Source organism: Helicobacter saguini, from assembly GCF_000762875.2.
Lineage (GTDB): Bacteria > Campylobacterota > Campylobacteria > Campylobacterales > Helicobacteraceae > Helicobacter_A > Helicobacter_A saguini.
Genome location: NZ_JRMP02000010.1, coordinates 1 through 90,002 on the forward strand (window position 1 = coordinate 1; position 90,002 = coordinate 90,002).

Genomic DNA, 90,002 nt, shown 5'->3' on the forward strand with positions numbered 1-90,002 from the left:
TATTTTTATTCATATAAGCTAAGTCATATTTTCCCATAATTATATTAAAGACTTCATTCATATCAGAATCTAGATTCTGTAATTCTCCACTTTCATCAGTACAAATAATCTTTTCTATTTTTGTAGTAGCTCTAATACAAGGGAAACTTGGCTTAGGAGAAACATTAGATTCTATAGATTCCGCATAGATTATATTTAGAAATAAACATATTATTATAAAATGTTTCATAAGATTTCCTAAACTTTTAAAATATTTACTTTGACAAATTCTAGCATATTATAATCTAAGATACTAATTAAGCTCTTTATTTTGGCTACATATTCATAATAGAATCTATAATGTTTTGTATCTTTATCCACCTTCTTTAGTCATAATTATATCCCCAAGTGAAATGTAATAAGACTTCTACACCTTTATTTGTTTGAAAAAATGCAAAGTCATTATAACCTACGTCTGCTTGCAGTGAAATCCATAAAGTTTTATCATCGTGCATATAGCAACGTCTACCTTCATAATCGATTTGTATCATTACGATTTCTTGAAAATCTTTGTTTGGTATTTTGGGTATCAATTCTTCAAAGTTTTGCGCATCATTGCTACTCATATAATTTGTATAATGGCGTATTTTCTCATATACTTCATCAAGGCTTTGATTCTCAAAAATATAGAGACGATAAAGTATGCTATTTTCATCTCCTGTGCTACATCTTTCCTTATTAACTTCGCATAAATCTTTATATCGCCACCCTGCTTTATTAGTTTTTAATGGTAAAGATTGTGCCTTTTGTCTATCTTGCAGATATGAGATTTTATTTTCATAATATCTATTGTTTATAGATTCAATATAGCCATCTTTCATTTCCTTACACAGCCCATCAAAGCGTTTTGAGTATTCTCCTGCCTTGATAAATTCACCTGTATCTGTCGTAATATCTATATTATACAAATACGTTCCATAGAGATTTTGCCATAGCAAAACACTTGCAAACAAACATACTAATTTTTTCATTATCACTCCGTTTAAAAATTAAGATTAATTCCGTTGTATACGTAATATACAGCTCCTTTTGGCTTTATTAAAAAATCTGGTTTAATTTTATTTTTTGTCTTTTTCCATCTATCAGTGCTAATGGCTATATGTATCCAATAAGAATTATTTAGCTCAAAAATACATTGTGAAATTATACTTGTATCTTCTAATCCCATAATTTTTTATTATAAATATTTGATGTTAATGCTAATATCACCACTATAAATATTCTCATTTCACACCCTTTGAATCTAAAATAATATTAAGTGTGACATAAAGTTAATAGATTCTATGAGATAAAAAATGAATTTTAAGCTACTTTTAAGAAAAATTGTAACGTTTTTGCTCTTTTGTTTTCATTATATTAATCAAATGATAGAATAATCTTACAAAATATCACAAAATACACACTTTTAAAATTCATTGATTCTTAAATCAATGGAATCTGCCAAAAAAAGCATATAAATATCTAATAAGATTGTTAGTAAAATTGTTAGTAGCAAAAAATGCGATAAGCTGGGCGTTTTAAGGACTTGCTTAAGTTTTATTTAAGATTAAGATATATTGACAAAAAATCTTACAAAACACAAAAATTGCAAAGGGCAAACTCACGCCAAAAAAACGCGCTATCTAAAGATGTGTGTAAAAAGTTTGGAAAAATCAAAAGGGCAAAAAAATGAAAAGAGCTTAAAAAAAAAGAGCGTTAAGGGCGTCAAAAGAAAGAGCGTGTAAAAAGCGTTTAAAAAAAATGTTACATTGTGTAACATTAAAATTTAAACTTAAGGATAAAAAAATGTTGAATTTTAATTCAAAAGCGGACGTGTTGGATATTGTAGAATCTTATGAATTTGTGATTAAGATTTTGGATAATGGAAGCGACTTAAGGAAAAATCTAAGATTGCTTAAAAATAGCAATAATGGATTGCTTAAAAGTTTTGCTAATGATTGCAAGGTAGAGTTTTTAGAATTCTACTTTAAATCATAAAAGCTTAAACAATAAGCTTATTAGTTGCAAGGAATGCAAAGGCTTATCCTTGCTATTGCAATACTCGCAAAAATGCGTAAATGCTAATATTGTGTATAGATTCACAAAAGATAAGAAAACACAAATGATAACACTTTGCAAGGTAGATTCTAACTTAGATTTAGACTCTAGCAAAGCAAAGGTTAAGGAAATGCAAGTTGTGTTGAATAGCAAGGATTTCAAAGATAGCTATTTAAGCTTAAAAGATTATCTTACTATGAAAAAAAATCAAAATGATTTACACATTTTGGAAGCGTTTGAAATGTATTTAAAAAGCAAGGATTTAAGGAATGAAACGATTGCAAATTATAAAAGAATGTTTAAGCTACACGTGCTGCCATACTTTGAAAATGTGAAATGTAATAATGTTACAGAAGCATTTGTAAGAAGCTGGCTGGATAAGTTGCAAAAGAAAATCAAATATACTGATAAGATTTTCATTCTTATGAAAAATATATTTAGATTGCTAAAAGAAAAAAAATATATTGTAAGAAATGTGTTTTTGGAAATTGACTACAAGATTAGCTACAAAACACATAAATATAAAAAGCTAGATTCAATTAGTGAAAATGATTTAAAAGCCTTGCTAAATGTGGATTTTGTGAATAAAAAGTATAAAACACACATTAAGGATACATTGCTTTTTAAAATGGTTTTATTTACAATATACACTGCATTGCGTTTAAAAAATGTTGTAATGCTGGAATGGAAGCATATAGATTTTGAAAAAAGGCTTTTAAGGCTTAAGGGTAGTGAAATGAAAAATAAGCAAGATTTTGTTTTACCCTTGAATGCTGGAGCTATTGCAATTTTAAAAGAAATGCAAAAATGTAAGATTTCTAATTTTGTGTTTGATAGAAATTTAGCAAGTCATAAAATCTACATTTCAAATGTGATAAAAGCCTTAAAAGAATGTAAAAAAGCCTTAAAAGGTATTGAATGGAAGCGGGGGGATAGACGTAAGTTATTTTTGCAAGTTGCTAAAAAATATAATCTAGATTCTAGATTTGCAAATAAATATTTCTATAGCAAGGTAAAGCTTGAGAATTTAGAATCTAGCTTTAAAACTTACAAAAATACTACAAGAGCAAGTCAAAATACTTTTAAGCAAGTGATTAGTGAAATGGTAAAAAGGAAGCTAAATATTAACTTGCATTGCATACGCAAGGCTTTTTCTACAATTCTAAATGAAAAAGGTTTAGAACATAATATACATAAATATATTATTGATTCTTGTTTAGCACATTCTACAATGCAAGGAAGCGAAGGAAGTTATAATTTTGCTACTTATGAATTAATGAAAAAGAAGCTAATGGATTTTTGGGCTGGGTATATCGATAGCTTAATGGTAGCAAATGATAATAAGTTGCAAATGGTAGCAAGTGATAGCTATATGCTAGATTCTAGCAAAAAGGTAAATGTTGAATTAGATTCTACAAATTTAAAAGAATTGTTAGAATCTAATGAAACTAATAAGACTAATGATATTGAAATTCACAAAGATTTTATAATCTTAGATTCTATAATTTATTCTATCTCAAAAATTTACAAGAATTTATTTTAAATTGTAACATTTTAGCATCTTTGCCATCACTATCTCCGCCCTTTCTTTGCATTGTGATTTTTCCTATTTTTAGGCGTCTGCTTTACTAAAAACCACTCACTACCAAATTTTCCACGCCCTTTTAGAATCTAAGATTCAATCTTAGAAATCACAACATCATAATCTAACTCTTTTGTTTTAAATTTTCTTGTTTGCTAGAAACCACTTTACGCTCGAGTAACTCATCCAAACAATACAAATCCACATTATACATTAAAACACTCCTTGATAGCTAATTTGTGTAATTTCTTTTTTTATTTCTTTAAAGCTAAAAGATTCTAAAGGGTTAAAAAAGATGCTCTCTTTTGGCTTTTCTTTGAAATTGCTAACAAAGAAATTCAAAAATTAATGCCAAAAGAATGCGAAAAAATTTCACAATTAAAAGGTGAAATTACTAAAGAAGCTACGCTTTGACTGCAGAAACTTCGTTTTCTAAAGAAACTACGCTTTACTAAAGAAACTTCGTTTTCTAAAGAAACTGCGTTTTGAGGTAGATGAATCTTACTTTGGACCAAAAAGAGTGAAGGGTAAAAAAGGTAGAGAAGCTAGTAAAAAAAACACCTGTTTTTGTCCTTGTGGAATTTCATGGCATGCTAAAACGCAATGGAAAAGTCTATACGCAGATTGTAAAAAATTGCTCCGAGACCGAGCTAATGCCGATAATTACGCAGTTTTATGGCCTTAAAGATTCTATAATTTATAGCGAAACCATATTGATATTTGGAAATCTTATGACGCTTTAGGAGATTTTGGAGCATTAGCGAATTATAGAGTAAAACATAGTGAAAGCGTAGCTTCTTTAGAAAACGAAGTTTCTTTAGTAAAACGAAGTTTCTGCAGTCAAAATGAGTTTGTAAATGGTAAAAATCACATAAATGGAATCGAAAATTTTTGGGGTTATGCAAAACACAGATTAGCAAATGTTAGGTATAAAAAAAGAAAATTTTTACCTACATTTAAAAGAAACAGAAAACGAAGTTTCTTTAGAAAAATGAAGGTAAAGATTTGTATAAAATTTTACTAAAATTGATTAGAAAGTATAGGCTATAAGTTGTCTTGAGCCTAAGCAAATTCAAAAGGAATTGATAAGCTACTATTCTAATAAATATCCTTTGCTACTAGATAGAGTATTTTTACATAGTGAAATAATGCTTTTAAATCTTAAAGAAATTGCTAAGAATATAAAGACTAGCAATGATTTAAAGTTAGTTAGCAAGACTTTAAAAGATTTAGGAAAAGTATTAGATTTAGCACGTCCCCCCTGCGTAAATCAAAATATAAATATTAGCAAGGGTAGCAAGGGTAGCAAGGATAAGATTTTGCTAGATTCTAACTTTTGGAATGAATAGAATCTAGTTTCTAAATTCTACTTTATACTTAAAGTTTTCTTATTTTAGTTTTATTTAAGTTTTTATTTTGAAATGATTTGTTATAATTTCATTTAAGATTTTTAGTTGCTAGAATCTTAATGTTATTTGAAATCTTAAGGATAGCTTAAGTTAGCAGTCAAAATTGGCAGTCAGCAATTTTGCTAACTTACTTTTTTTAGCTTTAAAAGTGCGTAAATAACGATATTGTAGATTAAAAAAGTATAATTTATTTATAGAATCTAAAATAATATTTTAGTATCCATAGTTAGCAAAATCTAGAATCTTATCCGTTAAAAATGCAATAGCATATAAATAGATTCTATAATTCTCTCAATTTTAAAACACAATTAAAATCTTAGAATCTATGTATTTATCAAAAAAAGATGGTTGACGGGCGTTTAGGAAATTTGGCAAGTAAAGTATAAAATAAGATTTTTAGAATCTTAAAAATGAAATTATAAAATCTTAGATTCTATAATCCCTCTTAAAAAATGGTGGTGGCTGAGCGTTTAGGTTAAAAAATATAGATTCTAAAAATCCGCAAAACGTAGATATTTCGTTTAACGTTCAGCATGAAAATAAAGCGAATTTTCTCATTTATTTCAATATAATGATAAAAATATAGAATCTAACATCAAAAAAAAAAAAAAAAAAAAATAGATTACATTCTAAAAACCATAACAAAGATTCTAAAAAAGTTATGAAATATAATATATTGCCCGTCTTATTATGTAATCTTAAATCATTTAAGGCATAATTACAAATCTTATAGATTTCAACATACAAAAGGCGCAAAATGAACTTTTTAAAAAAAATATGTAGCGTTATAACGCAGATTCTAAGTTTTTTTACCACGTATTTTAAGGGCATTATTTTGGCTCTTATTTTGCTATTTTTGCTTCCTATTTTTTTCGCCCCAAATGTGAGCGAGACGCCTAATCTAGCCAAGCTCTACCTTAATTTTCCCATTATGGAGGCAGAATCCTTTGGCAAGGAAATTGAGGAAATTAAAAAAAATCCTAGCATTAAGGGCGTTTTGCTTGTGATAAACTCGCCCGGAGGTGCGGTGGGAGCGAGTGTTGAGATTGCCGATATGATTGCCGAACTTGATAAGCAAATGCCTGTGGTAGCCTATGTGCAGAATTTGATGGCAAGTGGCGCGTATTACGCTGGTATGTATGCACGCAAAATCTATGCCAACCGCGGCACGCTCATCGGTTCTATCGGCGTAATTTTTAGCGGCGTAAATATCGAGGATGTGATGAGGACGCTGGGCGTCAAAACGCAGGGCGCTGCTGCTGGGAAATATAAGGAGGCAGGGACAATTACTCGCGCTTGGAGTGCGGATGAGCGTGAGATGATTGAGACTTTGACAAGGCAAAATTATGAGATGTTTTGTGCGGATGTGATTTCCGCGCGTGGGGAGCGTTTGAGGAGCAAAGATTCTAAAGATTTTGCGGATGGGCGGGTGTTTAACGCGCACGATGCACTAAATCTTGGGCTTATTGATAGCATCGGCAGTATGGATTCTGCAATTAAAGAATTACGGAATCTTAGTGGCGTGGATGAGCCTATTTGGCTTAAAAAAGATAAGTTTCAAAGCTATATAGATTCTGTCTCTAGCAGGGCATTTAAAGTTTTTTTTAGTGAATCTTATAACGCTCTAATGCCGCAGATGCGAGCATTTTAGAATCTAAACCATTACGCTATCCCCAGCGATAGGCTTAAAGTCATTTTTGATAAAGTTATAGTTTAGAATCTGTCCGCTTTGAATGTTGTAAAACCAGCCATAGATGTGCAGTTCGCCGCGGTTAAACTTAGATTCTACAAATGGATATGTTAGTAGATTCACTAACTGCTGTTTTATATTTTGCAGCTCGGTTAGCCATATCTTTTTATGCTCGCTTGTCTCGCCCATCGCTGCCACGCTCTCAATTGTAGGCTTTAAAAACTCTAGCCACTTTTTGACATAAGGCATTTCTTCTAGCATTTCAGGCTTATAAACGCAAGTGCATGCCCCACAATTGCTATGTCCGCAAATGATAATATTTTTCACCTTTAGCTTTTTAATGCTATACTCAATCGCTGAAGTGATAGCCAAAAAGTGCTCCTGTGTCTCTATCTCACTAAAAGGCGGGATAATATTACCGATATTGCGTATCACAAATAGCTCGCCTGGCTTACTACGCGTCAAGCGATTTGGGTCGATTCTAGAATCTACACAAGTGATAAATAGCGTGTGCGGCTTATTTTCCTGCAATCCTTCGAAAAAATCCTTTTCATTATTGTAATCCTCTTCGTAAAACTTAATCGCTCCTTGAAATAAAGCATTCATAAAAATCTCCTATTTACATTTTTGTCACTATGATTATATACAATGTTTGTTATATTTTGATAAAAGGTCGCATTTTGATAGATTCAATTATTCAATTCGTGCTTGATACTATCGAGTATTTGGGCTATTTTGGCATATTTATTTTGATGGCTATAGAATCTTCTATATTGCCACTGCCTAGTGAAATCGTGATGATTCCTGCAGGATATTTAGCGTTTCAAGGGAAAATGAATATGGTTTTGGCAATAATGGCAGGGACTTTTGGCTCGCTAGCAGGCGCGCTTTGTAACTACTATATTGCAATTAAGCTTGGTAGAATCTTCGTTACTAAGTATGGAAAATACTTTTTTATGAAAGAGAGTAGCCTTGAAAAAACGGAGAAGTTTTTTAATCGTCATGGCGAAATTAGCACATTCATAGGACGGCTAATCCCTGTGGTGCGGCATTATATCTCACTCCCTGCTGGCTTGGCTCGTATGAGTTTGGCTAGGTTTTGCATTTTTACGCTTTTGGGTGCGGGGATTTGGGTTAGTATTTTAAGTTTTTTTGGATATTATTTGGGCGTTACTTTTGGAGATTCTAGCGCTTTAAATATAGAAGAAATCGCAAATGCTTTTGGTAAGGGGCAAAAAGATTCTATGCAGCTAGGCATAAAGCAAGATATGCGAATTATAGGCATTTACACACTTCTTGGCGTCTTTATCGTAGGCTGTGTGTATGTGATATGGTGGAAATTTTTCCGCAAAAAAGATTCTAAGGATGTTTAGGGATTTTGAAAATATAGAATCTAGCAATTTAGATTCTAAAAGCAAGGCGTTTCTTAGCATTGATATTGCTTTTGCTCTTGTGATTATGTCGTTAGGTTTTGTGATTTTATTATATGTGCAAAGTGATATAGCAAAAGTTTTGCAAAATAATGATATACAAAAAATTAGTGAATCTAATCTATCCTTAAAACAGATTCTAAACACCAAAGGGCAAACGCAAACACTAACAACGCAAAGCGGAAGGCAAGTAGCAGTCGAATTTTTCACAACCAACACAAATGAGATAACCTTGCATTATTATAAGGTGCTAGACTAAAGTTAGAAATCAAGGCTTACGCTTACCCAGTAGTTGCGTCCGGGGATTAGGCTTTGGTAGCGGTTTGCTATGCCTTGTCCATTTGGTAAGGTATTTGATGGATTTGCATACATAATAAAGTCGGTGAATTTTTGGTCAAATAAGTTATTTATCATAAAATTTAGCGTCCATTTATTATCAAATTTATAGCTAGTGCCTAAATCTACTAAGTTTATGGGTTTAAAATATTGACCGATTGCTTCCATTTCTCTATCTTGGGCGACTGAAGTTTTTGTAGGTGTCATAAATTTCCCTACATAGCGTAAATATATATCAAATGCGTTTAGTTTATAGCTTAGCTTCATTGTTAAAGTGTGTGCTGGGACTTTATTTAGCGGCATTCCTTTTGAGTTTCCACTTAGTTGTTCTGTGTGTAAAAAGCTATATGTGGTATCAAAGCCTATACCTAAAATGCGTTTCATATTAGCAGCAAGCTCTAGCCCAGCACTCATAGCTCTATCCACATTATCACTAACGCTACAAGTGGTAGCTCCAACATTACAAGTTTGCCCATTTGGCATAAGTGTGCCGGGACTATAACTTGTGCTTCGTATCGCATTTATAAAATCAGTATAGAATCCTGTCGCACTTACAAAGACATATTCTGTATCACTTATTAAACTTAGCTCATAATTCCAACTATTCTCAGGCTGTAAATTTATATTTCCATAATTATATGTATTTGTTGTTCCGCTACTATTAATTGAAAAGCCATCATATAGCAATGCCATATTAGGCGTTAAAAAACCACTTGCAATACCAAATTTTATGGTTAAAATATCAAGCGGAGAATAATTTACATAGAATCTTGGATTAGGACTAAACTTATTCCCACGACCATTTGATAGATTCAAATAATTTAAACGCAAACCTAAATTTGTGCTTATAGAATCATTTATGATATATTCACCTTCTGCAAAGATAGCTAGTAGATTTTGATGTAGGTTTGTGCCACTTAGCATTTGCTCACTTGTTACCTTTTTTCTAAGGCTTTCAAACTCGTAATACACACCTGCATTAGCAATGATTGTCCCCCACGTGTTTAAATCATAGTCATTTACCCAGTTGCTATTTAGCACAAGTCTATCATTTTGCTGAAAAGCCCTGCTTGGGTCATTTAGCTGTCCTGCCGAAGTAGCAGTCGTATCCCACACTATCGGTAGCCAAATATTACCTAGTGTGCCATTTGCCGCTGTGCCTAGCTGGTGTGGGAGCTGAAGCGTATTTACATATTGCATATATGTATTTATTTTACCAAAGTCGTAATTTCCATCGTGATTTAGTATTAGATTTGTTTTATAAAACTCACGCACAAGGGTTACCGCCGCCCCACTTGTATTCATAGAACCCATAAGATTCCAATTTAGCTCACCATCAAAGTAAAAGCTATTTTTAGAATCTAAAATATATGTAAGCCTTGTGCCGATATTAGCTGTCCTATAACCTGTAGGAGACCATGAAATATATGGGTTATTTCTAGCATTATTACTTTCTCGCTGTGGGTCATAGCCATTTACATCGCGTTTCCAAAAGCTATTTTGCTCTCCACCTTTATATGCAGCACGCAGGTTTATACCAAATACATTTTTGATTATAGGGATATTTACATAGCCATTTGCACCATATTGATTACCCCAAGTGGCGTTATCTTCTTGTATCCGCATATCTGTCATTACATTTCCTGTAATCTTATCAGGCATTTTTTTTGTGATAATATTGATAACGCCGCCCATCGCATCGCTACCATAAAGCAGTGAAGCAGGTCCGCGTATCACCTCTATTCGCTCTATCATTGATACAGGTGGCATAAATACGCTTTGTGGCTCAATACCACGTCCGCCAAAGCCTTGCGAAGTGTTTTGACGTTTTCCATCGATTAGAATCAATGTGTATCCACTACCAAGCCCACGCATAGAAATAACGCTTTGTCCTGTTTTATCAATAGTCGTAGCCACGCCTGGCACCTCTTGCAAGGCATCGCCTAAATCGCGGATAGGACGGCTAGTTAGCTCCTCTTGTGGCACGATAGAAATGGTGGCTGGGGCATTTCTAATATCTTGCTGGTAACCACTAGCAGTAGTAACCGTAGTCGCTGTAACGGCGTCAAGGCGGTAGGTTTTGGCTTCGCTTTGCTTTGTATCTTGCGTTGTTTCACTTGTGTTTTCACTTGTGGCTTGTGCTTGCTCGGTGTTTGCTGTGTTTGTCGTTGTTTGCGAAGTTTCGTTGTCCGCTAGGGTTAGAATCTTAGAATCTAACGTGGCTAACTTTAATAAGTCATTGCGAGAAATTTCGTGGCAATCTACATTCTTGCATTTTATAGAATCTTTTGAGCTAGATTCTACAATGCGTTTAGATTCTATAAAATCTTTAGAGTTTGCCTTGCCTAAAACGCGTGCGTTACTCTCTCTCTCTCTCTCTCGTAATCACCAGGTGATTTTAAAATATTTAATTCTTTATTTGCACCAGAATACATTATTTCATTTAGTGAAATAATACCAAGCAATATAATTGAAAATTTACTAATTTTCATACTTTCTCCTTAAAATTGATAATGAAAACATTATATTATTTATTAAAATTTTTGTATAGAATTTTAATAATTAATCTTATACAATTTTAGATAATGTTACAAAAATACCCTAATTTTAGATTGAATAACATAAAATACAACATTTTATCGTTATAATTCCACAAATATAGAATCTAAAAAGTAGCGAAATGAAAGAGATATTTTATAAGTATAAATTTTATATTGTTTCAAGCCTTTGGGTTGTGGTGGGCGTGCTTGTTACGCTTTTAATCCTAGAAGATAAAAGCATTGAAGTATCACTGCCAGAGCTTAAAAAAATCGCGCAAGAACACGACATTAACGAGATTTCCTTTGATAGCAAGTTTGGGTATTTTTACGATGATTCTAATCATATTTACCGCCTGCCTTTAGAATCTTTATTAGTTAGCGAAAATGCGCAAATTGATGGGCAGATTCTAAACCTTTCTTACCTTAATTTGTCCTTTAAAAACACGCCAAAAATCACTACAAAACTCCCTTTGAGTGTTAAGATTCTAATCGCATTAGCCATTATTATCGCGCCTATTTTTGAATACAAACATTTGATAGAAAAAAAGAAAAAAGAGCGTCTAATACGCCGTGCAAACGAGATTATCGCTAATAAACACCGCGAACACAAACTCCAGATTCTAAGCGATACGCCACGCAAAAACGATATGAGCCTAAATATCGAGCCGCTTAAAAGTAGCGTGAAATTTAGCGATGTAGCCGGCATTAGCGATGTGAAAGACGATTTGCTAGAGATTGTCGATTATCTAAAAAATCCTAAAAAATATCAAGATTTGGGAATCTATCCGCCAAAGGGCGTGTTGCTTGTAGGAGCGCCGGGCGTGGGTAAAACGATGATTGCAAAGGCGATTGCTGGGGAGTGTGGTGTGCCGTTTTTCTACCAGAGTGGTAGTTCATTCGTGCAGATGTATGTGGGCGTGGGAGCGCAACGTGTGCGTGATTTATTTGCCCGTGCGCGCGCAAATGCCCCTAGCATTATTTTTATCGATGAGATTGACGCGATAGGAAAAACGCGTAGCGGAGATTCTAACAATCACGAGTGGGAATCGACCTTAAATGAACTGCTGACCGAAATGGATGGCTTTAGCGAGCAAAGTGGGATAATCGTCATTGCCGCGACAAATCGCGCTGAAGTCATTGACAAGGCGTTGTTGCGTAGCGGTCGGTTTGATAGGCGGATTTTCGTTGATTTGCCAAATATTAAGGAGCGTGAAGATATTTTGCGAGTGCATTTGCGAAATAGGGCGCATAACCTTGATTTGCACGAGATTGCAAAGCTTTGCGTTGGCTTTAGTGGGGCAAATTTGGCTAGTCTTGTCAATGAAGCCGCCCTTAACGCGTTGCGGCACAATCGTGCTGAAATCACAATGCAAGATATTCTAGATTCTAGTGATAAGGTGATGTTTGGCAAACGCCGAAAGTCCGCATTAAGCGAACAGCAAAAGGAAATTATGGCGATTTATAACGCGGCGAAGGCTATTTCAAAATACTGGTTTAGCCCTGATTTTCAAAAGATTTCGCTAATGCAGATTCCACAAAGTATAAAAATTGATGAAAATAGCCTTCGTAGCGACCTTATTTCGCAGATTAAAATTGCTTTGAGTGGCTATATTGCGCTCGAAGTAAATGGCTTAGAATCTTCGACCATAGCAAAAGTGGATTTAGAATCAGCCAAACACGTCGCGCGTAAAATGTGCGTAGAATACGGCATGGCAGAGCATTTGATAACGGACGAAGAAGATGAGCTAGAAATCTTAGAATCTACTTTAAATGAGCATCGCGACTTTATCATTAGCAACCGCGAAAATATCCATAAAATCGCAAGGATTCTAATAAATGAGGAAAAAATTAGCAAGGAAAAAATCGCCCTTATTCTAAACGGCGAAGAGAGTTTTTAGAATCCATAAAAATAGGATAGAATCTAGATTCTAAAATAGGTTTAGTTTAAAACCAAAACTATAAATTCCATAACTTTAAGGGCAAGAATGTTATACGAACTTTACGCACATGGCTTATCAAATATCGCTATTTTCAAATACATCACATTTCGCGCTGGACTAGCTTTCTTTATCGCATTTTTGCTTTGTGTGTTTTTAATGCCGCATTTCATAGCGTGGGCGAAAAGCAAAAAGGCAAGCCAGCCTATTTCAGATTCTATAAAAGCACACGAAAATAAGAAAGATACGCCAACAATGGGCGGCTTAGTCTTCGTGTTTTCCGCGATTATGGCTAGTCTTTTAACCGCGCGGCTTGATAATTCTTTCGTGCATATCGGGCTAACCACGCTCCTTGCTTTTATGCTAATCGGGGCTCGCGATGATTATATGAAAATCTCAGCTAGAAAAAACGCTGGAATGAAGTCCCGCACGAAGTTTGCCTTGCTCGCATTAGTCGCAATTGTGCTAAGCACATGGCTATACTACGCCGGGCTAAATATGGAATTTTACGTGCCAATGATAAAAAGCGCAATCCTTGATTTAAGCGGCTTTCCAGCCCTATTTATCGCCTTTTGGGTGCTAGTCTTTCTCTCCACGACAAACGCGGTCAATGTCACAGACGGACTTGACGGACTAGCGACAATCCCTAGCATTTGCGTCCTTTTCAGCCTTAGCGTGTTCGTGTATGTGGGGGGCAACGCGGAAATTTCAAAATACCTGCTTTGGCCACATATCGCGGACAGCGGCGAAGTAATGGTGTTAAGCCTTGCAATGATAGGCGCACTCTTTGGCTTTTTGTGGTATAACTGCCATCCTGCCGAAGTTTTCATGGGTGATAGCGGCAGCCTTGCACTTGGCGGATTTATCGCATTTTGCGCGATTGTGTCTAAGAATGAAATTTTGCTAATCTTAATGGGACTTGTTTTTGTAATTGAAACAATTTCAGTGATTTTGCAAATCGGTAGCTACAAATTGCGTCACAAACGCATTTTCCTAATGGCGCCAATCCACCACCACTTTGAAGTGAAAGGCTGGGCGGAGAATAAAATCATCGTTCGCTTTTGGATAATCGCAATTTTGAGTAATATCATCGCGTTGATTACGTTAAAAATAAGGTAAGGAAATGAAAAAAAAATCTTTTGTGGATTCTAGGGATTTAGATTCGGTTGTTTCTAAGCTTTTAGGGGATTCTTTAGCGGATTCTAAAGGGCGTTTAGATTCTATGGAATCGGCGGATTCTAAGGGGCTTTTGAGCTTTAAAAGGGTGAATGCGAATATGCACACTGCATTGTCTTTGTATAAGTTTTTTAAGGCGAAATTTTTATTAGAATCTGCTTCGCTTCAAAGTGGCAAAGGGCGGTATTCTATTATTGTTTTAAGCACAAATTTTATGCTGGTGAAAGATAGTTTAGAATCTAAATTTATGGAATCTAAAAAAGCTAATTCCCCCCTCCCTTGCGTTAGGGTGGGCGATGGAGGGTGGGTTAATGACCACGAAAATATAGAATCTAAAAGCAAAAAAAATTCTAAAAAAGCTAACTTTATAGAATCAGATTCTATAGAATCTAATGTTGCGAATTCTAATGCCGAAAAAAAATACACATATTTTTACAAAGATTCTAAAAAAAGTTATGATTTATGTAACTTAGATAGCTATAAAGTTCTACCACCGATTTTAAAACATATAAAAGAAAAAATACAGAATCTAGATTCTAAAGATTCCAAAAATATAGAATCTAAACACACAAAAAACTCTAAAAATCCTAATAATCGTCATATTGAGTGTAGCGAAATATCTACTAAAAATTCCAAAAATCATAATTTTATAGAATCTAAAACAAAACTAGATTCCATAAAAAACTCTAAAAATCCTAACTTTATAGAATCTAAATTAGATTCTAAGCACACATCTTCGCCCACAACAACAAAAGATTCTATAGAATCTAAACTCGACTTTCTAACCCTAGCCACGATGTTTCGTCAAATGTATCCAAATTTGCCACAAGAATTGCAAGATTTGCCCTTGCCCTTTGGTGGTTTAGGCTATGTGGCTTATGAATTTTTTAGTGAATGCGAAAACATAACATTTAGCAAAAACGCCCTGTATGACGCACCAGAGGCTATTTTAGCGTTCCCAAAAGAGTGCATTATTTTTGACCATTTTTTTGATGAGGCATATATCGTTGTATCTGCGTTTAAAGGGGGCGAATTTGACACGCAAAAGAGATTGCAAAATATAGAATCTAAAATGCAAAAAGTTAGAAATATTAAAACCATAGAATCTAAAAAGTTAGAATCTAAAATTCTTTATGAAGATTCTAAAGAATGGTATAAAAAGTATGTAAAAGTTATAAAAAATGAAATTTATAAAGGCACTTTTTTGCAGTGCGTTTTAAGCCGCGCTATGAGCATTCAAAGTAACCTAAATCCGCTTAGCTTTTATGAAAAACTGCGGCGAAATAACCCTAGTCCTTATATGTATTTCCTTGATTTCGGCGATTTTAAGATTATCGGGGCTAGTCCTGAGGTCATGCTAAAGTGCAAAAATGGCGTGCAAACGCTGCGTCCTATTGCGGGGACTAGGCGGCGGGGTGCGACTTTAAGTGAAGATAATGCGTTGGCAAATGAATTATTAAACGATGAAAAGGAGAGTGCGGAGCATTTGATGCTGGTTGATTTAGGGCGAAATGACATCGGCAGGAGTGCAAGTCCGGGGAGTGTGAAAATTGATGCGTTTCGCGTGATTGAGCGGTATTCAAGCGTTATGCACATCGTTTCGCAGGTGAGTGGCGAGATTGCGGCGGACAAAAATGTGAATGATTGTTTTAAGGCGTGTTTTCCGGCTGGGACGATTAGTGGTGCGCCAAAAATTGAGGCAATTTCAAAGCTTGAGCTTTACGAAACCCATGCGCGTGGGATTTATTCGGGTGCGATTTTGTATTTTACGCGAAATGGCGACTTAGATTCTGCGATTACCTTGCGTAGTTGTGTTTATAAAGGTATTCATTCTCAAAATGCCGAGAATCTAGGGATATATTATTTACAAGCCGGCGCTGGAATCGTAATAGATTCTAATGAGGAAGCCGAATACCTAGAAACATGCAAAAAAATGCAAGCCTTGCGTGAAATATTAATAGACATAAAAGGGTAAAAATGAAAGTATTGTTATTGTGTAGCTTTTTTATTATTTTTGTGGCTTGTGTAGCTGAGCAAAAAAATTTGCAAAGTAAGCAAGATTCTATAACAACACAAAAAAATCCATTTATTAGCACAAAAGAATTAGAAAACAAAGAAAAAGAAGAGGAAAGCCAAACACAAAAAGAGTTTAAAAAACAGCTGAAGGAAAAAGTAAGTGAATACAAGAAAAAATGCGATAAAAAAGATGGCGTGTATTGCTTAAAATTAGCTAGTGCTTATGAAATTTTGAATGAAAAAAGTGATATAGAAATCAAAGAAATACATAAAAAAGCTTTTGAATATAACACTAATGATTGCGAAAATGGCGACATGAATGCGTGTGTGGGCTTAGGCAGTGCGTTTGAGAGTGGTGAAGTAGTAAAAAAAGATTTACAAAAAGCAAAGGAGCTATATAAAAAATCTTGCGATAATAAATTAGCACTTGGATGTTTGAATCTAGGGCTTTTGCTAAGTGATTGCACTGCGTGCAATGAAGATTCTAAAAGTAAAAAAGAAGCCTTGCCGTTTTTTATAAAAGCATGTGAATATGGTAATAATAACGCGTGTGCAATAATCAATAAAAATATTAAATAATAAAGAGAAATTTTATAGAATCTAGATTCTACAACCAGCCCTTTTTCTTAAAGGCGATGACGGGTAAAATGGTTGAAATTATCATCAAAATTATAACGATAGGATAGCCGTATTCCCACTTCAATTCTGGCATTACTTCAAAGTTCATACCATAAATTGTCCCAATTAGCGTTGGGGGCATCATCGCCACCGTGGCGACCGTGAAAAGCTTTATAATCTTATTTTGCTCGATATTAATCTGGTTTGCTAGTATCGTTTGGATATTATCAAGCACATTTAGCTGGGCTACGTTAAACTCCACAAGCGAGTTCAAATCCTTTAGCACAATAGTCAAATTTCGCTTAATATCGCTATCAATCTTATCACTTTTTATAAGCGAAGTCATCGCGCGCCGCTTATCAAAAAGGCTGTCACGCACACGCATATTTAGCTCTTGCAGACTTGAAATCCCTTTTAGCAACCCATCATACGTATGCTCACTTTTTTGCTCCAAAACATTTATACGCAGCTTTCTAGCCTCCTTATCAATCCACTCCAAAATATCCGCATCCTTTTCCACACGCACCTCAAACATCTTATCAAGCACGTCATAGCCATCCTCAAAGTTTTTCGGGCTTGCCAAGATTCTATTTTGTATATCATCGAAAATCTTAAAATCATTGAATCTAATCGTAAAAAGTATATTTTGCGTCATCATAAAGGTAATCGTTTCATTGACAAGCTTCAATTCCTCGCCGCTTACTCGCATCAAAAAGTGCGTATTTATCGTAATTGTCGTGTTATCCTCCCAATATCGCGCACTTAGCTCAATTTCCTCACGCTCCTCTTGCGTTGGAATCTCAAGGTTAAATCGCTTTGAAATATAATTCATCTCATCGCTGCTAGGGTGCAGCAAGTCCATCCACAAAATGTTTTGCGGCAGGATGTTATCCTCTGTGTTAAAATTTAGCTTTTGGACAAGACCATTGCTTGCCTTCGTATAAACCCATAGCATACGCTTCCCTTTAGTGTGAATTTAGCCAAAAGTGTTGCTATTATAACAAATAAAAGCAATTTATGATAGAATCACAATATTTTTTTGCAAAGGATTTGGTATGAAAGTGGTAATAAATGGCGTTTTGCAGGAGTTAGATTCTGGCATTAGCTTGATTGATGCGCTAAAAAAATTAGGAATAGATTCTAAAGTGGTAGCCATCGCCCTAAACTCAAATATCGTAAAAAAGCCTGAATGGTCATCTGTGATATTAAAAGAAAACGACACACTCGAACTCTTGCAATTTGTCAGCGGGGGATGAGATTTTTAATTTCAAATCTAAAAAAGGCGAGAAATGAGCATTATTGAAGTGTCAAACTTGACTACGAATTATGGCGAGAGCATTATCCATGATAATATTAGTTTTAGCGTGGAAAAGGGCGAGATTTTCAGCATTTTGGGCGGCTCTGGCAGTGGGAAAACTACCCTTTTGCATACGCTAATTTTCCTGCATAAGCCAAAAAGTGGCACGATTAAGATTTTAGATTCTAACATTTGGAGTTTGCGAGATTCTAAAAAATATGTTGTAATGCGGAAAATGGGCGTTGTGTTTCAGTTTGGCGCGCTTTTTTCGAGCTTAAATGTGTTACAAAATGTAACGAGTTTGATGGAGGAATACAGCCATTTCCCGCCAAATCTCTACCCTGAAATCGCGAAATTTTGGCTGCATAATGTCGGTTTGGATTTGAGCGTGTGCGAAAAAAGCGTAAATGAGCTAAGCGGTGGGATGAAAAAGCGTGTGGCACTCGCGCGCGCCCTTTGCAGTGAGCCTAGCATTTTGTTTTTGGATGAGCCTACAAGCGGGCTAGACCCGGCTAGTGCGTGTAAATTCGATGATTTGATTTTGAGTTTGAAGGAGAATTTTGGCGTGACAATTGTGATGATTACGCATGATTTAGATTCTATAAAGGATGTGACCGACCGCTTTATCCTACTGCAAAATAAAAAAATCGAGTTTAATGGCACGTTAAAGCAATTTGGCATTGAAGCAAGAGAGGGCTTACACAAAGGCACATTGTTTGACTCCACCCGCGGGAGAAAATACTGGGAAGGTAACTATTAAATATATTAATGCTTATCTTTTAAGGTTGGATTTTAAACGTTATAGAATCTTTTTTAAAAAATGCTATCATTTTACGCAAAATCATAGAATCTAAACCTAATAGATTCTAATAAAAAGTGGATTTTATAAGTAATATTTAATAAAAATTATAGAATCCACCAGAAAAGATTCACTAAAAGTTATAGAATCTATAAAGCAGATTCAATAAAAAATTATAGAATCTAAAAACTAGATTTAAGTAAAAATTATAGAATCTAAAAAGCAGATTTAAGTAAAAATCATAGAATCTAAATAAAAAGATTCCACAAAAAAGGCAGCAAAATGGCAGATGAAGAGAAAACCCAAGCCCCCTCGCACCGCAAAATAGAAAAGGCGCGCGAAGAGGGCAGCGTAGCAAAAAGCCCTGATTTAGTCGGTTTCATGGGGCTACTAATCGGGCTACTTTTGCTATTTATCATATTTCCATTTTGGGTGAATATTTTCAAAGGGCTGTATGTCGAGTGCATTCGGCTTTTCTCAATGGACTTCGACATACACGCGGTTTTTTTTATTTCTTTTATGGTTTTAAAAGTCGCGGCGGTGTGCGCCCTGCCCTTTTTCCTAGCCCTTATGATAGCCGGCGTCATCGGCAATGTAATGCAGTTTGGCTTCCTTTTGAGTTTCAAAATTATCCAGCCAAAAATTGATAAAATTAACCCTATTAAAGGAGCAAAAAATCTATTTTCACTCAAAAAATTGCTTGATGGATTTATGATTACACTCAAAGTTTTCATCGCATTTTGCGTAGGTTTTTTTATTTTTGTAGGCTTTCTAAACGAAGTCCCAAGCGTGTCAATTAGCCCACTAGAGCACCAGCTAATCTGGTTTTACAAAAAGGCACTTATCCTAATTGCCGCACTTTTAGCGATATTCTTGGTGATGGGAGTGCTAGATTTTCTAATCAAACGATATCAATACATAAAATCGTTAAGAATGAGCAAACAAGAAGTAAAAGATGAGTTCAAACAGCAAGAAGGTAACCAAGAAGTCAAAGCAAAAATCCGCCAAATAATGATGAAAAATGTGATGAATAAAATGATGAGCAACATCCCCACCGCAAATGTCGTGGTCACAAACCCCACGCATTACGCCGTTGCCCTACGATTTGACAACGAAAAAGAGAGCGCGCCAGTAGTCGTAGCAAAGGGCTTAGACCACCTAGCCATCCGCATCAAAGGCATCGCGCGCGAAAACGAAATCCCCATCATCGAAAACCCCCCGCTAGCACGCGAACTCTACCGCCTTGTGGATGTGGATAGGATGATACCAAGCGAGATGTTTCAAGCCGTCCTAGAGCTATTTAGACAGGTCGTAGAAATCGAGGCAGCCCGCGGACGAACACCTGAATTTATGAAAAAGATGGAGCAAAATAAGGGGCAAGGTGTGAGTATAAAAATGCAATAGTTTTAATTTAATAAATTTATGATAAAGGACAAAAAAAATGTTTAAAAACACTTATATACAAGAGAGAATGAAAAAGGCGGAGATGTTGCGTGAGAGTGGGCTAAATCCTTATCGAAATGACGCTAAAGTTAGCCTTAGTAATAAAGAATTTTTGGAAAAATTTGCGTATTTGAAAGATATTCAAAACATAGAATCTAACACGCAAGATTCTAAAGATTCTGATATGCAAAATAGCACAAAAGATTCTAAGAATACAGAATCTAACCAGCAAAAAGATTCTACGATTCAAAATATGGAATCTAAAGGTGCAGATTCTAAGAATAATATAGAATCTAATTCGCAAAATTCTAATTTAGATTCTAAAAAAGTTATAGAATCTAGAATGCAAGATTCTAAGAATACAGAATCTAAAACAGAGTTACAAAATATAGAATCTAATCACACAAAAGATTCTAAAAATCATAATATAGAATCTAATTCTAAAGATTCTAAAAACACAAACCACGAAACGCATAAAAGCCAACAAGATTCTAAGTTACAAAATATAGAATCTAATAGCGATAAAAATTCTAAAGATTCTAATAAACACCACGAAAATACGCCGCAAGTTTGGGTCAAAGGACGCGTAAAATTCATTCGCCTTATGGGTAAGGCAAGTTTTATTAAAATCGAGGATAGCACCGCACTTTTGCAGGTGTATTTTTCCCAAAATGAGCTAGGCGAGCTTTTTAAGATTCTAAAGAAAACGCTTGAAGTAGGCGATATTGTGAATGTCCATGGCTTTCCGTTTGTGACAAAGACTGGCGAGCTAAGCATTCACGCCCTTGATTTTAAAATTTTGACAAAGGCGATTGTGCCGCTGCCTGAGAAGTTCCACGGGCTGCAGGATATTGAGACGCGTTATCGCCAACGCTACCTTGATTTAATCGTCAATAGCGATGTGAAACGCACTTTTATCACGCGTAGCAAAATCGTTTCGCTTGTGCGGCAGTTTTTCGAGGCGCGCGGCTTCCTAGAGGTTGAGACGCCGATGCTGCATCCTATTCCAGGTGGCGCTAATGCACGTCCGTTTATCACGCATCATAACGCGCTGGATGTGGAACGATATTTGCGTATAGCCCCCGAGCTATACCTGAAACGCCTTATTGTAGGGGGTTTTGAGGCGGTTTTTGAGATTAATCGTAACTTTAGAAACGAGGGCATTGACCACAGTCACAACCCTGAGTTTAGCATGATTGAGTTTTACTGGGCGTATCATACTTTTTATGATTTGATTGATTTGACAAGGGAGCTTTTTGCGTTTTTGCTAGATTCACTAAAGTTAGGGAAAGTGATACCTTTTGATGATAAAAGTATCAATTTTGATAACTTTCAAGTGATGACTTATAAAGATTCTATAATTAAAATCGGCTGTGTAGAATCTAGCATTGTAGAAAGCAAGGAAAAGTTGGAATGCTTTTTGCGTGAAAATGGGCTAAAGCTGCCAAACGCCCTAAGCCACGATAAACTGCTAAATGAAGCCTTTGATAATTTTGTGGAAAATAAGCTAATTGACCCAACTTTCATTATTGATTATCCCATTGAGATTAGTCCGCTGGCGCGCCGAAGCGATGCAGATTCTAAGATTGCGGATAGATTCGAGCTTTTTATCGGTGGGAAGGAAATCGCAAATGGCTTTAGCGAGCTAAATGACCCGCTAGACCAGCTGGAGCGATTTAAAGCCCAAGTCGCACAAAAGGACAAGGGGGACGAGGAGGCGCAGTATATGGACGAGGATTATGTGTGGGCGTTAGCGCATGGAATGCCACCAACTGCGGGTCAGGGCATAGGTATCGACCGCCTTGTAATGCTACTAACCAACAACAAAAGTATAAAAGACGTAATCCTTTTCCCCGCAATGAAACCACTTGAGTCTTAGAATCTAGATTCTATCTTTTAGGGCTTTTTAAGAATCAAACTCAATGTGTTACCTTTCGTTACTTTGGAAAAATTTTTGTGATATTTTTTCAAAAAATCTACACAAGATGTTTTTTTTTTTTTTTTTTTGTATAATGCTTTTAGTTTGAGACTTAAGGTTTTATATGAATGAGCAAAAGAAAATTATACAAAATGATATAACTAATATACGGCTAGATATTACTATGCAGGGCTTTTTGCAGCGACAGGGTTTGGAGAATATGCCACTTACCTCCTTGCAAAGACAAGATATTGAAAATGTAGAATTTATTAAGATTTCTCATATAGGATATGATAGGCAAAGTGAGATTAATGATATTTTGCTACAAGATATTAGCACGCTTCTTAGCAGTGTGGCAAATGCGGGTAAAAGCTTTATTTATATGATTGAAAATACTAGCGATGGGCTAAGCCTTTATCTTGGGATAGAATCTAATGCAGATTCTAAAGATTCTAATGTAGCGTTTTTGCAAAATCTATTTAATGGAATCTATGCTGGGGGTAAAAGCGAGATTATAGATAAAAAGACGTTTAAAAATCTAGAATATACAAAAATGATGCTAGGGCTGCCTAGTCTTAAAAAAGATTCTAATAAAGTGTATAAACAAGGCTTAGAGTGGCTCATTTCTCCATTGCAAAATACGCCCTTTAGAATCTTTGTCGTGGCAAAAAGCTATAGTATAGAATCTATACAAAATATTATTTCAAACTATCAAAATTTAGGGAATGAAATACATAAACTAGTAAAGCAAAGCAAGAATCTACAAGAATCAAAAGGTGCAAGTACATCATGGGGTGAATCTAGTGGGACAACAGATTCTAAATCTACATCAGTGGGTAGTAATCAATCAAATAGTTATACAAGAGGAGAAAGCACATCTCATACTCTTGGTATAAGTGGTGGTATCGGTAAATGTGTGAAAATAGCAAATGTAAATGCGTCATATTCACGCTCCACAAGCACAAATACTAGCACATCTACCACCACAGGTACATCATACACAGATACAACATCTACAGCTACTAGCCATACTACTAATATACAAGAAAGCATTAATACAAATACGACCTATGGCATTACAATCGAAGAAATAAATAAATCCGCAGAATTTTGCGAAAAGCTAATTGACAAATATATACAAAGATTCCAACATGGACTAAATGATGGTATGTGGCAGGTTAGCGTGTATTTACAAGCAGATTCTAAAAGCTTACTAGATAATGTTAGCTATGTGCTAAAAAGTGTGTGTAGTGGGCAAGAGAGCTTTTATGAAAGCATTAGATTTACCCCTAGCTATAAATCTAGCGAGTTTTTTAAGCAAAATACGATTAAATATCAGCTTTTAGAATCTAGTGAAAATAATGTTATTGATAAAAGCCTAAGTGGCATAAGCAGTGCCTTAAACACGCAAGAGTTAGCAATACTAAACGCCCTGCCAACCATTGATATAAATGGAATCTGCGTATCTAAATATTCGCACTTTGGCTTATCTCAAGGGCTTTTAGAATCTAAAAATGTAGAATCTAACATGCAAATAGGAAATATCCTAAATCGTAAGCTAAAAACTAATAAAAGATTCTATCTTAGTAATGCTGCGATAAATTCGCATATATTTGTTAGTGGTATCACAGGCAGTGGGAAGTCTAATAGTATAAAAAAGATTCTATTAGAATCTAGTGTGCCATTTCTAGTGATTGAACCTGCTAAGAGTGAGTATAAAAATTTGATTAGCAAAATCCCGCATTTGCAAGTATTTCGCCCGGGCGTGATAAATGATTGCTTTAGATTTAATCCATTTATTTTTAGTGGGAAAAATCTTACAAAACATGTGGATATGCTAAAGACTACATTTTGCTCTGCTTTCCCTATGTATGGTCCTATGAGTTATATATTAGAAGATGCCCTGCATAGAATCTATGAGGATAAAGGCTGGAATTTTAATAGTGAATCTAATCCATATTTTACAGAATCTAAAAGTGCTGATAAGACGCGTAAAATGCTGCTTTTCCCTACAATGCTAGACTTAAAAGCAAAAATAGATTCTATAGTAGAGGAAGCAGGATATGCTGGCGAGCTAGATTCTAACATTAAAGCCGCATTAAAGACTAGAATCAATAATCTAACACTTGGTATAAAAGGCAAGATTTTTAACTCACATCACGCGCTAGATTCTAATATCTTATTTGAAAAGCCTAGTATTATAGAGCTAAGTAATATCGCTGATGACGCTGAAAAAGCCTTTTTAATGGGACTAATACTAGATAGACTTTATGTATATAGAGAAGCTAAGGGAGATTCTAATAACGAGCTAAAACATATCTGCGTTATTGAAGAGGCTCATAGACTTTTGCCAAATATTTCGCTAAATGTTAGTAGCGAAGAGGCTAATCCGCGTGGGAGGGCGGTAGAATCTTTTGTAAATTTACTAGCAGAGATTAGAAGCTATGGGCAAGGCTTAATTATCGCTGACCAAATCGCAAGTAAGCTGCACCCTGATGTAATAAAAAATACGAATGTAAAAATACTGCATAGAACTATGGATAAAGAAGATAGGGATTTAATCGGTAATGCGATAAATTTGACTCCTGAGCAGATTCTAGACATAGCCGAGCTAAAAAGTGGGGAGGCTATCGTGCATAATAAAGATGTGCATACTGCCTTTATGGTTAGCATTGATTATATAAATGTGGAAAAGGCGAGTGTTGGCGATTTTAGTGCGTTTAATACTAGATTTATAGAATCTAATGAATACTTGAAATACGAGCTACCTTTTGAATCTAGATTCTATATTGCTAATTTTGACTTTGGGGTGTTTAGGGAGATTCCACTTGATATATTAAAACGCAGGTGTTTTGATTTTATAGCCTCTACTCTTTTAGATTCTAACTTTAAGAGTGCGTGGGGTAATTTTTGTAGTCTATTAGAAATGATAAATATAGAATCTAGTTTAAATATTAGATTCTATCTTTTCTCTTATGCTTTTTTGTCTTTAAGCTTTATTTCAAATATGCAATATTATAAAAATGTAGATTGCTATTTAGAAATCTATAAGGCATTTTTATATTTTATAAACGCACTAAATAAAAATGAATATGAGGCTATATCTAAGGCAAAAGATAATTTACAAGTTAGTTTTGCCCCCGCAAATATCAAAAATATTTTTATGAAAGAAAAAAGGGATGGAAATATAGATTTTACTTTGCTGTTATTAGAATCTTTATGCTTTGAAGATTCCATAAAAGAAAGTGAAAGTGTGCAAGATGTGGACAATAAGCTATCTCAATATTTGCAAATAAGCCCAACGCATAAAAATTTCAAAGATTTAAAACAAACATTCTTTGATATTACAAAGACTACATTTTATAAGGAGAAAGAATGAATCCATTAATATCAACGATTGCAAAAGAAGCAGGAAAAGAAATATTGAAAAAAGCAGGAACTGCAATTATAGAACACGCACCAAAAGAGCTACTTGACAAAGTCAATAAAATCGTAGATGTAGCAAAAGATGTGCTAGAAAAAATCAAAGAAATTTCACCCTTTAGTGATAAAATAAATGAGTGGATAAGAAGTCTAGAAGAGGTTCAGTTATACATTAAAGAAGGGTTAAAAGAAAGAGAAGTAAATGATAGAATCTGTCTTGTAGATGATAGTATTGACCCTAATTTAAAAGATGGTGTAGGTAGGACAAATTTAGAGCGAATGAAACAAGGTCTTCCACCTTTAGATGAAAATGGTAGACCATACAATCTACATCATATAGGGCAAGGAAAAGATTCTCCATTTGCAGAGCTAAAAGAGTCAGTTCACAGAGAAAATGATGGAATCTTGCATGATAAAAGTAAGGTTAGTGAAATTGATAGAGTAGAATTTGCAAAGCAAAAAGCGGAACACTGGAAAGCAAGGGCTGCAGAGATAGAAGCTCAAATGGCTAAAAATTAATAAAAGGAGCAAGAAAATGTATGCTGAAATAAAAAAATTAGGTTTAGAGCTAGAGTGTGGAAAAGGTGCAAGTGATAGCGATATAGAATCTTTTGAATCTAAATTAGGGCTTAAAGTAGGCGAAGAATATAGGGCGTTTTTAAAAGAGTTTGGGAATTTAAGCGTAGAATATTTGGAATTTTATGGAATCTGTAAAAGCGAAGATTCTATACCTAGTGCTGTATTTGCCACACTTAATGCTAGAGAAGAGATTAATTTATACAAAGATTTTATCGTGGTAGAAGAAGTTGGAAATGGCGATTTTTACTGCGTAGATTCTAAAGATAATGTATTTTTATTTAAATACGGCGAATTTGACAATCCGCAGAATCTAAATCTAACATTTAAAGCCTTTTTATTACAAGAAATAAAGAGTATAAAGGAGTAAAAATGGATAAACATATAAAAAACTTAAAGGCTTTAGCAAAAAATATAAGTGAGTATATAAACTCAAATGAATATTTAGATAAAACGACCATAGTGGAAATAAAAGAGATTTTAGATTCTATAAATGTGGCTAAAAGCGAGTATAAAATCGCTATCGTTGCAAATATGAGTGCGGGGAAATCTACGCTTATAAACGCACTATTTGGTAAAGAAATACTGCCAGCCTATACAAAATCAACCACTGACTGCCCAACATATATTCACAATAAAGATTCTAAAAAGCTAGTAGTAACAAAAAGTAATGGTGAAAAAATAGAAGTAACACAAAATATAGAATCTGAAATAAAAGATTATGCAAAAAATGATGAAACATTCAAAAATGATATAAAAGATGAAAAATATAAAAATGTGGAACGTATAGATTTATACTATCCATTTGAAAATATAAAAAATCCATTTAATAGCGTGGAAGTAATCTTTATAGATACGCCCGGACCAAATGCAAAGGGCGAGGAGTATTCACAAAAGCATAAAAATTCTACAAGCGAAATTTTAAGGCATACTGATATGGTTTTATTTCTATTTGACTATAATCAGCTAGATAGTCAAATAGAGACAAATAATACACAAAATGATAAGCTAGGGCTTTGGCATGCGATAAAAGAAAGAATAGCTACTAAAAAAGCAAAAGATTTTGAGGTATTTTTTATCATTAATAAAATCGATGGTGCACTAAAAGATAATAGACAAAATATAAAAGATATATTAGCCAAAGAGCATAATAAATCAAAGCAAGAACTAAAGGCATTAAATAATGAGCTAGAGCATAAATACTTTGGTAAAAATGAAAAAGAAGCAAAAGAGAAGCTAGAAAATGCAGCAAAAACTTATGGTATAGAAAATCCTAAAGTATTGCTTGTATCATCATATTATCATTTATTAAAAAATACTATAGAATCTAGCTTTGATGATGACGCAGAGCAAGATTTAAAAGGAAAAAGAGAATTTTTTATGCGTATATTTGGCGATTCTTGGGAGCGTGAGTTTATAGAATACTTGGGTATAACATCTTTAGAACAAGAAATCAATAAATATATAGAACATAATGTCGCAGAAAAGATTCTAAATAGAATAAAAGATAGTATAAAAAAATCGTTTGAATTGATAAAAAAAAATTTTAATATGCAAATAGGCATATATAGCAAACCTAAAAGCAAAGCAGCACAGAATCTTCAAGATGCGCAATCTTATCTAAAGCAAGATATGCCACAATATAAAAAAGATATACAAGAATATATGCAGCAAGAAATATATAAAGCACAAGGAGAACTTGCAGATATTATAGAATCTAGAAAGCAAGAATACTTTGGCAAGGAGCAAGTGGATAGTATAGCAGCTGGGGTTGGCTTTTTTACAATTAGATACCTTGATGGCTATAGTAAAGAAGATTCTAAAAGTGCCGCTAAAAAAGCAATCCTTGAAAATGATGTCAAAAAAATCACAAGTGATATAATGAATGTAAAAACATCTGTAAGCGATGATAAAAAGCAAGAATGTTTAAATCTTGTGCCTGAATTTTTACAAGAAGTAATGCAAGATATTACAAATCAATTTCTTTTTATAGAAAATGATATAGCAATGATATTTGTGGATATATATACGGAGTGTGATATAACATTTATGCAATATAAAAGCAAGATAGAATCACACATAGGCAAGACCTTAGAGATAGAAAATGTGAATATAGATTACAAAAATATCCATATTGATATTGATGATATAAATATAAAAATGGATATACAGGAGACAACTGATAGCTATAAAGTAAGCGATTCTACATGGTATAAGCCATGGACTTGGGGAGATGAAAGGACTATAACCTATAAAGATGGATATAAAATAAATCTATCTATAATAAGAAAAGAAATACAGCAAAATATAGAAAATAATATATATCCAAATATAAATAAGATAAAGCAAGATTCTAACAAAAGCATAGAATCTTTATGTGATAGCTATAATAATTTATTTAATACATTTATCCTGGCCCAGGAAGCAAAAATACAGAATCTAAAAAAAGAATTAGAATCTAGCACACACAAACTACAAGATGTAGAAGACGCAGCAGCTGAGTTTGACAAGCTACAATCACAAATCTTATCACAAATGGGAGAATAATATGGATAATTTCTTAATAATAGTGGCATTAGCAGGGATAGGTGCGGCAGTGTATTTTATGACAAAAAAGGCTAAAAAGCAAGAAAATACCTACACCACAACAGATAAAGACAGATATGATATGTATAAGCAAGATATAGAGCGAGCCATTAGAGATAAAGACTATAAAATGCTAGAAAATATGCTAAATACAAAGGTAAGCGATTTCCCCGACTTACACCAGATGATAAAAGCCGCCCTTAAAAACAGAGCTTAGATTCTATGACGTCTTGTTTGTGATTATCATCATACAAGTGGCAAGAGCGAGATTTTTTTCATGGCTTAAGGATATAGAAATACTTTTAATATGAAAAAGTTTTTTCTTTTTCTTATTAATTTTAATGTATGGCTTACCTTTAGAATCTTTAAAAATACACATATCTTTAAATCCTAAATATTTACTTATGCCACAGCCTAGAGCCTTTGAAGTGGCTTCTTTTGCCGCCCAAAAACCAGCGATTGTTTCTATCCTAAAAGATTCTAAAGACTCAAAGGATTCTAAAAGATTTATAGAATCTATATTCTGTAATTTTTTAAACGAAAAATAAGGATTTTTAGAATCTTTAAAAAACTTATTGCATTTTATAAAAGAAGATTCTAAATGGCTTTGTTTTAAAGTTAATAAAATCTCGCAAGGATGTAAAATGCGATTTAAAAACACAAATTTATACCGCCTAAATATAGAATCTATACGCGAAATTTCTACAATATCATTGCCTATTTCAAGTTTCATTTTTGCCACTTTTTAAGATTCTATAGAATCTTAATTCAAATAATTCACAAGTGATAGGTTGTTTATGCGGTTGGTGGAGGTTAGAACCGCTTGGTAGTTATTGCTTAAGTTTGTGAATTTATTATATGTTTCGGCTAAGTCTGTGCCGATTGTTTCACCCTTAATGCCTGTTACTTGCGTTTTTATGATTTCATTACGCGCGATTGAGTTTTGGAATGTCCGCGTGTGCGCCCCATTTTTAGATATGATTTTTTCGATATGGTCGCTTAAGTGGTCGATTTTTTCAATCGCATTTTGAATCCCTATACTTTGCATTGTATTATCATATCGCTGTCCTGTTAATGCGCCCGCACGATAGATTCCATCTCGCACACACTGAATAGCATCATTTAGCCCTTTAAAAAAGTGGATTTTAGGGTCATCCACGACTAAGGACGCATTTGCATTTAATCTAATATTTGCCTTAGAATTATAAATCGTGTCTTCATCAAACTTGCTTTGGTCCCTGTCATAAAACATCATTGTCATTCTAGTAACCGAGCGGACATTATCTTGAATAGTGATTTTACCCTCGCTATCAAAGCCTATGTCAAACTTTACTTTAGCCCTTGTCAAAAGCTCCTCATAAGCATCTTTATGTGCTTGTGTAGGTTTTCCACCTTTTACTTGCGCCGCACTAAGTGTTTTATCATCTTCATTGCTATAATTTAGGGCAATTGACATTGCATCCATTAATTGACGATATGTTACCTTATCACCTTCACTAATTGTCACCGCTGGTGGCTCATCATCTGGGTTAAATAATGGAATCTTTATAGTCCCATCGCTTCGCTGTTTTGGTAACTCTAAAAAACTGCCTTGCTTAGTAAAAGTTAGGCTCGCTTCAAGCTCGATACCATTATGGTCGTGGAATTTAAAGCCATAGGTCTTACCATTTAGGCTACCATCGGTTACTTCGATTAGCTTTGTATTATCTTTTGCTAACACTGAAGTGCCTGAAATGCTTTGCACGATATTACCGCGAATTTTAGAGCCAAGCTGCTCAAACTGCGTTTTTGTATAGCTTTTACCGATGTGAGAAGTAAAGCCATTTACTTCATCACCCTTTTCATCAAGGCTAGTTAGCTGAATGGATAAGCCACGCGGACCATCAAAAGGCGGTTTCATCGTATCTGTGCTTTTATTTTTCACGTTTTTATCCCACACGCTAATTTGCCCATGGTCTAAATCTACTTCTACATTTCCACCAAAATACTCTTTTATCGCCTTAAATAAATCGCGCACTTCCATACCCTTAATATCCACGACTAAAGGCTCTCCTAAATCACGATTAGAAATGCTACCATCAGCTTCATTTGGCGGTGTGCCTGTGATTTTTATATAACGGGCTTCTACCGCCATAATATCTTCTAATTTCGTATCAATTTCAGCCATTACATTATCTTTGCGAATTAGCGTTGTAGGAATGTGCGTTACGCGATTATCATATAAATCATTTACGCCACGCATTGAGCTAACGCTAAATTCACTTGTTAGATTCTGTCGGCTATAAATTTTAGTCCTTGCCCCTAGCTTTTCTAAGTCATTTAAATCATCGACATCCGCTTCACTAGAAATCATGTGAAAATCTATGCTAGAACTCCCGGTCTTTAAATCCTTAATCTCAATTTGCCCCCAGTTATTAAGCCGCACATCTACCACTTTTGTAGCATTAGTATTACCAAAGGCAACACCTATTCTATCAAGTAAATCACGCACTTTTGTCGCATTTCTTTCATTAGAATAGCCAACATCTAAGGCAAACTTTGATTTAAAACTTTGCCCCCTGCTATTTACGCCTTGCACATAGAAATATTCCTTACCATTATTGCTTGTGTCATTATCATTATCGCCGATTAAATCGCGTAATGTATTTTCTTCGTTGATATAGACTTCCGCTGGTTCGGCGTGTTTTTCACTTTTATCCATTGTAGCTGGATGAAGTCGCGTTTGATTTAGCATTCGCTCATTTGTGGTAATTAATCTATGTTTATCATTATCTATTCCATAAAATAATTCTTCACCTGTGATATTAAAAGGCACTAGATTTTTGGAGCTAATTAGCGCGTTTAGCTCCTCGTCATTACCATAATAGTTCCCTTCCATATCAAAGGGCTGTGTGCCAACCTTGCTACCTGAAAAGATAAAATTACCACCAATAGAAGTATTACCGATATTTATAATGTGTGCTTTTGTCGCTTCTAAATCACGCGCAAGGGCTTCTCTTGATGTAGGAGTGTGTAAGTCATTAGCCGCGTGTAATAGCTTTTGCTTAAACTGCACCATAGCTAGTGAAATTTCTTGCAAGGCTTTATCAGAGTTTAGCGTTTGCGTTTCAGCGGATTTGGCGACATCAATTCCTTGCTCTAGGGTTACTTCATCATATTCTAGTTTTAGATTCTGATTAGCCACAGAAGCGTCTTGCCAGCCGTATTGAATCTTTTTCCCACTTGCAATCTTAGTGTTTAAATCATTCAAACCCTGCGTCATACCGCTATTATTATTTAGAATCTGATTATATTTCGTCCCAAATGTTACGCGCATTTCACACCTCTTTATTACTCTTTTATAACCATAAAGATAAATTATCGATATAAAAAAGCAATTTATGTGCCAAAAGATTCTAAAAAAAGATATAATTCACATCTATATTCCATAACACAAAGGAAATATTATGCCAAATGTTTTTACAATGGAAGGTGGGATTGAGGATAGGCGATTGAGCGTGGTTTGCACAGGGCAGATTAGGGATTATGATGAGTATAAGAATTTTAAAAGTGATTTATTTGAGCTGGCTGAAACTGATGAGATTTCGCATCTTAAAAATAAGGCTTTTGATGTGCTGGAGGTGAAATTCATTGACTCGCATCCGCTACCTACCTGCCTTATAGGCTTTTTTTTAAAACTATATGAACGCGATAAAATATCTGTTAATCTAATCACAAATGAGAATAAAATGCTAAGTTTTTTCATTGCGATGTTTTTGGATGAAAAGTTGAATGTGAAGTTGTTTTTATAGAATCTAGATTCTAATTCCCCCATCTTTTTTCTATTTTATTCATTAACTCTTTACTTTCGTTCTGTGTGGTTTCCATAATATTTTTAACAACATTACCAGCAATTGAAATTGTGACTTTTGCTAGTTTATCTAACGTTTCAAGTAATTTTTCCTTATCCTTGTCGCTCATATCGCCAAAGGGATTGCTAAACGCAGCAAAACCAGCCGCTCCAGATAATATTACTGGCGGATTCTTATCATTAGATTCTACAATTCTATTTTTTAAGCCTGTGTATTGCCTTAATGTGCCAAGCTCAACTTTTTCTTTTAGTTTTTCTAAACTATCAAGGCTTATTTTGGCATTATCTTTATATCCTTGCAAGGTTTTTTTGGTTTGTTCTAGTAGGCTTTTTCCCTTGTCTATGTAATTTTGTGCTTCTTGCTTAGATAATTTATAGTTGCCAAATATTTCTGCTATTCCGTCTATTATGGTTTTAAGTGGATTTGCTGGCATATTTATCCTTTTAGATTTTATTAGATTCAATCATATAAAAAAAACTTTGTCAAGGGTTTTTTGGTAATTCTAAGATTTTTATAAAAATCGTGCTAAAAAGTAACTTTTATAACTTTTTTAGAATCTTTTTTATGGTTTTTAGGATATAGTTGATTTGTTTTTTAGTGATGATGTATGGGGGCATAAGATAGATTGTGTTGCCTAAAGGGCGGAGGAGTAAGCCTTTTTTTAGGGCTTTTTTATAGAAAATATAGCCGTAGTTTTTTTTAGATTCTGTGTTTTTATGTTGTGATATGGACGAAGTATCCATTTTAGATTCTATGTGTTTGTCATGTTGAACGTTAAGCGAAACATCTATTTTTGGATTTTTAGAATCTATTTTTATAGAATCTATGTTTTTAGATTCTATATTCTTAGAATCTTGTATATTTTGCAAATTAGATTCTATATTTTTATGAGAATTTTTAGAATCTTGCGAGTTAGATTCTATATTTTTTTTAGAATCTAGATTCCCTAAATTCTTAGAATCTTGGCTATTTTGCGATTCCAAAAACTCCGTATTTAAATCAAACGCAAAAATCATTCCTTGATATCGCACATTTTTTACCTTAGATTTTATAGAATCTTTAGCCAAAATCGCACTCAAACCAGCCCAAATATACGCACTTTTCTTCGCATTTTTCGCCAAAATATCACGCTTTTCAAAAATATCCAAACTCGCATTTGCCGCCGCACACGCAAGCGCATTTCCCGTGTAACTATGCGAGTGCAAAAAGGCTTTTTTAATGTCATTGTGATAAAAGGCGCGATAGATATTCTGCCTCGTCACCACGACTGAAAGCGGCAAATATCCGCCGCTAATGCCCTTTGAAAGACAAAGAAAATCAGGCACAAAATTGCAATGCTCAAACGCAAACATCCGCCCCGTGCGACCAAAACCAGTCGCAATCTCATCAAAAATCACCAAAATGCCGCGATTTCGGCACATCTCACACGCCTTTTTGACAAATTCGTGCGGATACATATTCATATTTCCAGCGCACTGCACAAGCGGCTCAAGGATAAATGCGGCAATTTTATCAGCGTTAGTGTTTAGAATCTTTTCTAGCTCACTTAAGCAGTAGGCAGTTGTTTTTTTTATTTTGGGAGAAGATTCTATATGATTTGCAGAATCTATATTATTTTGGGAATTTTTAGAGTTCATTTTTGTAGAATCTTGGGAATTAGATTCTATAAATTTATGAGAAATGTTAGAATCTATTTTTGTAGAATCTGCATTTTTAGATTCTATATTTTCGCTCGATTTTTTAGAATCTAGATTCGCTAAATTCTTAGAATCTATATTATTTTGCGACTTAGATTCTATACTTTTATGAGAATCTTTAGAATCTTGCAAAGTAGATTCTGTATCTTTCTTGGAATCTTGGGTTTTAGATTCCATATTTTTATCACAGAAATTTGGCACAGGCGTGGTAATTGCCTGTAATAAAAGCGGCTTATAAGTTTCCTTATAAAGTGGCACATCGCCCACGCTTAACGCCCCCAAAGTCTCGCCGTGATAGGAATTTTCAAGGCACAAAAAGAGCGTTTTTTGGTTTGTAGATTCTGCGTTTTTATTAGAATTTTGCGGATTAGATTCCATATTTTCGCCAGATTTTTTAGAATCTAGATTCTGTAATTTCTTAGAATCTTGCAAATTTTGCGAATTAGATTCTATACTTTTTTGAGAATCTTGCAAATTAGATTCTATATTTTTCTTAGAATCCTGCATATTTTGAAAATAATGAAAGCTCATTTTCAAAGCGACTTCGATAGCGCTAGAGCCATTATCCGCGTAAAAACACTTGCTTAAATCACGCGGCAAAAGCCCACAAAGTCGAGCCGAAAAATCAATAATACTTTTGTGCGTAAAACCCGCCATAATGATATGCTCTAGCGTGTTTAACTGACTTTTTATTTTTTTATTTATATATTTATTTTGATGCCCAAAAAGATTCACCCACCAACTCGACACGCAATCGATATATTTTTTATCATTAAAATCAAACAAATACACGCCCTTAGCACGTTTAATAGGAATCAAAGGCAAGGTTTCTAGATTCTGCGTTTTTTTAGAATCTTTTTTACAATCTAGATTCTGTAATTTCTTAGAATATTTAGAATCTTGGCAATTAGATTCCAAAAAATCTTCACAATAATACTTCATCTGCGAGCACGGATGCCAAATATATTTCAAATCTTTTTTGATATATTTTGTGTTTAAATTTTTCATTTTACTACTTTTAGATTCTATATAGAATCTATCAAAACCCTTTTATGCGCGGACGGCAAGTTTGTTAATTGCCTCGCTATTTAGCTCGTCCATGTGCGTTTTCATAACCTTTGAATACATATCCACAAGGCGATTTGTCTCAATCATACTCGACATTTCAAGCACCGCATTTACATTACTTTTCTCCAAAAAGCCTTGCTCTACCGCACCACTATTATACACAAGATTAGCCCCCGCTAAGCCTTCACTTGTCGTATCATTTGGCACTTTTCTATCCTCGATATAAAGGCTTGAGCCGATTTTTTTCAAAAACTTAGGATTATCAAAAGTCACAATCGCCAAGCTACCACCCGCGATATTGCCCTGAATGCCCTCGTTTGTCAAGTCCTTAAAGCCGATATTGCCGTTTTTATCGACTGCGATTTGCATATTTGAGTTCATCATAATGCCGCCCTCATTGTCGATTCCATCGCGAGATAGCACATGAAAGCCCTCTTTAGTCACAAGATAGCCATCATCGCTAATGCTAAAGCTACCATTTCGCGTATAAGCGATACCATTTGGCGTCTGCACGGCAAAAAACATATTTGGCGATTTCAAAGCGAAATCAAGCTCATTCTCGGTAAAATCCATCGAGCCAACGCTATGGTCGGTGTAAGATTCCGCAATCGTAGGGACGCGAGTCATAGTGCGATTGATGAAACGAGCCGCCGCCTGCGTATCATCAGGGATGGGAAGCGTGTCCTGATGCCCCTGCCAAAGCCGCATAAAATCGCCGATAACCACATCATCGCGTTTATAGCCATTTGTGTTAAGATTCGCCAAATTGTGCGAAATCACATCAAGCCTATTAAACTGCGTAACCATACCGCCTGTAGCGCCGTAATATCCTGTTTGCATTTCTCATTCCTTGAGAGTTTATTTAGATTCTATAAATTCCTTTTGTGTTTATCCTTAATTGAGAGAATCTACAAATCCATTTGGGTAAGGTAGAAGCAAAAAGGAGTCCAAAATTATTTATCAAAACAATATTGTTGATAATTTACCTTTAAAATCGTAGCATTTCCTTTAGGAGAAAAATCCAACGTCTCCTTAGTGCAAATCTCTTCGCCCTTTAGTTTAAGGCTTGTCACAACCAAACTTTTAGAATCTTTTCCCCACACATAAGTGATTAGCGAAGTATTTTTGTTGTCTAAGGACTCTTTTTTAAACGCCTTATTTGTGCTAGGTAGCTCACGTTTAAACATTTCATCTTCATTTGCCAACGCATACGCATTATAAGCGTTTTCTATACTTACTTTTGGGAATGTGTAAATGTCGTTTTCTTGAGCCTGTTTGAAATTATCTTTCAAAAACTTTTGCTGTTTTGCAATGGTGTCTAAATCCTTGCTATAAAGGCTTTCAAACACCCTTAATCGTGCCTTTTCAATAGGCTGAAAATCTAAGCCCTCAACCGCCAAAAGACCACAAACACAAAGCATAAAGCCCAAACACAACTTCTTAACCATATTTTTCCTTTATCTAGCGAAATAAACCTAAGATTATACAAAGAAAATATTAACTTTTATATTATAATTTATAACAAAAGTCGATTTAGATTCTATAAAAATGCTAGGATTAATAAAATGGATAAAGTTACATATTTTAAAACTTTTAATATCAACCTATTATTCATCCTAGCATTATTTATCGATTTTATTGCATTAATGCTAATGATAAATGAAACGAGCATTTATGCCAAAGAAGCTCGTGGCTTTTTTGAAAATTCACAGCTTAGCTTTCATATCGCAAATTTTGGCGTAAAATTGTGTGAGTTTTTTTTTAATGACCCACTTTTGAATGATTTTGGCGCGCGTCTGCCCTTTGTCATACTCCATATTTTGAGCTGCATTTTGATGTATAATATTTCGCTTTTGGTGCTGAAAAACGCACCACAAGCCCTATTTTGCGTGATTTTGTTTATGCTAATTCCGGGCGTTAGCATTGAGGCGTTAATCATTTCAAATGTTGAGATTCTCACTTTTACATCACTTTTGATAATCTACTATCAGCTGCGATATGATAGAATCTTGTATGTGATGTTTATTTTTGTGGTGTTTTTGGACGCTGGAGGTGCGATACTCACGCTATCTCTTTTTTTTTATTCGCTAATCTATCGCAAGAGCAAGACGCTAATTTTCGCCATTATTTGCTTTGGCGTGAATATGAGTATTTTCTCCCCCATTCACGGCGTCCCACACGCTTATATACTCGATATTTTGGGCTCTTTGCTGCTACTTTTTAGCCCCGGGCTTTTCATTTATTATGTGGCGATTTTGTATTCTTGGACGTTTCATAATAAGGCGAGTTTGCTTAATCTCATTCCCTTTGTAGGCTTTATTTTTGTTTTTTTATTATCGACAAGACAGCAGGTGCAAATCCAAAGTTTTTTGCCTGAACTAAGTGTCGCATTGCCCATTTTTGTGAAAAAAGCGATGTTTAATATCAATTCGCGTTTGCCACGATTTCGCTTTCGCTATAAAGTTAGGATTTACCTAGTTTTATTTTTTTTAATATTAGGAAATATAGGACTTTTTGGGAATAAAATTACATATTTTTTTGTTAAAGAAAAAAACTTCGCTTACTCATTTTATGGTGCAAAAGAGGTCGCAAAAGAGCTTTACAAACGCAATATTACTTATATTGACGTGCCAAATAAAGACTTGTTTTTGCGACTTAGATTCTATGGAATTAACGCTATGGCTCAAAATTCCCCGCCAAAATACAAGCTTATAGAATCTAAAAGCGGCGATATTTCTATAATCTACAATGGCGTAAAAGTCACAAGTTTTGAGGTTGTTAAGAATTAAAATGCTAATATTTTTGCTACAATGTTAGATTTTTTATAATTTAAGTTTAAAGGAAATATGTGAAAGATATTAATAAAATTTTAAAAGTAAAACAGCCGCTTTTTGTGTTAAATTCTAATCGTTCTAAAAAAGAGTTTTGTAAGTATTTTGCGAGAAATAAAGATTTTTATACAAATCTAGATTCTATAACAAATATAGAATCTTATTTTGATATTTTTAACTTTCAATATAAAAAAGATACAGATTCTATAACTTCTACTTTTTTACCAAATATACTTAGCTATACTGAAATGCTAGATACTTTAGCCTTTAGCAAGACGCCATTAATCCCTAAAAATATTCGCCATTTCTTTATGATGGACGCACTAAAAGAAATAAGAAATAAACACAAAATAAATAACAAACTTTCATTTATAAATAATCTTATTTCTTTTGAAGAAAATTTTATTTCTTTTTTGGAGACTTCTAATATTTTACTTAGCTTTTATGATGAGCTTAGAAATCATAAAACACCGATAAATAGGGAATCTTTTGAGACTTTCAAGATAAAAGATATAAATGAAATTCACACGCAAGAATTGCAAATTTTAAGTAAAATTTATGCTAAATATTTAGAAAAATTAGAGAATAATAATCTAATTGATGGGATAATTAGCGATAAAATTATTAAAAACTATGAAATAAATACTAATTTTTTAGAATCTATATCTAGTATTCATATTGATTTAGAAGGTTTTATTTCCCCTTTGCAATATGAGATTTTACGCACTGCAAGCACTTTTGTGCCTATCTATTTACATTTTAAAATAGATAAATATAATATTTCGCATTTTTCAAATATAGATTCTAAAATAGATTCTAAATTAGAAACAAATAAACAATATATTTTAGATATTTCAAATAATCAAATACATCAAAAGAGCCTAGATTCTAAGGAAATAAAGCCTTTTATTTACAAAACTACAAGTCGTTTTAATCAAATAAATCTTGCTATTTATCTAGCATCTACATGGCTAGAAGATAAAAATTGCGAAAATAATTATGCTGTGATTTTGCCAGATGAAAGTTTTATCAATTATTTGATTACTATGGATTCTAAAAATGTCTTTAACTACGCTATGGGCGAGAGTTTGGAAGGCTTAAAAGAATATCAAATACTGCTTAAAATATATGAAAATTATATAGAATCTAAGGTATTTGATATAAAGATTTTACTAGATTATATAGAATCTAATGGCTTAAGAAATGATAAACAAATAGAAAAATTAGAAGAAGCTTTAGATAAAATAGATAAGGAAATAAATGATAATTATGAAATATCTAATCCTAATCTACTAATAGTTCAATATTTACTAACTATTTTATTTATAAATGTTAATCAAAAAATATTAAATCAAGGCATAGAAATTTTGGCTGAATTATCATTTTTAGACAACAAAGAAGTGCTAAGTGATGTAAAATTTAGGACATTATTTATTTCTTTTATGCAGGATTTTTCTAATCTTAATATTGATAATGTAAATGGCGGGAAAATTCGTGTGATGGGCGTTTTGGAAGCTAGAAATTTACAATTTAAGGAAGTTTTAATACTTGATTTTAATGATGATATTGTGGCAAATATTAGTTTTGATGATATGTTTTTAAATTCTACTTTAAGAAAAAATGCAGGATTACCAACCAAAAAAGATAAAGAAAACCTGCAAAAACACCACTACCATAATATTATGAAAAACACGCAAATAACGCACATTAGCTATGTGGAAAATGATGAGAAAATGCCCTCTTCTATGCTATATGAAATGCAGCTAAATATGCAAGATTCTAAAGATTTTGATGATATAAATGGTGTAAGAAATATAGATTCTAAACTTATATATTTTGATATTGATAATGCTAAAAAGTTAGAAAATATAGAATCTAATACACAAGAATATCCATTATTTAGCAATAAAATAGATGGCTTTATATTTTCTGCGACAAAGCTAAATGATTATAAAGACTGCACACGCCGTTTCTTTTTTAAATACATAGAGCATTTACAAATGGAGAGTGATAATGTAAATACGAGTGTGGGAAATATTATCCATTTATTTTTAAAGCAAAGCTATGAGCCGTTTATAAATAAGGATTTAAATGAAGATTCTATGCGGAAAATAAGGGAAAGTTTTTTTAATTTCTATGATGAATTTTCTAAAAATTTCTTAAAAAATATAGAATCTAAACAAGATTCTAAAAACAATATGGAAATAGAAAATTTTATAAAACTAGATAATTTTTGTCTAAAAATAAACACATTTTTTGATAATGAAATAAAGCGTGTAAATACCGATAAAATCAGCCTTTTAGCCCTAGAATATCCATTTACAATTATAAAAAATGATGAAATTTGCAGTGGTAAAATAGATAGGATTGAAAAAATAAATGACAAAATTGCAATTATTGATTACAAAACAGGGAGCATTCCGCTTACTAAAAGTGATAATTTAGATGAAAAAAGCAAGGCAAAAATTGATTTGCAAATGCCTTTTTATGCGATGTGTGCGGATTTTATCGATGTTTTAAGCGAGTTTAAAGATTTGGATAAAACTTTTTATTACGCCGACTTAAAAGAAAAGCAAAATTTGGTTATAATGCAAGAAAATCTTTTGGACGAAGGCACAAAAGAAATAAATGACATCTTTAAAAATTTTGGAAATAAAAATCAAATGTGTGAAGATATAAATAAGTGCAAATATTGTGATTATAAAATTATTTGTGATAGGGGATAAGTTTTTTGTATGCAAATTTTCGAAATAAAAAATATGAAAATGTTAAAAGAATTTGAAGGGCAGTTTAGCTCTGAAATTATCAACGCGCTCAAAAAAACGGATAGAGAAATGTTCGTGCAAGACGCCGTTAGACACCACGCATTTAACATAAACGCCTTGCCGATGAGTGGCGAGCAGTGGATTAGTTCGCCTTTGACCGTGGCGAAAATGACTTCGTATCTGCTAGCACGCGATGTAGAGGGCGTGTGCGAGGCAGATTCCGTGCTTGAAATCGGGCTTGGCAGCGGCTATCAGGCAGTCGTGTTATCGCACCTTATCCGCCGCGTTTTTAGCATTGAGCGTATCCAAGCCCTATGGGAAGAGGCGCGCGTGCGTATCGCAAAGCTTGGCATTACGAATATCAATATTAAGCTTGATGATGGGATGAGCGGCTGGGCGGCTTACGCGCCTTATGATAGGATTTTGCTTTCTGCGTGTGCGGATTCCATCCCTGCGAGTTTGTTTAACCAGCTAAGTGATAATGGCGTGCTTGTCGCGCCCATATATTGTGGTGAGTCGCAAGGCAAAAGCCAAAAAATTATACGTTTTATAAAACGAGGTAGTAATATCACAGAGCAGATTCTAGAATCTTGTGAATTTGTCCCGATAAAACCGGGCATAAGTAGAAACACTAAATAAATATGCTTTATGTATTACAAAAAAGGATTTGTGTGAGTTTTAGATTCTATATTTTTTTATGTTTTTGTGTGTGTTTGTGGGGGAAAGATTCTAAGGAATTACGCATAATTATGGGTGGGGACGCCCTGTTGCACACCGCTGTTTATAAGGATGCGGAGTATCCCTGTGACGCCAAAAATGAAGTGGAAAAAATCAATTTCATTCAATATTCAATCAATCTTTTGGGTGGAAAAGATTCTATGTTTTTAGAATCTAACTCGCAAAAGCCGCAAGATTCTAAGAAAAATATTGAATCTAAAAAGGGTGAAAACTCGCAAGATTCTAAGAAAGATTCTAAAACTACTGAATCTAAAAAACAAGATTCCATAAAGACCGCAGATTCTAAAGATTCCAAAAAAACTATAGAATCTAAAACACAAGATTCCAAAAATCCTAACTTTATAGAATCTAAATTAGCAAATTCGCAAGATAAAAATACCAAAAATACAAAACAAGATTCTAAATCGCCGCAGAATCTTTGTTACGAATTTTCCCAAATGTTTGAGCCATTAAAAGATTCTATCAAAAAATATGACTTAGCTTTTTACAATCAAGAAAGCATTTTAGGCGGGGCTAAACTTGGCTTAAGTAGCTATCCAAACTTTAATTCCCCGCAAGAATTTGGCGAAAATATGATAAATCTAGGCTTTAATCTCGTGTCTTTGGCGAATAATCACACGCTTGATAAGGGCGAAAAGGCGGTGTTAGAATCTGTGCAGTTTTGGAAGGAAAAAGAAAAAAAAGGTGTGATTACAGCGGGAAGTTACGACTCGCAAGAGACGCGAAACACGCCCAAAATTCATAAAAAAAATGGAATAACTTTTGCTTTCCTTGCCTACACTTATGGCACAAATGGCATTAAGATTCCAAGCGGTAAGGACTATCTAATCAATGTTTATACCCGCGAAATGCTAAAAAAAGATATAGAATCTCTCAAAAATAAGGTCGATTTGATAATTATTTCGATGCACTGGGGCGTGGAATATGTGTTCGCGCCCACAAAGGAGCAACGCGATTTTGCGCAGATTCTAAGCGAGCTTGGCGCGCACATTGTGATAGGGAATCATCCGCATGTCGTGCAGCCTGTGGAGTTTGTGGGCGATACACTTGTGATTTATTCGCTTGGCAATATGATTAGTGCGCAGCGTGGCGTGGAGAAAAAAGTCGGTGCGTTTGTGAGTGTGAATGTCGCAAAAAAGGGTGGTAAAATCGTTTTGAGCGATGTAAGGGCGGATTTGACTTACACTTATCACAACCAAAATTTGCAGGATTTTAAGGTGTATCCATTCTCACTTTTGAATGAAAATATTCTGCCAAATTATGAAAAAATCTACAAAGATTATATAAAAATTTTGCTTGATTCTAAAGATTCTAAAGTGGAATCTAAAGGAGATTCTAAAAATTCTATAAATTTAGAATCTAAGACGCAATCTGCACAAAAAATAAAGGTGGGAATATTTTAAAGTAAAGATTAATTTTAATCGATTTTACAATAATTTTATGGTAGGTTATAAGTAGAATCTAATCTTTTATAGAATCTAAAATATCAATCATCTCTCGCACGCACCCTTCGCCACCACGCGCATGCGTTACAAAGCTAGCCCGTGCCTTATTTATCCCACACGCATCAGCTGGAGCAAAGCTATATCGACAAAACGCATACATATTAATATCATTCACATCATCGCCGATACACGCGGTATTATCGGGCAAGATTCTATACTTTTCACAGATTTTTTTAAGGCAGGCAAGTTTGTCCTCCACGCCCAAATGCACTTCAGCGATTTTTAGCTCTTTTGCTCTATGTTGTGTAATCTCGCATTTTCGACCGCTAATGATTGCCACAATGCCACCATTTTGCTGCCATAACGCAATTCCCATTCCATCTTTAATGTTAAAACTCTTAGATTCCACAATCTCACCCTTAATTTTACTAAGCGTAATCTGCCCATTTGTCATCGTCCCATCGACATCTAGCACGATTAGTTTTATCATATCGCTCATTTTTTCTCCTTTGATTTAAGTTGAAATTATATAGATTTTTTGCATAGATTTATTTTAAACTTTAAAAAATGAATTTTGCGTTGTATGCGTTATGTTACGCTAAATAAACGCCTTGCAAAACACAATTTGTAACATTTTAGATTCTATAAATTATAGAATCTTATTATATAATTACCATTTTTTAACATAACAAAAGGACAAATATGAAAATACTATTCACTGGGGCGTGTGGCTATATCGGCTCGCATTGTGCGTTACTTTTCTTGCAGCACACGGACGCGGAAATTATTATCGTGGATAATTTATCAAAGGGCTTTTTAAAAAATTATGAGTATTTAAAGCAGGATTTTGGCGATAGAGTTAAGCTTGTAAGGGAGGATTTGGCGGATTGTGAGGAGGTGTTTAAGCAGTATAAAATCGATACGATTTTGCATTTTGGTGCATTTATAAGTGTGGCTGAATCTGTGGAAAATCCTATACTTTACTACACAAATAATACGGCAAAAAGCCTTAAATTGCTGTCATTTTGCGCGAAATATAAGGTAAAAAACTTTATATTTTCTAGCACCGCAGCCGTTTATGGCGAGCCTAGTGCGGACAAAATGCCAATTTCAGAATCTTATCCGCCAAGCCCTATAAATCCTTATGGCAGCAGCAAACTAATGATAGAGCAAATGCTAAAAGATGTCGCTGAGAGCGATAAGATAAACTATGTGATTTTGCGGTATTTCAATGTGGCGGGGGCTAGTATGCAAAATGATTATAGTAGTGATAGGGCGTTAGGGCAGCGTGTGAAAAATGCCACGCATTTGATAAAGATTGCCTGTGAGTGCGCGTGCAACAAGCGTGAAGGGATGAGCATTTTTGGGACGAATTATCACACAAAAGATGGCACTTGCATACGCGATTACATCCATGTCGATGATTTGTGTATGGCTCATATCGAGGTCTTTAAGCTGCTCCAAGAGACTATCGGTCCATTTGGCAAGACCTTTAATGTGGGCTATGGGCAGGGCTTTAGCGTAAAAGAAGTCATTGAGTGCGTCAAAGAAGTAAGCGGGAATAATTTTAAGACATATATTTCAGGGCGGCGTCCGGGCGATTCTGCCGTGCTAATTGCCGATAATACACAGCTACTAAAGCACACAAGCTGGAAGCCACAATACAACGACTTACGCACGATTATAGAATCTGCGTATAAATGGGAACTTTTTTTGACAAGACAAGATTTACAAAATTAGCGTAAATGATAACACTATTATCACAAAAATAGCAATTTCTCCAAACATTAGAATTTTCATTCTTTTTCTCGTTTTTTTGGCTAAGATTTGTAAGTCTTTTTTGAAATTAGATTCTATATTTTCTAACTTTTTGGCGATGAAAATTGTGTAGTTGTCAAATTCATTTTCTTTTATAGAATCTAAAACATTTTGTATTTCATCGCTATACACTGGCGTGATTTTGGCGAATTTTTCCCATAAATGTATCGCTTCTAACACACGCGCATAGTTGTAGCGGCTAGGCTCGAGCGGATATTGCGGATGTCGCCAAGGTTTGTAGGGCGTGTAGTGATAGATTACGACATTTTCCAAGCCACACTCTAGCTGCCTTCTAGTGTAATACATATCGCAATTTTCTATATTTTCATCTTTTGCAATGCGTATAGGATAACACCCAAAAGCATAACTCATATAATCAAAGCAAGGGCTTAAAATGCCGACATTTCCTTTGAAAATGTAGTTTATTGTATCTTGGTCGTGGAACTCTATTTCATAATTTTTGAAAATATTTTCGCATTTTTTCCAAAGGTTGATTTTGCGACAAGATTCTAAATTAAAAAAAATAAAACCTGCGTTGAAATAGTGTTTATCATAAGTTAGAATCTTTTCTTTGTCAATTTTGTGATGTATAATTTTTTGTGAATGGAAAAAATAATCATGCACTACGTAGGCGAATTTAGATTCCATATTTATACTAAAAAGCCCTCGAATATCCTTAAGAACTAGCATATCGCAGTCTAAATATAACGCATATTTTATGTTAGAATCTAGAAACTCAGCAATCTTAAGCCGATAATATGTGCTGTAATTTCCATTTAAAGTAGGGCAATTCTCAAACAAACTATCATTAATATAATGCACTTTTATAACGCAAGGATAGATTTTGCTTAGCTCGTTTTGGAGGGTTTGGAGGTTAGATTCTAAGTTTTTATCTTTATTAGATTCTATATTGTTGGTTTGAGAGTGATTCCCCCCTCCCTTGCTTAAGGGTGGGCTTAGGGGGGTGGGTATTTTAGATTCTATGTTTTTAGAATCTTGTTTAATCTCCTCAGTGAAAATATGGAAAATGTAGCCTTCTTGCTTTTCATAATCACTTAAAGTGTCGTAATCTAGGGTGTGATAGGTTAGAATCAAATCACTAGAATCTATGGAATCTGCGTTGTTTTGTGTGGGATTTTTTATGGAATCCTTTTAGCAGATTCTAAATCTTTTAAATTATTTACAAGCAAGAGTCTAGCAATAAAATCTATACTTTGCAATTTTTCCACATTTAATCTTGTAAAATATTCGTAATCTAAGCCAGATTCTAAAGCGCACTTTTTGGCAATCTTAGTATTTGTGATTTGCAAAATAGGCTTAATATCTAGCTTTTCAAATATCGCTATGGCTAAATCTATCATTTTTGGCATTTCTTTTTCATCCAAACACTCCGCACCGATTTGATTATACTCAAAGGTAGGATAGCTAAAGACAGGCTGGATGTAGAACCACTTTTTTTGATTAGTGCTGCGACCTAGCCGCTTTGTAATGATGCGAATTACGTCTATTGTGCTATCATTTCGCATTGAGACTTGATAGTTATTTTCGCTACTTAGGCTTATCACATCGCGGTTTAGAAAGCTTTTTTGATGCTGCTGAAAGACAAATATAGGCGTGGTAATCTCGCTAAAATCGCTCTCATAAAACAAACTCGCACAAAGATTCTCAACATCTCGCTTTAACCTAGCTGACAAGCCAAAGTGTAGCTTACTGCCTTTTGGAATCTCATGCTCTAAAATCATCTGTGCTTGTCCTTAAAGTGATTTGTAAGATGTAGATTATAGTGTATTGTTGTAAATTTTTGGAATCTTTGGGATATAATACAAACTATGTTAAATAAAATATTTAAATTTATACTAGATTCTATAATAAGTGCTGTGGTTTTAATTATAGGAATGTTTGCAATATTCTTGCCTATTTTTAATACATTACAGCTTTTAGATATTCGTGATTTCTATCTTTACACATTCATTTTAACGCTAACTAGTAGCCTATCCATATATATATCCTAAAAAGATTCTATAAAACAATATGTGATGAAGCCGCCTTTTTAATGTGTGGAATCTTCATTGTTTTTTGGTGGCTAGTAGCCGCAATTTTTATGCACTATAGTGGTAAGAGCATTTTGTGATTAAACCTAGATTCTATATTTTGCATATTTTCGCAATTTAGTTTTTTTGGGACTTATAAAAATAGGCTTAGAAATATTAAAAGAAGTAGTAATTGAAGGGCTAAAATGGTTACTTAGCAAAAAAGAAATAGAAAAAGACAGCGAAGAAATAATGAAGAAAGGACCCATTGATACAGAAAAAGCCACATTACAAGAGCAAGAAAATTTGCGAAAGCTTTTAGAAAATATTAAAAGTAAAGCCATAAAAGATGCGCAAAACTTAGAATCTCAATTAATAAATATTTATACGCAAACCGCGGATAATTTCAAAGATTATATAGAATCTAATCAAAAATTGCAACGCAGCAAAGACTTAGCAAAATATCAAATAAAAGATTCAATAACAAGAGAAATTATAGAGCAAATACGCCTTGAAAATACGCAGTTTGCAAAGATTCTAAAAATACAAGATGACACTTTAAGGAGAGAAAAAATAAGTGATTTTATAACAAATACGCTAATAAAAGCAATAAAACAAAGCGAAAATATCCTGCAAACAAACATACAATCACTAATCGCTGATATAAAAGAAAACCTGCATTACGACATAAAAATGCAAGAAAATAATCTAAACTCAAAAATGCAGTTTTTAAATTCAATCCTAACTAGCAACGATACGCAAAAACAACAAGCCCAAGCCACGCTAGGACAAAAAATCTTTATAGAATCTAATGTGATTTTAAATCTAGATTCTATAAAATCTTAAAAATATAGAATCTAATCCACAAGATTATAAAAAGATTCTATAAAATCTAAAATCCCAAACCAAATAACAAAGATTCTAAAATTCTAAAAATTTGTAATGTTGTGGAAAGCCCAACTTATAGCAACACTAAATATTTAAAATCTTATTTCATTATTGTATAATTGCACTTTTTTATAACAAAAACATTAAGGATACAAATGACTAGAGTCAATAAAAAACATTTAGTTTTGCAAGATTTACTCAATCACTGCATGGATTCTAATGATTTAGTTAAAGAGTTTCCCAAAAAACATAACTTTGGAAATTTCTTTAATATTAAAAATCTAGATTCTAAATTACCACAAGCTACTAATATAAAAAATAATATGAAACATTCTACTCCTACAATATCTTACACGCAGCCTTTTATCAAATGGGCAGGTGGTAAAAGGGCTATACTTGATTCTATGCTGCCTTTTATGCCAAAACATTTTAATAATTATTTTGAACCATTTTTAGGTGGTGGGGCTTTATTTTTTGTTATTAAAGATTCTAAGATTTCAAATACTTTTCTTAATACGACAAAACAAATTCACTTACAAGATTCTAAAAATATAGAATCTAAATTCTTTCTAAACGATAAAAATACTGAATTAATCAATGCCTATATAATCGTGCGCGATAATCCAAATAAACTTTTAGAATTACTAAAAGATTTTCAAAATAAACACAATAAAGAGTTTTTTTATACCATTAGAAATATGGATAGAAGCAATGATTTTAAAGATTTAGATTCTATCTTTCGTGCAGCTAGATTTATTTATTTAAATAAGACTTGCTTTAATGGACTTTGTAGATACAATTCTAAAGGACAATTTAATACGCCACTAGGTAGCTACAAAAATCCTAAAATCTATGATAAAGATTTGATTTTAAATGCAAGTTTTGCTTTAAAAAATACGCATATCAGCAATAAAGATTTTGAAAATTTAGAATCTAGTATTACAAAAAATGATTTTATTTACTTTGACCCACCTTATTATCCACTAAGTAAGACTTCTAGCTTTGTAAGCTATATAGATAATTTTACGCAAGATTCTCAAATTCGCCTTTTTGAGCTTTTTAAAAGATTAGATTCTAAAGGTGCTAAAGTATTGCTTAGTAATTCAAACACTCCTTTTATAAAAGATTTATATAAAGATTATGAGATTATAGAGCTAAAGGCAAAAAGAGCGATTAATTGCAAAGGTAATGGACGTGGGGAAATTAGTGAATTATTAATAAGGGGGAATTATGAGTAAAAATAATCAATCGTGGCAAAAAATCTATGAAGATTTAAAAATTTATAAACACAATTTTAACGCCGCTCCCTTTTACATCAATACTAATATGATAAAACCTTGCGTTAAAGATTTTAGTAAAACATCACAAAAAGAAGTAAGGATATTATGCAAACAGGATAGCAAAGAAGATAGACCCAATATTTTTATAGAAAATGATTTATTTGTATTGCCTATTAAAAATGGTGAATACATTATTTGTAAAGGCTGTGGCTATGTGGATATACCAAGCATTGATGAAGAATCTAGTATATATAAAAGTAAGTTAGATTTTGAGTTAAAAAGCTCTAACGTAGGTAATAGCGAAATGCAACATTTAGATTTTGCTTATGCTAGTTCGCTCATTCGCACATTTTTAGATGACGATAGCTTAGTTTTAAGCATTCGTGGGCGAAAATATACACCACATTTCACTTTTAATACAAATTTATATCAAAACATAGAGGTAGTATCTGTTCAAACTGAAGTAGATTCTGGCTTTGAGGGACGAAATAATGTCGTTTTAGTAGAGGCAAAAAATTCACAAACTACAAATGTAATTATAAGACAGCTTTACTATCCATTTCGTCAATGGAGCATTCACACACAAAAGCAAGTAAAAACCATATTTTTTGAAAAACGAGATAACGAGTATCTAATATGGGAATTTGGCTTTAGTGATGTGTTAAATTACAATAGTATATTCTTAAAACAAGCCAAAAAGTTTAAGATAGATTCTAAATAGCATTCTTAGAAAATATACACAGAGCTAAAATCACTCATTTCTACAAATTCATATTTTTTACCTGATAGCTTCTGCTCGGCAAAATACTCGTATTGAAAAATCTGCCCTATACCACGGATGTAGTCAGTTACATTTATCTTGCCACCTTTACACTCCATAATAGCCTTAATCTTGCCATTTTCAAATATGCTAAAATCAGCCGTGATTCTATTAATATAAGAATCTTCACCCACAAATTTACATTTATCAAAGTCAATGTCTAAGAGTGAGCAAATATCTTTTTGTAAAGACGTGTTAGTCTGTATTTCATTTTGCAAATCTTTTTCATTCTCAAACATTTATAAAGCCCTTTTTGCGTTTGCTAAGGCGTAATTATAGAATCTTTTATTGAATCTTGTGTTTAGATTTTTAGATTGTATAGAATCTAATTCCTATCTTTGAAATCTTTATAGCTAAATTGTTTCAAAATTTCTAACTTTTTATCTTTTATTACGCAAAGGCTTGGCAGTTCCACGCCATTAAAAGTCGTATTTTTCACAATCGTGTAGTGCATCATATCGACAAACGCCACTTTATCGCCCACACGTAAGGGCGTCTCAAAGCTATAATCGCCGATAACATCGCCCGCAAGGCAAGTAGGACCGCCAAAACGATACCTAAATTTGCCCTTATTTTTACCCAAATCATGCTCCAAATGCCACTTTTTAGTATCCGCATTTAGCGACATTTTGTAGCAGTGCGGACGATATGGCATCTCAAGGCAATCAGGCATGTGCGCACTCGCACTAATATCAAGCACGGCGATATTCCCGCTATTTTGCACAATATCAACGACCTCGCCAACCAAGTCACCGCACTCCCAGCCCACCGCCTCTCCTGGCTCTAAAAAGACCTCGACATTATATTTTTGGCGGAATTTTCGCACAAGTTTTATAAGCAGCGAAATGTCGTAATCATCGCGTGTGATATGATGTCCGCCGCCAAAATTTATCCACTTGCTACGCTTTATGTAGGCTCTAAAATGCTTTGTAAAATGCGGCAGTGTGCGTTTTAGCGCGGTTGAGTCCTGCTCGCAGTGCGTGTGAAAATGCAAGCCGCTAAAATGCTTTGAAAAAAATTCTTTTTTATCGCTGTAACCATACTTTTTGGCAAGTTTTTTTAAGCCTTTTTTAAACTCTTTTGGCGTGATACCTAGCCTACTTTTTGGGATGCAGGGGTTATAAATAGGTGGGCTAACCTCGCTATACAAGGGATTCACACGCAGTCCAACTTGTATTTCTCGTGGCTGGATAGATTCTATAGAATCTTGATTGTCAAAATTCGCAGGATAATTTTCCTTTAAATTTTCAGTGGGTGGGACTGGGTGGGACATTGAATCTAAAGGAAAATTATCCTGCGAATTTTGCGTGATATTAGATTCTATATTTTCTAACTTTTTAGAATCTAAATTAGTAGATTCAGTATTTTTGTTAGAATCTTGATTTTTAGATTCTATATTTTCATTGACGTAGTCAGTAAAATTCGCAGTTGCAGGATTTGTATTAATCTTAAAAATGGGTGGATGGGTGGGAATAGATTGAGACAAATCTTGCAACTGCGAATTTTGCGAGTTATACTCTGTAATTTCTAACTTTTTAGAATCTAAGTTAGTAGATTCAGTATTTTTGTTAGAATCTTGCGACTTAGATTCTATATTTTCATTAGAATCTTGTGGATTTTTAGACTGCCAAAACGCCCTAATTTCAGCGTTTCTAGATTCTATAATGTCTTTAAATTTTTCCCATTGCGTAAAAGAATTAAAAATAATATGCGTGGCATATTTCACAATTTCTTGCATTTGTTCTTTTTTATACGCCGGCGAAAACACGCATATTTCTTTATACTCGCCATTAGATTCTATGGAATCTTGTGTGGATTTAGATTCTATATTTTCTAATTTTTTAGAATCTAAATTATTAGATTCAGTATTTTTAGATTCTGTAGAATCTTGGTCGTTATCTTGCGTTATAGTTTTTTCTTTCTTGCTAGAATTTGTGAAATTCGCAGGGCAATTCTCCTGCCTTACATTATTTGTGGGGGGGAATGGGTGGGGCAAGGAATGTAAGGCAGGAGAATTGCCCTGCGAATTTTTAAAAATATTATATTCTATAACTTTCTTAGATAATAAGTTATGATTTCTAGAATCTTTTCTTGTTAAATTACTCTGCAAATGTTTTAATGTAATTTCTTCATAAGCCAACAACGTTTCATTCAGCCCGCTACAAGTAGCCCCACTTAGAAACTCCCGCACAGGCGCAAACTCACGCCAAAAGCTATATCCTTTCAGTGCGATTAGAATCTTTGCTCCACTTTTATCACTCACATCTTTCAAAGTCCTAAGATTCCAAAGCAAACTATCATAACACAAAACATAGCTAGGACTTGGAATCTCCCCCACATCAAACCCAGCTTCAAACACATCTTGCAAATATTTCTTTTTCATTCCTACACCTTTTAAAAATATAAATCGATTCTCTAATCAGATATGATTTTAAATCGCTTGGCGATTAGCTTGAATGTTGGGGGGAGAATTAGTAGTGTTAGGGCGGATGAAGTGGCTAAGCCGCCTAAAACGACTATGGCTAGTGGCTTTTGCACTTCGCTACCTACTCCTCCTCCTATTAGCATAGGCACTAAACCTAGCGCTGCAATACTTGCTGTCATTAATACCGGTCGCAAACGCCTTTTTGCACCCATTTCTACTGCTTCCTCAACGCTTTTGCCTTGCTTAATTAATTGCACAAAATAGCCTACCATAACCAAACCATTTAGCACAGCGATACCAAAAAGTGCGATAAATCCTACGCTGGCTGGCACTGACATATATTCACCTGATAGATAAAGTGATACAAGTCCGCCGGTTACCGCAAATGGTATATTTAATAGAATCATTAAAGATAAAGTTATAGAGCGGAATGTAAAAAATAAGATAAAAAAGATTACTAAAATGCTAAGTGGAATTACCGTTGCAAAACGCGCATTTGCCCTTTGCTGGTTTTCAAACTGACCGCCATAAGTGATTGAGTAGCCATCTGGGAGTTTTATTTGCGAGTTGATTTTATCCATTGCCTCTTGCACGAAACTTCCTAAGTCGCGATTTTCCACATTGCTACGCACAACGCCTATTCGGCTACTTTGCTCTCGCATAATGCTAATAGGACCATCGACATCCTTAATCTCAGCAACCGAATTTATCGGCACAACCAAATCATTTTCACTACTAAGCTCTAGCCCTTGAAAGCGCGATACATCATTTGCAATGCTAGAATCTTGCCTAATATAAACCGGCGTGCGTGCAAAGCCTTGCGGGATATAATCGATAAATAGCCCCTCTAAAGAGCTTTTCATAAATTTTGCAAACTCTTCAATGCTAATATTTGCCCTTGCCATTTTTTCTCGCTCTGGGATTACATAAAAGTAATTTACGCCCTTATTTAGCGCGGTATAGACTTCCTTGCTACCTTGTATATTTCGCAAGATTTCGGCTATTTCACTACTAATATTATTTAGTTCATTTATATCGCTACCAAAGATTTTTATAGCCAAATCGCCGCGAACGCCGGTTACCATTTCGCTAATTCGCATATCAATAGGCTGTGTAATAATAAATGTTACGCCCTTAAATTCTTGTGTTACCGCGTTTATCTTTTCTATCACTTCCTTTTTGCTTTTGGCTTCCCATTCAGATTCTGGCTTTAAGATTATAAAGCTATCGCTTTGATACACACCGGCTAAGTCTAAGCCTAGCTCGTCTGCTCCAGCCCTTGATACGATTGTCTTTATCTCTGGGACTTTTTCTTTTATTTTCTTAGTGATTTTTAGAATCTGCAGTTTTGATTCTTCAAGTGACGTCGATGGTGCAGTCTCCATTGATAAAACTATATCGCCCTCATCTAAGGTCGGCATAAATGCTGTTCCTATATGTGGGAAAAGTGAGAATGTGGCGACCAAGAAAATTAAAGAAGCCACGATTACAATTCGTCCATTATTAAGACAGAATCTAAGCATAGGATGATATGCTTTTTCTATCAAACGCAGTAAAATCGTTTCTTTATGTGGCTTGATTTTTAATACAAAAGAGCACATTACAGGGATTACCGTGATACTTAAAACAAGTGAGCCAAGCAGGGCAAAAACGATTGTTTCACCAAGTGGCACAAACATTTTCCCTTCTAATCCTTGCAAGGTTAGTATCGGCACAAAAAACACGATAATTATAATGATACCGCTAACAACAGATGGCGCGATTTCTTTACTAGCACGATAAATTGTGTGAATCTTAGTTAGACTTTGTCCGTGAGATAGCTTTTCAAAGGCATTTTCTACCACGACCACGGCGGAATCTACTAAGATTCCAACCGCAATTATTAATCCACCCAAACTCATTAAATTTGCCGTCAAACCATAATGATTCATCATTATAAATGCCGTGCTAAGTGCAAGTGGCAACACAACGCTAACGGCTACCGCAGCGCGTAAATCGCCTAAGAATAAAAATAAAATCACAATAATTAGCACGATTGCTTCAGCTAGGGCTTTTATAACTGAATTTACAGCCTTTTGGGTTAAATCGCTACGATTATAAAATGTGTTTATTTCCACACCAGCGGGGAGTTTGGCTCTTATTTCATCTAGCTTTTTTTCTACCATTGTGATTGTATTTTTGGAGTTTGCGCCACGCAAACCTAGCACGATTCCTTCTGTTGTTTCTTCTTTTCCATCAATAGTAACGAAGCCTAGACGCGTTTTATAGTTTTCTATCACTTGTGCGAAATCTTTGATTCTAACATATCCATTGCCGGTATTAAGGGCTATGTTTTGTAAATCTTGTGTGTTTTTAGCTGCAGATTCTATCTTTACTAGATACATTTCGCCGGGGCGATTTATTATTCCTGCGCCATCATTTTTAAGATTCTCACGCAGGGCAGATTCTAAATCACTTATAGAGATTCCAAGTTTTGCCATATCATGAAAATCTGGTATAACCACATAAGCCTTAGCAAAGCCACCATAGCTACTAACATCCGCCACGCCCTTAATACTACGCAAAGCGGGGCGAATGGTAAAATCTAAAAGTGTGCGTTTATCCACTTCGCTAATATCCCCCTCAATAGTAAACATATACATATCACTTAAGGGCGTTACAATCGGTGCTAGACCGCCACTTACTCCAGCGGGTAATTCACCCATTGCAGTAGTTAGTCTTTCGCTTACCATTTGCCTTGCCACATTCATATTTACAGAATCTTCAAAGTTTATAGTAATATCGGCTATTGCATACTTGCTAACACTTCTTAAAGACGTCTGTCCTTGCAGTCCAAGTAGCTCTAATTCCAAAGGGCGAACCACGCGATTTTCTACCTCTTCAGGAGATGCGCCCGGCATTTTCATAATAATCTTAACTTGAGTAGAACTCACATCCGGGAACGCATCAATAGGAATGTGGATAAAATTATAGATTCCAAAGCAAAGCAAAAGCGAAGCTAGAATGCTAACAATAATTTTTTGTCGCAAAGAAAATTCAATAATCTTAGTGAGCATGACCACCAGCTCCTTCGCCGCCTAAGCCTATCATAATGCCTTTTAGTATCACAAGTGAGCCACGCGCTATATTTGTGCCTACTTTTAAGTCCTTAGATTCTACCACAGAATGTGAATCTCGCTCTTCTAAAATGACAATACTTACAGGCTTAAAACCATTGCTAGTGCGCACAAATGCGATATAATCATCATAATATTTTATCCAGCAATCATCAGGAATAACCACCGCTTTAGAATCTATATCACCAGCGATATAAATCTCCACAATCTCACCTACGCGAAACTTTTTAGATTCTACCCTTGCTACCGCGCTAATCGTATTTGTATTTTTATCGACCACATTTGAAATCGTCTCAATCGTGCCTATTTTTTCCCCGCGAATGTCAAAAACGCTAAAGCCTGTATTTACGCTTGTAGCGCGATTTTGCGGCACTCTAATGCGTAGCAAAACCGAGTTGCTATTTGGCTTTGCTATTCTAATATATGGCGTAAATGCTGGAATCTTTTGTCCTATTTGCATGGGCGCAATGCTTAAAATGCCACTACCTTGCGCTCGCACTAAAAAGCCATACTGCCCACGTGGATTATCCGGGTCAATGCCAAAGATTGTAAAGCTAGATTTTATTTCATTCATTTTAAGTCGCAGTTCATTCATATTTAAGTAGCTTGTTTGATATGCCCTTTGTGAAATCACACCTTGACGAAGTAGCTCTTTATCTTTTCGCTCAACTTCAAGGGCTATTTGATAGCGACTATTTGTATTTTGCAGGGCGAAATATAGCTCACTTAGGGCATTTGAGCTAATTTCTACAATAGGCTCATTTTTTTTCACACTCTCCCCTGCTCTTTTATATAGATTCACTACAACGACTTCAAGGCTAGAATTTTGCGTATATCCATCCCTATCATCAAAATCTACAACCGCAGAAAATGGCACACCCTTTTCATTTGACTTATCACTAATCTTAAAAATCTCAACTTCAGCGGCTTCTAACTCTTGCTGTGTCATTTCGATATTTGGGTAATTAACTGCATTTGCTATGTTGATTAGATTCAGTATTAGTAAAAGGCTTAAAAGTATGGATTTTATGGAATCTAGTTTAAATATAGGGCGGCGGGCGGGCGATAGGAATCTAGATTCTAAGTTTTGTAATATCTTTATAGAATCTTGCTTTTTAGATTCCATAACTTTTATAGAATCTAAATTATTAGATTCAATACTTTTATAGAATCTAGATTCTAAGTTTTGTAATGTTTGTATAGAATCTACGTTTTTAGATTCTATATAATCTTTTGCGTTGGCAAAATTCGCAGGATAAATCTCCCTTAAATTTTTAATGGGTGGGAATGGGTGGGACATTGAATCTAAGGGAGATTTATCCTGCGAATTTTGCCTTTTAGATTCTATAATTTCTAACTTTTTAGAATCTTGCAAGTTAGATTCTATTTTTTGCATAGAATCTTTTTTATATTTAGAAATTCGCAAGGGCAAATTTTCTTTATATTTTAAAGGGTGGGAATGGGTGGGACTTTGGAATCTAAAGAAAATTTGCCCTTGCGAATTTCGCATAATATTAGATTCCATATTTTCTAATTTTATAGAATCTTGCATTGTAGATTCCATAACTTTTTTAGAATCTAAATTACTAGATTCAATACTTTCATAGAATCTAGATTCTAAGTTTTCTTTAGAATCTAAACCTAATATTTTCATAGAATCTTTCACATCAAAACACGCAGAATCTATTGTTTCATTTCTACACTTTATTACATATTTATTACATTTTTTCATTTTATCTCTCCTATTTCAATGAAGCTCTCACCCAAAGTCTCCTCCAAAAGTGCGACCAAATTGATATATTTTATCTGGCTATTCACAAGCTCAATTTGTGAATCCACAAAGGCATTCGCCTGCGTGATATACTCAAAAAGTGTCACTTGCTGCGTTTCATAAGCCAAGCGATTTAGCTCAGCCAAATGGCTTTTTACATCCGTATTATTTTTGGCTACATCAATATATTTTTTTTGCAACTCAAGCTCGTTTAGATACGCACGTGCCTTTATTGCGATTTGTTTTTTGGTAATTGCCGCTTTAGTTAGCGCCCCAGATTCTAAGCTCATATATTTTGCCTTTAAATGCGTCTGCTTCTTTGTCACAGGCAGTGGAATGCTAACTTGCACCTTTGGATTATAGCTATTTAGCGAATAATCTAGCCCACCGCCCATTTCTAAACTACCCCAGTGATTTAGCCCCTCATATTTTGCTAGGTTTTGATACTCCTTGCTTTGCGCGTCCAAAATATCGATGTATAGGGAGTTTGCTAGCTTTGAATCAAGGGCATTCTCCCCCATCTCAACATAGCTAAATTCAAGCCCATTAATCTTAATATCGCCCTTATTTTCAGTGTTATTCAGGCTAGATTCCATAGAATCATTAGATTCAAAAGCGTCCAAATCATACCCACTAAGCGACATTAAATTCTCAATTTCTTGCTGTTTTTTACTGCTTTCAACTGCCATATTTTGCGGCATTTTAGCAGTATCACTTACCATATTTGGCGGCTCAAAATGCGAAATAAACTCATGATTTTTAAGCCCCAAAATCACATACAAACTACGCTGCAGCTCAAGCAAATCATTACGCACCGCAATGGTCGCAAGGGTAGAATCAATGTAGGCGGACTGAAAACTCACATAATCCTTACGGCTAATACTCCCGCCCTCAAGGCGTTTCTTGGCGTTACTAAGCAACTGCAAAAAGTTTTCCTCACGTTTCAAATAATACTGATATTTTTCCTTTGTGGCGACGTAAGTAAGATAGATTCGCTTTGCTCCTATGAAATTGAGATTGCGTATCAATTCATAGTTTTTTTGATATTGCACACCTTTGTTTTGCAGGGATTCTTGCAGGAGCGGATTAACCCACCAAAGCTTTGGCTTTACTAAAAACATAGCACTCCAGCTCGCCCCCCACGCATTTGTCGCCCCGCTACTTAGTGAGCCTTCATTTACCCCCCCAAGTGTGCCTTCAAAGTAAGGGTATTCCCACGCTAGATTTGATTTTGTCTCATTCATAATAGATTCAAAATTTGCCTTATTATTCACAATTTCTAGTGAATTTTGCTCAATTTTTGCCAAAACATCCTTTAACTCGTAAGTCTCGGCATTTAATTTGTGCGTCATATTCAACACAAGAGCAAAAAATATTATAAAATATAGAATCTTTTTAATATAATCTTTCATATTTAATAATTTTTCATAAAACATTATAACGACCTAAATTTTAAGTAAAAACTATATATTGTAGTATAAAAAAGTGTATATAGTGTATTTATGTTTTTTGGAATATTTTATATAAAAATAATATTTTAGAATCTTTTCTAACTATTTTTTGCTAAAATTACACGTTTTAATGTTTTATTTTGTGTGAAAAAGGTAAAAAATGACTACATTTTTGCTTGTCTTGCAGATTATTTTATCGATTTTTATTGTGATTGTCGTGCTGTTGCAAAAGAGCTCAAGTATCGGCTTGGGTGCGTATAGTGGGAGTAATGAGAGCCTTTTTGGCGCGAAGGGTCCAGCTAGTTTTCTAGCTAAAATAACGATGACTTTAGGCGTGCTTTTTTTAGTCAATACCATCGCACTTGGCTACCTTTATAACACGCGTGGGACGCAAAATAAGAGCGTGATTGATAATGTGGAGATTCCAAAATCAGCGCCACTTTTGCCTAATTCTGTGCCGCTTTCTAGTCCGCTACTAAATAACACGCAAAATCCGCTTTTAACGCCAACGCAGGGCAATTCGCCGCTTTTAGCACCGCAAAATATTCCAGAATCTAGCACAGATTCTAACCAAAATATAGAATCTAACGCCACGCAAACGCCACAATAAAGGACAAATATGCTACAAGAAATCTACAAAAACACCACGCAGCACATGGATAAGAGCATTTCTGCGCTGCAAAAGGACTTTGGCACGCTTCGCAGTTCGCGCGTTTCGGTTAGCATTTTGGATAATGTGCGGATTGACTACTATGGTAGCCCTACGCCGTTATCGCAGGTTGGTAGCGTGATTGCACAAGATGCGACTACGATTGTGGTTACGCCGTGGGAAAAGGGCTTGGTGAAAGACATTGAAAAGGCACTGCAAGAAGCAAATCTAGGTGCAAATCCTAATGTGAATGCGGATTCTATAAAGCTATTTTTCCCGCCAATGACGCAAGAGCAGCGAAAAGAAATCGCAAAGCAAGTAAAAGCAATGGGCGAAAAGGCAAAAATTGCCGTGCGAAATATCCGCCAAGATTCTAATAATGCGATTAAAAAACTAGAAAAAGAAAAAAACATTAGCGAAGATGACGGCAAAAAGGGAATGGATGAAGTCCAAAAAATAACAGATACTCACATTAAAAAAATAGATTCTATGGTTAAGGCAAAAGAAGAGGAAGTGCTAAAGGTGTAGTGATTTTAAGTTGGAGAGTTATAGATTTACAAAATTATTTTTATAATAAATTATAAAATAGTTGTGATATTATTTTAAACGAAATTTGAATTTGTATTGTTTTTGCTAATTTTGAGTAAGTTCGTTACATTCCCCTTATTAAAATATGAAAAATTGAAACATTTTATTTGTTTAAAATGGAAAAAATGTTAATATTTGCATTTGAGTGAAAAAAGATTCTATAACGCAAGCCCAAAATTGCGATATTATAGAATCTAGATTCTATAAAGCAAATTTAGAATCTAAACTTACAGATTCCATAACTTTAACCATAAAAAGTTACAGAATCTAAATCCACACAAAAGGAAGCGATGATGGCGAAAAAAGTTTATTATTTTTCCACTTGTATCGGTGCGGCGGCGTGCAGTTCTGCGGCGTTAAATGGCATTCGGCTGCTGCAAAAAGAGGGCGTTGAGGTGATTTTCAAAAAGGACCAGACTTGCTGTGGGCAGCCTAGCTACAATTCGGGCTATTATGACGAGACAAAGCAAGTCGCCCTTTATAATATGAATTTGTTTAAGGAGGACTTGCCGATTGTCCTGCCAAGCGGCTCTTGCACGGGGATGTTGCGGATTGATTATGAGGAGCTTTTCGCAGGAACGGAGCATCATGAGAAGGCAAAGGCGTTTTGCTCTAGAATCTATGAATTGAGCGAATATTTGGATAAGGAGCTAGGCGTGCGATACGAGGATAAGGGCTCGCCCATTCGCGTCACGTGGCATAGTAACTGCCATGCGTTGCGTGTGGCAAAGTGCATAAATTCGGCGAAAACTTTGATACGCAGTTTGAAAAATGTTGAGCTAGTCGAGCTTGAGCGCGAGATGGAATGTTGCGGATTTGGCGGGACTTTTAGCATTAAAGAGCCAGAGATTAGCAATGCGATGGTAAGCCAAAAGATTGAGGATATAAAGGCGCGAAATGTCGAGTATCTAATCGCCGGTGACGCAGGCTGCCTATTAAATATTAGCGGGGCAATGCGAAAGCAGGGCGTAAATGTGAAATATATGCACCTTTATGACTTTTTGGCAAGCCGCATCGGCTTAAGCTCGTAAGGGTTTAGCATCTAAAATAGCCATGATATCCCCAAGTAACTCCACAAGACGTATTGTAAATTACATGAGTGAAAAAATGTAAAAGCATAAACTTCTGCTTTACTATTAAAAACGTAAAATAATAATCTTAAAATTCATGACATTTTAATTTGCTTGTAAGAAAATTAGATTCTCATTTTTATGGAATCTTGCGAGTTAGATTCTATGTTTTATTAATGGATTCTAAGAATTAAGATTGTATAATTTTGCAAATTAGATTCTAAAATAGATTCTAAAAGATTGTAAAAAGGGCGTGGATGAGGTATTTTTTTGTTGTTTTGTTTTTTGTTGGTTTTTTGTATTCGCATAATTTAGAATCTAATGCCCAAAGTTTCAAGCAAGATTCTATGGAATCTAAAAACATAGAATCTACACAAAAAAAACTAGATGTTTCACTAAACGCTCAACATGACAGAGAAAATACGACTCGAAATTTAGATTCTAAAACTCCAAAAGATTCTATAGAATCTAGGACAACAAAACTAGATGTTTCGCCTTTGGCTCAACATGACGATAAAAATATAGAATCTAAAACCCCAAAAGATTCTAACCAAAATATAGAATCTAAAAAGATAGAATCTATCACCGCGACAGGCTCTGCATCCCTTGATAGCGAGGTCGCAAGTATCCCCGGGCACATTGATATTGTAACGCAAAAAGAGATTAATAAAAGCACAAATGCTAAGATTACTGATGTGGTAAAAAAGCTTAGCGGCGTGCGAATAGCAAATGATGTCGCCTTTAATCCGCGACCAAATATCAAAATTCGCGGTATAAATTATGGCACGCTTGTAATGCTTGATGGCGTGATTTTAAGCGATTTAGAGGGCGAGAGCCGCATTTTAAATCAAATTTCACTTTTTGATGTAGAAAAGGTCGAAGTCGCGCGTGGAGCATTTTCTAGCCTTTATGGGAGTAATGCTATCGGTGGCGTGATTAACTTTATTACGAGCATGCCAAAAAGTTTCACTATAGAATCTATTGCTGGTTATGGTAGTGAAATCTTACAAGATACCGCTGATAAAAATCTAGCAAAGTTTTATTTTAGCATAGGAAACGCCTTTTTTACAAATAAAGCCTTACGAATTAAATTTAGTGCCGGTTTGACTACAACGCAAGGCTATGCAAGTTTCCCTACTTATGTCGCTACAAAACCAGCTAATACAAGTGGCGGATTCTATGATAAAGCAGGACGTTTTATCATAGGCGATGGCGGTCGCAGAGAGTATAGAATCTGGGATACGCGACTAAAATTAGAGTATGATGTGGGCGAAAATGGGCTACTTAGCTCGATGTTTAGCCTGTCAAGCCATAGTTATGAGATGGCAAATCCTAAAAGTTACTTGCTAGATTCTAATGGGTCGCCGACTTTCACTTTGCCAAATTCTTCTCAATATCCCGGCACGAGTCCCTTTGTGGGTAGTGGTTTTGGTGGGTTAGGATATTACACGCATTTTTTGGGGAATATCTCATATTTGCACTATTTTGAGAATAGTGAGCTAAAAATCTCGCTCTCAAGTGTGAATCTTTTCTCCCGCTGGGGCGATGCTCTTGCCTACTATGATAACCCTAATCCGCCCCCGACTTTAGCCGGTGGCATAGGCGAAACGCAGGATATTTACACATCTAGCAACTATTTTGACATTTTGCATCATTATCATATTAATGAGAATCACAACTTGGCGACTTCGCTTCAGTTTCGCTATCTAAATTTTGATAGCCTGTATTACGCATTATCAAACTGGCGTGATTTAGATTCTATCGCGGCTAGGGCTGGTCGGGGCGCTGGTGGGATGAGCTTTGTGGCAAGTGTTTTTATGGACTGGGAAGCCTTGTGGCTTGATAATTTAAGCACAAATCTTGGGCTGCGATATGATTTTTGGCTAAATTTTAATAGTTATGCCTTTGGGAGCTTTGAATCTGGGGCTTTGGATAGTAATAATAGTTCGCATATTAGCCCGAAATTTTCTATAAATTATACGCCATTTAGCTGGTGGAAGCTTAAGTTTAGCATAGGTAGCGGCTTTCGTATGCCAACTATTAGGGAGCGTTTTCAGCCTGGTCATGGTGGTGAAATGTGGCAGCCTACGCCATTTTTAAAAGCGGAAAATGCCCTTAGTTTTGAAGTCGGCAGTGAGATAAATACGCGTTTTGCGGATATTGTGGTGTATTATTTTCACACTGAAATGAGCGATATGATTTATCGTCAAGGCGGTGGAAGTGTGGCAAATCCTTACTTTTATGCGAATGCTGGACGTGGGCGAATTAATGGCGTGGAGTTTAGTCTAAGTGTGCCGATATGGCGTAGTTTGCGTTTAGATTCTAATTACACTTTGACCTTAGCGCGTGTGATAGAAAATGCGGCAAATCCCGCGTCTGTGGGCAAACAGCTTGTCAATACGCCAGAGCATATCGCAAATATTTCGCTTAGCTATGGTGAGAGTGTTGGAATCTATGGTAGTTTGTGGGCGTTTTTTACTTCGGCTTTCTACAACGATGATATTAACTCGCCGCCGCTTTATCGCACTTTTCGCAACTATGACGCCGCTTTTAGTTTGAATGCTAAGTTAGGCTATATTTTTAGCAATGGATTAGATTTAAGTGCAAGTTTTAATAACATCACAAACAACCGCTACTATGATAGCTACATAGTCCCAGGGGCTAGTTTCTACCTGCAAACAAGATATAAATTTAGGAAGTCTTAGAATCTAGTCTATCTTTTGCTAACTTCATTAAATTCTTACAAAATCTCCTGCCACAAGGGTAAAATTGCCTCTTTGCTAAAGTTGGTTTGAGCTAAGATTCTAGCATTTTGCCCCATTTTTTCCCTTAATTTAGAATCTTGCATTAGCAAAAGTAGCTTTTGCATATACATTTGCGTGTCATTTTGCGGGATTAAAAAGCCACTTTTAGCCTCATCGATTAGCTCGCGTGCAATGCAATCAAACGCAACGCAAGGAAGTGCGAAACTAGTCGCCTCCAAAACAACCATTCCAAAGCCCTCATGAAAACTTGAAAGTGCGTAAATATCGGCATTTTCGTAATGTGTCGCCATATTTTTAGCAAAGGGCAGAAGTTTTATACAATCTTGCATTTTTAAAAGTGCGATTTGGCTTGTCAGTTCTGTTTTCAACTTACCATCGCCAACGATATGAAGCTCCCAACTCGCCCTAATTTCGGGGTTAGATTCTATAATTTTGCTAAAAATATCAATCAAACGCGAAAAGCCCTTTTCGTGCGTAAAACGCCCAGCTGCAAGGAGTATTTTTTTATTTTTTTTGCTTTTAGATTCTATAAAATTGCTATGTTTTTTAGAATCTAAATTTTTAGAATCTAAGTTATTTTGACTAGATTCTATATTATTAGAATCTTGCAAAAAGTTAGCATTTTCATAACTTTTAGCAAAATTTTTTAGGCTCTCAAGTGGCGGAAAAGTTGGCAAAAAATTTGGTATAACTTTCACATTTTTATGATAGCTTTGCCATTTTACTAAATCATTGCTAGATAACACGATTAAAGTATCGTATGTATCGAATATTTTCTTTTTTTTCTTTGGAATCTTTATGTGCCACAGCCGCAGTAATTTCACATTTTTTATTTTTTTTATCGGTATAAAAGTGCCATCATTTGATAGAATTGTAGATTCTATATTTTCGCTCGAAAGTAAGTTAGATTTTATATAATTTATAGCTTTAAAACTTAGTAAAATCCTAATAATTGTTTTATTAAAAAATCGTCTAAATTTGCTGCCTTTAATCGTGCTAAGATTGCTTAAATATGTGATTTTTACATTTCCTAAAATTTCAAAAGTCGACTTTTCAAAAGTTTTAAAAAAGCTAATAATTTCTACTTTATAATTATTAGATTCAGTATTTTTAGAATCTTCACGCTTTTCAACCGCCACATTAGAATCTAAGTTAGAATCCAATTTGGAATCCACCCCAAAATCTTCACTAAAAGCATTCGCCAAATTAGCACAAACTCGCTCTCCACCGCCATTTTCAGTAATATCACGCAAAAGTATGTAAATTTTTTTCACAATATTTTTACCTTAAAACATCTAGCGTGAGCCTTTATTCGCCTTTGTAGGCGGCTTTTCAATCCTTATTGTTTGCTTAGTATTTTGCTTTTCTAGCTGGGCTTTAAAGCTATCCTTTGCATTTAGCTCCTTGCTTCGCTTAGTCTTAAGCTGCACACCTAGTGCATCAAGTATGTCTTTGCTAACCTTCTCGCCTGTGGCGCGCGTGTTCTCGCTTTTTACCGCTTCGGTTAGCTCAGCGCGCAAGATTAGCGTTTTTGGTGGGGCTTCAAAGCCGAGTTTGACGCTGCCTTTATCCACGCTAACGACTTTTATAATGATGTCGTTGCCGATTACCACGCTTTCTTCTTGCTTCCTTGAGAGTATCAACATTTTTTTGTCCTAATAATTTTTTAGATTCTATACCAAAATTTGCAAATTAAAAGGCTAATAATACCATAATTTCGTGTGTTTTTACTTATGTATTAATAGTTCTTTATTTAACAATAGCTAAAATCATCTAGATTCTATTGGCGTTGTTTAGCTCTTCAATTTCTTCGTCTTCTTCTTTAATGGCTTCTATCATTTGTGCGTATAATTTTAAGCTTTCCTTTGCATCTTCTTCATCGATTTTACCCATTACATATCCTACGTGTAATAGTACAAATTCGCCTACACTTACATTATCCTGCATTAAATCAAGACTTGCTTCTCGCCTTACTCCAAGTGTATCAAGCACCGCAGTATTAGAATCTCTTTTGATTTCTATAACCTTAGATGGAATAGCTAAACACATAATAATCCCCAAAAAAATAAATATAAAATATTATCAAAATAAATACTAAAACAAGAAAAAATATACTCGAAACCAAACATTTCCATTAGAATCTAGATTCTAGAAAAATGCTCGATTGCCCGGGCTAGTTCATCCAAGCTAGATTCTATATTTCCAGAATCTATTGCTGATTTCACACAGCAATTTACATGGTTTTCTAGCACGATTTGCCCTACTTTGTGCAACGCAGATTTTGCCGCGTTAATTTGTATCAAAATATCCACACACGCCACGTCGCTATCTATCATTTTATCAATCGCATTTAGCTGCCCTATGATTTTTTTGACGCGTTTGTGAATACTTTTTGCATTGTCTTTTTCCATAGATTTCCTTTAATATAACTTGGCAATTTTTTGGTATTATACCCTATTGTAAAGGGCGAAAATGAAAAAACTATATTTTTTATTTCTATTTTTGGGCGCGATTTTTTGCGGCTTTAGCACACTAAAGGCAGTCGATGTCGAAAATGTGATAGCCCACTGCAATCGCGGAAATATGACTGCTTGCTCCATTTTAGGCGACTTATATTATGTAGCCGATGGCGTGCCGCAGGATTATGGTAAGGCGGCGAGATTCTGGCGTTTAGCGTGTGATTTGAAAGAAATGAATGCGTGTTATAACTTAGGCGTGTTGTATCAAGAGGGACAGGGCGTTAGCCGCGACTTTGATAGGAGTTTGGAGCTTTATACAATGGCGTGTAATGCCGAGCATGCGGGCGCTTGTTTGAATCTAGCTTTCCTTTATCATCAAGGTAAAGGCGTGGCGCGTGATGAGGCAAAGGCACGTGGATTCTATACCACCGCGTGTGATGGGAATAAGGCGGAGGCTTGTTATAGCCTTGGCAATCTTATGTTTTATGGACGTGGGGGCGCGGTGGATTATCCAAAGGCGCATGATTTGTATATGAAAGCCTGCGAGCTAGACCACGATGATGCCTGTGATAATGTTGGCGTGATGTATGCAAAGGGCGAGGGGATACCAAAGGATTATGATAAGGCACGAGAGTTTTTTACGCGTATTTGTGCGGATAATAAGGCTGGGGCGTGTTATAATCTTGGAATCTTATATGACTATGGCTGGGGCGTGGAGCAGAGCTATCCGCGTGCGATTGAGCTTTATACGAAGTCGTGTGATATGCACCATTTGAAAGCGTGTTATAATCTTGGGATAATGTATAACAAGGGCTATGGCGTGGATGTGGATTTTTACAAGGCGTTGGGACTTTATACAAAGTCGTGTAATTTGAAACACGCAAATGCGTGCTATAACTTGGGCGCGATGTATTATCAAGGAGAGGGCGTTAGAATCAATACTATGATAGGCGATGAATACTTATCGCGTGCTTGCGCTTTGGGTGATAAGAAGTCGTGTAGTAAAGATGGCGAAGTAGTCAGCAAAAAGGTCGAACAAGAAGTAATCCACACAGAATCTAATCTAAATAATAACGAAATCACCGAAACTATCATTGACACAGAAAGCATTGAGGTGAGGAATAAGTGAGTGCCTCCTTATAGCATAAATTAAAAGGAAAAAGTAATGAAAAAACTCCAAGATAAAGCAAAGATTCTAATCGAGGCGCTGCCTTATATCCAGCATTTTCGTGGCAAGGTGATTATCATAAAATATGGTGGGAGTGCAATGGAGAGCGAGAAGCTTAAAAAGAGCTTAATACGCGATGTGGCGTTACTGCAAAGCATCGGTTTTAAGCCTATAATCGTGCATGGCGGTGGAAAAGAGATTGACAAATGGCTAAAAATCGCACAAATTGAGCGGATTTTTAAGGACGGATTGCGAGTGACTGATTTGCCTACAATGGAGATTGTGGAAATGGTGCTAAATAAGATTAGCAAGGAGTTGGTCGGGCTTTTGAGCGAGTTTGGCGTGAAAAGCTGCGGGCTAAGTGGCAAGGATGGCAAGATACTGCAGGTTGAGCCTAAGGATAGGGAGATTCTAGGCTTTGTAGGGCGTGTGGTAAGCGTGGATAGCACACTTATTAATGCGGTGCTAAATAGCGATTTTGTCCCTGTGATTTGCCCTGTGGGGATAGGCATTGACCATCGCAGTTATAATATAAACGCTGATGATGCGGCGTGTGCGTTAGCGGAGGCGCTAAGGGTGGAAAAGCTTGTGTTTTTAAGCGATATTGAGGGCGTGTATCGCGACTATAATGACAAAAGTTCGCTTATTAGTGAATTAAGTATCGCGGAGGCGCAAAAATTAATTAGCGATGGTAGCATAAATGGCGGGATGATTCCAAAGATTAATAGCTGTATCCACGCGGTGCGAAATGGCGTAAGCCGCGTGCATATCATCGATGGGCGAATTGAGCATTGTTTGCTATTAGAGTTTTTCACAAATCGCGGAATAGGCACCGCGATATTAAATGGGTAGATTCTAAAATCACATAAAACTATCCACAATAAAAGTGCTATAATCACTAATTTATTACATTATTTAGGTTAGCAAAATGGTAATTTGTATCAATGGTTTAGGGCGAATGGGGCGAACAATCCTGCGTGAAGCACTGCGACGTGGGCATACTATAAAGGCGATAAATGATGTGGCGAGTTTTGAGATTTTGGCGTATTTGATTAAATTTGATAGCACGCATGGCGAGTTTAAGGGCGATGTGAGACTAGATTCTATAGAATCTAAAAATATGGAATCTAAGACACAAAACACGCAAGATTGCATAGAATCTAGGTCAATAAATACACAAGATTCTAACATAAAATCTACAAACGCAAAAATAGATTCTAAAGATTCTAAAAATACAAGCGAAACGTCCAAAAACACGCAAAATCACGCAAATATAGAATCTAAAAACACAGAATCCAACCCACAAAACACTAAAGATTCCATAAATATAGAATCTAACTTTCCCCCCCAAAAAGTTACAGAATCTATAACACAAAAATTAGTAATAAACAACCAAGAAATAACAATCACAAACCACGCAAACCCTGAATCTATCGACTTTGGCGAGTGCGATATAGTGATAGAAAGCAGTGGTAAATTCCTAGATTCTAAAAGCGTGGAGCATCACCTAAAAAAAGGCGCGAAAAAAGTCATCATCTCAGCCCCAGCCAAAGACGCCACAAAGACCTTCGTGCTGGGCGTAAATCACACGCAATACGCAGGCGAGCCCATCATCTCAAATGCGTCCTGCACGACAAATTGCATCGCGCCCATTTGCTACATTTTGGATACGCATTTTGGCATTGAAAGTGCGGCGATGACGACCATTCACAGCTACACAAACGACCAAAACCTGCTAGATAACGCGCATCGCAGTGACAAACGCCGCTCGCGCGCTGCGGCAAGCAACATCATACCGACTACCACAGGTGCGGCTATCGGGCTTAAACGCGTCCTGCCGCAGCTTGAAGGTAAAATCCATGGGCAAAGCCTACGTGTGCCTGTGATTGATGTGTCGATGGCGGATTTGAATTTCTACTTGCGCGATGATTTTAGTGTGGAAAGTGTGCATGAATTGTTTAGCAAATATGCGCAAGATTCTATGAAAGGCATTCTTAATATGGATACGCAATATCGCGTCAGCAGCGACTTTTTGGGTAGTTCATTTAGCAGTATTGTCGCGGTTGATTTGACGTTAAAAATCGGCAAAATGCTAAAAATTATGTCGTGGTATGACAATGAAAGTGGCTATGCGAATAGAATCCTAGACCTAGGCGAGTATGTTTTAAAATAGATTCTATAGAATCTAAACTCGCAATATCCAGTAAAAGATTCCATATTTAAATGTTAAAATTACACAAAAATTTATACCAAAAGTGGGACAAATGACATTCTTACAAGTCGTTATTTGCGAGTTTAGGGCGTTTTTTAGCAATGTTAGCGTGATGTTTGTGGTGATTGTTGGCTCAATCCTTTACGCTTTCCTTTACCCTACGCCCTACTACGCGGACATCGTGCGAAAGCAGCGTATTGTCGTGGTTGATAAGGACAATAGTGTGCTTAGCAAGGACTTCATTTTCCTTGTGAATAACGCTGATAATTTGCAGGTTGCGTTTGTGACCGATAGCGACCAGGTCGCAAAGGAGCTGCTTGAGAAAAATGAGGTCTATGGGCAGCTAAATATCCCAAATGGCTTTGAAAAAAGTATCAACAAGGGCGTGCCTGTCGAGCTTTTGTATCGTGCGGATGCGAGCTATTTTCTCATTTATGGCACGATTATTGAGGGGCTAAATAATGTCGGCACTTTTTTTAGCAATGAAATCAAAATGAAGCGAAACGCCCTGCTAGGCAAGACAAGTGCGGGAAATGATGATACGCTCGTGCATTTTGTCTCAATTCCTTTGTTTAACCCATCTGTGGGCTATATAAACTACGCACTGGCTGCGATTTTGGTTTTTATTTTACATCAAACGTTATTAGCCGGGATAATGATACAAAGTGCGGGGCAGAATATTTTACGAAAAAAAATATTAGGAAATTTGAAAGATTCTAGGGGATTAGATTCTAATATTTATAATTTGGGGGATTCTAAGAATTATATAGAATCTAATTCGCAAAATATTATAGAATCTAATAAGCAAGATTCTAAAGATTCTAATAATTTGGTGAAAGTGATAGAATCTGCTTCCCAAGATTCTAATAAAATTACAGAATCTAATTTGCGAAATAGCTTAGATTCTAATAATAAAGCCAAAATGATAGAATCTAACTCGCAAGATTCTATAAATTCTAACAATCAAGATTCTATAGATTCTAAGAATATTATAGAATCTAATTACCAAGATTCTAACAAAATGATAGAATCTAACTCGCAAAATTTGCAAGATTATAAGAATTTAGATTCTCAAAAAAGTATAGAATCTAGTTCGCAATATTTACAAGATTCTAATAATATTATAGAATCTAATTCCCAAAATAATATAGATTCTAACATTTCCCAGAATCTAAATTCCAAAAAAGATTCTAATATAGAATCTAATTCACAAAATTCTAAAAACGCACCAAACGAGCTTCCATACTTTATAAAAGCGCCCATTTTCCACCTAATTAGTGCGCGAATTTTCACATTTTCCATACTTTATGTGCTGTTATTTTTGATATATTTTGGCGTGTTTTTCAAGGTTTATGGAATTAATACGACTGCTAATTCCTTTGAATTTTGGTGTTTTGCTTTGATGTTTATCATGGGGACGGCGAGTTTTGGCGTGATGCTTGGCACTTTTATGTATAGCAAGTCGCTGCCAACGCAAATCATTCTGCTTAGCTCGATGCCGCTTGTGTTTATGATGGGCTTTATCTACCCTATTATGCTGCTGCCGCAAGTCCTGCAAACGCTAATCCAAATCGTGCCAGCATATCACGGCATAAATGGCTTTTTGCGGCTAAATCAAATGAGTGATACGCTAAATGCGATAATGCCGCACTTCTACGCCCTTTTTGCAATCTTTTGGATTTGCTTTGGGATTAGCTATTACCGCTATAAAAAGACTAGAAATGCAATGCAACTAGCTTAAAAATTTCAACCCAACACTTGCAAAAAGTATCAAAAATAAAAAAAAGAACTTCGCTAGAGACTTGCTTTCATTAAAAAATAAAACGCCCACAATCACGCCACCACCAGCGCCAATGCCTGTCCAAATCGCATAAGCTGTGCCCATTGAAATGCCCTGCATTGCTTGTGAGAGAAAGCCAAAGCTTAGGGCGAATTGCGCGATTAGCCCTAAAATAAAAATTTTGCGTTTTGTTTCGACAAATTTTTTCATTGTTATAACGCCGACAATTTCCATTAACCCAGCTAAAATGAGAAAAAACCAGCTCATTTTTTCTCCTTTTTAGAATCTAAAATTGCCTTATTTTGAGAATCTTTAGAATCTTTGCCTTTAGATTCTATTTTAGATTCTATAAAATTCTTAGAATCTATATTATTTTGCAAATTAGATTCTATAGAATCTTTGTTATTAGAATCTTGCGAATTTTCTAACTTAGATTCTATATTATTAGTATTTTTATAACTATCAATGCCCATATCCTGGCGAAATTCACTAGCGATTACTTCCTCGTCTTTACTATTGCTAACAACTTTTAAGCCGATAACGCCAACTAGCAAAATGCCAATAAGAGCGACCTTTAGCGCCGAAAAAGGCTCATTGAAAATCGCCATTTCAGCCACCACAACCCCAGCCGTGCCAATGCCCACAAATACCGCGTAGCACACGCTTACCTCAAGCTTTTTCATCGCGACCATAGCGCAACAAAACGACATCGCAATGCCAAAGCCAGTCAAAATATATTCCAAAAAATTGCTAGAATATTTCAGCCCACTCACCCAAAAGCACTCGATAATCCCACCTAAAACAACCAAGCACCAAGCAAGATTGCTAGTAACTTTGAAATTTTTAGTATTGCTATTTTGCATAGTTTTTCCTTTTAAAATTATAATACAACTATAAATTTGATAAAAAAAATCAATATAATTCACTATCATAAATATTAAAAACAAAATTTTTACTTATGATGATTTATAATCAACTGCATTTTATCTTTCAGTGCATTATAAAGTTTATCGATTTCTATGCCGTGGGGTTGCCCACTTAGCAGTATTCGCAGGGGCTTAAATAGATTTTTGCCCTTTAGATTTAAACTCGTGCTTAAATGATTTTTAAAATCTTCATAAGATTCAAAGTTTTTAGAATCTGTTTTTAAAATCCCTAGAATCTTATCAAATTCATCCTTAAACTCGCACATTTCCCTTTTAGATTCTATAGAATTAAAGGTGTTTTCTAAATGTGTTTTAAGCTCAGCCACACTATTACTCTCCCCTAAATATAGCGTTATTAAGTCCTTAAAATCAGCCTCCTTAGCACCATTCAAATTTATAGAATCCAGCAAATAATAAAAACTTTCAATAGGTTTTTTTCGCAGTAAATCGCGGTTAATTTGCAACATTTTTTTATAATCAAAATGCGCCGGGTTACTGCTAATATTTGCCACATCAAAGGCGTCTATCACAGAATTATAATCAAATAACTCGCCACACGCACGTTCCACACTTGAATTTCCCATAATTATCAAATAATTAGCAATAGCCTGCGGCTCTAAGCCCTGCGAAATTAGCCATTTGACACTTGAAGCCGCATCACGTTTTGACATTTTTTTATTTTCATCATTTAAAATTATCGGCAGGTGCGCATATTTCACATTCGCCCCAAAGCCTAACGCCTCCTTTATTAGAATCTGCTTAGGCGTATTGCTAATGTGGTCCTCGCCGCGAATGATGTAGCTCATCTCCTTATCATCAATGCTGCAGGCGAAATTGTAGGTCGGCACATCATTTCGCATAATCACAAAGCTATCGATTTCCCCCGCGCTGAAACTAATCTCGCCCTTTATCTCGTCTTTAAAACGCACGGCTTTATTTGCGTGAAGTCTTATAATATTGCTGGTTTGTCGGTCGCCCTTTTCAAGCTCCGCCCATTCATCTTTGTAGCGAAAAGCTTTTTTTTGAATCCGTGCTTCCTCGCGTTTGCTCTCCAAAAACTCCTTGCTACAATAGCAATAAAACGCCTTGCCTTCCTTAATTAGCTTGTGTGCCAACTCTCTATGCAGCGGAAAATTATCACTTTGATAAATTAAATCATCATAACTTAGCCTAAACGCCTTAAGCAAATCCAAAATATCCTTATCTTTATTGTCAATATTTCGCTCTAAATCGGTGTCTTCAATGCGAATGATAAACTTTTGATGTAACTTTTTTGCCATTAGAAAATTAAAAATTGCCGCGCGCAAATTGCCTATGTGCATATCGCCTGTGGGAGATGGAGCAAATCGTAACATATCTTTGCCTTTTTGATAAATTTTTAGAATCTAGATTCTACAATGGAATTATTTAGAATTTAACATTATCATTTATAATTATATTCTACTTAGATTTAAAGGAAATATTTGCGAAAAGTTTTGCTTGATACCTCGATTATCCTTGATGATACGAATAATTTGGTGCATTTGTTTGAGTGTGGCGATATGATTTTTATAAGCGATGTCGCCTTAGAAGAGCTTGATAGAAAGAAAGATTTGCAAAGTGAGAGTGGGTATTTTGCTCGTGAGTTTTTCCGCTGCATTGAAGATTCTAAACAAAACACAGAATCTATAGAATCTATCACCCCGCTAAATGACGATTTTATCGCCACGCTCGAGTTTAAAACGCAAAGCTATAAGATTCCACTTCACATTATAACGCGTAAAAAATATAAGACGCAAAGTAGCGATTATGGCTACAATGACGCGCGTATTAGAGAGATTGCAAAGGATTATAACCTAGTGCTTTTGACAAATGATATTGCTTTGAAAGTGCGGAGCTTGAGTGAAGGAATAAGGGCAAAAAGCCTTAAAAATGGGCAAATTAGCAATCCAAAAGAGATAAATTTTATCACTAAAATTACATTAAAACGCGACCTAAGTGATAAAGCCGAGTTTGAATCTTCACCCGATTTTAAAACCCATACAAACTGGCATATTTTTGAGATTAGCGAGTGCGATTTTACCGATAGTGCGCGTTATTTCACAGGGCGAAAATACTTTGGCGTAAAGGTCAATAATGCCCTTGAAATCCTTGATTTAGATTCTATAATTAAGGAAAATAAGCCCTACATTTTACCGCTAAATATCGAGCAGAAACTCGCCTACGCCCTGCTTATCCATCCGCAAAATTTTCTTAGCATTATCACAGGTAGCACGGGCAGCGGCAAGACTTTGATGGCACTTTTGGCAGGGCTGACACTGCAAAAGCTAAATAAAGTCGATGGGATAATCTACCTGCGAAATACGATTACCGCAAATGATAAAGAGGCTGAACTAGGCTTTCGTAAAGGCGATGAGAGCCAGAAACTGCACTATTTTATGTATCCGCTTTTTTCTAGTATCAATTTTATTATTGAATCTTTGAAAGAGCATAGCGAGGCGAAACGCATTGAGTATAAAGGCGAGGCAAAGGGCTTTGACAAAGATGAGGCGACATATTATTTCTTACAAAAGCATAATATTGAGATGCTTGACATCGCGCACGCAAGGGGGATTAGCCTGCATAATAAGTTTGTGATTTTTGATGAGGTGCAAAACGCTTCAAATGCTACGATTAAGCTTATCGGCACGCGTATCGGGGAGAATAGCCGCATTGTGTTTTTGGGCGATTATAATCAAATCGACCATCCATATCTAAGCAAAACGCGTAATGGCGCAATAAGTATGCTAAATAAAGCCTTAAGTGAGGATTTTGTCTTTGGACTGCAATTTAAGCACACAATTCGCAGCATTTTGGCTAGTTGGTTTGATGCTAATTTTTAAATCTAAATCACTGTAAATGATAATCTGCGAAGCGAATTGATACCGATGAATCGCGTCTATAACATCGCTAAAGTGCTTTCGACTTTAAAAAAATTCCCACTTAAAAGTCGCAATAGAATCTTGTTTGAATATCTTGTTTTGAAAGGTAAAAATGATGATTTAGACTCGGCACGTGCGTTAGTTAAGCTGCTAAATGGCTTTAAGGCAAAAGTGAATTTGATTCCCTTTAATCCGCATGAAAATAGCGAGTTTGAGCGTCCAGATTCTAAAAGTTTGGAAGCTTTTGCTTCCTTTTTGTGTGAGCGTGGAATCACGGCTACAATTAGGGAGAGCAAGGGGCTAGATATAAGTGCGGCGTGCGGGCAACTGCGTGAAAAGACACTGAAAAATAAAAATTAGATTCTATAATTTATAGATTTTAAGATATAATGTTGTCTTTTTATTTAATTTTAAGGTTGGCCTGTGGTGAAATTAGCGTGGGTGTTTTTTATTTTTTCAGGTAGTGCGTTTGCGTATTTGGACCCAGGGACTGGCTCACTTTTGCTCTCATCTTTTATCGCACTCATTGCCTCTGTTATTTTTTTTCTTAAGGGTAGTTTTTATAGAATCTTAGATTTGTTTAAGAATGCTAATACCACTAATACTACGGGGGGGGGGGGGAATATCACTCTAATCACCAAAATGAGAATTTAGATTCTAAAGAAATTGATAAATTTATAAAATATAATTTGGGTTTTGTAGAATCTAGATTCTATGAAAATAGCGAAAATACTAATTTAGATTCTAAAAAGTTAGGAAATATAGAATCTAATCATACAAAAAATTCTAATAACGCAAACTTTAAAGATAGCTTAGAATCTAATTTGCAAGATTCTAAAAACCTATCGCCCATAAGTGAAGAAGATTCTAATAATATTGTGGAAACTAATCTTTCACAACATTCGCAGTTACACTCTTTGAATCAATCTATTCCCACCCGACCACCCACTTGTAAGATTAAGTCAAAGAGTGTAACTGCGAATGTTAATTCTAATGAAAATATAGAATCTAGATTCTATGAAAATAGCAAAAATGATAATTTAGATTCTAAAAAGTTAGGAAATATAGAATCTAATCATACAAAAGATTCTAAAAAAGTTATAGAATCTAATTTCCTATCGCCTATTAAACGTCCTAGAAACTTTACACAAAATAATCATGGCATTGTGATTTATAACGAGGGGCGGCAGTATTTTAGCGTGTTTCACCCTATTGTCGCGTATTTGGAAAGCATAAATTATCCTTATACATATTACACAAGTAGCGAAAACGACCCGCTTTTAAGGCTCTCTAATAAATCGCAAAATATTATCGAATTTATCGGTGATAGTAATAAGGCGTATTTAAAGCTAAATGCGCTAAAGGCGGATATTGTGCTAATGACTACGCCCCAGCTTGATGTGCTGCAAATAAAGCGTAGCAAGGGTGTTGAGCATTACTGCCACATTATCCATTCCCTGCCGCATGTGGATATTTATGAGATTTTTGCCCTTGATTATTTTGATAGCGTTTTTACTAATTCGCCTATACACACGGATTTTATTCGCCTTGTCGAGCAAAAGCGGGGCTTAAAACGCAAAAAGGTTGTGATTACAGGCTGCACTTATTTGGATTTTTTGGATTTGAAACTTAGGAGGTTATTAGATTCTAATAAAAATATGGAATCTAAGAAGATGGATTCCCCCATCCCTTGCGGAGAGGGGTTAGGGGGGTGGGTAAATTCTACTTCCCAAAATAATAAAATTATAAATAAACAAGAAGATTCTACAAAAACACAGAATCTAGATTCTAACAACGCACAAGATTCTAATAACGTCAAAGAAGATTCTAAAAGCCTAACGCCCAACCAACGCAATATAAGTGAAAAAGATTCTATACAGCATTCGCACTCTCAAACTTCATATAAATCTATTCCCACCCGACCACCCTTTTTTAAGATTGATACGAAGTTTGAGAGTGCGAATGCTAAATTAAATGAAAATACAGAATCTAATTTGCAAGATTCTATCCTAAACGCCGCTCACCACCCTACTATTAATATAGAATCTAACAAAGATTTTATATACGATAAAACCTTTAAAGATTCTAATAAAAAAATAGTGCTTATTTCGCCATCTTGGGGGCGTGAGGCACTTCTTAGCAAGTATGGAATGGCAATTATTAAGCCGCTTTTAGAATCTAATTTTAATGTGATAATTCGCCCGCATCCTCAGAGCCTAATTGCCGAAAAGCCACTATTAGATTCTATAAAAGAACAAACCAAAGGATACGCAAATATCGCTTACGACACAAATATCGATAATATTTACGCGATGCAGGTTGCGGATATTATGCTGGGTGATTTCTCTGGAATCTTATTTGACTTTTTATGCTTGTTTGAAAAGCCACTTGCGGTTATGGAGTTTCATTTTAATATCATAGGCTATGATTTGGAGGATATTTATGATACGCCGTGGGTAAAGGGCGCGCTAGCTAAGATTGCAAAAAATATTAGTGTGGCTGATTTGCCAGCCTTGCCAAGTATCTTAGAATCTGCCCTAAATGATAAAAGTTTGCAAAATAATATAAAGGAAATGAAATCTCTTTTGTGGAAATATCAAGGCAGAAGTGCGGAAATTACGGCTTTGGAACTGCTAAAAATACATAAAGAAATCTTGCTATCAAGACTAGATTCTAATATTTATCATAATCTTAGGTTTATTGATGATGTTTTGGATTTTAAAGAAAATATAGAATCTAATCATACAACAGATTCTAAAAAAGTTACAGAATCTACTATCCTATCGCCCACCCACCACCCTATTATTGATAAAAAAAGGTAAAAAGTTATGAATATTATAAGTGATGTTTTATATTATGTGTGTATTTTCCCTTTGGAGCAAGTGCTATCTTGGCTACTTGATAGGTGTATTAGATGGACTAGGAGTAGCGGGGCTGGTGTAATCTTGGCTAGTCTTATTATAAATATAATTCTTTTTAAACTATTTCTCTACACTGATAAAAAGGCAGCGCAAGAAGCGACACTAAAAGCAAAACTAGATTCTAGAATCAAAGCGTGGAAAAGCGTGTATAAAGGTGCGAAACTTTACGCATTTACACAAACGCTTTATAGGCAAAATCATTATCATCCCATTTACGCACTGCGAAGTCTTGGTGGCTTGAGCTTACAGATTCCATTTTTTTGGGCAATGTATTTGGTGATAAAAGATTCTAATAGTTTTAAAGAAAAAAGCTTTTTGTGGATAAGTGATTTGAGTTTGCCTGATAGTTTGAATCTTGCGGGACTTAGCATTCATTTATTGCCACTTTTGATGACACTTTTTACACTTATAAATGTGTATTTTACATCTAGTGAGTTTGCCTCTCGTTTGCAGGGCGTGGCTATTTCACTGCTTTTCCTTGTGCTGCTTTATAATATGCCATCTGCCCTAGTGCTTTACTGGTGTGTAAATATGTTTATAGCGATGGTAAAGACGATTGTTGCTACGCAAATACTCTCTAAAAATGAAAATATAGAATCTAATTTGCAAGATTCTATCCCAAACGCCCACTCTATAAATATCCTATCGCCCACCCACCACCCTATAAGTGAAGAAGATTCTATCCTAAACGCCGCTCACCACCCTATAAGTGAAAACGCCCACCACCCTATTCCAAAAGGTATAAAAGTATGAAAGCAATAATCCTAGCCGCTGGTCGTGGGACAAGATTGCAACCACTCACACTTTTAAAGCCAAAGCCCTTGCTTGAAATAAAAGGCATAAGCATACTAGAAAATATGATAAATATACTGCGAAAAAGCGGTGTAAAAGACATAATAGTCGTTACAGGCTATAAAGCGGAAATGTTTAAGCCCTTAGCAAAAAGGCTAAAATTTAAACAAATAATCTATAAAGACTACGCTACAAAAAATTCGGCTGCATCGCTAAAATTAGTCAAAGATGAGATAACTAAAGGAACTATAATACTAAATGCTGACCTTTATCTTACAAAAGATTTTTTAAGCTACAAAAGGGCGAATGTTTCACAAATTATCGCACAAGAATTTAAGCAATCACAAGATAGCTTTTGGGGCTACATTACAGATTCTAACTTTAAGATTTTAGATATTGATTTAAATGCGACTAATGGCTTTGGCGATGGCGTGGCGATTTTAGATAATGAAAGTGATATTGCGATATTAAAAAATGAGATTGATAAAATCGATGATAATCAATACTGGGAATATAGCATTTTAAATAGCCTTAAAAAAATTGATTTTTACTGCTTTAGTGCTAACTTTTATGTAGAAATTGATAGTTTTAAAGACGCGTTAAGAAATAATCTACTAACGCCGCAAGATATTGCAATGCAATGCAGTGAAAATGCCAAAATACAAAGGCTAGGCGGTATTACAAATATTAATTATAAAATAAGATTCAATAAAGAAAATAAAGTGATTAGAATCTCGCGTTTGGGCTTAGAAAATATCATTGATATAAATGTAGAAAAGCGTGTTTTAGGGCTTTTGCAGGGCTTAGATATTACGCCTAAAAGTGAGTTTTTTGATACTATAAAATTAAGCGATTTTTTGCAAGGCTATAGAATCTTATCTAGTAAAGATTTAAAAAATCAAAAGATTATATTTCCATTATTGATAAAAAATCTAAAAAAACTTCATAGCATTGATTGCAGAAACGCGGATATTCCGCGATATTTTTTAAGTGAAGAGATAGCAAAATATGAAAAACTAACAAATGTTAGAATCTTAACGACTTTGGAACACAAAAAGTTAATGGATATTGCGCGTAACTTAGATTCTAAGGAATTTGTGCTTTGCCATCGCGATTTGCAAATGCCAAATATTATGTTTAATGGCAGTGATATTAAATTCATTGATTTTGAATACGCTGGGCTATCGTGCGTAGAGTGGGAAATAGGGAATATGTGTAGCGAATTGCAATTTAGCAAGGGCGAAATTTTGGAATTTTTGGAAATGTGGAATGTGGAATCCGCAAAGATTCTAACCTACAAAGACGTCTTAAGTGGAATGCTAATAAGCAACTATATTTGGGCTTTATGGGGCTTTATCTACGATAGATTCGACTTAGCGCGTGAATATATTTCGCGTTTAGATTCTAATATTAAGGAAATAAATAATGAAACTAGATTCTACAAATAAAGTCATTGCGAGTGATAGCGAAGCAATCCACACAAAAGATTCTAAAATGGATTGCCACGATTTAGATTCTAACAAATCTAAATCTCGCAATGACAACCAAAACGCCACCACACAAGATTCTATCACAAAATGGATTTTAGCAAATATCTCCTTTATGCTACTTGTATTTTCGCCATTAAATGTGTATGTTAGTGGGCTTTATGAGTTTGAGCTAGATTATATGTTGCCTACGATTTTGGTGCTTTTTGGCTCATTTTTACTTTTATATTTTTCGCTAATTTATTTATGTAGCTTTTTTAATGGCTTTAGATTCTATAAATTTATTGTGATATTTTTTAATATTTTGTTGCTTGTTGGCTTTTGTTATACATTTATTTTTGTTGGTGATTATGGGCTTATGAGTTATTTTATATTTGATAGATTGCCTAGTGTTAGCGAGATTCAAAGGGTAATTGATATTTTTGTGATTATATGTTGCATTGTTTTAGGATATTTTTTACTAAAATTTAGATTCTATATCAACATACTAAAAGTTCTATTTATTGTAATGTTTTGCATTAGTAGTTTAAATATTTATAAGGTTGTAGAATATATTATAACGCATAAAAATATAGAATCTACTCCTGTCATTGCGAACGATAGCGAAGCAATCCAAAAAGAAGATTCTAACAAAATACAGAATCTAGATTCTAAACAAAGCGACCCTGTATTTAACTTTTCTACAACGCAAAAGAATATCTTAGTAATTTTACTAGACAACGCCGATGGCTACTTTATGAAAGAGCATATAGAATCTAAAAAATATGATAATCTTTTTAACTCTTTTAAAGGCTTTAGATTCTATAAAAACGCACTATCAACTTCCACTTTTACCCTGCCAACTTTAACAAGCGTAATAGCAGGGAAATACTACACAGCCTATAATATCAATCATCGCCAAATAGATTCAGTGCAAGAAGAAATAGCAAAAGGCTTTGCTATGATTTTTAACGCCTTTTATGATTCTAGCTTTAATATAGCGGCAATCTTAGATAATCCACTAGATGAGCGATATTTTAAGCCTTTGGTAAAAGATTCTAACAATATAATTTTTAATGCTACAAAATATGAAAATTTATATCGACAAGCTCATAAAGACGAGCTAAAAAATCTTATTTCAAATCCTATTCCTTTGGCAAATCTATTTTCAGTTTCTGTATTTAAATTTGTGCCATATTCGTTTCGCTCTAGCATTTATAAAGGTGGTGCGTGGCTATTTAATACTCGTTACGCTCAAGTGTATTCAATCGCTAAAATGGACGCATTTCAAAAGCTTATTTCAAATACGCAAAATAAACCCACATTTAAATTTTTCCATTTTGATGTAACGCATAATCCTTACTTTGTAGATTCTAATTGCAAATATGTCGTTACAAATAAGGAGCGTGATATGATGGATGCTCATAAGCAAACCGAAATTTGCTCTTTGAAAATCCTAGCAAATGTGTTTGAAAAAATGAAAAAACTTGATATTTATGATAATACGCAAATTTTCATTGTAAGCGACCACGGGGCGATGATGCAAACTTTTGCCTTGCCTTCAAAATTAAATCACGCCGCAACGCTTTTTTATAAGCCATTTAATGCGAGTGATAATCTGCAAATAGATTCTACAAATGTAGTTAATTACGACATTGCAAGTATTTATTGCGAAAATATTTCGGCTTTATCGCCTTGTCCTAATGTAGATTCTAATATTTTGGAAAATTCGCGTGAAAGAAAGATTCTAACCTATAAATTTGTCCCGCAAAAAGATACGCCAAAAGGCAAAATTATAAAAATAGATGATTACCACATTTTTAAAGGCGGTGATATTTATGATTCTAAAAACTGGGAAGTGGTGAAAGAGAGTGATATAAATAAAATACAGAATCTAGATTCTATCACTTTTAGATTCTAATATTAAGGAAATAAATAATGAAAAATAGGCTAGATTCTACAAATAAAAATGTTACTTTAGATAAAAAAGATTCTAATAGTATTATAGAATCTAAAAACCTAAACGCCGCCTCTATAAATGAAAAAGATTCTAACGACCAAAATTTCGCCACACACAAACAAGATTCTATCACAAAATGGATTTTAGCAAATATCTCCTTTATGCTACTTGTATTTTCGCCCTTAAATGTGTATGTTAGCGGACTTTATGAGTTTGAGCTAGAGTATATGATGCCGACAATTTTAGTGCTTTTTGGCTCATTTTTGCTACTTTATTTTTCGCTAATTTATTTGTGTAGCTTTTTTAATGGCTTTAGATTCTATAAATTTATTGTGATATTTTTTAATATTTTGTTGCTTGTTGGCTTTTGTTATACATTTATTTTTGTGGGTGATTATGGGCTTATGAGTTATTTTATCTTTGATAAGTTGCCTAGTGTTAGCAAGACGCAAAGGGTAATTGATATTTTTGTGATTATTTGTTGCATTGTTTTAGGATATTTTTTACTAAAATTTAGATTCTATATCAACACACTAAAAGTTCTATTTATTGTAATGTTTTGCATTTCAAGTTTAAATATTTATAAGGTTATAGAATATATTATAACGCATAAAAATATGTCATTGCGAGAATTTTCACAAGAAAATTCGTGGCAATCCATTGAAAAAATGTGTAACATAGAATCTAATTTTCAAAATAATATAGATTGCCACGAATTTGTTAGCACAAATTCTCGCAATGACGACCTAAAAACAGACCCTGTATTTAACTTTTCTACAACGCAAAAGAATATCTTAGTAATAATCCTAGATAGAGCCGATGGCTATTACTTTAAGGAGCATTATAAAAATCATAAAGATTTATTTGCTAACTTTACTGGATTTACATATTTTCCTAATGCTATATCTACTTCAGGCTCGACACTGCCTACTTTGACTAGCATTATCGCTGGAAAGTATTACACCGCTTATAATATTAATAACCGCAAAGTAAAAGATTCACTAAGTAATGAAATAGCTCGTGGCTATGCTTCAATCCTAAATGCCTTTTATGATTCTAATTATGAAGTGGGCGATATACTTGATTATCCACTTGATTACAAAGACTTATATCCATTGCTAAAAGATAAAAATAAAACAACTTATGATTTTAAAAAATATGATGATATATATAAACTCATACATAAAGATACTGCTTTTGCACTAGATGATAATGCTAAGATTCCATTATCTAGGCTTTTTTCTATCGGTATTTTTAAGTTTGTCCCCTACTTTTTACGACCTGCTATATATAAAGAAGGTAGGTGGTTTTTTAATACAAATATACCTGTGGGCTTTGGCTCATATATCGTTATGGAATCTTTTAGAGATTTTATCTCAAATACCGCTAGTAAGCCGACTTTTAAGTTTTTCCACTTAAGCATTACACATCCGCCTTACATCGTAGATTCTAACTGCAATCCTACGCTACCAACAAATAATCACAAAGATACTGAAATATGTGCTATAAAAATGCTAAATCAAATAATAGAAAAAATGAAAACCTTAGATATTTATGATAATACGCAGATTTTTATCCTAAGCGACCACGGCATAGAATCTAGTGCATTGCCTATTCATTACAATTTGACAATTCCATTTTTTTACAAACCTTTTAATGCTAAAGGAAATCTAAAAATAGATTCTAGCAATATTGTAAATTATGATATTGCAAGTATTTATTGTGAAAATATTGCTAATTTGTCGCCCTGTCCTAATGTAGATTCTAATATCTTAAAGCATTTGGATAAAAAGCGAAATATTCTAACCTTTAGAATCAAAGACTGGGAAATAGAAAAGCAAGGCAAAAACGAATTTTATTTAAAGGATTTTTACATATTTAAAGGCGGAGATATTTATGATTCTAAAAACTGGGAAAGTGTGAAAGAGAGTGATATAAATAAAATACAGAATCTAGATTCTATAAAGCATTGAAAAAATAGGGCGGTGGGCGGACGACAGGATAAAATATTTACAACCTTAAGGGCGGCTGGGCGGGAATAGATAAAAGAAAATATTTTAGTTTATAGAATCTAGATTCTATGTTTTATAAAAATAGGGTGGTCGGGTGGGCGTTAGGTTATAAATTTTAGAATCTAGATTCTATTTACCGACTAAAACATTCGCAGTTACACTCTTTAACTTAATCTTAAAAATGGGTGGTAGGGTGGGAATAGATTAATTTAAAGAGTGTAACTGCGAATGTTGCGTAATAGATTCTATCACTAATTAAAAAAGGGTGGTGGGCGGGAATTTCATCCAAAAAGGGTGGTGTGGGCGTTTAGGATGAAACAACTTAAGATTCTAAAAAACTACCACCCTTAAGGTAAAAAAATATATAAAAAGGAAAAAAATGAATTTTTTAGGACATTTCTACGCTTTTTTAAGCGTTTTTATTTGGTCATCACTTTATATTTCTACAAAGATACTTTTAGAATCTTTTGACCCGCTCGAGTTATTATTTTTACAATTTATCATAGGATATATTACACTTTTTATAATGTATCCAAAATTTAATATTTCCAAAAACGACATTAAAAATCCACTAAAATTTCTACAAAAAGAAAAAAACTATATCCTAGCCGCCCTATTTGGCATTTGTTTTTATAATCTTTTTTTAAATCTTTCAATGATTCACACAAATGCTTCAAATGTCAGCGTGATTATCGCTACCGCGCCACTTTTTAGTGCGTTAATTAGCTTTATTTTTGGCATTGAAAAGCCGCAAATTTATTTCTTTTTGGGCTTTTTTCTTTGCATTTTTGGCATTTTTTTGCTTAGTTTTAATGGCGATTTTAGAATCTATTTTAATATTAAGGGCGATATTTTGGCGTTTCTTAGTGCATTTAGCTGGGGTGTTTATGCGGTAATTATTTCTAAAATAAACTCACAAAATTTAATACTTTCCACTAGAAAAATTATATTTTATGGAATCTTATTTATACTACCAGCTCTATTTTTCATAACTTTTGATACTAAAATATTAGATTCTAAAACCCTAGCACATTTATTATTTTTAGGCATTTTCTCAAGCGGAATCTGCTTTATTTTATGGAACAAAGCCACGCAACTAATCGGCGTCATCCACACAAACATCTATGTCTATCTAACGCCCATAATCACAATCTTTGCCGCCTTTATATTCTTAGATGAACCCCTCACACTCTACATAATCTTAGGCAGCCTAATCACAATCTTTGGCGTCCTCCTAAGCGAACACCGCCTAACCCCCTAAACCATTTTAAAAATATTGTCATATATATGTATTTTTATGATAGAAATTGTATTATGTTTGTTTTTTGTAGTATAATTATGAACTTTATTTTGTGGGTCTTTTGGGGGATTTAGGATGAGAGTTTCAAGTGTGGTTAGTCAAATTGTTTGTTATGTAGAATCTAGATTCTATAAATTTATAAAAAGTGTGAAAGATTCTATAAGAGAGAATGGCAGTGTGGAATCTAGATTCTATAAAATAGTGCATTTTTGTTTAAGAATGCGTAGCAACGGGGGGGGGGGGGTAACACCTGTTGCAAAATCTAGACTAGATTATAAGATAGATTCTGCTGTGGTGCAGAATGTGGAATATAGTCAAAAAGTTATTGTAAGCAAAATAAGATTAGATTCTAAATTTTATAATGATATAGATTTTATACAAGAAAATAAGGATGTAATTGTAAGTAAAACGAAGCATTCCGCTCAACGAAGTATGGATTGCCACGCCTTGCCACAAAACACTTGTAACAAGTCTCGCAATGACGACAAAAATATAGAATCTAGATTCTATAAAAAAGCACTAAAAAGGATAAAAAAGCTAGATTCTATAGAATCTAAAAATATAAGAAAATCTACAAGTGTAATAGAATCTAAAAGTATAAAGGTATTGCTTGGTAGTGCTTTATTGCTTAGTGGTAGTGCGTATGCGGCGATAGATATTACAAATTATATTTACAACTTTCAAAATCAGCAAAATAATACTAATCAAGGGAATGCTGATGGTATTTATTATAGCGTGGATATGAATACGTGGAGGACTGCTTGCACTATCTTTACTCCTTGTGAAGTAACTATGGAATTTCTAAATGGCACATTAATACTAGGTAATAATAGCAAAAATCCAAATAATGTAAATGGTAATACAAACTTTGGGAAAGATGGTTTTTTAGGATTCACACAAGCTGAGTTTTACGCTAAAGATATATATCTTACTGGAAATATGATAAGTGGTAATGGTATAGCCACAGGTGGTGGTGCTACTATTAATATCAATGGGACTAGCCAACCTGTAACAGGTGGGGCTTTGCGTAATGGGAATATTACAGCGGAAAGCCTAAATATATTTGTAAAAAGAGCTGGGACGCAAGGCTCTGCTACTAGACTACAAGCTAAGACTATAACGATAAATAATTCAAATCTGCGTATAGGAAATGTAGATGGTGCAGACTCTGGTATCCATATAGGTAATCAAAATAACCATAATGAATCAGAAATGATAACAATCAATAATACGCATGTAACAGGCGATGGCGGTGTGTTTCGTGTGTATGCTAAAAATTCTAATTTAAATTTTAGTGGGTTAAATGGTGATGGCGGGACGTTTGATTTACGCTTTGCGAATTATAGTAATTTAAATTTTAATGATGAGAGTATAAATGTAGCAAATTTTAATTTTTATGCAAAAGATACGAATTTACACGGCGATATGCAAAAAGGGCATATAAAGACTGAAAATGGTGTGCAGAATTTCTATGCTGAAATGTTGCGTTTAAGAAAGGGTATGAATACTAATCAGCAGCTTAGTGCGAATAAAATTGATATAGGAAATTTGCAATTTTGGATACCTGATTTTGCTGGGACTTCTCATGCTGGGACATTAACATTTAATGCTATCGCAAAAGATTCTATAAACATTATAAATCTTTTGACTAGACAGGCTGGTGGTGGTAGTGGCTCTACTATAAATTTTTATGCTAAGAATACACTAAATGTAGCAAATGATATAGTTATGAGTGCACAAATTGCTGGTATTAGTGATAGCCATTTTAGAATCGAGGCAAAAGATGGTGCTACATCTTATGATATAAATGCTAAAAATGTATATTTTGATGGTGATAATGTAACAGGTGCGTCAAAGGCATATCTTGTCTTAGATGGTAAAAATGTGAATATCACAGGCAGTATGTCTGGTAGAACTCAAAATCATATAAATGTATATGCAAGTGAAAATATAAATATTAATAATATCAATTTCGCCCAAGATATATGTATAACTGAGAGCTGTGGTGGTAGTATAAACTTAGGTGCTACTAAAAATGTATATATAAAAAGCATAGAGGGCAGGACAAATGAAACTGAGGCTGGTATAAGAGCTGGTAACTCTGTAAATATAAAATCTCAAAATATGTATATAGGCAAAATGGAAGCTATATCTTTGGTATTACCAGACTTAATAGATGGAAATAAGTCTAAGCTTGATTTTAGCAATGTAACAGGAGAAAAGGTTATAGATGATGCGTATATGCGTTATGGCTCAGTGTTTGGAAATAACTTTCATATTAATAACTTAACAATATGGAAAGGAAAACTTGATAGAGTTACAAGTCTTCATCCACAAATCTTTGATGCAGTATCTAGGTTTGAATCTAATATAGGTAAAAGCTTTATAAATAGCGTAGGCTTAGAAATAGCCACAAGTAATACAAGCGATGCCGCTGCATTATGGTTTACTGGTGGTGGTGATATATTAAATATGAATTATGTAAATGCTAGAGCTAGCTCATATTTAAACGCACAAAGTATAAAAGAGCAAAATATAAATCAATTTGATATAGCAGGAGCAGATGCGTTTTTAGGTAATGCTATATTTAATAATATCACTTCTACACGCACACAATTATGGATTACTGCTAACTCACGTATAACTGCTAATGCGTTAAATATAAATGAAACATTGCACTTAAAAAACTCTAGTGTAAATGCAGGAGCAATGACAATAAATGTAAGCAATAGTCCAACAGGCTTTGATGTCAATCAAGATTTTAGCAAATATCTAAAACTAGATGTAGATTCTAAAACACTAAAAAGTATGAATGCAGGTGATTTAGCAAATCTAATAGAGCAGAATAAAGATAAAATCACAGCGGATAATCAAAATGCAAGTGGGACATATATTACTACAAGTGATAATAAAAGCTATGTGTTGCTCCCTGGCATTAAACAAATAGGCATTGAAGGCTATAATAACGCAATAAGTGCTAAAAACGCAGGGAATCTATTAATAGAGCAAACAAAACTAGAAAAAGGCGTAGTAGGAAACTATGGCGTAATAAAGCTAGATAATAGATGTGATGAAAGCACAAAGCAATGCACCACAGGGCAAACAGCAGAGCTAGGGATAAATGGCGACTTAAAAAACTATAATACAATAGATATAGGTGCTGGCAGCAAGACATTAGTAGTAGGAAATGTATATAACGAAGGAAATATAGTCTTTAGAGTGCAATCAGACGTAAATAATCTTGCTGAATCTAGAAATGGGCAGCTAGTCGTAAATGATGGCTCATTTAATATCGATGTAAGCCCGGGTAAAGTTGGCGGAATGCGAGCTGATATTACAAGTGCGAATAGTTTGGCAAATCTGCGTTTGAAAAAAGATGGCGATGTCGCTTTGAATAGTAACACTTATCGCCTTGTAGAAGTAAATAACGCAAGAATTAATTATGTTTATACTTATGGTGATTATACCACGACATTTACCGCTGGACTAAATGGACAAGCTAGTATCAATACGATAAAAAATAATGGTGAGCAGTGTAATAATGCAGATTGTGAAACTAATTTAGGCAATGATACCCAACAAGAAACCAAATGGACGCAAGGCGGGCTTAAAAACCCATGGGATATGGATAAGTCGCAGGTAGATTCTAATAATGGCGGAAAAGTAGAAAAGCCTTTGGGTGAAAATATGAATAATGATTCTATCTTAGGGCGTCCAAGTGATGAAGAGATTAAAATAGAAAAGCCAAGCCAAGCGGATAAATATGCTGATTGTAAGATAAATGGCACTGAAAAATATTGCGGCTTTGGTAATGATAAAAACGCTACTGAAGCTGAACGTGGCTATGACTACGCAATAGAGCGAATGAAAAATAGCTTTACTATCACTTATCAAGGGGGCAACATCGATGGCAAATATTTGCAAGTAGAAAAGGTTGTAACCCCACAAGTTATCGGCTTTAATGTGATAAAAAAGGAGATTTTTAATCCTAGCGGGAGTGAGATTCCATTATGTAATGCTGAATCTAGCAGCTTTGATTGCGTGCTTTATATGGAAGCAGGTGGGAATAATAGCTGGATAAATGCACTAAAAAAGGAGAGCAAAAATAGCTATAACATTTTAAAAGATTTATTTTATAACGAAAATAGCGAGCTTTTAATGCTTATTCAGCTTGACCAAAGCCTAGCT

73 protein-coding genes and 4 pseudogenes are annotated in these 90,002 nt (G+C 34.7%); 49 read left to right on the plus strand and 28 right to left on the minus strand.

Annotation, left to right across the window (positions count from 1 at the left end):
• Together LS64_RS07050 and LS64_RS07055 are read right to left on the minus strand one after the other, a co-directional pair.
• Nucleotides 1–229, minus strand: a 229-nt coding sequence (locus LS64_RS07050) for a lysozyme inhibitor LprI family protein (protein ID WP_478210439.1), incomplete at its 3' end; no start/stop codon positions are given.
• Between the two features lie 136 nt (nucleotides 230–365).
• Nucleotides 366–1,010, minus strand: coding sequence for a hypothetical protein (locus tag LS64_RS07055; RefSeq protein ID WP_034569085.1), 645 nt, complete (start codon nucleotides 1,008–1,010; stop codon nucleotides 366–368).
• A gap of 814 nt (nucleotides 1,011–1,824) precedes the next feature.
• Between LS64_RS07055 and LS64_RS07060 the strand changes: the two genes are divergently transcribed.
• Complete coding sequence (locus LS64_RS07060) at nucleotides 1,825–2,016, plus strand: hypothetical protein (RefSeq protein WP_118949110.1); 192 nt, start codon at nucleotides 1,825–1,827, stop codon at nucleotides 2,014–2,016.
• 49 nt (nucleotides 2,017–2,065) lie between these two features.
• Nucleotides 2,066–3,619, plus strand: a complete 1,554-nt coding sequence (locus LS64_RS07065; RefSeq protein ID WP_118949109.1) for a tyrosine-type recombinase/integrase — start codon at nucleotides 2,066–2,068, stop codon at nucleotides 3,617–3,619.
• Here LS64_RS07065 and LS64_RS13970 read toward each other — a convergent pair.
• Complete coding sequence (locus LS64_RS13970) at nucleotides 3,588–3,671, minus strand: hypothetical protein (RefSeq protein WP_237416316.1); 84 nt, start codon at nucleotides 3,669–3,671, stop codon at nucleotides 3,588–3,590. The genes LS64_RS07065 and LS64_RS13970 overlap by 32 nt on opposite strands.
• A gap of 474 nt (nucleotides 3,672–4,145) precedes the next feature.
• Between LS64_RS13970 and LS64_RS07075 the strand changes: the two are divergent.
• From LS64_RS07075 to sppA, 3 genes and pseudogenes are all read left to right on the plus strand, one after another.
• Nucleotides 4,146–4,708, plus strand: a pseudogene (locus tag LS64_RS07075) (transposase); the annotation flags it as partial.
• Between the two features lie 32 nt (nucleotides 4,709–4,740).
• Nucleotides 4,741–5,007 carry a hypothetical protein gene (locus tag LS64_RS07080; protein ID WP_034571722.1) on the plus strand — a complete coding sequence of 89 codons (267 nt, stop codon included), beginning with the start codon at nucleotides 4,741–4,743 and terminating at the stop codon, nucleotides 5,005–5,007.
• 817 nt (nucleotides 5,008–5,824) lie between these two features.
• Complete coding sequence (gene sppA, locus LS64_RS07085) at nucleotides 5,825–6,718, plus strand: signal peptide peptidase SppA (protein WP_034571766.1); 894 nt, start codon at nucleotides 5,825–5,827, stop codon at nucleotides 6,716–6,718.
• 3 nt (nucleotides 6,719–6,721) lie between these two features.
• Here the strand turns inward: sppA and LS64_RS07090 are convergent, their stop codons facing one another.
• On the minus strand, nucleotides 6,722–7,363 hold the full coding sequence (locus LS64_RS07090) for a carbonic anhydrase (RefSeq protein WP_034571767.1): 642 nt from the start codon (nucleotides 7,361–7,363) through the stop codon (nucleotides 6,722–6,724).
• Between the two features lie 74 nt (nucleotides 7,364–7,437).
• Between LS64_RS07090 and LS64_RS07095 the strand changes: the two genes are divergently transcribed.
• Both LS64_RS07095 and LS64_RS07100 read left to right on the plus strand, forming a co-directional pair.
• Complete coding sequence (locus LS64_RS07095; RefSeq protein WP_193554429.1) at nucleotides 7,438–8,130, plus strand: DedA family protein; 693 nt, start codon at nucleotides 7,438–7,440, stop codon at nucleotides 8,128–8,130.
• Complete coding sequence (locus LS64_RS07100) at nucleotides 8,123–8,446, plus strand: hypothetical protein (RefSeq protein ID WP_034571770.1); 324 nt, start codon at nucleotides 8,123–8,125, stop codon at nucleotides 8,444–8,446. The genes LS64_RS07095 and LS64_RS07100 overlap by 8 nt, the downstream gene beginning before the upstream one ends.
• Nucleotides 8,447–8,448: 2 nt before the next feature.
• Here the strand turns inward: LS64_RS07100 and LS64_RS07105 are convergent, their stop codons facing one another.
• Nucleotides 8,449–10,539, minus strand: a complete 2,091-nt coding sequence (locus LS64_RS07105; protein ID WP_064773714.1) for a TonB-dependent receptor domain-containing protein — start codon at nucleotides 10,537–10,539, stop codon at nucleotides 8,449–8,451.
• A gap of 64 nt (nucleotides 10,540–10,603) precedes the next feature.
• Between LS64_RS07105 and LS64_RS07110 the strand changes: the two genes are divergently transcribed.
• The 5 genes from LS64_RS07110 (at nucleotide 10,604) to LS64_RS07130 (ending at nucleotide 16,771) form a co-directional block, all read left to right on the plus strand.
• Entirely contained in the window at nucleotides 10,604–10,978 is a 375-nt protein-coding gene (locus LS64_RS07110; RefSeq protein ID WP_138127295.1) for a hypothetical protein, read from the plus strand.
• Between the two features lie 225 nt (nucleotides 10,979–11,203).
• Complete coding sequence (locus LS64_RS07115; RefSeq protein ID WP_034571772.1) at nucleotides 11,204–12,961, plus strand: AAA family ATPase; 1,758 nt, start codon at nucleotides 11,204–11,206, stop codon at nucleotides 12,959–12,961.
• Nucleotides 12,962–13,048: 87 nt separating this feature from the next.
• Nucleotides 13,049–14,119: a phospho-N-acetylmuramoyl-pentapeptide-transferase gene (gene mraY / locus LS64_RS07120; RefSeq protein ID WP_034571775.1), complete on the plus strand. Its 1,071-nt coding sequence runs from the start codon at nucleotides 13,049–13,051 to the stop codon at nucleotides 14,117–14,119.
• 4 nt (nucleotides 14,120–14,123) lie between these two features.
• Entirely contained in the window at nucleotides 14,124–16,151 is a 2,028-nt protein-coding gene (locus LS64_RS07125; RefSeq protein WP_052062471.1) for an anthranilate synthase component I family protein, read from the plus strand.
• A 2-nt stretch (nucleotides 16,152–16,153) separates the two neighbouring features.
• Complete coding sequence (locus LS64_RS07130) at nucleotides 16,154–16,771, plus strand: SEL1-like repeat protein (RefSeq protein WP_052062472.1); 618 nt, start codon at nucleotides 16,154–16,156, stop codon at nucleotides 16,769–16,771.
• A 28-nt stretch (nucleotides 16,772–16,799) separates the two neighbouring features.
• Here the strand turns inward: LS64_RS07130 and corA are convergent, their stop codons facing one another.
• Entirely contained in the window at nucleotides 16,800–17,765 is a 966-nt protein-coding gene (gene corA / locus LS64_RS07135) for a magnesium/cobalt transporter CorA (protein ID WP_034571776.1), read from the minus strand.
• Nucleotides 17,766–17,865: 100 nt separating this feature from the next.
• On the opposite strand from corA, the gene thiS reads away from it, so the two are divergent.
• The 9 genes from thiS (at nucleotide 17,866) to LS64_RS07180 (ending at nucleotide 29,069) form a co-directional block, all read left to right on the plus strand.
• A complete protein-coding gene (thiS, locus tag LS64_RS07140; RefSeq protein WP_034571778.1) occupies nucleotides 17,866–18,066 on the plus strand; it encodes a sulfur carrier protein ThiS in 201 nt (66 codons plus the stop codon).
• Between the two features lie 33 nt (nucleotides 18,067–18,099).
• A complete protein-coding gene (locus LS64_RS07145; RefSeq protein ID WP_034571780.1) occupies nucleotides 18,100–18,867 on the plus strand; it encodes an ABC transporter ATP-binding protein in 768 nt (255 codons plus the stop codon).
• A 321-nt stretch (nucleotides 18,868–19,188) separates the two neighbouring features.
• A complete protein-coding gene (gene flhB / locus LS64_RS07150; protein ID WP_034571782.1) occupies nucleotides 19,189–20,310 on the plus strand; it encodes a flagellar biosynthesis protein FlhB in 1,122 nt (373 codons plus the stop codon).
• 37 nt (nucleotides 20,311–20,347) lie between these two features.
• A complete protein-coding gene (gene lysS, locus LS64_RS07155; protein ID WP_237416220.1) occupies nucleotides 20,348–22,228 on the plus strand; it encodes a lysine--tRNA ligase in 1,881 nt (626 codons plus the stop codon).
• A gap of 163 nt (nucleotides 22,229–22,391) precedes the next feature.
• Nucleotides 22,392–25,646, plus strand: coding sequence for an ATP-binding protein (locus tag LS64_RS07160; protein ID WP_034572988.1), 3,255 nt, complete (start codon nucleotides 22,392–22,394; stop codon nucleotides 25,644–25,646).
• Complete coding sequence (locus LS64_RS07165) at nucleotides 25,643–26,209, plus strand: HNH/ENDO VII family nuclease (protein WP_052062607.1); 567 nt, start codon at nucleotides 25,643–25,645, stop codon at nucleotides 26,207–26,209. The genes LS64_RS07160 and LS64_RS07165 overlap by 4 nt, the downstream gene beginning before the upstream one ends.
• A 16-nt stretch (nucleotides 26,210–26,225) precedes the next feature.
• A complete protein-coding gene (locus LS64_RS07170; protein WP_052062608.1) occupies nucleotides 26,226–26,636 on the plus strand; it encodes an SMI1/KNR4 family protein in 411 nt (136 codons plus the stop codon).
• Between the two features lie 2 nt (nucleotides 26,637–26,638).
• Nucleotides 26,639–28,813: a dynamin family protein gene (locus LS64_RS07175; protein ID WP_034572991.1), complete on the plus strand. Its 2,175-nt coding sequence runs from the start codon at nucleotides 26,639–26,641 to the stop codon at nucleotides 28,811–28,813.
• 1 nt (nucleotide 28,814) lies between these two features.
• A complete protein-coding gene (locus LS64_RS07180) occupies nucleotides 28,815–29,069 on the plus strand; it encodes a hypothetical protein (RefSeq protein ID WP_034572994.1) in 255 nt (84 codons plus the stop codon).
• A gap of 3 nt (nucleotides 29,070–29,072) precedes the next feature.
• On the opposite strand, the gene acpS is transcribed toward LS64_RS07180, so the two are convergent.
• The gene (acpS, locus tag LS64_RS07185) at nucleotides 29,073–29,585 is read right to left on the minus strand and encodes a holo-ACP synthase (protein WP_052062609.1); all 513 of its coding nucleotides are present in this window, start codon (nucleotides 29,583–29,585) and stop codon (nucleotides 29,073–29,075) included.
• A 30-nt stretch (nucleotides 29,586–29,615) separates the two neighbouring features.
• The gene (gene flgL / locus LS64_RS07190; RefSeq protein WP_034572997.1) at nucleotides 29,616–32,168 is read right to left on the minus strand and encodes a flagellar hook-associated protein FlgL; all 2,553 of its coding nucleotides are present in this window, start codon (nucleotides 32,166–32,168) and stop codon (nucleotides 29,616–29,618) included.
• 130 nt (nucleotides 32,169–32,298) lie between these two features.
• On the opposite strand from flgL, the gene LS64_RS07195 reads away from it, so the two are divergent.
• Entirely contained in the window at nucleotides 32,299–32,643 is a 345-nt protein-coding gene (locus LS64_RS07195) for a hypothetical protein (RefSeq protein WP_034573000.1), read from the plus strand.
• A 10-nt stretch (nucleotides 32,644–32,653) separates the two neighbouring features.
• Here the strand turns inward: LS64_RS07195 and LS64_RS07200 are convergent, their stop codons facing one another.
• From LS64_RS07200 to LS64_RS07230, 5 genes and pseudogenes are all read right to left on the minus strand, one after another.
• Complete coding sequence (locus LS64_RS07200; protein WP_034573003.1) at nucleotides 32,654–33,136, minus strand: hypothetical protein; 483 nt, start codon at nucleotides 33,134–33,136, stop codon at nucleotides 32,654–32,656.
• Nucleotides 33,137–33,698: 562 nt separating this feature from the next.
• Nucleotides 33,699–34,253: pseudogene (locus LS64_RS14090) on the minus strand (aminotransferase class III-fold pyridoxal phosphate-dependent enzyme); the annotation flags it as partial.
• 318 nt (nucleotides 34,254–34,571) lie between these two features.
• A pseudogene (locus LS64_RS12940) lies at nucleotides 34,572–35,222 on the minus strand (aminotransferase class III-fold pyridoxal phosphate-dependent enzyme); the annotation flags it as partial.
• Between the two features lie 228 nt (nucleotides 35,223–35,450).
• Entirely contained in the window at nucleotides 35,451–36,308 is an 858-nt protein-coding gene (locus LS64_RS07225; RefSeq protein WP_034573005.1) for a flagellar hook-basal body protein, read from the minus strand.
• Nucleotides 36,309–36,421: 113 nt separating this feature from the next.
• Nucleotides 36,422–36,916 (minus strand): hypothetical protein, encoded by a 495-nt coding sequence (locus LS64_RS07230; protein WP_034573008.1) that lies wholly within the window; start codon nucleotides 36,914–36,916, stop codon nucleotides 36,422–36,424.
• Between the two features lie 117 nt (nucleotides 36,917–37,033).
• Between LS64_RS07230 and LS64_RS07235 the strand changes: the two genes are divergently transcribed.
• From LS64_RS07235 to LS64_RS07250, 4 genes are read left to right on the plus strand one after another with little or no spacing between them, the layout of a single operon-like run.
• Complete coding sequence (locus LS64_RS07235) at nucleotides 37,034–38,257, plus strand: hypothetical protein (RefSeq protein ID WP_052062611.1); 1,224 nt, start codon at nucleotides 37,034–37,036, stop codon at nucleotides 38,255–38,257.
• A gap of 59 nt (nucleotides 38,258–38,316) precedes the next feature.
• Nucleotides 38,317–41,025 (plus strand): PD-(D/E)XK nuclease family protein, encoded by a 2,709-nt coding sequence (locus tag LS64_RS07240; RefSeq protein WP_034573012.1) that lies wholly within the window; start codon nucleotides 38,317–38,319, stop codon nucleotides 41,023–41,025.
• Between the two features lie 9 nt (nucleotides 41,026–41,034).
• On the plus strand, nucleotides 41,035–41,703 hold the full coding sequence (locus LS64_RS07245) for a protein-L-isoaspartate(D-aspartate) O-methyltransferase (RefSeq protein ID WP_052062612.1): 669 nt from the start codon (nucleotides 41,035–41,037) through the stop codon (nucleotides 41,701–41,703).
• A 32-nt stretch (nucleotides 41,704–41,735) separates the two neighbouring features.
• Nucleotides 41,736–43,205 carry a CapA family protein gene (locus LS64_RS07250; protein WP_052062613.1) on the plus strand — a complete coding sequence of 490 codons (1,470 nt, stop codon included), beginning with the start codon at nucleotides 41,736–41,738 and terminating at the stop codon, nucleotides 43,203–43,205.
• 58 nt (nucleotides 43,206–43,263) lie between these two features.
• Here the strand turns inward: LS64_RS07250 and LS64_RS07255 are convergent, their stop codons facing one another.
• Nucleotides 43,264–43,746 carry a KdsC family phosphatase gene (locus tag LS64_RS07255; RefSeq protein ID WP_081948360.1) on the minus strand — a complete coding sequence of 161 codons (483 nt, stop codon included), beginning with the start codon at nucleotides 43,744–43,746 and terminating at the stop codon, nucleotides 43,264–43,266.
• 203 nt (nucleotides 43,747–43,949) lie between these two features.
• On the opposite strand from LS64_RS07255, the gene galE reads away from it, so the two are divergent.
• Nucleotides 43,950–44,987 carry a UDP-glucose 4-epimerase GalE gene (gene galE / locus LS64_RS07260; protein ID WP_034573015.1) on the plus strand — a complete coding sequence of 346 codons (1,038 nt, stop codon included), beginning with the start codon at nucleotides 43,950–43,952 and terminating at the stop codon, nucleotides 44,985–44,987.
• Here the strand turns inward: galE and LS64_RS07265 are convergent.
• Nucleotides 44,976–46,160: a glycosyltransferase family 8 protein gene (locus tag LS64_RS07265; RefSeq protein ID WP_034573019.1), complete on the minus strand. Its 1,185-nt coding sequence runs from the start codon at nucleotides 46,158–46,160 to the stop codon at nucleotides 44,976–44,978. The two genes, galE and LS64_RS07265, sit on opposite strands and share 12 nt — an antisense overlap.
• 44 nt (nucleotides 46,161–46,204) lie before the next feature.
• The gene (locus LS64_RS07270; protein ID WP_052062614.1) at nucleotides 46,205–46,807 is read right to left on the minus strand and encodes an ATP phosphoribosyltransferase regulatory subunit; all 603 of its coding nucleotides are present in this window, start codon (nucleotides 46,805–46,807) and stop codon (nucleotides 46,205–46,207) included.
• Between the two features lie 435 nt (nucleotides 46,808–47,242).
• Between LS64_RS07270 and LS64_RS07275 the strand changes: the two genes are divergently transcribed.
• The 3 genes from LS64_RS07275 to LS64_RS07285 all read left to right on the plus strand — a co-directional run bounded on the left by LS64_RS07275 (nucleotide 47,243) and on the right by LS64_RS07285 (nucleotide 49,984).
• Nucleotides 47,243–47,941, plus strand: coding sequence for a hypothetical protein (locus tag LS64_RS07275; RefSeq protein ID WP_034573022.1), 699 nt, complete (start codon nucleotides 47,243–47,245; stop codon nucleotides 47,939–47,941).
• A gap of 197 nt (nucleotides 47,942–48,138) precedes the next feature.
• Nucleotides 48,139–49,221, plus strand: a complete 1,083-nt coding sequence (locus tag LS64_RS07280; RefSeq protein ID WP_237416219.1) for a DNA adenine methylase — start codon at nucleotides 48,139–48,141, stop codon at nucleotides 49,219–49,221.
• The gene (locus tag LS64_RS07285) at nucleotides 49,214–49,984 is read left to right on the plus strand and encodes a type II restriction enzyme (protein WP_034573024.1); all 771 of its coding nucleotides are present in this window, start codon (nucleotides 49,214–49,216) and stop codon (nucleotides 49,982–49,984) included. Before LS64_RS07280 ends, LS64_RS07285 begins: the two co-directional genes overlap by 8 nt.
• A gap of 5 nt (nucleotides 49,985–49,989) precedes the next feature.
• Here the strand turns inward: LS64_RS07285 and LS64_RS07290 are convergent, their stop codons facing one another.
• The 5 genes and pseudogenes from LS64_RS07290 to LS64_RS07310 all read right to left on the minus strand — a co-directional run bounded on the left by LS64_RS07290 (nucleotide 49,990) and on the right by LS64_RS07310 (nucleotide 58,831).
• Entirely contained in the window at nucleotides 49,990–50,322 is a 333-nt protein-coding gene (locus LS64_RS07290; protein WP_034574804.1) for a hypothetical protein, read from the minus strand.
• 86 nt (nucleotides 50,323–50,408) lie between these two features.
• Nucleotides 50,409–51,263, minus strand: a pseudogene (locus LS64_RS07295) (type III PLP-dependent enzyme domain-containing protein); the annotation flags it as partial.
• 1,235 nt (nucleotides 51,264–52,498) lie between these two features.
• Complete coding sequence (locus tag LS64_RS07300; protein ID WP_034573027.1) at nucleotides 52,499–55,564, minus strand: efflux RND transporter permease subunit; 3,066 nt, start codon at nucleotides 55,562–55,564, stop codon at nucleotides 52,499–52,501.
• Complete coding sequence (locus LS64_RS13235; protein ID WP_237416218.1) at nucleotides 55,554–57,356, minus strand: efflux RND transporter periplasmic adaptor subunit; 1,803 nt, start codon at nucleotides 57,354–57,356, stop codon at nucleotides 55,554–55,556. Before LS64_RS13235 ends, LS64_RS07300 begins: the two co-directional genes overlap by 11 nt.
• Complete coding sequence (locus LS64_RS07310) at nucleotides 57,353–58,831, minus strand: TolC family protein (protein WP_118949108.1); 1,479 nt, start codon at nucleotides 58,829–58,831, stop codon at nucleotides 57,353–57,355. The genes LS64_RS13235 and LS64_RS07310 overlap by 4 nt, the downstream gene beginning before the upstream one ends.
• Nucleotides 58,832–59,006: 175 nt before the next feature.
• On the opposite strand from LS64_RS07310, the gene secG reads away from it, so the two are divergent.
• From secG to LS64_RS07330, 5 genes are all read left to right on the plus strand, one after another.
• Nucleotides 59,007–59,456: a preprotein translocase subunit SecG gene (secG, locus tag LS64_RS07315; RefSeq protein WP_052062616.1), complete on the plus strand. Its 450-nt coding sequence runs from the start codon at nucleotides 59,007–59,009 to the stop codon at nucleotides 59,454–59,456.
• A 9-nt stretch (nucleotides 59,457–59,465) separates the two neighbouring features.
• The gene (gene frr, locus LS64_RS07320; protein WP_034573030.1) at nucleotides 59,466–60,023 is read left to right on the plus strand and encodes a ribosome recycling factor; all 558 of its coding nucleotides are present in this window, start codon (nucleotides 59,466–59,468) and stop codon (nucleotides 60,021–60,023) included.
• A 205-nt stretch (nucleotides 60,024–60,228) separates the two neighbouring features.
• Complete coding sequence (locus LS64_RS13635) at nucleotides 60,229–60,354, plus strand: hypothetical protein (protein WP_272916627.1); 126 nt, start codon at nucleotides 60,229–60,231, stop codon at nucleotides 60,352–60,354.
• A 22-nt stretch (nucleotides 60,355–60,376) separates the two neighbouring features.
• Nucleotides 60,377–61,114 carry a (Fe-S)-binding protein gene (locus LS64_RS07325; protein WP_034573033.1) on the plus strand — a complete coding sequence of 246 codons (738 nt, stop codon included), beginning with the start codon at nucleotides 60,377–60,379 and terminating at the stop codon, nucleotides 61,112–61,114.
• A 296-nt stretch (nucleotides 61,115–61,410) separates the two neighbouring features.
• Entirely contained in the window at nucleotides 61,411–63,858 is a 2,448-nt protein-coding gene (locus LS64_RS07330) for a TonB-dependent receptor (RefSeq protein ID WP_034573036.1), read from the plus strand.
• 35 nt (nucleotides 63,859–63,893) lie between these two features.
• On the opposite strand, the gene LS64_RS07335 is transcribed toward LS64_RS07330, so the two are convergent.
• The 4 genes from LS64_RS07335 to LS64_RS07350 all read right to left on the minus strand — a co-directional run bounded on the left by LS64_RS07335 (nucleotide 63,894) and on the right by LS64_RS07350 (nucleotide 66,329).
• Nucleotides 63,894–65,192, minus strand: a complete 1,299-nt coding sequence (locus tag LS64_RS07335; protein WP_034573039.1) for a glycosyltransferase — start codon at nucleotides 65,190–65,192, stop codon at nucleotides 63,894–63,896.
• A 21-nt stretch (nucleotides 65,193–65,213) separates the two neighbouring features.
• Nucleotides 65,214–65,564, minus strand: a complete 351-nt coding sequence (gene csrA, locus LS64_RS13815; RefSeq protein ID WP_052062617.1) for a carbon storage regulator CsrA — start codon at nucleotides 65,562–65,564, stop codon at nucleotides 65,214–65,216.
• Between the two features lie 127 nt (nucleotides 65,565–65,691).
• Nucleotides 65,692–65,967 (minus strand): HypC/HybG/HupF family hydrogenase formation chaperone, encoded by a 276-nt coding sequence (locus LS64_RS07345; protein ID WP_034573042.1) that lies wholly within the window; start codon nucleotides 65,965–65,967, stop codon nucleotides 65,692–65,694.
• Between the two features lie 92 nt (nucleotides 65,968–66,059).
• The gene (locus tag LS64_RS07350) at nucleotides 66,060–66,329 is read right to left on the minus strand and encodes a metal-sensing transcriptional repressor (protein WP_034573045.1); all 270 of its coding nucleotides are present in this window, start codon (nucleotides 66,327–66,329) and stop codon (nucleotides 66,060–66,062) included.
• Nucleotides 66,330–66,390: 61 nt separating this feature from the next.
• Here LS64_RS07350 and LS64_RS07355 point away from each other — a divergent pair, with 61 nt between their 5' ends.
• The 4 genes from LS64_RS07355 (at nucleotide 66,391) to LS64_RS13245 (ending at nucleotide 71,498) form a co-directional block, all read left to right on the plus strand.
• Nucleotides 66,391–67,506: an SEL1-like repeat protein gene (locus LS64_RS07355; protein WP_081948363.1), complete on the plus strand. Its 1,116-nt coding sequence runs from the start codon at nucleotides 66,391–66,393 to the stop codon at nucleotides 67,504–67,506.
• A 36-nt stretch (nucleotides 67,507–67,542) separates the two neighbouring features.
• On the plus strand, nucleotides 67,543–68,397 hold the full coding sequence (argB, locus tag LS64_RS07360) for an acetylglutamate kinase (RefSeq protein WP_034573048.1): 855 nt from the start codon (nucleotides 67,543–67,545) through the stop codon (nucleotides 68,395–68,397).
• 76 nt (nucleotides 68,398–68,473) lie between these two features.
• Complete coding sequence (locus tag LS64_RS07370; protein ID WP_081948364.1) at nucleotides 68,474–69,718, plus strand: type I glyceraldehyde-3-phosphate dehydrogenase; 1,245 nt, start codon at nucleotides 68,474–68,476, stop codon at nucleotides 69,716–69,718.
• Between the two features lie 91 nt (nucleotides 69,719–69,809).
• Nucleotides 69,810–71,498, plus strand: coding sequence for an ABC transporter permease (locus LS64_RS13245; protein WP_237416217.1), 1,689 nt, complete (start codon nucleotides 69,810–69,812; stop codon nucleotides 71,496–71,498).
• Here the strand turns inward: LS64_RS13245 and LS64_RS07380 are convergent.
• From LS64_RS07380 to gltX, 3 genes are all read right to left on the minus strand, one after another.
• Nucleotides 71,490–71,804 (minus strand): DMT family transporter, encoded by a 315-nt coding sequence (locus LS64_RS07380; protein ID WP_034573051.1) that lies wholly within the window; start codon nucleotides 71,802–71,804, stop codon nucleotides 71,490–71,492. The genes LS64_RS13245 and LS64_RS07380 overlap by 9 nt on opposite strands.
• Nucleotides 71,801–72,400: a DMT family transporter gene (locus tag LS64_RS07385; protein ID WP_034573054.1), complete on the minus strand. Its 600-nt coding sequence runs from the start codon at nucleotides 72,398–72,400 to the stop codon at nucleotides 71,801–71,803. The genes LS64_RS07380 and LS64_RS07385 overlap by 4 nt, the downstream gene beginning before the upstream one ends.
• Nucleotides 72,401–72,489: 89 nt before the next feature.
• Nucleotides 72,490–73,818 carry a glutamate--tRNA ligase gene (gltX, locus tag LS64_RS07390; protein WP_034573057.1) on the minus strand — a complete coding sequence of 443 codons (1,329 nt, stop codon included), beginning with the start codon at nucleotides 73,816–73,818 and terminating at the stop codon, nucleotides 72,490–72,492.
• 108 nt (nucleotides 73,819–73,926) lie between these two features.
• On the opposite strand from gltX, the gene LS64_RS07395 reads away from it, so the two are divergent.
• The 10 genes from LS64_RS07395 to LS64_RS07440 all read left to right on the plus strand — a co-directional run.
• The gene (locus LS64_RS07395) at nucleotides 73,927–75,324 is read left to right on the plus strand and encodes a PhoH family protein (RefSeq protein WP_034573060.1); all 1,398 of its coding nucleotides are present in this window, start codon (nucleotides 73,927–73,929) and stop codon (nucleotides 75,322–75,324) included.
• Between the two features lie 45 nt (nucleotides 75,325–75,369).
• Nucleotides 75,370–75,723 (plus strand): hypothetical protein, encoded by a 354-nt coding sequence (locus LS64_RS07400; protein ID WP_052062618.1) that lies wholly within the window; start codon nucleotides 75,370–75,372, stop codon nucleotides 75,721–75,723.
• A 63-nt stretch (nucleotides 75,724–75,786) separates the two neighbouring features.
• Entirely contained in the window at nucleotides 75,787–76,017 is a 231-nt protein-coding gene (locus LS64_RS12795) for a hypothetical protein (RefSeq protein ID WP_118977143.1), read from the plus strand.
• Nucleotides 76,018–76,052: 35 nt separating this feature from the next.
• Nucleotides 76,053–78,185, plus strand: a complete 2,133-nt coding sequence (locus LS64_RS07410; RefSeq protein ID WP_081948329.1) for a CDP-glycerol glycerophosphotransferase family protein — start codon at nucleotides 76,053–76,055, stop codon at nucleotides 78,183–78,185.
• A 6-nt stretch (nucleotides 78,186–78,191) separates the two neighbouring features.
• Nucleotides 78,192–79,037, plus strand: a complete 846-nt coding sequence (locus tag LS64_RS07415) for a YidC/Oxa1 family membrane protein insertase (protein ID WP_034572215.1) — start codon at nucleotides 78,192–78,194, stop codon at nucleotides 79,035–79,037.
• Complete coding sequence (locus LS64_RS07420) at nucleotides 79,034–80,524, plus strand: sugar phosphate nucleotidyltransferase (protein WP_034572212.1); 1,491 nt, start codon at nucleotides 79,034–79,036, stop codon at nucleotides 80,522–80,524. Before LS64_RS07415 ends, LS64_RS07420 begins: the two co-directional genes overlap by 4 nt.
• Complete coding sequence (locus LS64_RS07425; protein WP_034572209.1) at nucleotides 80,502–82,463, plus strand: sulfatase-like hydrolase/transferase; 1,962 nt, start codon at nucleotides 80,502–80,504, stop codon at nucleotides 82,461–82,463. The genes LS64_RS07420 and LS64_RS07425 overlap by 23 nt, the downstream gene beginning before the upstream one ends.
• A gap of 17 nt (nucleotides 82,464–82,480) precedes the next feature.
• Nucleotides 82,481–84,475, plus strand: a complete 1,995-nt coding sequence (locus LS64_RS07430) for a sulfatase-like hydrolase/transferase (protein WP_034572207.1) — start codon at nucleotides 82,481–82,483, stop codon at nucleotides 84,473–84,475.
• A gap of 418 nt (nucleotides 84,476–84,893) precedes the next feature.
• Complete coding sequence (locus LS64_RS07435) at nucleotides 84,894–85,775, plus strand: DMT family transporter (RefSeq protein ID WP_034572204.1); 882 nt, start codon at nucleotides 84,894–84,896, stop codon at nucleotides 85,773–85,775.
• Between the two features lie 114 nt (nucleotides 85,776–85,889).
• Nucleotides 85,890–90,002 (plus strand): vacuolating cytotoxin domain-containing protein (locus LS64_RS07440; protein ID WP_138127297.1); only part of this gene is annotated, 4,113 nt, incomplete at its 3' end.

What these genes read in the sequence shown, in the direction of transcription:
- LS64_RS07145 (WP_034571780.1), top strand. Translation starts at nt 18,100, where the DNA reads ATGAGCATTATTGAAGTGTCAAACTTGACTACGAATTATGGCGAGAGC.
- LS64_RS07195 (WP_034573000.1), top strand. Translation starts at nt 32,299, where the DNA reads ATGCCAAATGTTTTTACAATGGAAGGTGGGATTGAGGATAGGCGATTG.
- LS64_RS07130 (WP_052062472.1), top strand. Translation starts at nt 16,154, where the DNA reads ATGAAAGTATTGTTATTGTGTAGCTTTTTTATTATTTTTGTGGCTTGT.
- csrA (WP_052062617.1), bottom strand. Translation starts at nt 65,564, where the DNA reads ATGTTGATACTCTCAAGGAAGCAAGAAGAAAGCGTGGTAATCGGCAAC.
- LS64_RS07420 (WP_034572212.1), top strand. Translation starts at nt 79,034, where the DNA reads ATGAAAGCAATAATCCTAGCCGCTGGTCGTGGGACAAGATTGCAACCA.
- LS64_RS07245 (WP_052062612.1), top strand. Translation starts at nt 41,035, where the DNA reads ATGCAAATTTTCGAAATAAAAAATATGAAAATGTTAAAAGAATTTGAA.
- LS64_RS07200 (WP_034573003.1), bottom strand. Translation starts at nt 33,136, where the DNA reads ATGCCAGCAAATCCACTTAAAACCATAATAGACGGAATAGCAGAAATA.
- LS64_RS07300 (WP_034573027.1), bottom strand. Translation starts at nt 55,564, where the DNA reads ATGCTCACTAAGATTATTGAATTTTCTTTGCGACAAAAAATTATTGTT.
- LS64_RS07225 (WP_034573005.1), bottom strand. Translation starts at nt 36,308, where the DNA reads ATGCAAACAGGATATTACGGCGCTACAGGCGGTATGGTTACGCAGTTT.
- thiS (WP_034571778.1), top strand. Translation starts at nt 17,866, where the DNA reads ATGAAAGTGGTAATAAATGGCGTTTTGCAGGAGTTAGATTCTGGCATT.
- LS64_RS07270 (WP_052062614.1), bottom strand. Translation starts at nt 46,807, where the DNA reads ATGATTTTAGAGCATGAGATTCCAAAAGGCAGTAAGCTACACTTTGGC.
- LS64_RS07100 (WP_034571770.1), top strand. Translation starts at nt 8,123, where the DNA reads ATGTTTAGGGATTTTGAAAATATAGAATCTAGCAATTTAGATTCTAAA.
- LS64_RS07400 (WP_052062618.1), top strand. Translation starts at nt 75,370, where the DNA reads ATGAATCGCGTCTATAACATCGCTAAAGTGCTTTCGACTTTAAAAAAA.
- argB (WP_034573048.1), top strand. Translation starts at nt 67,543, where the DNA reads ATGAAAAAACTCCAAGATAAAGCAAAGATTCTAATCGAGGCGCTGCCT.
- LS64_RS07325 (WP_034573033.1), top strand. Translation starts at nt 60,377, where the DNA reads ATGGCGAAAAAAGTTTATTATTTTTCCACTTGTATCGGTGCGGCGGCG.
- acpS (WP_052062609.1), bottom strand. Translation starts at nt 29,585, where the DNA reads ATGAAACTTGAAATAGGCAATGATATTGTAGAAATTTCGCGTATAGAT.
- galE (WP_034573015.1), top strand. Translation starts at nt 43,950, where the DNA reads ATGAAAATACTATTCACTGGGGCGTGTGGCTATATCGGCTCGCATTGT.
- LS64_RS07090 (WP_034571767.1), bottom strand. Translation starts at nt 7,363, where the DNA reads ATGAATGCTTTATTTCAAGGAGCGATTAAGTTTTACGAAGAGGATTAC.
- LS64_RS13235 (WP_237416218.1), bottom strand. Translation starts at nt 57,356, where the DNA reads ATGAAAAAATGTAATAAATATGTAATAAAGTGTAGAAATGAAACAATA.
- LS64_RS07345 (WP_034573042.1), bottom strand. Translation starts at nt 65,967, where the DNA reads ATGTGTTTAGCTATTCCATCTAAGGTTATAGAAATCAAAAGAGATTCT.
- LS64_RS07290 (WP_034574804.1), bottom strand. Translation starts at nt 50,322, where the DNA reads ATGTTTGAGAATGAAAAAGATTTGCAAAATGAAATACAGACTAACACG.
- sppA (WP_034571766.1), top strand. Translation starts at nt 5,825, where the DNA reads ATGAACTTTTTAAAAAAAATATGTAGCGTTATAACGCAGATTCTAAGT.
- LS64_RS07170 (WP_052062608.1), top strand. Translation starts at nt 26,226, where the DNA reads ATGTATGCTGAAATAAAAAAATTAGGTTTAGAGCTAGAGTGTGGAAAA.
- LS64_RS07330 (WP_034573036.1), top strand. Translation starts at nt 61,411, where the DNA reads ATGAGGTATTTTTTTGTTGTTTTGTTTTTTGTTGGTTTTTTGTATTCG.
- LS64_RS07160 (WP_034572988.1), top strand. Translation starts at nt 22,392, where the DNA reads ATGAATGAGCAAAAGAAAATTATACAAAATGATATAACTAATATACGG.
- LS64_RS07175 (WP_034572991.1), top strand. Translation starts at nt 26,639, where the DNA reads ATGGATAAACATATAAAAAACTTAAAGGCTTTAGCAAAAAATATAAGT.
- LS64_RS07060 (WP_118949110.1), top strand. Translation starts at nt 1,825, where the DNA reads ATGTTGAATTTTAATTCAAAAGCGGACGTGTTGGATATTGTAGAATCT.
- LS64_RS07415 (WP_034572215.1), top strand. Translation starts at nt 78,192, where the DNA reads ATGAATATTATAAGTGATGTTTTATATTATGTGTGTATTTTCCCTTTG.
- LS64_RS07280 (WP_237416219.1), top strand. Translation starts at nt 48,139, where the DNA reads ATGACTAGAGTCAATAAAAAACATTTAGTTTTGCAAGATTTACTCAAT.
- LS64_RS07310 (WP_118949108.1), bottom strand. Translation starts at nt 58,831, where the DNA reads ATGTTTTATGAAAAATTATTAAATATGAAAGATTATATTAAAAAGATT.
- LS64_RS13245 (WP_237416217.1), top strand. Translation starts at nt 69,810, where the DNA reads ATGACATTCTTACAAGTCGTTATTTGCGAGTTTAGGGCGTTTTTTAGC.
- LS64_RS07370 (WP_081948364.1), top strand. Translation starts at nt 68,474, where the DNA reads ATGGTAATTTGTATCAATGGTTTAGGGCGAATGGGGCGAACAATCCTG.
- LS64_RS07350 (WP_034573045.1), bottom strand. Translation starts at nt 66,329, where the DNA reads ATGGAAAAAGACAATGCAAAAAGTATTCACAAACGCGTCAAAAAAATC.
- secG (WP_052062616.1), top strand. Translation starts at nt 59,007, where the DNA reads ATGACTACATTTTTGCTTGTCTTGCAGATTATTTTATCGATTTTTATT.
- LS64_RS13970 (WP_237416316.1), bottom strand. Translation starts at nt 3,671, where the DNA reads ATGCAAAGAAAGGGCGGAGATAGTGATGGCAAAGATGCTAAAATGTTA.
- LS64_RS07285 (WP_034573024.1), top strand. Translation starts at nt 49,214, where the DNA reads ATGAGTAAAAATAATCAATCGTGGCAAAAAATCTATGAAGATTTAAAA.
- corA (WP_034571776.1), bottom strand. Translation starts at nt 17,765, where the DNA reads ATGCTATGGGTTTATACGAAGGCAAGCAATGGTCTTGTCCAAAAGCTA.
- gltX (WP_034573057.1), bottom strand. Translation starts at nt 73,818, where the DNA reads ATGTTACGATTTGCTCCATCTCCCACAGGCGATATGCACATAGGCAAT.
- LS64_RS07425 (WP_034572209.1), top strand. Translation starts at nt 80,502, where the DNA reads ATGAAACTAGATTCTACAAATAAAGTCATTGCGAGTGATAGCGAAGCA.
- LS64_RS07125 (WP_052062471.1), top strand. Translation starts at nt 14,124, where the DNA reads ATGAAAAAAAAATCTTTTGTGGATTCTAGGGATTTAGATTCGGTTGTT.
- LS64_RS07180 (WP_034572994.1), top strand. Translation starts at nt 28,815, where the DNA reads ATGGATAATTTCTTAATAATAGTGGCATTAGCAGGGATAGGTGCGGCA.
- frr (WP_034573030.1), top strand. Translation starts at nt 59,466, where the DNA reads ATGCTACAAGAAATCTACAAAAACACCACGCAGCACATGGATAAGAGC.
- LS64_RS07355 (WP_081948363.1), top strand. Translation starts at nt 66,391, where the DNA reads ATGAAAAAACTATATTTTTTATTTCTATTTTTGGGCGCGATTTTTTGC.
- LS64_RS07055 (WP_034569085.1), bottom strand. Translation starts at nt 1,010, where the DNA reads ATGAAAAAATTAGTATGTTTGTTTGCAAGTGTTTTGCTATGGCAAAAT.
- LS64_RS07435 (WP_034572204.1), top strand. Translation starts at nt 84,894, where the DNA reads ATGAATTTTTTAGGACATTTCTACGCTTTTTTAAGCGTTTTTATTTGG.
- LS64_RS07385 (WP_034573054.1), bottom strand. Translation starts at nt 72,400, where the DNA reads ATGCAAAATAGCAATACTAAAAATTTCAAAGTTACTAGCAATCTTGCT.
- LS64_RS07115 (WP_034571772.1), top strand. Translation starts at nt 11,204, where the DNA reads ATGAAAGAGATATTTTATAAGTATAAATTTTATATTGTTTCAAGCCTT.
- mraY (WP_034571775.1), top strand. Translation starts at nt 13,049, where the DNA reads ATGTTATACGAACTTTACGCACATGGCTTATCAAATATCGCTATTTTC.
- LS64_RS07380 (WP_034573051.1), bottom strand. Translation starts at nt 71,804, where the DNA reads ATGAGCTGGTTTTTTCTCATTTTAGCTGGGTTAATGGAAATTGTCGGC.
- lysS (WP_237416220.1), top strand. Translation starts at nt 20,348, where the DNA reads ATGTTTAAAAACACTTATATACAAGAGAGAATGAAAAAGGCGGAGATG.
- LS64_RS07430 (WP_034572207.1), top strand. Translation starts at nt 82,481, where the DNA reads ATGAAAAATAGGCTAGATTCTACAAATAAAAATGTTACTTTAGATAAA.
- LS64_RS07235 (WP_052062611.1), top strand. Translation starts at nt 37,034, where the DNA reads ATGGATAAAGTTACATATTTTAAAACTTTTAATATCAACCTATTATTC.
- LS64_RS07255 (WP_081948360.1), bottom strand. Translation starts at nt 43,746, where the DNA reads ATGAGCGATATGATAAAACTAATCGTGCTAGATGTCGATGGGACGATG.
- LS64_RS07165 (WP_052062607.1), top strand. Translation starts at nt 25,643, where the DNA reads ATGAATCCATTAATATCAACGATTGCAAAAGAAGCAGGAAAAGAAATA.
- flhB (WP_034571782.1), top strand. Translation starts at nt 19,189, where the DNA reads ATGGCAGATGAAGAGAAAACCCAAGCCCCCTCGCACCGCAAAATAGAA.
- LS64_RS07230 (WP_034573008.1), bottom strand. Translation starts at nt 36,916, where the DNA reads ATGGTTAAGAAGTTGTGTTTGGGCTTTATGCTTTGTGTTTGTGGTCTT.
- flgL (WP_034572997.1), bottom strand. Translation starts at nt 32,168, where the DNA reads ATGCGCGTAACATTTGGGACGAAATATAATCAGATTCTAAATAATAAT.